97 protein-coding genes and 1 pseudogene (1 of these 98 running past the window's edge) are annotated in these 115,343 nt (G+C 40.4%); 46 read left to right on the top strand and 52 right to left on the bottom strand.

Features of this window, described 5'->3' with window-relative positions:
- From QZ574_RS07810 to QZ574_RS07775, 8 genes are all read left to right on the top strand, one after another.
- Positions 1-156, top strand: partial view of a molybdopterin-dependent oxidoreductase gene (locus tag QZ574_RS07810; RefSeq protein ID WP_297088543.1) — the 3' end only. 2,100 nt of this gene lie to the left of the window's left edge; only the last 156 of its 2,256 coding nucleotides appear in the window; its start codon lies off the left edge, out of view; its stop codon occupies positions 154-156.
- Positions 153-686: a 4Fe-4S dicluster domain-containing protein gene (locus tag QZ574_RS07805; RefSeq protein ID WP_297088541.1), complete on the top strand. Its 534-nt coding sequence runs from the start codon at positions 153-155 to the stop codon at positions 684-686. Before QZ574_RS07810 ends, QZ574_RS07805 begins: the two co-directional genes overlap by 4 nt.
- A 13-nt stretch (positions 687-699) precedes the next feature.
- Positions 700-1,641, top strand: coding sequence for an NrfD/PsrC family molybdoenzyme membrane anchor subunit (gene nrfD / locus QZ574_RS07800; RefSeq protein WP_297088539.1), 942 nt, complete (start codon positions 700-702; stop codon positions 1,639-1,641).
- Positions 1,642-1,662: 21 nt separating this feature from the next.
- The gene (locus tag QZ574_RS07795; protein ID WP_297088537.1) at positions 1,663-2,199 is read left to right on the top strand and encodes a YeeE/YedE thiosulfate transporter family protein; all 537 of its coding nucleotides are present in this window, start codon (positions 1,663-1,665) and stop codon (positions 2,197-2,199) included.
- 25 nt (positions 2,200-2,224) lie between these two features.
- Entirely contained in the window at positions 2,225-2,827 is a 603-nt protein-coding gene (locus QZ574_RS07790) for a YeeE/YedE thiosulfate transporter family protein (RefSeq protein WP_297088534.1), read from the top strand.
- A 64-nt stretch (positions 2,828-2,891) separates the two neighbouring features.
- Positions 2,892-3,503 (top strand): rhodanese-like domain-containing protein, encoded by a 612-nt coding sequence (locus QZ574_RS07785; RefSeq protein ID WP_297088532.1) that lies wholly within the window; start codon positions 2,892-2,894, stop codon positions 3,501-3,503.
- 25 nt (positions 3,504-3,528) lie between these two features.
- The gene (locus QZ574_RS07780; protein WP_297088530.1) at positions 3,529-4,167 is read left to right on the top strand and encodes a rhodanese-like domain-containing protein; all 639 of its coding nucleotides are present in this window, start codon (positions 3,529-3,531) and stop codon (positions 4,165-4,167) included.
- A 139-nt stretch (positions 4,168-4,306) separates the two neighbouring features.
- Positions 4,307-5,470, top strand: a complete 1,164-nt coding sequence (locus QZ574_RS07775) for a sigma-54 dependent transcriptional regulator (protein ID WP_297088528.1) — start codon at positions 4,307-4,309, stop codon at positions 5,468-5,470.
- Positions 5,471-5,673: 203 nt separating this feature from the next.
- On the opposite strand, the gene QZ574_RS07770 is transcribed toward QZ574_RS07775, so the two are convergent.
- From QZ574_RS07770 to rsfS, 6 genes are read right to left on the bottom strand one after another with little or no spacing between them, the layout of a single operon-like run.
- Entirely contained in the window at positions 5,674-6,420 is a 747-nt protein-coding gene (locus QZ574_RS07770) for a CDP-alcohol phosphatidyltransferase family protein (RefSeq protein WP_297088526.1), read from the bottom strand.
- 11 nt (positions 6,421-6,431) lie between these two features.
- A complete protein-coding gene (locus tag QZ574_RS07765) occupies positions 6,432-7,259 on the bottom strand; it encodes a phosphatidate cytidylyltransferase (RefSeq protein ID WP_297088524.1) in 828 nt (275 codons plus the stop codon).
- On the bottom strand, positions 7,252-7,461 hold the full coding sequence (locus tag QZ574_RS07760) for a DUF2007 domain-containing protein (RefSeq protein ID WP_297088522.1): 210 nt from the start codon (positions 7,459-7,461) through the stop codon (positions 7,252-7,254). Before QZ574_RS07760 ends, QZ574_RS07765 begins: the two co-directional genes overlap by 8 nt.
- A gap of 49 nt (positions 7,462-7,510) precedes the next feature.
- Positions 7,511-8,125, bottom strand: coding sequence for a lactate utilization protein (locus QZ574_RS07755; protein ID WP_297088520.1), 615 nt, complete (start codon positions 8,123-8,125; stop codon positions 7,511-7,513).
- On the bottom strand, positions 8,126-10,195 hold the full coding sequence (ftsH, locus tag QZ574_RS07750) for an ATP-dependent zinc metalloprotease FtsH (RefSeq protein WP_297088518.1): 2,070 nt from the start codon (positions 10,193-10,195) through the stop codon (positions 8,126-8,128).
- Between the two features lie 6 nt (positions 10,196-10,201).
- Positions 10,202-10,570 (bottom strand): ribosome silencing factor, encoded by a 369-nt coding sequence (gene rsfS / locus QZ574_RS07745; protein ID WP_297088516.1) that lies wholly within the window; start codon positions 10,568-10,570, stop codon positions 10,202-10,204.
- Between the two features lie 80 nt (positions 10,571-10,650).
- On the opposite strand from rsfS, the gene QZ574_RS07740 reads away from it, so the two are divergent.
- Positions 10,651-11,391 carry a biotin--[acetyl-CoA-carboxylase] ligase gene (locus QZ574_RS07740; RefSeq protein ID WP_297088513.1) on the top strand — a complete coding sequence of 247 codons (741 nt, stop codon included), beginning with the start codon at positions 10,651-10,653 and terminating at the stop codon, positions 11,389-11,391.
- A 22-nt stretch (positions 11,392-11,413) separates the two neighbouring features.
- Here the strand turns inward: QZ574_RS07740 and QZ574_RS07735 are convergent, their stop codons facing one another.
- Together QZ574_RS07735 and pyrE are read right to left on the bottom strand one after the other, a co-directional pair.
- The gene (locus QZ574_RS07735) at positions 11,414-11,863 is read right to left on the bottom strand and encodes a hypothetical protein (RefSeq protein ID WP_297088512.1); all 450 of its coding nucleotides are present in this window, start codon (positions 11,861-11,863) and stop codon (positions 11,414-11,416) included.
- 65 nt (positions 11,864-11,928) lie between these two features.
- Positions 11,929-12,561, bottom strand: coding sequence for an orotate phosphoribosyltransferase (pyrE, locus tag QZ574_RS07730; protein WP_297088510.1), 633 nt, complete (start codon positions 12,559-12,561; stop codon positions 11,929-11,931).
- Positions 12,562-12,649: 88 nt separating this feature from the next.
- On the opposite strand from pyrE, the gene QZ574_RS07725 reads away from it, so the two are divergent.
- Positions 12,650-13,210: an NUDIX domain-containing protein gene (locus tag QZ574_RS07725; protein WP_297088508.1), complete on the top strand. Its 561-nt coding sequence runs from the start codon at positions 12,650-12,652 to the stop codon at positions 13,208-13,210.
- Here QZ574_RS07725 and QZ574_RS07720 read toward each other — a convergent pair.
- Complete coding sequence (locus tag QZ574_RS07720; protein ID WP_297088506.1) at positions 13,198-14,616, bottom strand: redoxin domain-containing protein; 1,419 nt, start codon at positions 14,614-14,616, stop codon at positions 13,198-13,200. The genes QZ574_RS07725 and QZ574_RS07720 overlap by 13 nt on opposite strands.
- Positions 14,617-14,619: 3 nt before the next feature.
- Entirely contained in the window at positions 14,620-15,096 is a 477-nt protein-coding gene (gene coaD, locus QZ574_RS07715; RefSeq protein ID WP_297088503.1) for a pantetheine-phosphate adenylyltransferase, read from the bottom strand.
- 43 nt (positions 15,097-15,139) lie between these two features.
- Between coaD and QZ574_RS19435 the strand changes: the two genes are divergently transcribed.
- On the top strand, positions 15,140-15,250 hold the full coding sequence (locus QZ574_RS19435; protein WP_363313726.1) for a hypothetical protein: 111 nt from the start codon (positions 15,140-15,142) through the stop codon (positions 15,248-15,250).
- 855 nt (positions 15,251-16,105) lie between these two features.
- Here the strand turns inward: QZ574_RS19435 and QZ574_RS19430 are convergent.
- A pseudogene (locus QZ574_RS19430) lies at positions 16,106-17,377 on the bottom strand (amino acid permease); the annotation flags it as partial.
- Between the two features lie 164 nt (positions 17,378-17,541).
- On the opposite strand from QZ574_RS19430, the gene QZ574_RS07705 reads away from it, so the two are divergent.
- Together QZ574_RS07705 and QZ574_RS07700 are read left to right on the top strand one after the other, a co-directional pair.
- Complete coding sequence (locus tag QZ574_RS07705) at positions 17,542-18,264, top strand: glycosyltransferase family 2 protein (protein ID WP_297088499.1); 723 nt, start codon at positions 17,542-17,544, stop codon at positions 18,262-18,264.
- A 10-nt stretch (positions 18,265-18,274) separates the two neighbouring features.
- Positions 18,275-20,143: a hypothetical protein gene (locus QZ574_RS07700; protein WP_297088497.1), complete on the top strand. Its 1,869-nt coding sequence runs from the start codon at positions 18,275-18,277 to the stop codon at positions 20,141-20,143.
- Positions 20,144-20,164: 21 nt separating this feature from the next.
- Here the strand turns inward: QZ574_RS07700 and QZ574_RS07695 are convergent, their stop codons facing one another.
- Complete coding sequence (locus QZ574_RS07695; RefSeq protein ID WP_297088495.1) at positions 20,165-22,054, bottom strand: DUF2079 domain-containing protein; 1,890 nt, start codon at positions 22,052-22,054, stop codon at positions 20,165-20,167.
- Positions 22,055-22,270: 216 nt separating this feature from the next.
- Here QZ574_RS07695 and QZ574_RS07690 point away from each other — a divergent pair, with 216 nt between their 5' ends.
- Positions 22,271-23,149 carry a hypothetical protein gene (locus QZ574_RS07690; protein WP_297088493.1) on the top strand — a complete coding sequence of 293 codons (879 nt, stop codon included), beginning with the start codon at positions 22,271-22,273 and terminating at the stop codon, positions 23,147-23,149.
- Here the strand turns inward: QZ574_RS07690 and QZ574_RS07685 are convergent.
- Complete coding sequence (locus QZ574_RS07685) at positions 23,127-24,596, bottom strand: T9SS type A sorting domain-containing protein (protein WP_297088491.1); 1,470 nt, start codon at positions 24,594-24,596, stop codon at positions 23,127-23,129. The genes QZ574_RS07690 and QZ574_RS07685 overlap by 23 nt on opposite strands.
- Before the next feature lie 73 nt (positions 24,597-24,669).
- Between QZ574_RS07685 and QZ574_RS07680 the strand changes: the two genes are divergently transcribed.
- From QZ574_RS07680 to QZ574_RS07670, 3 genes are read left to right on the top strand one after another with little or no spacing between them, the layout of a single operon-like run.
- Entirely contained in the window at positions 24,670-27,627 is a 2,958-nt protein-coding gene (locus QZ574_RS07680; protein ID WP_297088490.1) for a CotH kinase family protein, read from the top strand.
- Between the two features lie 10 nt (positions 27,628-27,637).
- Entirely contained in the window at positions 27,638-28,318 is a 681-nt protein-coding gene (locus tag QZ574_RS07675; RefSeq protein ID WP_297088487.1) for a DUF4956 domain-containing protein, read from the top strand.
- Between the two features lie 3 nt (positions 28,319-28,321).
- Positions 28,322-29,029, top strand: coding sequence for a VTC domain-containing protein (locus QZ574_RS07670; protein ID WP_297088485.1), 708 nt, complete (start codon positions 28,322-28,324; stop codon positions 29,027-29,029).
- 15 nt (positions 29,030-29,044) lie between these two features.
- Here QZ574_RS07670 and QZ574_RS07665 read toward each other — a convergent pair whose 3' ends face one another.
- The 17 genes from QZ574_RS07665 to QZ574_RS07585 form a co-directional block, all read right to left on the bottom strand.
- On the bottom strand, positions 29,045-30,457 hold the full coding sequence (locus QZ574_RS07665; RefSeq protein ID WP_297088483.1) for a glycosyltransferase family 39 protein: 1,413 nt from the start codon (positions 30,455-30,457) through the stop codon (positions 29,045-29,047).
- Positions 30,458-30,469: 12 nt separating this feature from the next.
- On the bottom strand, positions 30,470-32,524 hold the full coding sequence (locus QZ574_RS07660) for a hypothetical protein (RefSeq protein ID WP_297088481.1): 2,055 nt from the start codon (positions 32,522-32,524) through the stop codon (positions 30,470-30,472).
- A gap of 20 nt (positions 32,525-32,544) precedes the next feature.
- Positions 32,545-33,285, bottom strand: a complete 741-nt coding sequence (locus QZ574_RS07655) for a glycosyltransferase family 2 protein (RefSeq protein WP_297088479.1) — start codon at positions 33,283-33,285, stop codon at positions 32,545-32,547.
- 309 nt (positions 33,286-33,594) lie between these two features.
- Complete coding sequence (gene cydB, locus QZ574_RS07650) at positions 33,595-34,725, bottom strand: cytochrome d ubiquinol oxidase subunit II (protein ID WP_297088477.1); 1,131 nt, start codon at positions 34,723-34,725, stop codon at positions 33,595-33,597.
- Between the two features lie 17 nt (positions 34,726-34,742).
- The gene (locus QZ574_RS07645) at positions 34,743-36,305 is read right to left on the bottom strand and encodes a cytochrome ubiquinol oxidase subunit I (RefSeq protein ID WP_297088476.1); all 1,563 of its coding nucleotides are present in this window, start codon (positions 36,303-36,305) and stop codon (positions 34,743-34,745) included.
- Positions 36,306-36,311: 6 nt separating this feature from the next.
- A complete protein-coding gene (locus tag QZ574_RS07640) occupies positions 36,312-36,536 on the bottom strand; it encodes a DUF4492 domain-containing protein (protein ID WP_297088474.1) in 225 nt (74 codons plus the stop codon).
- Between the two features lie 150 nt (positions 36,537-36,686).
- Positions 36,687-39,077 carry a heavy metal translocating P-type ATPase metal-binding domain-containing protein gene (locus QZ574_RS07635; protein WP_297088472.1) on the bottom strand — a complete coding sequence of 797 codons (2,391 nt, stop codon included), beginning with the start codon at positions 39,075-39,077 and terminating at the stop codon, positions 36,687-36,689.
- A 27-nt stretch (positions 39,078-39,104) separates the two neighbouring features.
- Positions 39,105-39,866 carry a sulfite exporter TauE/SafE family protein gene (locus QZ574_RS07630; RefSeq protein WP_297088470.1) on the bottom strand — a complete coding sequence of 254 codons (762 nt, stop codon included), beginning with the start codon at positions 39,864-39,866 and terminating at the stop codon, positions 39,105-39,107.
- Between the two features lie 34 nt (positions 39,867-39,900).
- On the bottom strand, positions 39,901-40,353 hold the full coding sequence (locus QZ574_RS07625) for a FixH family protein (protein WP_297088468.1): 453 nt from the start codon (positions 40,351-40,353) through the stop codon (positions 39,901-39,903).
- 61 nt (positions 40,354-40,414) lie between these two features.
- Positions 40,415-41,776 (bottom strand): cytochrome c oxidase accessory protein CcoG, encoded by a 1,362-nt coding sequence (ccoG, locus tag QZ574_RS07620; RefSeq protein WP_297088467.1) that lies wholly within the window; start codon positions 41,774-41,776, stop codon positions 40,415-40,417.
- A gap of 68 nt (positions 41,777-41,844) precedes the next feature.
- Positions 41,845-42,417, bottom strand: coding sequence for a cbb3-type cytochrome c oxidase N-terminal domain-containing protein (locus tag QZ574_RS07615; RefSeq protein WP_297088465.1), 573 nt, complete (start codon positions 42,415-42,417; stop codon positions 41,845-41,847).
- Between the two features lie 10 nt (positions 42,418-42,427).
- On the bottom strand, positions 42,428-42,622 hold the full coding sequence (locus QZ574_RS07610; protein ID WP_297088463.1) for a hypothetical protein: 195 nt from the start codon (positions 42,620-42,622) through the stop codon (positions 42,428-42,430).
- A gap of 1 nt (position 42,623) precedes the next feature.
- Complete coding sequence (gene ccoN / locus QZ574_RS07605) at positions 42,624-45,089, bottom strand: cytochrome-c oxidase, cbb3-type subunit I (protein ID WP_297088461.1); 2,466 nt, start codon at positions 45,087-45,089, stop codon at positions 42,624-42,626.
- An 11-nt stretch (positions 45,090-45,100) separates the two neighbouring features.
- Positions 45,101-45,286 (bottom strand): cbb3-type cytochrome oxidase assembly protein CcoS, encoded by a 186-nt coding sequence (gene ccoS / locus QZ574_RS07600; RefSeq protein ID WP_297088459.1) that lies wholly within the window; start codon positions 45,284-45,286, stop codon positions 45,101-45,103.
- A 3-nt stretch (positions 45,287-45,289) separates the two neighbouring features.
- Positions 45,290-46,162, bottom strand: a complete 873-nt coding sequence (locus tag QZ574_RS07595; protein ID WP_297088456.1) for a cytochrome c — start codon at positions 46,160-46,162, stop codon at positions 45,290-45,292.
- Between the two features lie 5 nt (positions 46,163-46,167).
- Positions 46,168-47,526 carry an NrfD/PsrC family molybdoenzyme membrane anchor subunit gene (gene nrfD / locus QZ574_RS07590; protein WP_297088455.1) on the bottom strand — a complete coding sequence of 453 codons (1,359 nt, stop codon included), beginning with the start codon at positions 47,524-47,526 and terminating at the stop codon, positions 46,168-46,170.
- 18 nt (positions 47,527-47,544) lie between these two features.
- Positions 47,545-48,462, bottom strand: coding sequence for a 4Fe-4S dicluster domain-containing protein (locus tag QZ574_RS07585; RefSeq protein WP_297088453.1), 918 nt, complete (start codon positions 48,460-48,462; stop codon positions 47,545-47,547).
- Positions 48,463-49,136: 674 nt separating this feature from the next.
- Between QZ574_RS07585 and QZ574_RS07580 the strand changes: the two genes are divergently transcribed.
- The 13 genes from QZ574_RS07580 (at position 49,137) to nadD (ending at position 69,168) form a co-directional block, all read left to right on the top strand.
- Positions 49,137-49,955 carry an SCO family protein gene (locus QZ574_RS07580; protein ID WP_297088451.1) on the top strand — a complete coding sequence of 273 codons (819 nt, stop codon included), beginning with the start codon at positions 49,137-49,139 and terminating at the stop codon, positions 49,953-49,955.
- A gap of 10 nt (positions 49,956-49,965) precedes the next feature.
- A complete protein-coding gene (locus QZ574_RS07575) occupies positions 49,966-51,579 on the top strand; it encodes a cbb3-type cytochrome c oxidase subunit I (RefSeq protein WP_297088449.1) in 1,614 nt (537 codons plus the stop codon).
- 1 nt (position 51,580) lies between these two features.
- Entirely contained in the window at positions 51,581-52,213 is a 633-nt protein-coding gene (locus QZ574_RS07570) for a cytochrome c oxidase subunit 3 family protein (RefSeq protein WP_297088447.1), read from the top strand.
- Between the two features lie 10 nt (positions 52,214-52,223).
- Complete coding sequence (locus tag QZ574_RS07565; RefSeq protein WP_297088445.1) at positions 52,224-52,514, top strand: cytochrome C oxidase subunit IV family protein; 291 nt, start codon at positions 52,224-52,226, stop codon at positions 52,512-52,514.
- A gap of 2 nt (positions 52,515-52,516) precedes the next feature.
- A complete protein-coding gene (coxB, locus tag QZ574_RS07560; RefSeq protein ID WP_297088443.1) occupies positions 52,517-53,467 on the top strand; it encodes a cytochrome c oxidase subunit II in 951 nt (316 codons plus the stop codon).
- Between the two features lie 96 nt (positions 53,468-53,563).
- Positions 53,564-54,424 (top strand): protoheme IX farnesyltransferase, encoded by an 861-nt coding sequence (locus tag QZ574_RS07555; RefSeq protein ID WP_297088442.1) that lies wholly within the window; start codon positions 53,564-53,566, stop codon positions 54,422-54,424.
- Between the two features lie 63 nt (positions 54,425-54,487).
- Complete coding sequence (locus QZ574_RS07550; protein ID WP_297088440.1) at positions 54,488-55,741, top strand: DEAD/DEAH box helicase; 1,254 nt, start codon at positions 54,488-54,490, stop codon at positions 55,739-55,741.
- A 416-nt stretch (positions 55,742-56,157) separates the two neighbouring features.
- A complete protein-coding gene (locus QZ574_RS07545) occupies positions 56,158-62,379 on the top strand; it encodes a PAS domain S-box protein (protein ID WP_297088438.1) in 6,222 nt (2,073 codons plus the stop codon).
- Between the two features lie 205 nt (positions 62,380-62,584).
- On the top strand, positions 62,585-65,512 hold the full coding sequence (locus QZ574_RS07540) for an ABC transporter substrate binding protein (protein WP_297088435.1): 2,928 nt from the start codon (positions 62,585-62,587) through the stop codon (positions 65,510-65,512).
- Between the two features lie 203 nt (positions 65,513-65,715).
- On the top strand, positions 65,716-66,894 hold the full coding sequence (gene mnmA, locus QZ574_RS07535; protein ID WP_297088433.1) for a tRNA 2-thiouridine(34) synthase MnmA: 1,179 nt from the start codon (positions 65,716-65,718) through the stop codon (positions 66,892-66,894).
- A 117-nt stretch (positions 66,895-67,011) separates the two neighbouring features.
- Positions 67,012-67,887: a YicC/YloC family endoribonuclease gene (locus tag QZ574_RS07530; protein ID WP_297088431.1), complete on the top strand. Its 876-nt coding sequence runs from the start codon at positions 67,012-67,014 to the stop codon at positions 67,885-67,887.
- A 21-nt stretch (positions 67,888-67,908) separates the two neighbouring features.
- Positions 67,909-68,484, top strand: a complete 576-nt coding sequence (gmk, locus tag QZ574_RS07525) for a guanylate kinase (RefSeq protein ID WP_297088429.1) — start codon at positions 67,909-67,911, stop codon at positions 68,482-68,484.
- A 42-nt stretch (positions 68,485-68,526) separates the two neighbouring features.
- Positions 68,527-69,168, top strand: coding sequence for a nicotinate (nicotinamide) nucleotide adenylyltransferase (gene nadD / locus QZ574_RS07520; RefSeq protein ID WP_297088427.1), 642 nt, complete (start codon positions 68,527-68,529; stop codon positions 69,166-69,168).
- A gap of 1 nt (position 69,169) precedes the next feature.
- On the opposite strand, the gene QZ574_RS07515 is transcribed toward nadD, so the two are convergent.
- The 4 genes from QZ574_RS07515 to QZ574_RS07500 all read right to left on the bottom strand — a co-directional run bounded on the left by QZ574_RS07515 (position 69,170) and on the right by QZ574_RS07500 (position 73,082).
- Complete coding sequence (locus tag QZ574_RS07515) at positions 69,170-69,943, bottom strand: LuxR C-terminal-related transcriptional regulator (protein WP_297088425.1); 774 nt, start codon at positions 69,941-69,943, stop codon at positions 69,170-69,172.
- Between the two features lie 188 nt (positions 69,944-70,131).
- On the bottom strand, positions 70,132-70,830 hold the full coding sequence (locus QZ574_RS07510; RefSeq protein ID WP_297088423.1) for a ChaN family lipoprotein: 699 nt from the start codon (positions 70,828-70,830) through the stop codon (positions 70,132-70,134).
- A gap of 164 nt (positions 70,831-70,994) precedes the next feature.
- Positions 70,995-72,158 (bottom strand): ATP-binding protein, encoded by a 1,164-nt coding sequence (locus QZ574_RS07505; RefSeq protein WP_297088421.1) that lies wholly within the window; start codon positions 72,156-72,158, stop codon positions 70,995-70,997.
- 57 nt (positions 72,159-72,215) lie between these two features.
- Positions 72,216-73,082, bottom strand: a complete 867-nt coding sequence (locus tag QZ574_RS07500) for a ChaN family lipoprotein (RefSeq protein WP_297088419.1) — start codon at positions 73,080-73,082, stop codon at positions 72,216-72,218.
- 168 nt (positions 73,083-73,250) lie between these two features.
- On the opposite strand from QZ574_RS07500, the gene QZ574_RS07495 reads away from it, so the two are divergent.
- Positions 73,251-74,177: a prolyl oligopeptidase family serine peptidase gene (locus QZ574_RS07495; protein ID WP_297088417.1), complete on the top strand. Its 927-nt coding sequence runs from the start codon at positions 73,251-73,253 to the stop codon at positions 74,175-74,177.
- A 6-nt stretch (positions 74,178-74,183) separates the two neighbouring features.
- Entirely contained in the window at positions 74,184-74,792 is a 609-nt protein-coding gene (locus QZ574_RS07490) for a class I SAM-dependent methyltransferase (protein ID WP_297088415.1), read from the top strand.
- Between the two features lie 455 nt (positions 74,793-75,247).
- Here the strand turns inward: QZ574_RS07490 and QZ574_RS07485 are convergent, their stop codons facing one another.
- Positions 75,248-76,021: a glycerophosphodiester phosphodiesterase family protein gene (locus QZ574_RS07485; protein WP_297088413.1), complete on the bottom strand. Its 774-nt coding sequence runs from the start codon at positions 76,019-76,021 to the stop codon at positions 75,248-75,250.
- A 113-nt stretch (positions 76,022-76,134) separates the two neighbouring features.
- Here QZ574_RS07485 and QZ574_RS07480 point away from each other — a divergent pair, with 113 nt between their 5' ends.
- From QZ574_RS07480 to QZ574_RS07470, 3 genes are read left to right on the top strand one after another with little or no spacing between them, the layout of a single operon-like run.
- A complete protein-coding gene (locus QZ574_RS07480; protein ID WP_297088411.1) occupies positions 76,135-77,058 on the top strand; it encodes a lysophospholipid acyltransferase family protein in 924 nt (307 codons plus the stop codon).
- Between the two features lie 12 nt (positions 77,059-77,070).
- Entirely contained in the window at positions 77,071-78,015 is a 945-nt protein-coding gene (locus QZ574_RS07475) for a lysophospholipid acyltransferase family protein (RefSeq protein WP_297088409.1), read from the top strand.
- A gap of 30 nt (positions 78,016-78,045) precedes the next feature.
- On the top strand, positions 78,046-78,429 hold the full coding sequence (locus QZ574_RS07470) for a hypothetical protein (protein ID WP_297088407.1): 384 nt from the start codon (positions 78,046-78,048) through the stop codon (positions 78,427-78,429).
- A gap of 290 nt (positions 78,430-78,719) precedes the next feature.
- Here QZ574_RS07470 and QZ574_RS07465 read toward each other — a convergent pair whose 3' ends face one another.
- From QZ574_RS07465 to argH, 3 genes are all read right to left on the bottom strand, one after another.
- The gene (locus tag QZ574_RS07465) at positions 78,720-80,204 is read right to left on the bottom strand and encodes a glutamate synthase subunit beta (protein ID WP_297088405.1); all 1,485 of its coding nucleotides are present in this window, start codon (positions 80,202-80,204) and stop codon (positions 78,720-78,722) included.
- Positions 80,205-80,224: 20 nt separating this feature from the next.
- Positions 80,225-84,817: a glutamate synthase large subunit gene (gene gltB / locus QZ574_RS07460; protein WP_297088403.1), complete on the bottom strand. Its 4,593-nt coding sequence runs from the start codon at positions 84,815-84,817 to the stop codon at positions 80,225-80,227.
- A gap of 264 nt (positions 84,818-85,081) precedes the next feature.
- Complete coding sequence (argH, locus tag QZ574_RS07455; RefSeq protein ID WP_297088401.1) at positions 85,082-86,413, bottom strand: argininosuccinate lyase; 1,332 nt, start codon at positions 86,411-86,413, stop codon at positions 85,082-85,084.
- A gap of 223 nt (positions 86,414-86,636) precedes the next feature.
- Here argH and QZ574_RS07450 point away from each other — a divergent pair, with 223 nt between their 5' ends.
- The 7 genes from QZ574_RS07450 to QZ574_RS07420 all read left to right on the top strand — a co-directional run bounded on the left by QZ574_RS07450 (position 86,637) and on the right by QZ574_RS07420 (position 94,392).
- On the top strand, positions 86,637-88,283 hold the full coding sequence (locus QZ574_RS07450; protein WP_297088399.1) for a phospholipid carrier-dependent glycosyltransferase: 1,647 nt from the start codon (positions 86,637-86,639) through the stop codon (positions 88,281-88,283).
- 93 nt (positions 88,284-88,376) lie between these two features.
- The gene (locus QZ574_RS07445; RefSeq protein ID WP_297088397.1) at positions 88,377-89,045 is read left to right on the top strand and encodes a hypothetical protein; all 669 of its coding nucleotides are present in this window, start codon (positions 88,377-88,379) and stop codon (positions 89,043-89,045) included.
- A gap of 10 nt (positions 89,046-89,055) precedes the next feature.
- The gene (locus tag QZ574_RS07440; RefSeq protein ID WP_297088395.1) at positions 89,056-90,759 is read left to right on the top strand and encodes a glycosyltransferase family 39 protein; all 1,704 of its coding nucleotides are present in this window, start codon (positions 89,056-89,058) and stop codon (positions 90,757-90,759) included.
- Positions 90,760-91,135: 376 nt separating this feature from the next.
- On the top strand, positions 91,136-91,825 hold the full coding sequence (locus QZ574_RS07435) for a hypothetical protein (RefSeq protein ID WP_297088393.1): 690 nt from the start codon (positions 91,136-91,138) through the stop codon (positions 91,823-91,825).
- Between the two features lie 86 nt (positions 91,826-91,911).
- Complete coding sequence (locus tag QZ574_RS07430; protein ID WP_297088391.1) at positions 91,912-92,268, top strand: P-II family nitrogen regulator; 357 nt, start codon at positions 91,912-91,914, stop codon at positions 92,266-92,268.
- 23 nt (positions 92,269-92,291) lie between these two features.
- Positions 92,292-93,506: an ammonium transporter gene (locus tag QZ574_RS07425; protein WP_297088389.1), complete on the top strand. Its 1,215-nt coding sequence runs from the start codon at positions 92,292-92,294 to the stop codon at positions 93,504-93,506.
- 289 nt (positions 93,507-93,795) lie between these two features.
- Positions 93,796-94,392 (top strand): DUF4494 domain-containing protein, encoded by a 597-nt coding sequence (locus QZ574_RS07420; RefSeq protein ID WP_297088387.1) that lies wholly within the window; start codon positions 93,796-93,798, stop codon positions 94,390-94,392.
- 78 nt (positions 94,393-94,470) lie between these two features.
- On the opposite strand, the gene QZ574_RS07415 is transcribed toward QZ574_RS07420, so the two are convergent.
- The 13 genes from QZ574_RS07415 to QZ574_RS07355 form a co-directional block, all read right to left on the bottom strand.
- Positions 94,471-95,151 (bottom strand): hypothetical protein, encoded by a 681-nt coding sequence (locus QZ574_RS07415; RefSeq protein WP_297088385.1) that lies wholly within the window; start codon positions 95,149-95,151, stop codon positions 94,471-94,473.
- 228 nt (positions 95,152-95,379) lie between these two features.
- The gene (hisIE, locus tag QZ574_RS07410) at positions 95,380-95,997 is read right to left on the bottom strand and encodes a bifunctional phosphoribosyl-AMP cyclohydrolase/phosphoribosyl-ATP diphosphatase HisIE (protein ID WP_297088383.1); all 618 of its coding nucleotides are present in this window, start codon (positions 95,995-95,997) and stop codon (positions 95,380-95,382) included.
- Between the two features lie 83 nt (positions 95,998-96,080).
- Positions 96,081-96,836 carry an imidazole glycerol phosphate synthase subunit HisF gene (gene hisF / locus QZ574_RS07405; RefSeq protein WP_297088382.1) on the bottom strand — a complete coding sequence of 252 codons (756 nt, stop codon included), beginning with the start codon at positions 96,834-96,836 and terminating at the stop codon, positions 96,081-96,083.
- Between the two features lie 107 nt (positions 96,837-96,943).
- Positions 96,944-97,675, bottom strand: coding sequence for a 1-(5-phosphoribosyl)-5-[(5-phosphoribosylamino)methylideneamino]imidazole-4-carboxamide isomerase (gene hisA, locus QZ574_RS07400; protein ID WP_297088380.1), 732 nt, complete (start codon positions 97,673-97,675; stop codon positions 96,944-96,946).
- Positions 97,676-97,723: 48 nt separating this feature from the next.
- Positions 97,724-98,671, bottom strand: coding sequence for an N-acetylornithine carbamoyltransferase (locus QZ574_RS07395; RefSeq protein ID WP_297088378.1), 948 nt, complete (start codon positions 98,669-98,671; stop codon positions 97,724-97,726).
- 80 nt (positions 98,672-98,751) lie between these two features.
- Positions 98,752-100,002, bottom strand: a complete 1,251-nt coding sequence (locus QZ574_RS07390) for a glutamate-5-semialdehyde dehydrogenase (protein ID WP_297088376.1) — start codon at positions 100,000-100,002, stop codon at positions 98,752-98,754.
- Between the two features lie 166 nt (positions 100,003-100,168).
- Positions 100,169-101,272: a glutamate 5-kinase gene (gene proB, locus QZ574_RS07385; RefSeq protein ID WP_297088374.1), complete on the bottom strand. Its 1,104-nt coding sequence runs from the start codon at positions 101,270-101,272 to the stop codon at positions 100,169-100,171.
- A gap of 3 nt (positions 101,273-101,275) precedes the next feature.
- A complete protein-coding gene (gene proC / locus QZ574_RS07380; protein ID WP_297088373.1) occupies positions 101,276-102,073 on the bottom strand; it encodes a pyrroline-5-carboxylate reductase in 798 nt (265 codons plus the stop codon).
- 38 nt (positions 102,074-102,111) lie between these two features.
- Positions 102,112-103,248, bottom strand: coding sequence for an aspartate aminotransferase family protein (locus tag QZ574_RS07375; protein WP_297088370.1), 1,137 nt, complete (start codon positions 103,246-103,248; stop codon positions 102,112-102,114).
- Positions 103,249-103,327: 79 nt separating this feature from the next.
- Positions 103,328-104,296 (bottom strand): N-acetyl-gamma-glutamyl-phosphate reductase, encoded by a 969-nt coding sequence (argC, locus tag QZ574_RS07370; protein ID WP_297088367.1) that lies wholly within the window; start codon positions 104,294-104,296, stop codon positions 103,328-103,330.
- A 1-nt stretch (position 104,297) separates the two neighbouring features.
- Positions 104,298-105,491 carry an argininosuccinate synthase domain-containing protein gene (locus QZ574_RS07365; RefSeq protein WP_297088365.1) on the bottom strand — a complete coding sequence of 398 codons (1,194 nt, stop codon included), beginning with the start codon at positions 105,489-105,491 and terminating at the stop codon, positions 104,298-104,300.
- 82 nt (positions 105,492-105,573) lie between these two features.
- A complete protein-coding gene (locus QZ574_RS07360; RefSeq protein ID WP_297088363.1) occupies positions 105,574-106,236 on the bottom strand; it encodes a GNAT family N-acetyltransferase in 663 nt (220 codons plus the stop codon).
- Between the two features lie 8 nt (positions 106,237-106,244).
- Complete coding sequence (locus tag QZ574_RS07355; protein WP_297088361.1) at positions 106,245-106,730, bottom strand: ArgR family transcriptional regulator; 486 nt, start codon at positions 106,728-106,730, stop codon at positions 106,245-106,247.
- A gap of 220 nt (positions 106,731-106,950) precedes the next feature.
- Between QZ574_RS07355 and carA the strand changes: the two genes are divergently transcribed.
- Positions 106,951-108,030 carry a glutamine-hydrolyzing carbamoyl-phosphate synthase small subunit gene (carA, locus tag QZ574_RS07350; RefSeq protein WP_297088359.1) on the top strand — a complete coding sequence of 360 codons (1,080 nt, stop codon included), beginning with the start codon at positions 106,951-106,953 and terminating at the stop codon, positions 108,028-108,030.
- Positions 108,031-108,057: 27 nt separating this feature from the next.
- Positions 108,058-111,291 (top strand): carbamoyl-phosphate synthase (glutamine-hydrolyzing) large subunit, encoded by a 3,234-nt coding sequence (gene carB, locus QZ574_RS07345; RefSeq protein ID WP_297088357.1) that lies wholly within the window; start codon positions 108,058-108,060, stop codon positions 111,289-111,291.
- Between the two features lie 97 nt (positions 111,292-111,388).
- Here carB and QZ574_RS07340 read toward each other — a convergent pair whose 3' ends face one another.
- Positions 111,389-112,246 carry an AraC family transcriptional regulator gene (locus QZ574_RS07340; protein WP_297088356.1) on the bottom strand — a complete coding sequence of 286 codons (858 nt, stop codon included), beginning with the start codon at positions 112,244-112,246 and terminating at the stop codon, positions 111,389-111,391.
- A 160-nt stretch (positions 112,247-112,406) separates the two neighbouring features.
- Between QZ574_RS07340 and QZ574_RS07335 the strand changes: the two genes are divergently transcribed.
- Both QZ574_RS07335 and QZ574_RS07330 read left to right on the top strand, forming a co-directional pair.
- Entirely contained in the window at positions 112,407-113,579 is a 1,173-nt protein-coding gene (locus QZ574_RS07335; protein WP_297088352.1) for a uroporphyrinogen decarboxylase family protein, read from the top strand.
- Positions 113,580-113,642: 63 nt separating this feature from the next.
- Complete coding sequence (locus QZ574_RS07330) at positions 113,643-115,130, top strand: alpha-L-fucosidase (protein ID WP_297088350.1); 1,488 nt, start codon at positions 113,643-113,645, stop codon at positions 115,128-115,130.
- Positions 115,131-115,343: the final 213 nt, after the last annotated feature.

Here is a 115,343-nt window from a genome sequence, read left to right as displayed (position 1 = left end):
AAACTCTCGAGGGCTTTCGGAAAAGGAGCCAGCGATACCGAAATGGTAACCAATGTTTTGGTTGACCCAATTATGGGAGGTACCGGAATGAGAGGAAACTTTATTACATTTTTAAAAGAAAATCCTGAAGTGGAAGGGAAGGAGGTTAAAGCATGAGGTATGCAATGGCAATTGACACCAAAAAGTGTGTTGGATGTGGCGACTGTGTAGTTGCTTGTCAAACTGAAAATAATGTGCCGCACGGTTACTGTCGCGACTGGATTGTTGAACGAGTTGACGGAACTTATCCGAGTTTGAGTCTTGAGTTTCGTTCAGAACGTTGTAATCATTGCGATAATTCTCCTTGTGTAAGGTGTTGCCCAACCGGGGCAAGCCATATTGGGCAAGGCGGAGTTGTATTGGTAAAGCACAACAAATGTATCGGTTGTGGTGCCTGTATTCAATCATGTCCTTACGATGCCCGTTATTCGCATCCCGAGGGCTATGTTGATAAATGTACCTTCTGTTTACACCGGGTTCAAAAAGGACAACTTCCGGCATGTGTTGATGTTTGTCCGACAAAGTGCTTGTATTTTGGAGACCTTGATGATCCGAACAGCGATGTATCACTGGCCATTAAAGATCGAAAATGGAAAGTGCTGGCACCGGAAGCCGGAACAAAACCACAATTATTTTTTCTAACCTAACACTTTTAAGCATATGAAAGAAGAATTATTTGTAAGTGGAAGAAATATACCAAACATTGATCCTTACCTCAATATTTGGCATTGGCAAATTCCTTTGTATTTGTTTTTGGGAGGATTAGCGGCAGGAATATTGTTTTTTGCCGGTTACTACGTAGTACGTGGCAAGGAAAATACAATGGAAGCCACAGTAAAATGGGCACCAATAATTGCTCCTTTGGCATTGGTAATTGGGCTGGGTGCATTGTTTTGGGACTTAAAACACAAGTTGTTTTTTTGGCAGCTGTATACTACCGTTCGACTAGATTCGCCAATGAGCTGGGGCGCCTGGACCCTGATGGCAATAACACCGTTGTCGTTTATTTGGGTAGCCAGCTATATGAAAGAGTTAGTGCCTGGCTGGGATTGGAAGCTGGAGATTGTAAATAAGATGGAAGCCTGGGTAATAAAACAACGCGTGGCTTTTGCCTGGGTAATGATGATTTTATCAATTATTCTGGGAGTGTACACCGGTATACTATTATCGGCTTTTAATGCACGTCCGTTATGGAACACCAGTATCCTTGGGCCTTTGTTCCTGGTTTCTGGTTTTTCAACCGGCTTAGCGGCAATAATCTGGATAAGTAAGGATGAAAAAGAAAGAAGAAAATTAAGTCGTATCGACCTGATCTTAATCATCATCGAAATTTTCCTCATCATCCACCTGTTTATGGGGTTCCTTGCCGGATCAGAAACAGCCATTGAAGCAGCCAATCTTTTTCTTGGCGGACATTTTACGGTAAGTTTCTGGGTATTTGTGGTGGTTATCGGTTTAATTTTTCCGGCACTTTTTGAAACGCTTGAAATATGGGGCTTACACGTACCCAAATGGTTACCACCGGCAATGATCTTGTTTGGCGGATTTATGTTCCGTTTTATAATGGTTGAGGCCGGACAAATAACACGATATCTTTATTGATAAATTTTTTAAACAAAAAGTATGAGTTCAGAAAAAACAACAATACAACAACCCAAATACATTAATCCGTATTTGGGAGGCGTTTTACTCGGATTACTTATTCTTGTAACTGTATTTATTACCGGCCGCGGACTTGGAGCCAGTGGTGCCGTAAAAAGTGCGGTAGTTACAACGGCAAATACTGTTGCTCCAAACGCTACCGAAGCTAATGCCTACATGAAACAATTTGTTAGCGATGATCATTCGCCTATGTACACCTGGCTGGTTTTTGAATCGCTTGGAATTTTATTGGGAGGTATTTTCTCGGGAATTGTTTTTGGTCGTATGAAGAAAATCAGAACCGATCATGGTCCGCGAATTACCAGCCGGAAACGACTTCTTTTAGCAGTAATTGGTGGTGCATTATTTGGTATTGGCAGCCAGTTTGGGCGCGGATGTACCAGCGGTGCAGCACTAAGTGGAAGCGCTACATTTGCCTTAGGTGGCGTAATTGTAATGTTTGCCATTTTTGGCACCGGCTATGCAGTAGCTTATTTCTTCAGAAAACTTTGGATATAATAAACAAACAAAAAATTTAGAAAAAATGGGACCTTTAATTCCTAATGGTATAATTGGCGAAGGCTGGGATTTTGTAATTGCAATTTTACTCGGCATTGCCTTCGGATTTATTCTTGAAGCATCCGGGTTTTCTTCTTCACGTAACCTTGCCGGTGTTTTTTACGGATATAACTTTGTTGTTTTGCGTGTGTTTTTTACCGCCCTTATTGTTGCCATGGTCGGACTTATGTATTTTGACTATGTGGGCTGGCTCGACTTATCGCAAATATTTATACTTCCAACCTATTTAACACCAATGATTGTTGGCGGAGTAATTATGGGCTTTGGTTTTGTTATTGGAGGCTATTGCCCCGGCACCAGTTTTACCGGAATAGCCATTGGTAAACTTGATGCGATATTTTTTACGGTAGGATTGTTCGTGGGAATTTTCCTGTTCTCCTTAACTTACCCGCTTTTTGAGGGTTTCTTTGATAGCGGTTATCTTGGAAATGTTACACTTACCGAGTTAACCGGAATTCCTGCTCCGTGGTTTGCGTTTGCATTTACTTTTGTGGCATTGGCAGCATTTTGGGGAACCATGCTTATTGAAAAGCGTGTTCGGAAAAACATGAAACAATATAAATTCTAAACCTGCAATGCAGTATTCGAATTGAATCTATTCACGCAATTTGAGAATTGATAATTTAAATGACATGAACCGAAATTATATTTTTCTAACCATAGTAATGCTGGTGCTGGCAGCCGGAACCTTATTTTTAACCACCAGCGATGAACCAAAACAGATTGCTCCCGAGGAGCTGTTGCAGGAAATTATTCAACCAAGCCGGTATGTTACTACCGATCAGGTGGCAAAAATGATTATCCAGGGCGACCCCTCGTTATTAATGGTTGATGTAAGGCCGGAGGGAGAATTCGAGGAATACGCATTGCCGGGATCGGTAAATGTTCCGCTCGAAAACCTGCTGGATGAAGAAAACCTGTCGTATTTTGGTGTACCGGGTGTAAAAGTAGTTTTTGTTTCAAACGACGATATTCGTGCCGATCAAACTTGGGTGTTAACCAAACGCCTGGGGTACAAAGGCACCTATGTATTAAAAGGCGGTATCAACTGCTGGATGCAAACGATTATCGATCCCTTACCACCAAATGAAGATGCTCCAAAAAGTGAATTTGAGGCCTACGCTTTCCGCCGTGGTGCTCAAATTTATTTTACCGGTGCCGCAACACTTGCCCCTGATGGCGAAAATGTTCAGGTTCAGGTGCGTCGCAGAGAAAAAACAAATGTGGCAGCCGGAGGTTGCTAATATCTAAATCAGTAAAATTATTACCATGCATATACATGAAATAAACCCGTGGAGAACTTTAATTGCAGTAGCAATATTTGTGGTTATTCTGCTAATTGGTTTTTTAACCATGCCAAAACCATTGTTGAATTACGAAAAGAGCATGAACGAAAGTGTTGATGCCCTGCTGATGTCGGAAGATTATGTTTATCCGTGGGAGCTTGAAGAAATTATTGCTGATAAACCCGATAGTATTGTAATTTTTGATATCCGGGATAACTTCGTTTTCGGACAGGGGCACATTCCCGGTGCCGAGAATTTATCGGCCAACACCTTAACATTTCCCGAGAATATTGAACGGTTAAAGGCTCTTAAAGAGATGGGAACTACCATAATTCTGTACGGCGAAGATGAATTGCAGGCCAATGGCCCATGGTTGTTTTTTCATCAGGTTGGATTCGACAATATGAAACTTTTATTGGGTGGTTATAAGTACTATAACGAACATAAAGATGATTTGTATTCAACGATGGATGACGATGCTTATTATAGCGGCTTTCCAAAGTTTGATTATGCCGACATGGCTGCACCCAAAGAAGGTTCTGAACTTTTTTCTGATTCAGAAAATAAACCGGTAGAGGTGCGACGACGCAAAAAATCGAATATTGCAGCCGGGGGCTGTTAGTAAACCGCTTGTAGTTAAAATACCAATATATTCTATAAAATCCTGAAGTATTTCAACTTCAGGATTTTTTTATTTGGAATCATTTTTGTTAAGCGCTCGGCTATAGTTATTTTTACAACAGAAACAAAAACAAATATACATGTCAAAAATCCTGGTTATAGACGACGAGCGGAGTATCCGTAATACCTTAAAAGATATTCTTGAGTACGAAAAATACGAAGTAGATTTAGCAGAAGACGGCGCGAAAGGAATTGAAAAAATACGATCGGCAGAGTACGACATCGTACTTTGCGACATAAAAATGCCTGGATTAGATGGGATTGAAGTACTGGAGCGCCTTGTAGTTTTAGCGCCCGATACTCCGGTTGTAATGATATCGGGCCACGGAAATATCGATACGGCAGTTGACTCGATAAAAAAGGGGGCTTTCGATTATATCGAAAAGCCGCTTGATTTAAACCGCTTGCTTATAACCATCCGGAATGCCATGGACAAATCAAGCCTGGTAACTGAAACCAAAATTTTAAAGAAAAAAGTAAATAAGAAATTTCAGATTATCGGTGAATCGAAGGCCATAACTGAAATTATTGAGATGGCCGACCGGGTGGCTCCTACCGATGCACGTGTTTTAATTACCGGGGCAAACGGCTCGGGAAAAGAACTGGTTGCCCGACGCATTCACGATCAAAGCAATCGGTCGGCTGGGCCTTTTGTAGAAGTGAATTGTGCTGCCATTCCATCTGAATTGATAGAAAGCGAACTGTTTGGGCACGAAAAAGGTGCCTTTACATCAGCGGTAAAACAACGTAAAGGTAAGTTTGAACAAGCCAACGGAGGAACACTTTTTCTTGATGAAATTGGAGATATGAGCTTGTCGGCGCAAGCTAAAGTATTACGGGCATTGCAAGAAAGTATTATTAGCCGCGTAGGTGGCGATAAGCATATAAAAGTTGACGTGCGGGTGGTGGCAGCAACCAATAAAAAACTGGCGACAGAGATTGCTGAAAATAAATTCAGAGAAGACTTATACCATCGTTTAAGTGTAATTTTAATTCATGTGCCAACGCTCAACGATCGCATTGAAGATATTCCTTTGTTAGCCGGCCATTTTATTCAGCAAATTTGTAACGAGTATGGCATGCAAGAGAAAACAATTACAGCAAAGGCAATAAAAGAGCTCCAAAAAATAAACTGGACAGGTAATATTCGTGAGTTTAGAAATGTTATCGAAAGATTGATTATTCTTTGCGATAAAGAGATTAACGACAGCGATGTGCTCAAATTTGCAGCTCCTTTGAAATAGTTTTATTTCAATTAATTACATACTCCCTCAAACATCTTTCCCTATTTGTTGTTAATTATGTAACTAATGCAGTTTTTAACTGCGTTTTAAGTTATGAATAAAAGATATTAGCCTCTGGTTTCGGAAGTCAATTTGTCATGGCGTATTATTAATCTTTCCCTCGGGAAAATATTTTTCTTCCGTTTTCAGAGGCTTTTCTTTTGTTAAAATTTTACTTTAAACAGGTAGAAGAAAACATTTAAAACGATGTACAGCAGAATAACCAGTGCCAATCCGTACACGTTAAAAGCAAGCAATAAAACCAAGGCCAGCAAAAGAAACAGGTAGCGATACCAGTTCTCTTTAAAACGAAGGTTCTTTACTTTTAACGAAAACATTGGTAAGTTAATAACCATCATTCCTGCCATAAAAACACACAGAATAACCAGGTTTTTGGTGGAATATATAATTTGAAAATATTCGTGGTATTTAGGAAACTCGAGCATTAATCCCAATGATGCCCAAAAAATACCATTCGAGGGGATAGGCAATCCTCTAAAAAAGGGTTCGTTATCGGGCAGTACATTAAACTTTGCCAACCTTAGTGCACCAAATACCGGAATCAGGAAGGCCGAAAACAGGATGAGCCACTCGTACCATTCGCCGCTTATTTCGTGAATTGGCTGATTGGTTTCAAACAATGAAAATTCCAGGAGCGTAAATAAAATGGCACCGGGCGCTATGCCAAACGAAACCAGGTCTGACAGTGAGTCGAGCTGTTTGCCTATTTCCGAATAAGCTTTTAAAGCCCGGGCTGCCAATCCATCGGCAAAATCAAATACTGATGCTGCACAGATAAAAATTCCGGCCCAAATCAGGTGTCCGTCAATAGCAAAAAAAGTGGCTATAATTCCTGAGAGGAGGTTAAGTGTGGTAATAAAATTGGGTATTTGTTTTATCACTGATCTCATGAGTGAGTTGTTTAAACGTTACCGGTAAAAATTAGCCAAATAAAAATGGCTGGAATAACAAACAGCAGGCTGTCGAGGCGGTCTAAAAAACCGCCATGCCCGGGTAGTATTGTTCCGGTGTCTTTCACATTAATTTCGCGTTTTATCTTCGATTCGAATAAATCTCCCAATGTTCCGAATACCACGGTAAGCAGTGCAATAACAATCCAGCTAATCATGCTTACCGCCTGAAACAGTACCGCATTTGTTATGCCCATAATTACGGCAAGCACTGCACCGCCAATCAGGCCTTCCCACGATTTTGCCGGCGAAATATTTTTACACATTTTATGTTTGCCAAATTTTGTGCCTACAAGGTAAGCTCCCGAGTCATTAATCCACAAAATAAAATAAACACCTACCATAATCCACGGATAGAAGGTGTTTTCGCCGTTTACAGTGGTGTGCACAACAAAATTCATTAAACTAAACGGTAATGCAATGTAGGCAAACCCCAAGGTGCTAAATCCTCCGTTCTCAAGCGTGTTTTTATTGCTTCTGAAAATTTCAACAATCAGCAGGATAACCACTATAGGGATGAAGCTAAAGCCAAACTGACGTGGAAGAAAATCGTTCGAAAGGGCAAAACAAACCAGAAAAAAGATGACCCCAAAGATACTTCCAATAATTCGCGATGGATGATGACCGGCTTTCTCTACCAGGGCATAAAATTCGTATTGCGTAAAAAATAACAATGCTGCAAAAACCACTGCAAAAACAATAGGATGCAGTAGTGTTCCACCCAGCATAATAGCAACATAAATAATACCCGTTAAAGCTCGTTTTACAATATTACTCACCTTTTAAATCTTTGATTAGGTTTATGGCTTCGGTTCTGTTTTCTTTTGCAACGTATAATCTAAACTCTCCAAAATTCTGATAGGCTGAATCGTGCTGATTTAGTAAAACTGTTTTTATTCCTGCACTTTCCAGAAGGTCTTTGGCCATCTCGGCTTTGTATTCATGTGCCGTCATGTAAATTTCTTCCCAACCTGGTTCCATGCTGCAAAGTTAACAAAATATGGTTTCGAATAAGTTAAATAAAGTGAAGCTAATACAGAAATACGTGTAACTCGCGGGGGCCGTGTGCTCCCATTACCAGCGTTTTTTCAATATCAGCGGTTCGGCTGGGGCCGGTTACCAGCGTAATTTGCGAGGGAAGCTGATCGATATATTTTTGCTGTATTTTATCGTATGCCGTGCCAAGGTAATCTACGAGTTGTTCTTGTTGGGCAATTACAACATGTTGGGGCGGGTACACCGACATTTGCCGACCTCCTTCCATTGCCGAGCTTACCATTACCGAGCCCGTATGTGCAATCAGAAATTCACACGAAGTAATTCCAACTTCCATAGTTGTAGCTTCTTCACGGTAATTCTGATGTTTAATATTGCTCTGGGTTAAAAGGTTTTGTAGCTTTTTTTCTGCACAGAATATAGCTGAATCAGCGATGTTTTCAAGGTGTGTTCTGAGCTTTTCGGTAAGCTCTTGTTGCGATTTACATATATAAACGCTCCCGTTTACTGCTTCCAGATTTGCTTTAAAGGTGAGATCTAAAGCTTTATCTATAGTGTGGTAAACGGGAGCATCAAAATCAGGCATTTCCGGTTCCGGATGAACAGCATTTTCGAGCCGCTTTAGTATTTCCTCCCGTGCCGATGCCATTTATTCTTTTGTTGATTCCTTTTCTGAATTCTCGTCAGCTTTAGGCTCTTCCTGCGCTTTTTCTTCAGCATCAACAACCTGGTCGCCGTTGCCGTTTTCGGAGATAACATGTTTTTTATCCCAGGGACGCTTGCCAAAAATCTCTTCCAGGTCTTCGCTAAAAATTACCTCGCGCTGAAGCAGCAGGTTGGCCAGTTTTGTATGACCTTCAGTGTGGTCTTTTAAAACCTGTTTGGCCCGTTCGTACTGACTATCGATAAGTATTTTAACTTCTTCGTCAATCAGTTCTGCTGTTTTTTCGCTGTACGGTTTAGTGAAGGAATAATCCGACTGGCCGGTAGAGTCGTAGTAACTCACGTTTCCAACTTTTTCACTCATCCCAAAAATACTTACCATGGCATAGGCCTGTTTGGTAACTTTTTCCAAATCGTTTTGTGCGCCCGAAGAAATTTTACCAAATGTAATTTCTTCTGCCGCACGTCCTCCCAATGCCGATGCCATTTCATCAAGCAATTGTTCTTTGGTGGTTATCGATCTTTCTTCAGGCAGGTACCATGCAGCACCCAGAGCTTTACCTCTCGGTACAATGGTTACTTTTACCAGTGGGTGGGCGTGTTCCAACAGCCAGCTAATGGTAGCGTGTCCGGCCTCGTGGTAGGCAATGGTTTTTTTCTCTTCCTGCGAAATTATTTTGTTTTTCTTTTCCAGTCCGCCAATAATCCGGTCAACGGCATCCAGAAAATCTTGCTTGGTAACAGCATCTTTGTTTTTACGAGCGGCTATCAGCGCAGCTTCGTTACAAACATTGGCAATATCGGCACCCGAGAAACCCGGAGTTTGTTTTGCCAGAAAATCAACTTTAACTTCTTCGCTTAATTTTAGCGGACGCAAGTGTACATTGAATATTTCGCCACGTTCGTTCAGGTCGGGCAATTCCACATGTATTTGACGGTCGAAACGCCCGGCGCGCATTAATGCACGGTCGAGGATATCGGCACGGTTGGTTGCTGCCAGAATTATTACACCACTGTTGGTATCAAAACCATCCATTTCGGTTAACAACTGGTTCAGCGTATTTTCGCGCTCATCGTTCGATCCCATATTCGGGTTCCGTCCACGGGCACGGCCAATGGCATCTATTTCATCAATAAATACAATACACGGTGCTTTTTCTTTGGCTTGTTTAAAGAGGTCGCGTACGCGCGAAGCTCCAACCCCCACAAACATTTCAACAAAATCGGACCCCGACATACTGAAAAATGGCACATTTGCTTCGCCGGCAACAGCTTTGGCCAATAATGTTTTACCAGTTCCCGGAGGGCCAACAAGTAGTGCTCCTTTTGGAATTTTTCCTCCGAGCTTGGTATATTTTGCCGGGCTTTTCAGGAATTCTACAATTTCTTCCACTTCCTGTTTGGCTTCTGCGAGTCCGGCAACATCTTTAAAGTTGGTTGATACGCGCTGGTCTTTATCAAAAACCTTGGCCTGCGATTTACCCACATTAAATATTCCACCGGCACCACCACCAGCACCACCCCGGCTCATTCGGCGGAAAATCCACCACCAAAGCAGAATTATAAGTATAAATGGCCCGATAGACCAAATTATGTCGCGTGCCCAGTTTGTTTCATCTTCGTATACCGGGAAAACCTTGTCGGGCGTGCTTTCTTGCGCAACGGTAAGGTCTTCAGCAAATTTCTCAATTGGCCCGGTGTTTAATTTAAAGTGTGGTCCTAAGTCTGAAGGTTTCGAGAAGTTGCCTTCAAATTGCGATTCGTAATTTTTAACCCGATCCTTTTTTAGGTAAATACGGGCAATTTTTTCGTTAATAACTACAATGCGCTCAACATCTCCGTTTTGGAGCATTTGTTTTACCTGTGGCCACGAGGTATCAACCGGGCCACGGCTGTTGCTGATGTAAAACTGAACAATAAGAAATACTACGGCAATAATTCCATAAATCCAGTAAGCATTAAATTTTGGAGGTTTACCATCGTTTTTCTTGGGATTTAATTTCCCGAACGGGTTGTTCAGATTGTTTTGGTCTTTTTTATTTTTTGTATCTGTCATGGTCTTTTACTGTTCGTCTTCAATTTTTGTAATTTTTGCATCTGCCCAAAGTCCTTCCAGGTTGTAAAACCGGCGTGCTTCTTCCTGAAAAACGTGTAACATCACATCGCCGTAATCCAGCAAAATCCAAATTGCATTTCGGTAGCCGTCGCGATGCCAAACATCTTCGCCAATTATTTCTTTAACTGTTGCTTCTACCGTTTGTGCAATTGAATCAACATGTGTTGAAGAGGTTCCGTGGCAAATTATAAAATGTCCGCATTCGGTATGATCGATGCTTTCCAAATCAACGTGTATAATGTCTTTTCCTTTTATTCGATGTATTCCTTCAAGAATTGCTTCTATTAAAACTTTTGACTGTTCCGTTTTCTTCATATAAAATTATTGTACCTCACAAAGATAATCTTTTTGTCAATTAACCATTTTTTAAGCGAATGGTTTACTTTTGAATTTATATGTTTTTAACTGACAAAAATATTATTGTTTTAAGTGAGCTTGACAGTACCAACAACTATGCCAAGCAACTGCTTGCCCAAAAGGCAACTCAAGGTACTGTCGTTTTGGCACATTATCAGCATAGTGGGCGCGGACAGGTTGGCAATTCGTGGGAAAGCGAAAGGGGTAAAAATTTGCTTTTTAGTTTAATTCTGAAACCTGATTTTTTAATAGCCGCCCAACAGTTTTATATTTCAAAAATTGTTAGTTTGGCTATGGTTAAGGTTCTTAGCCAATATCTTAAAGGGGTAAAAATTAAATGGCCAAACGATATTTATGTTGGAGAGCAAAAAATTGCAGGCATGCTTATCGAAAACTGGGTGAAGGGAAATAACCTGGAATCGTCGGTTGTTGGAGTGGGATTAAATGTTAACCAGGAAAAATTTTTGTCGGATGCTCCCAATCCGGTTTCTCTGAAACAATTGCTGAATGAAGAACAGGATATTACGGCAATTTTGAAGGAGTTTTTATTGCAGATGGATGAGTACCTGCATATTTTAAACCGTGGCTTGTTTGATGAAATTGATGAGGCGTATTGTAAAAATTTATTCAGAAATAGCGGTTGGCACCGTTATAAAAAAGGAGCTACTGAGTTTGAAGCAAAAATTACCGGTATTGGCAGTTTTGGTCAACTTCGGCTCGAAAAGCGCGATGGAACACTTAGCGAATTTATGTTTAAAGAGGTAGAGTTTGTTCTTTAATTTTTTTTTGAACTAGCTAATTTTATCGGTAAGGCAGTTTCGAAAGCGTGTCGGCCAATTGGTTAATGCCTTCTTCGAGTTTACTGCCGGCCATCATTTTAATCATCATACTCATTTCGGCATGCAGTGTCAGGCGCATTTTAGTTTTGTACTCGCTCTCTGGCAACAACTGTATCCAAAAAGTAAAACTCAAAGGTAAGCCTCCCGAACTCTCTACTTTTATGGTTTTAAAAGGTTCGCGGTTTACAATTTTAATTTCGGCAAGACCAAGCCCGGTAATGTTGAATTTACAAGAATCTTTATCCGATTCGAAATCAGTAATTTTAATTTGCGGAACTTTCTCGGTAATCTTTTCAATCAGGCCCGAGTTCAGATACGTCGACAGGTTTTCGAAATTCGACAAATAGTTAAAAACGATCTGTTGGTTATGATCAATAACTTTTACTTCGCTAACGTATTTATTAAGTGCCATATTGCTAATGAAAAAAAATCCCGCGCAAAGGCGGGATCATATTTAGTTGCTAATTCAAAATCGATTTATTTTCCCCAGTTTGCAGGATCTTCACGCCATTCCATTAACGATTCCACCTGGTCTTTTGAGATGTCGCCTTTCTCAAGTGAAAGGTCGATTAAAATCTGGTACCGGCTTAAAGAGGTAAGCTCAATACCTGCTTTTTTGAAATTCTCGTTTGCCAGCGGGAAGTTATAAGTAAAAATAGAAACCATACCAACAACCTCTCCTCCAAAGTTGTTAACGGCTTCGGCAGCTTTAAGGCTGCTAATTCCTGTAGAAACAAGGTCTTCAACTACAACAACTTTTTGAAATGGTTTCAGGTCTCCTTCAATCAGGTTTTCCAAACCATGTCCTTTTGGTTTCGAGCGAACATAAATAAACGGTAGCCCCAGTTTATCGGCAACAAGAGCACCAATAGCAATGGCACCAGTCGCAACACCGGCAATTACTTCTGCTTCGGGGTATTTTGCCTGAATAAGTTTTACAAACGCATCGCGAATGTAGGAGCGTGTATCAGGATATGAAAGTGTTTTCCGGTTGTCGCAATAAATTGGAGATTTCCAGCCAGAAGCCCATGTAAATGGATTATCTGGTTGTATCTTTATGGTGTTTATTTCTAATAATCTTTTAGTTATTTCAATTTGAGTAGATTCCATAATAATGTGCAATTTTAATTCGATGCAAAAGTATAAAGTTTTTTTTAATGAAAAGAGGATAATATTTGTGCCGGGCGCGAATATAACATTGAGTAAACCAAGCAGCAGATTAATTGCAAAATGCCATGAGAACAGCATTTCCGACTGGTTGCAACAGTTTGAAAAAGGGGAGGAGGAAGAAACTGTTGTAGAACATTTAAAAGCACAGGAATTGTTTCAGGATTTCCGGTCGTCGTTTTTACAAATTAATGCAGCCGGTGGTGTAGTGCGGCGGGGAGAGGAGCTGTTATTTATTTTCAGAAACGGCAAATGGGACCTTCCGAAAGGTAAAATTGATAAAGGCGAAAGCTGCGAAACTGCTTCCTTGCGCGAAGTGGAAGAAGAGTGTGGTATTTCAGGGCATTCGATAATAAAACAATTGCCATCAACCTACCACATTTACCAGTCGCCTTATAAAGACACACGGGGGAGGTGGGTTTTTAAAGAAACTTTCTGGTACGAAATGGACTACCGGGGGCAAGATGACGGAATACCGCAATTGGATGAGAACATTACAAAACTGCGCTGGTTTCGGCCTGCACAGCTCGATTTGGTTTTGGAAAATACTTACGAAAACTTAAAAGCTTTAATACGTATTTACCGGGCTTGATTTCGTTGTCGCATAAACAACTCTTTTTGAAGCCACGAGCCAAATTGCTGCTCAAAACCATTTAGCGGAGCTTTCGCATCGTTAAAAACTACCCGATGATTTTCATCGAACAAAAAACATTGAGGGAACGACCGGATTTTATAATCGGCAATTGCTTTTGCGTTGGTGTCAAGTAATTTTTCTCCGGGGATCTCATGGGTGCTAAAAAAACTATCGATGCCCGATTTGGGAGTATTCCGTAGAACAATAAAAATATCGAGATGCCGGCCAAATAGTTCGTTAATCCGGCTTAAGTATTTTAAATGCTCCTGGCAAACTATCGTTTCAGCATCAGCAAAAACAATGTATTTGAATTTTTTGTTGCCGGCATTGGTGCAATGTTTTTCTCCTTGCAAATTAGCTAAACAAATCGCCGGAGCCTCGCTTCCTTTTTCCAGAAAGGTAATTTTGATACTTATGTTTTTTGCTGTTTCCTTTATTTTTGGTGTTTTGTTTTGTGCAAAGTAATTGCTGGTAATCATATTTTTGATGGCTTTCTTCGAGAAATCATTGGAATAAAATCCATCGTGTAATAGTTTTAGTAAAACCAAATCGGCCACTTGTCCGGTAAGCTTATATTTGGTGCTTATAAATTCAATCAGCGCCTTTATGTTTTCAGTTGCCACAGCTTCCGAAATTTTTGTTCCACCAATGGCTTTGGCCGAAAAACTTAGTTGCTCGTCGAAAGTTTTGTTAAACAGGGTGTTAAATGCCTGTTGTTGCCACAGCGCTGGTTCAATATCTTGAAAAACAGAGCTGTACTGTTCGGGGCGCAAACGAAAAATATCTGCCTCAATTAGTTTTAAACGAAGTAACTTGTGCAGCTTAAAACATGCGGGCGTAGTTTCCGGGAAGATAGTATCCAGTTGGGTTGAAAGTGCCGCGAAAGCTGTTTTTGATTGCTGAAAGTACAAGCGCTTAAAATCTTTGTCGGTAAGTTCGTTTAACTTTTGTTCAAACTTGCTTATTTTATCGTTTAGCTGAGCCCCGTCTGTTGAGTAAAACCAAAAAGAGACGGGCGTGAAATAAGGATTCTTTTCGTCGGAGAAGGATTTCTTTTTTAAGGGCGGGAGTTTTAATCCTATTTTTGTTTCGGGTTGCAGCAACAACATGCCCCGGTATATTCCAAACTCGCAGAATGCAAAAACCGGCTGCGATAGTTGAATGTTTACAGATCCATTCCCGTTTTTATCAATTTTCAGGGTAAATAAATTTTGAGTCTCATTCGACACCGGATCAGCATAGGCATAAAACTGGAGTGTTTGGTTGGCATATGCCGGGTTCGAACACCTGATTTCAGCACTTTCTGCAGAATTGAAAAAAGATACAACGAGAAAAAAAACAACAAAAAAACGAATACTGCTCATGGGCTAATCAACTTTAAATTCGCTCATGTCTAATCCTTCGGGTAAAAACATACTTGCATCGCCCCCATGCGAAACAATATCGCGGATGATGGTGGCATTTATTGGAGTATGCTCCGGAAGGGTAAGTAGAAATACCGACTCAATTTCAGGGTGCATTTTTTTGTTTACCTGGGCAATGGCTCGTTCGTATTCAAAATCTGAAGAGGTACGAATACCGCGTAAGATGTATTTGGCACCCACTTCTTTACAAAAATCAACGGTTAGTCCTTCGTGCATTCTAACTTCAACCTTTGCTTCGTTTTTAAACACCTGGTTTATCCATTTCAGCCTTTTCTCAATGGGGAAGAATGATTTCTTATTGGCATTAAAACCAATCATGATATAAATTTTATCGAACATTGAAATGGCACGCCGAACAATTGACTCGTGTCCGATGGTAAAAGGATCAAACGATCCGGGGAATATGGCTATTCTTTCCATGTTGAAGCTTTTTATGTGGTTCAAAATTAGCTAAAAATGCCAGTTGAAGAAACGAAAGCAACAGCTAGTTTATTGCTTTTGCCCGGTTAGAACTCACAAACAGGATGTTGCCCAGGTCGTTGTAGCCTTCGCTAAATTCTTTAATATTTTTTAATGCATCAGTTGTAAAGCCAATTATTGTAAGGTCGGCATCGCCCGAATATTTCATGATTACATTTTTGCGATCGCCGGTATTAAATGGTACCATCGAAATATTAGACGGGCTAATGGGCAGGCGGCCGGCTTTTATCAGTTCCATTAATTGTTTGCGTTTTTCTTCAATAGCCTCTTTGGGGTAAAGTGCAAAAATTTTAATTTTTCCCTTTTTCCATTCCGGATGGCCTAAAATAATGTAACCCAGCAAAATCATCAGGTTGGCATTAACGTAATCTTCGGGGCTAATCCAAATATGAATTTCATTCTTATAACCAAAACTTTTGTACGAGGTATTTAAGATGCAAATATCAAATCCGGCCGATTCAACAATTTCGTAATTGGCTGTAATTTCCTTTAAATTTCCGGGATCGGTTCTCGAGAACTCAAAAAGAATAAGATTGTTGCCTTTGCCAGATATTCCTGAAAGCTGCACTACCTGGGCAATTGCCGAGGTGTACGACGGCGAAATAATTGTGTCGAGGTAAACCCTGTTTTTGCTTCCTGCAGACAACTGAATCAATCGGTCGAGAATTTTTTTTGATTCGCTGGTATTTTTCTCATTCAGTAAGCCTTTTATAAAATGAATGTAGGTGCCAAAACCATATTTGTACGAAATCCAACGCATGATATCAAAAGCTGAGCGCCGCTTAAAAGTGTCGTGCGAAATGCATACACCAAATGGTCGCCAGCCCTTGTCTTTTTCGTTATCGGCCCGTTGAAGCATAATTTGTAATTGCCGGCTTAGCTGGAAAATAACACCCCTGAATAATTTGTTTAGTCCCTGGTTTTCTTCGTTGTTTAACATGATAACGTAGTAAATAATGGCCATAATTACCACCGAAACAGCAGCATAGGTGGCATTCATTTTAAACATTAACCAGAACGATGCCAGTGTGCCCAGCAACGACAAATGCCAGCTGGAACGGAAGGTTGGCCGGTAAGCCGGATCGGCAGCAAAATGTTCAAGAAATGAAATAAGGCAGATGGCACTGTAGGTAACCATAAAAAACATCGAGATTATTTGAGCTACAAAATCAACATCGCCAATAACCACAAAAACAAATGCAATAATGATGGTAATCAGCGACCCGTTAATGGGTTCATTATCTTTTTTTCGGCCTTTGGCAAACCAGCGGTTAAGGCTCCCCTGGGGGAAAATATCGTCGAAGCCTATGGCCTGCAGGGTGCGTGGTGCTACCATTATCGATCCCAGTGCCGAGCTAAGCGATGCAGCTGCAAGGCCAACCGGAATAATGGGACCCCAAATGGCTATTTTGCTCATTATCAGCTGGTCGGAAACCAGGTCCTCGGGCGATGCCGAAATTGTGAATTTATAGGCCACAGCAATGTAAACGAGCATACCCACCACCGTAGCCCACAGGGTGCCGCGAGGAATTGATTTTTTTGGGTCTTTTAAGTCGCCCGAAAGCCCCAGACCGGCAGCCAAACCTGTAAATGCCGGAAAAATTATGGTAAAAACGTAGAAGAATGGCAGATGATTGCTTATGGTTACATGAAAGTCAACTTTGTCGGGTTTAATAGATGATTCGCCCATAAAAAACATGGCTATTGAAGTGAGAAGAATAGCCACCACCACATAAAGGGCTTTCATTCCAACATTTGCCCCTTTTGTTAATATAAGCACCGATAGCAGCACCATGGTAGGTATGGAAATCCAACGACGGTCGGGGATGTAAAAATTGTAACTCTCACCAATCCATCTAATAAGCGGTTCAAAGGCTTCTCCAAAGGCAATTACATAAAAGGCTACACTTATGGCTTGCGAGAGGTAAAGCGCAATACCAATTGCCCCGCCAATATTCAACCCAAACGACCGGCTAATGATGTAATAGGCTCCACCGCCTTGTACCCTTTGGTTGGTAGCAATCTCGGCAACAGCAAAAGCGGTGGGTATGGTAACCACATGTCCTAAAACAATTATACCAATTACACCAATAAAGCCAACCTGCCCTACTGCCCAGCCAAAACGCAAAAATAAAATTGCTCCGAGAATAGTTGATAGCGCCGTTAAAAAGACCGGCAGGGTGCCAAATTTGGCGTTAGTGTTTACCAGCGATTTTGCCATATTAGTTCTGTTTGTAATTTTAAAGGTGAAATATAATTTGGAATTTTCAAATGATTTTCGCGCAAAATTATACTAAGTACTCCTGTGTTCAGTTCATATATTTGTTGAGAGCTAAAGAAGTAAGCGAAGGAAATTAACCTATATTTGAAGGAAATTTTTTAAGAATGAACCAAAATCTACTGTCGGTCATTATTCCGGTTTATAACGAGGAAAAAACGATTCATTTAATTTTGAATAAAATAATTGATGTAAGTCTTAACCATAATTTTGAAAAGGAAATTATTTTAATCAATGACTGTTCAACTGATAACTCATCCGATATAATTGATCAATACATTCAAAAGCATACGGAAGTTGAAATACGTCAACTGCACCAGCCTGAAAACAAAGGCAAAGGCGCTGCTTTGCACCGTGGAATACAAGAGGCAAGAGGCAATTATATTATTATTCAGGACGCTGATTTAGAATACGACCCCAGAGAATACAACCATTTACTTAAGCCAGTTGCCGAAGGTTTTGCCGATGTGGTATACGGCTCGCGTTTTATGGGTGGCAATCCGCACCGCATTTTATTCTTCTGGCACTCCATTGGCAATAAGTTTCTCACTTTTTTGTCGAATATGTTTACCAATCTGAACCTTACCGATATGGAAACTTGCTACAAGCTATTTGATGCACAAATAATAAAATCGCTGGTTTTGAAAGAAAACCGCTTTGGTTTTGAACCCGAAGTAACTGCAAAAGTGGCTCGTGTACCCAATATCCGAATTTACGAGGTAGGTATTTCATATTACGGAAGAACTTATGCCGATGGTAAGAAAATTGGCTGGAGAGATGGCCTGAGAGCGCTGTGGTGTATTTTGAAGTATAATATTTTTTCACGATAATAATGCGACCATGAGAAAGGATCCCGAGAAGCTGGGTTTATATGTGTTTTTCTTTTTATTAGTTGTTTTTCAGCTTGTTCTTATATTTCTCAACGAAAAAACATTTGGAGGAGCAGATAGTATTTCGCATTATCATATTGCAAAATATGCATTTAAGTACCCGCATTTATTTCTTGATTTGTGGGGAAAGCCCGTTTATACAACACTCCTGTCATTTTTTGCACTTGGTGGATTTAAGTTGGCGCAGATTTTTAACCTTATTGTTGCTGTATTTTCTTTGTATGTTGTTTATATAATTGCAAGACAATACTTCCCTAAAAGTGCGTTTAGTATAACAGTACTCGCTGCTTTTGCTCCTATCTATTTTGTACTTACAACTTCATGCCTAACCGAAGTTTTATTTGGTTTAGTGCTGATTATATCCGTTTACCTTTTTTTTGCTAAAAAATATCTTTTCTCAGCTATTGTTTTATCATTTATTCCTTTTGTCCGATCAGAAGGAATTGTATTTCTTCCGGTATTTGCTGCGGCACTTGTTTTGAGTCGAGCCTATCGTTCAGTTTTGTTTTTGCTAACCGGAACTCTTTTTTATTCGCTGGTTGGCTTTTTGGCATTTGGCGATGTTTTGTGGATTATTAACCGTTTTCCTTATCCAACCGGAGAAAGCGTTTATGGTAATGGAAGCCTTTTTCACTTTATTAAAAAAAGCGACACAATTTTTGGTATTCCTATGTTGACGTTAATTTTGATTGGATTAGTAGTGGAGACCACCGATGTGTTAAAAAAGTTTTCACTGACAAGCCCAAAAACAATTCATTATATTCTTGTCGTTGGAAGCTGGCTTACTTATTTTGCAGCGCATAGTTATGTCTGGTGGCAAGGTCGAGGCGGATCGTTGGGATTAATACGTGTTATTGGCGGAGTGCTTCCTTTGGCTGCATTATCGGCGGCAGCTGGACTGGAGTTTATTCTTGATAAAACAAAAGGAAAAAGAGCAATACTGGTAATTGCGGGTTTTGTTATGGCAAGTCAGCTATTGTTGTTTTTATTTAAAAGTGATTTGCCGGTAAAAGCACCGGAAACAGATAAGTTAATAGAAAAAAGTGCCCGGTTCTTGAAAGAAAACCAGCTGAATGGTAAAGTCTATTATTTTAACCCGATGATTGTTTTTCATTTGGATTTGGATCCTTACGATAAAACGAAAAGCAATTGGGGAATAGGTGATAAGTTGAAGCCATCGAATTCGATGGATTATGGAGATATTATTGTTTGGGATGCACATTTTGGCCCCAACGAAGGACGAACAAGCCTTGCTACACTCAAAAACGATGCGTCGCTTCAACTGGTAAAAACCTTGTTGCCGGTACAAAAAATAACCGTATTGGGAGGCCATGATTACGGGGTTTATATTTTCCAAAAGGTTAAAAACAGGGTGGCTTCGGGCAGATCGGAAACAATAGTGAGAGATTTGGGAATTGCAGAATCTGATGCGCCACAGATCTTAAAATATAATGGAGAAAATGCTCTGGAGATGTCTCCCGCAACCGAATATAGTCCGAATATAATTGTGGCTATGAATGAGCTCCCTTCCGGAGAAATTATTGATGTTGAATTGTCGATCGAATTTATGGGCGATGCCGAAATCTTTGAAAAGGAGGTTTTATTAATTATTTCAGTGGAAAATGAAAGGGAGAATTTACGATACGAAAAACGATCGCTGCTATGGGGTAAGGATGATTCTGACTGGAAGAAAGCCACTGTTAACACACGTTTTTCGGCAGATATTCCCCAATCCTCAATTATTAAAATGTATATTTGGAATAAAGATCGAAAAAAACTTTTTGTAAAAAGCTTGAACGCTGAAGTTAAAGCCCATTAGTTTTCCAATGGTTTTATTCACTTAGCGGTTCTTTTTAATTATTTCCAGATCATCGATGTAAACAGAACCACCTCCACTGTTCCATATGTGCATTGAACAATCATTAGATTCTGATTTCTGTGGAATCCAGTAACTCAGTACATATTCTTTCCATCCCAGCGAATCAGTATTATAGCTTTCGCTGCAATGAAAATGATGACTGTCTCCATAATCAGAAACCAGATGTACCTGCTTAACATCATCGCAAAGAGCCCAAAAACTTATTTCCAAATAATCGTTATTATCAACATTCAGATTTATTCTGGAACCATAGCGAGCTTCCGGAGTAAGTCTGATACTGTAGCCAAGCGAGCGGGATTGTTCTTTGGAGTGTAAATCTATTTTTTCAGCTTTTTCTCCGTTCGAAAAAAGAATATTCTTTCCAGATGAGTCTTTAGTTTCGTAATCGCACCATATGGTGTCTTGTACCGACCATATCCCTTTTTCCCAGCTGTTTGACTCATTAACTGACAATTCAGCTTTTTTAAATAGAAAAACAGGGAAACTGCTTCCAACAAGTTTCCAGTTAGTATCGGAAAAATATTTGTTTCGTTCGTTTTCGTTTTGCATGTGCGTTAGTAGGTAATGATTGTCGAATACAGAAAATACAATGTATTCGGCATCCTTAATATTAGGGAAGTAATAAATTGATTTTCGTTGGGCCAAATGAGGAAGAATGTAATTTGAAGCACTTACTCTTGCGTTTGCCGGTATTATCTTTATAAGCTTATTAACCTCTTTGATATGATAAGGAGTTGTGTAAAAAGCTTTGCTATACACCTTTTCTTTCGATGTATTTAAGGTCCAGGGTATCCTGCGGTTCGATGGCTCAAGTTTTACTATGGTCATAAAAAGGGTTCCAACACAAACCATAATAATCACCGTTTTTTGTAACCAGCTTGTTTTAAACGATGCAATGGCTAAAAACACCGACAGCGGCAGCAATGTTACAACTTCAACTGAATAATAGGATGCAATTCCCCAGCGGGTAGGATTGTCGTTTAATACTTTTTGGGCAACAATGGGAATAAACCAGATTAGATACTTTGGCCTGAAAAATAGCACCAATCCTCCAGAAATAAGGTAAACCCAATAAAACTCGGCCTTTACATAATCGTATGTCGGATTATTTTTATGGTTAACAAAGAATAATTTAATGGCATCAATAGGGTGCCGTAGTATGTAGGCAAGTGCTTCGCCCGGAGTTGCTCCCAGTGCCGAATAGTTAAACAAGCTGTAACTTATTCCTTCCGTTTCAACCGAGGGTATAAATACTTTAAACAGAAGAATAAAATAAAGCACAGAAATGACCATGCCTGCCGTTGCAATTAATACTGCTTTTTGGTTTTTTCGCTGATCAATGATTAGGACCGCAAAAATAAAAATAAACCACAACGGAATATTTTCCCGTGAGAAAAGGGATAAGAATAGAATGATAAAGGACAGAAAGTATTTTTTGGTAAAAAAGTAATATAAGAATACTGGAATAAAACAAGACGATATAATTGCCAGGTTAACATCTGCAGAAAATGCGGTGTACCTTCCAAGCAACAGGAAATAAAACAGCATAATACCTGTTCCCAACCATATATTTTCAGACCTTAATTTTACAATTTTGTATGAATACCATACAGCAATAACAATCAGAGCGCATTGAATAATAATTAAAGTATAGGTTTGGGTTAACCAATTTAAAAGCCAGTAAACAGGCACAAAATACATGAGGGTTAATGAAAAGTGGTCTTGCAGGAAATTGCCTCTGAAGGTTGGGATTGTACTTAGTTTGAAATGCGAATAATCCCAAAATGCAAAATTATAATTGCCATAATCATGGGTGGCTGTTCTAAAAAAGTAATGGTTTAGTATCCCCATGGCAAACATAACCAAACCAAAAAAAATCAGTAGCAGACAGGGAATATGTTTTTTTTGGATTTTAGGCTTCCCTGTTCGGTTTTTTGGATTTAAATGAGAATACAAACATAAAAAAGATTTCTGATTATGGTGGGTGTCTGCACTCAATCAGCCCGAAGGAAATTTGTGGTAAGAATAAAAGCTTAACTTTGGGCACGAATTAAGAAAACCAGCGAAATGACCAAAGGCATTTTTATATTTCTGTTTATAATTACTTTTTTTATAAACACCAGTGCTCAAAAAGATACACTTTCTTATCTTTTTATGGGGCATACTTATCAATATCATACACCTGGCGATAAAGTCGATTCCCGAATAGAAAAAATGGATCTTGGAACTTATGATGGTATTTGGCTGGGAGGAGATGTTTGTTCTGAAAGTTTGATGTCGTATTCCACTTTAGCCTATATCGATAGTATTTTCGATTTAAAAAAACAAACAACAATGTGGGCTCTGGGGAACCATGATACCCGAAACGGCAACTGGGTGTGGCTTGAAGAAATTACCGGTAAAAAAACATATTATACAACGCATTACAAAGGCATAACATACATTGTTTTAAATACCAATCTAACACCTTATGATTGCGAACAGCTAAACGATCAATATAAAATAATTGTTGATGTATGTGATAGTATCAAAAACTCTTCACATCTGGTTTTGTTAATGCACCATGGGATTTGGGCCGGGGTGCCAGGACTTCCACCTCCGTCAACTTATGCACAAAGCAATCTGGTTTATTACAATTTTAATTGTTATTCGGAAGGAAGTACCTTTGTAAACGAAATTTATCCGCGCCTTGTTGAGGTAAAAAATAGGGGCATAGAAGTATTGTGCATTCTTGGAGATATGGGCGCTAAAAAGATCGACATTGAATCGGATGACGGTATCCATTTTTTGGGAACGGGATTAAGCCGGAGTTATTATACCGATCCTGAAGAACGAAAAAAAGCAGCGCCTGATTGGGCAATAGTATTTAAGCATGTCCCAACTAACAGTTGGCTCGAATGGGAGTTTGTAGACTTTGATGAATTTACCGGCTATACTTATGAATAACCTGTTTGCCGGTTTGGATAAGTTTCCCTTCTCTTTCTACCCTGTAAATATAGGTTCCGTCCTGAACGTATAGTTGAATTGTGTTTTTAGTATTAGCCTGAATCGGCTTTTCCAGAATTTTTTCCCCTTTTAGAGTAAAAAGCGAAAAAGATAATTCGGTATTGTTCGCGGTGACAGGCTCAACAATAAATTGTTGAAAAGCCGGATTTGGATAAACAATAAGAGAGGTTGCCGAGTCGGTGGGTAAAATGCTGGAAATAAGTTGGGTGTTACCGTCTTTTGAAAGCTTATATAATACGATATCCGTTTTACCCAGTTCGGCAACATTTGTCCATCCTGTAAATACCACTCCTGAATCGGGCGTTGCCACAATTCCTGTAGAATAATCAGATTCATTGGAGCCAAATGTTTTACTCCAGATAAGCTCACCGTTTATGTCGGTTTTTATGATATAATGATCGGGTTTACCATTATTGGAGAAACTTGCACTTGTTGCTGAAATATAGATATTTCCGTCAGTACCAATCACCAGTTTTTCGCCATATTCAAACTCTTGTCCGCCATAAGTTTTAATCCAAACTTGCTCCCCCTCCTCGTTTATTTTCATTAAGAAAACGTCAAAACTGCCCTCTCCGAAACTTTGGGTTGAGCCACAAACCAGGTAGCCTCCATCTGTTGATGTTATAATATCTTTTGCCCAGTCGTGGCCGTTTCCTCCAAAAGTTTTATACCATACTTGTTCTCCGGTTTTGTTTGTTTTAACCAGTAAAATATCAGCGTCATGCGTTAGAAAATCGGTTTGTGTTGGGTTGTAAAAACCATTTTCAGTTCCCGCGAGAATTAATTCTTCGGCCTGATTTTCTATAAGGCTAAAACCATAGTCGACATAGGAAGGGCCAAAGAAATTTTGCCATTCCAGATTTCCTTTATTATCCGTTTTTACAATATACATATCGCCGAAATCGGTTCTGGAGTTTGAAAAACCGATCATTGCAAAGCCACTGTCTTTTGTTCGGATCATATTCATTCCCTGGTCCTGGAACTCGGTTCCGTAGTATTGTTCCCAATCTTTATCTCCGTTGGTTTTCAATTTTACCAGGTGCATATCAACATTAGGAAAGCCATGGTCGTACGCGCTACCCAGAATGTAAAAACCATCATCATCGACAATGATTTGGTTGGCAACATCATGCTTTGGAAAACCATAAACATATTTTTTTTCAACCGAAGCATTCGACCTGATTTTTAATACATAATAATCAAGAGCGCTTTGGGCATCTTTTCGGGTTGTACCAACAATGTAATATGCTCCTTTGTATAGTTTTATCGAATGCCCAAAATCCTGTTGTTCCGATCCAAAAAGTAATGGCTCCTGGCCATAAGCACAGAAGCTGGTTACAGAAAGGAATATACTTAAAATTATTAACGTACTTTTTTCCCAATTCATATGAAATAAATATCAGGCGAAGTTAAAAAGATTATTGTTGAATTGTTAATTTTGCGAATTCTTATTGAGGTCTATGCCATATTTGCAAGTAAATAAAATTATCGTCTTTTTTTTGTTGTTTTTGGGATTCGCGTGTTCCTACGATTCAAAAGAACTTTCTGAACTTAACGAGGTTTATTTATGCAATGCCGAAAGTATGGATGAGTCAAAACACCACTTTCTCGATTCAAAAGGAAGTAAACAGGGCTTTGGTAATATCGACAGGCGCACAAACGAAACAGCACAATCAGGAGAATACAGCATAAAACTTATACCTAAAAGCCCTTATGGTTTTACAACTGATGTAAAAGGGATAGGCCCCGATGAGTACCTTCGGGTAACAGCATGGCGGAAAAATCAGAATAATAGCGGAGTAATTGTTATCGATGGAGGAGATGGTTTTTACAACGCCGGTAAGTTTGTTGTTGAGAAAAAGGCTGATGGTTGGGAAAAAATATTTTTAGAAGTTTTTACCCCTCCCACTTTCACAAAAGGTCAGGTGAAGGTATTTGTATGGAATAATAGCCCTGATTCGGTTTATTTCGACGATCTTCAAATAGAACACAGGAAAACAAAAGATTATCCCGTTTATGAAAAAACTGATGGTTTGCAGTTGTACATCGACGACAACGATTTAAGAAAGTTAAATGACAAACGGTATATTGCTTTCGAAACCGGGGTATTGGTAAATAACGATGAGGATTATTCGAATGTAGTATTGTTTGACGGAAGTGATTTTTTAGATGCAAAGTTTCGTCTGAAAGGTGATTTGGTCGACCATATACGTGGAGATAAGTGGTCGTTTCGATTTAAATTGAAAAAAGGATTTACCTGGAAACATCTCAAGACTTTTTCGGTTCAGAATCCAATAACACGAAATTTTCTGGATGAGTGGCTGGCACATCAGATTTTTGAGAAGGAAGATGTACTTACTACTCGTTATGGTTTTGTTCCCGTAAATATTAATAATCGTTCGCTTGGCATTTATGCCTGGGAAGAACATTTTGAGAAACAACTTGTGGAGAGTAGAAATCGTCGCGAGGGGCCAATTCTGCGCTTTGATGAAACCTTAATGTGGCAGCGAGTACTCGAAACCAACGTTACAGGACGCGAATGGAATATCGATTATTTTGGAGCTGCTCCGGTAATTCCGTTTAAAGTTGGTCAGGTTACCGCAGACTCGCTTATGCTTGAAAAACTTGAGGAGGGTCAGAAACTTTTGTATCAATATAAAAACAGGACAAAGCCCGTTTCACGGATTTTTGATTTAGATAAATTGGCGCAATATTACGCATTGGTAGATATCACCCAATCGTACCATGGTTTTACCTGGCATAATCAGCGTTTTTATTTTAACCCGGTAACTTGTTTGCTTGAGCCAATTGCTTTTGATGGATATATAGAAGGAGGAGTTTATAAACGTTTTGATGAGAAGGTCTCGGGGATGTTTAATCCCGAAAGTATAAGCACTTTAAAAGAAGAAGAGCTGATGCTTATGCAGGTATTTTCAGATAGCTTGTTCAACCTCAATTACCTTCACTATCTTGAAAAATACAGTTCATCTGAATTCATTAAAGACATAATTACCAATTATAAAAACCAGGCTGATTCGTTAAATCAACTTATTCAAAAAGAATTTCCTTATTATCAGTTTAATTTTGAAAGTTTAACAGAACAGGCCAAATGGGTTCGGGAAAATTTAGCAGAAATAAAAGAAAATGTAGAAAAAATCGGGCAGCAAGTAGTAAATGAGAATAGTAATGAAAACACTTCTGACCTGAATAAGAACCTGGTTCCATTGTTGGTTCATGCTTATTACGATCGTGAGAAACAAAGTTTGCAATTGCTGAATTACCACAATGCTGAAATAAAAGTATTGGGCGCATTTATGAAAGACCGTATGCCCGAAAGTTTTGATCCGGCGCCAGTACTTCCTGCCTACAAGGCAGATGGTATGAAAATCCTTTCCGTTCCGCTTGATGAATTGCCAGAAAGAATATTGTTTTCGGTTGGTTCGGTTATGTTGGAAACAGAGGTGTATCCATGGAAATATTCGGAAGGTTTAAGTACCCGGCAAGCACTTGAAGAAACACCACAGCAGTTAACTCTGGTTGATGGAAAAATTATTTTTGACGGGGAGTATGTTTTTTCCAACGATATATTTATCCCAGAAACTGTTGAGGAAGTTCAATTTAATGCAGGTACTCGGATGGATTTTGTTCATGGAGCCGCTTTTATATCTCTAGCACCGGTAAAAATGCTGGGTTCTCAAGAAAAACCGATAAAAATATATTCAAGCGATCATTCGGCGCAAGGATTTAATGTTATTCAGCCAGGTGAAAAATCAAAAATGAACTTTGTTCAATTTAGTGGATTGGGAAGCATGCATAAAGGAGGATGGCAGTCGCCTGCTGCGGTTGCTTTATACGAAGCCGATGTTGAAATGGAAAACTGTATATTTGCGTCCAATTTTAATTGCGATGATGCTCTGAATATCGTGCGTTCTCAATTTCATGTGCAAGATTGCCGGTTTGAAAATACGTTTGCCGATGCTTTTGATTCTGATTTTTGCTCAGGCAAGGTTGTACGATGTACTTTCAATAAGATTGGTAACGATGCCATTGATTTCTCGGGGAGCCATGTAGACATATCGGGGTGCACCATGTATGATATTAGCGATAAAGCAATTTCCGGAGGAGAGCACTCGTTTTTGAATATTACAGAATGTATCATTGATAAAGCCAATATAGGTGTGGCATCAAAAGATATGTCTGAACTGGAGCTAGATAGAATAGAGATGAGCCATATTGTTTATGGATTGGTTGCTTTTGTTAAAAAGCCTGAATACGGTGCGGCACAAATTACAATCAATAATTTGAGAATGAAAAATAATATGATTTTTCACCAGATAGAAGAAGGGTCTGTATTGATCTTGAATGGAGAAAAAATTTACGGAAGAGAAAAAAATATAGCAGAAAAATTATATCAATAAACACTTAATTATGGATAAATGGAACCTGTTTCAGCGGTTTTTAATTACTGAAAATGCACAAATTTCGATATTAGATTTTGTAATAAATTCGGTTATAATACTGGTATTGTCGTTTATTTTGGAATACACCTATTCCAGGTGTGCAAAAAGTTTATCGAGCCGAAAAGCTTTTGGGGCAAATTTCTTTTTGATTGCTTTTACAACTATGCTGATTATTTCGATTGTTAAATCTTCGTTGGCGCTATCTCTTGGTTTGGTAGGGGCACTTTCAATTGTTCGTTTCCGCTCGGCAATAAAAGAGCCTGAAGAATTGGCCTATTTGTTTTTTACCATCGCCATTGGTTTGGGCTTGGGAGCCAGCCAGCAAATAATAACTGTAATTGCAGCTTTTGTCCTGCTGACTATTATTTGGTTGAGGTTCTTGAGCTCATCAAAAACACGGAAACAAAATCTGTATTTAACTATCAGTAGTAATGGAGAAGGAAAGCCTAAGCTGGAAAACATTGATTCGGAGGTAATGGATATTTTTAAATCGTCGAAATTGGTGCGTTACGATGAATCTTCAGATTTAATTGAGGCAGCTTATTGGGTTGAAATAAGTAAGGCCACCGATTTACAGCAGTTTAAAGATAAAGTTCATAGTCTAAATCCAGGAGTTCGGGTTTCTTTTATCGATAATAATTCGTTTTAAAAAATGCAGGGATATACCGAATTAAATACATTTAGGTACGAGCGAAAGTTTGTAACCCATCCGTTAAACCGGTTGGCTACCGAGGCTATAATTAAACAAAACAACGCATTTTTTATTTCTGCATTTTCAAAACGACGAATTAATAACATCTACTTTGATACTCCGGGTTTCGATTGTTATTTTGATAATCTTTTTGGCAATGGTAATCGCTGGAAGGTACGTTTGCGATGGTATGGCGACGAATTTGGGAAGGTAGATTCTCCTATCTTGGAATTTAAAATAAAAAAAGGGCTGGTAGGTACAAAAAAATCATATAGTGTACCTTCATTTTATTTTAATAAAAAAGAATTTCATGCAAGAGCGCTAACAGGTATTTTTGATAACGCGACTTTACCGGCAGACGTAAGGGAAAAGCTTACTGGTTTGCAACCGGTTTTGTTTAATACATATTTAAGAAGTTATTATACAACGCTTAATAAAGTGTTCAGAATAACAGTTGATGACCAAATGGAATATTACAATTTAAGGCCATCGTGGAATCATATGCAACATTCGTTTAAGGAAGACCTGAAAGTGGTTGTTGAACTAAAATATAATAAGGAGCATAACGAAAATGCAGATCAAATCAGTAATCAGTTTCCTTTTCGTTTAGATAAAAATTCAAAATTTGTTTCAGGTTTAAGTCATTTCAGAAGTGAGATAGCTCATTAAATAATATTCTTTGCCTTACGGAAGTTTAGTGTAAATTTTTCCCCAGGCTTGCTCTCTTTCAAACTCTTTCGCTACCCGGCTGAAACTGGCAATAGAATCTATTTGTGTCTCCTCTCCAAATGAGGTACAATCGTTTAAAAATATTTCAGCTTCCTGATATTTTTTCAGGTTCATTACCTGCGAGAAACCTTCGTTAGAAGAAACATAACCAAGATGGGGATTGCGTAAACAAAAGATTAAGTTGAAACTGGCTGAGATAGGTTTGTCCTGCCAATTTTGTTCTTCGCAATATTTTACCATTTCCTTGTGTAATTTTACTACATGAACATAACCAAGGTCGCTGTCACTGTTCGTCTTTTTGGCTAAAGTATAATAGAGTGGTGCTGCTGTTACTAATCCAACTATTATAAGATTTAAGTACCACTGCTTAAATCTAGCCTGGATAAACAGTATTGATGTAATTGTTATAAAAAGAGCCAGAATGCAAAGCATGTAACGCTGCGTATAAAAGTTAAAGGCAGAAAATATTATAAACAACAGGCTTAATAAAAGAAGCAATGCAAGAACGTTTTTGTTCTCCAGTTTTTTCTTTTTTATAAAGATAAATCCCAATGCAACTACTACTGCAAACAGAATAAACTTTCTTCCATAACTGTTGTAAACAATGTTTGTTGCCATTTTTATTTTTCGCAACACTGATGTTAAACTCAACTCAATGTATCCTGTGTGTTCTTGAAAAAAGAATGATCCAAATTCTTTTTTATGCAGAACAAGGAACAGTGCGTATATTAGAATTGGGATGGATATCAGCAGGCTCTCAAGAATGTATTTACGCGATTCTTTGCCTGGTTTCAGGTAAATAAAAAGATGAAAAAGCAGAAACCCTGCAATAAATACAATACTTGTTTCTTTTGTTAATACCATTACTGAAGCTGACAATGCAAAGAGCCAATATTTTTTCGCCAGATAAAAGTGTACAGAAAATAATAATAAAAGCGTGATAAGCATTTCGGGTAAAAGAAATGTTGCCTGGGCCAAAAAGAGCGATTGTACGCTGAATAAAAGAATGGAAATGTTGGCAGCCCAGATACCGGCATGTTTTTTAACTAAAGCAAACAAAGCACCTAAGGTGGTTAGTGAAATAAGAAAGGGTAATATATGCACCCAGAATACTGACGTGCCAACCAGTCGCATCCACGATGATGACAGGAAAAAGAAAAATAAAGGATGCCCTTTGGCTTCCCAGAGTGATAATGCTCCGGGCATTAATCCCGGGCCATTTTCGTACATCTTAAAAACTGCCGGGAAATAAGACCAGGCTTCATCCCAAAAATAGGGCAGGCTCAACCGGGGATAAGTTAATACCACAAAAAAGACCAGAGGAAGCAGAAAAAAGTAATCTTTTATTTTATTAAAAATTTGATTCACCTGAGACAACATTTATAAAACAGACTGGTTTGAAACATATTTGATAATTGAAAGGTCGTCAAAATAGGTTAACTGACCTTTCGGATTCCAAAGATATATTTTTAGTGTGTCATTTTGTAGCTCAGGAGGTACATTTAATTTAACCCGCAGTAGCTCCCATCCCTGCTTGTCGGATAAGATGCCTGTGTGTTGCGATTTATAAAATGATTTATCATTCTTAGCTGATACAACCAATCGCCCACTATTGTTATCTGCTTTTCTCCAGATTGATATCTCGTAAACTTCGTTTACGTTTAAATTTTTCAATTCATAGTAAACCGCATATTCAACACTGCTATCCATTTTTACAGCATATTTTCCTGAACGTGCCTGATCATTTGTTCTGTTGTATGCGTTCCCAAAACTATTTTTATCCGATCCCAGATAAAACTGATTGTCCATACTTAGTTGCTCAGCATCAAAAACAATTTCTTCTGCAATTTGCAAAATCGAATTGGTATTTTTTTGCTGAAATTTAACAGAGTCCAATTCATAAACTCCCTGTACTCTTCCCTGATATATTTTTACAAGAGGAATACCAGATTGAATCATTTTGTTAGCTCCTTCATCATTCCTTGGCCCTCCAACAAATAGAATTTTATTTCCGGTTTGTTGAACTATTTCCTCGAGTGTTAATTCTGAATTCCAGCTTTGAAACATCTCGTGGGCATAGTTGTAAAAAAAGGTATTTGGGTAGATGGCATTTAAATGGGGAAGTAGCCGGTGTTGGGTATGTACATCGCCAAATTTAAGCGCCGAAAATTTGTTTAACGAATATGGGTAGTAATAAACAGGCGTATAATCAGAATACCTTTTATCAATTAATTCCTGCGTTGATTGCAGTTCTTCGTTTGTTAGTCTGTACCCTCGTTCTGCATATTTTATTTTCTTAGGCTGTATGAAAATGAAAAGAATAATCAGGGAACTAACCAATATTGGTAGAACTATTTTATCCGATTTAATAAGAAGTTTAATGTTAAAAAGTAATGAAATACCTGTTAAAAGTATTACCGGAATGAGGTAATGGTTTCCACTGTATTGTTTGGCCACCAGCAATATCCCGAAAATATTTGTAGCAGTTAAGCCCAGCAGGATTTTTGCTTCAATATCTTGTTTGTTCCTTTCCTGGTTATTCTTATTAAAAAAATAGTAATAAATCAGTGTGATGATTGAAATAATAGTTACCACTCCAAAAACAGGATTGTTTTGAATTATTTTAATCAGGTTTGGCAAATAGGTTGAAATATCCAAAAGGCCTTTATCTCCCTGCCCGTATTTACCGGTGTGGCTAAGCATATTTCTAAACCAGAAAAACATTCTTTTATATTCCGGTATTGCAGGAATGGTAAAAAGAATAAAAGAGAATACCAGGCTACCTAAATAGATGATTTTCTTTTTAATTCCCGGGAAAAGAATAAAAGGGAATAGTACAAGTGGCAAAAAAGTGGCTTTAGTTGCCAGGCCTGCTCCTGTTAATGCCGCAAAAGTTAATAAGTATTTTATAGTCAGTCTTTCTTTTGAAGTATAAAAAAAGAGTAGGGTAATAACATAAAGGCAGGTAAGAAAAAACAGGATTGGTTCCGGTGATATTTTTGTCCAGACATGATCGAGTGTGTTTGCACTTAAAAAAGTAGTCGTTTGTAATAGTATTCCAACCCATATAGAGCCTGTTTTTTTTAACGCAACGTAACCCAATAAAAATAAAATTAGTGCATTAAAAACTACAAAAACCAAATGGATGGTATTGACAAAAATAAGAGGTTCTTTTAGTACATGTTGTACAAGTGTTTCGTTATTCGGATTATCGAGCAAGTGCCTAAGCGTTATTGCTATAGCACCAATCTCCATAACGGTAGTTCCGGGATTATCAACATGTCCAACACCCTTGCCGTCGCAAATGGATGCTGCATTCGCTAAATAAATATAATTTGGATCGTTACCATAATTGGCCAACTCAATTGTGCTTCCTGCCCAAAGAAATAAAGCAGGCAGGAGTAGTATAATAAAATAATTAATCCTTTTTGGCAAAATGAGAAACAGTTTATTTGTTAATTAAATATCTTATTCTTCACCAATCCCCATCTGTGTAGCCTGTATTGGCAGGCGGTTTTTAATACTCCAATCGCATAAATGGTACTGTTTTTAATACTAATACTCGACGCATCGTCGAAATATTTGGTTGGGCAGGTAATTTCGGCTATTTCGTAACCGGCAAACCAGATTTGTGCCAGCATTTGGTTATCGAAAACAAAATTATCGGAGTTGGCATTGTAATTTACGGCTTCGAGTACTTCGCGCGAAAAAGCTCTGTATCCGGTGTGGTATTCCGAGAGTTTGGCATTAAGTAATATGTTTTCGATGAAAGTAAGGCCTCGGTTAGCAATGTATTTTATTAGTGGCATTCCTCCTTTTAGCGCTCCCTTTCCCAAAATTCTTGATCCCAAAACAACATGATATAAACCGTTTCCTAGCAAATTGGCCATTGCCGGAATTAACATGGGAGTATACTGGTAGTCGGGGTGGAGCATAATAACTATATCAGCACCAATTTCAAGGGATTTGTTGTAACACGATTTTTGATTTCCTCCGTATCCTTTGTTCTGTTCGTGTACAACAATGTGCTTAATCCCCAGTTTTTTACCAACTTCTACGGTTTCATCGTTGCTCACATCGTCAACCAGAATTGCATCATCAACAATGTTAAAATCAATCTCGTTATATGTAATTTCCAGTGTTTTTGCAGCGTTGTAGGCCGGTAGCACTACAACAACTTTTTTGTTATTGATCATTCGGTTTTCAGTTTTGAGCCGTAAAAATAACAAGAATTCACAGAAATTATTGTTTAGAAGTGATTATATAAATGAATGCCATTTTCAGTATATCCTGAAGAATGGCATTCATTTGTTATTAATGGAAAAACGTACAGTAACCTTATCAAAAGGAAAGTAAAATGACACTATAAACTAATCTTTCTCCTCCAGTTTGCTTTCATACTTTTTTAAAACAATTCTGATTACCTGGTACGAAACAATTATCAGTATCGGCCAGCTGAGCATTTCTATTATTGCATCTGTATACATATTTAAAGCTTTAATTGATTAGTAAACGTGCGATTCGGTTTTCATCTCTTCATCCGAAATCTTCTTCTTATTCATGGCCCGCCAAAAGTAAGTGATGTAAGCCAAAACAAACGGAATAAGCAACGAAACGTATCCCATTGCCACCAGTGTAAATTTACTCGACGATGCATTTTGTATCGTTAGCGAAGACTGCAAATCGAAGTTTGAGGGGTAAAAGGCTGTATTGTTAAAACCCGCAAGCAGAAATAGTGCAAAAACTGTGAGAACAGTTCCTACTCCGGCAAACCAAAATCCTTTGTTACTTTTCATAAAAACCGTTGAAATAATGCCCCATAAAACACCTACCACACCAAGCAAAAGGATGATGGTATTTAATGGCATTTGCAGCACATTGTGCAGGTATTTATAAGGTTCCATAAAAACCTTACCGGTGTCGGGATCTACTGCGTAGCCTTGTTTAAGTAACAGGGCTACCAGAAAGTAAAGAAAAAATAGCAGGAAAACGATACTACAGCGCAGAAGGGTTTTTCGGGCACGATTAACAATAGTTTTGTTATCAATGGTAAAAATGAAATACAGGTTGCCCAGTACGCGCGAAAGGAACAAAACGCTTAGCCCCAATGCCACGTTATGGAAGGTTAAAACTGCTTCCAGCCCGCGGAAAGGTGTTTGCCAGTCGACCTGGTTGAGCTGGTTTAGCGAAAACTCGGCACCGTTAAAGAACGTTCCAACAGCTGTACCCACCAGTAAAGTGCCTAACACTCCGTTTATTACCAAGAATATTTCGAAGGTTTTTTGTCCCAGGAAATTAGCGGGTTTTCGCCGGTATTCGTACGAAACTGCCTGTATAACGAAGGCTATTAAAATAGCCATCCAAACCCAGTAGGCCCCACCAAAACTGGTAGAATAAAAAAGTGGGAAAGAGGCAAAAAAGGCGCCGCCAAAAGTTACCAGGGTGGTAAAAGTAAACTCCCATTTGCGACCAAGTGTATTCAGTAGCATTGTTTTTTCATCTTCGGTTTTTCCTATTTGGAAAATTAAAGTCTGTCCGCCCTGAACAAACATCAAAAAGACAAAAAGCGCGGCAAGAATGGATACCAAAATCCACCAGTATTGTTGTAATGCGACATGCGATAAATTTTCAAACATCTTGTTTCCTCCTTGTTTTAATGATGTGGACCAATTTTAATCTGGCGAATCATAATTTTAATCTCGGCAATCATAAGCACGGTAAAAAGTACGGCAAAAAGCCAGAAGGTAACCTGTACCGACCCGGAGCTGATTCGTGTAACTGCAGCCATTGTGGGCATCATATCCTGCACTACCCAGGGCTGTCGGCCAACTTCGGCTACAATCCAGCCAGCCTGGCTGGCAATGTAAGCCAGCGGAATAGCAATAATCGACAGCCAAAGCAACCATTTCTTTTTGCCGATCGTTCCTTTCAGGGTAAACCAGAATACGAGTATAAAGCCCAAAATAAAAGCAAACCCCAGGCCAACCATTGTGTGAAAACTGTAAAAAGTTAAAGGTACATTCGGAACCATTTCCTGCACATCTTTAAAATAGCCATAGCCAAAATACCTGAAATAATTGTTCTGAAAATCAGCACTGGTTAGTTCTGCCTTCAGCTCTTCTGTTAATCGACTATCGCCATTTTTTTTGGCTGTTTTAAAGGCACCAAGTTTATTAATGGCCACTTTGCCACGTTCTATTTTTTCACTGGCCGACATAATGCCGTATTTCTCATTTCCCCGAACAATATCGTTAACTCCCGGAACAAAAGCATCCCAATCTAAAAAGGCCATGTACGAAAGAATATTCGGGATTTCCAGTTTTATGGTCATATCTTTTAGGTTCTCGTTGCTGGGGTCATTTTCCGATGTTGAGAACATTCCCACTGCAATTAAACCTGCCCCTTCGCTTCCGTTGTACAAACCTTCAAGTGCTGCAAATTTCATGGGTTGGTCGTTGGCAACGGTACGTGCTGAATTGTCGCCTGTCCAAACCACGTAAACCGACGAAAGCAAGCCAAAAATTGCCGCAACCAACATGCTTTTCCGAGCCAAAACCACTTCGCGTTTTTTAAGCAGGTACCATGCCGAAACGCCAATAACAAAAATGGCAGCCAGCACAAAACCCGACGAGGTGGCATGTAACCATTTATCGATGGCCATTGGCGAGAAAAGCACGTCCCAGAAGTTGTTCATTTCGTTGCGCGCCGTTTCGGGGTTAAAAATCATGCCCACCGGTTTCTGCATCCACCCATTGGCAACCAATATCCATAGTGCCGAGAGGTTGGCTCCGATAGCTGTTAGCCAGGTAGCTACCAGGTGCGTTTTTTTTCCAACTTTATTCCACCCAAAAAACATAATGGCAATAAATGTCGATTCTAAAAAGAAGGCCAGTATGCCCTCAATGGCAAGCGGAGCACCAAAAATATCGCCCACAAACCAGGAATAGTTCGACCAGTTGGTGCCAAACTCAAATTCAAGAATAATACCGGTAGCTACACCAATAGCAAAGTTTATCCCAAAAAGTGTCATCCAAAATTTGGTTATGCGCTTCCATTCTTCATTTCCGGTTTTTACGTAAATGGTTTCCATAAAGGCCAGAATAAACGTAATACCCAGTGTTAGCGGAACAAATAACCAGTGGTACATGGCAGTTAAGGCGAATTGCGCCCTCGACCAATTGACTAATGCTTCGCTGGCAATTCCAATTTCATTCATGCGTTTTTATTTTGTATTTGTTAAAACTTCCAGAACATGGTTGCTGCGTTCTTCGTCGCTGCTAAAGTTCGATTTCAGAAAATTGGGGAAGAAAAATACTCGGAGGATTACAAACATGATAAAAAGTTTTACCAGAATTATGATCCAAACCTGTTTACCCCAGTTGCTAAGATTTTTAAAACCACTGATGTAAAAACGGGCAATTTTGGTAAACGTATTTTGTGATGTCATACGGAACTATTTTATACGTTTTGTTCACTGAATGTGATGAATCAAATTTCGCAATAATAAGCATATGTTGAAAATAAAAACCTATTAAAATGATTCTAAATAGTACCTGCCGATGGAATTGAGGGGAGATGGCAAAGAGAAAATTGCAGGTTAAAGTTTTATTTTTCCGGCAAGGCGGGTAACAAAAGTGGCAAAAGCAACAACCGACACCGAGCTTATGGGCATTAAAATTGCAGCTACCACGGGGGATAGATTTCCGGTTAGCGCAAAACCAATGCCTATAATGTTGTAAAAGAATGAAATAGCGAAACTAAGTTTTACAATATTGAGCGAGGTTCGGGTGAAGCGAATAAAATTAGCCAGCCGGTGAAATTTATCTGCTTCAAGCACGGCATCGCTGGCAGGCGAGAAATGATACACTTTATCGGCAATTGTTAAGGCCACATCGCTTTGCATAAGAGCTCCGGCATCGTTAAGTCCGTCGCCGGTCATTAATACGGTATTGCCCTTGTGTTGTTGTGCTTCTATAAAAGCTGCTTTATCTCCCGGCTTTTGGTTAAACAACATGCGTTTCAGATCAAAATAACCGGAAAGATTATGTGCTTCAGCATCGTTATCGCCTGAAATAAGGAACAGATTAAATTTTTCTTTAAGGGTATTCAGCACTCGCCCAAAACCATCGCGGTATTGGTTGCTGATGGTAAAATGGCCTTTTTCATGGTTGTTTATGGCCACGTAAACCATCGACGTTTTATTTCCTCCGGCTACCGAAGAACCGGTGACATATTCTTCAGATCCGAGACGGACATCCATACCATTAACTTTTCCGAAAATGCCACGCCCGGCTACTTCAACAAAATGCTCAGGGGTTGTGTAATTCAGTTTATTAAAAAATTGCGCAAGAGCAGCACTTAACGGGTGGGTAGATTGTTTTGTTAAGGAAAATATAGCTTCTTCCTCGGTGTTGTTAAGTGCTGTCCCCGAATAGCTTACTTTGTTCTGGTTGGGCTGGGTAAGGGTTCCGGTTTTGTCAAAAACAATGGTGTTTATGTGCGAGAGTTTTTCAATAACATCGGTGTTTTTTATATAGAGGCCGTTTTTACCAAAAAGGCGCATCGTATTTCCAAAGGTAAACGGAATGGAAAGTGCCAGGGCACACGGGCAGGCAACAATTAAAACGGCAGTGAAAACAAAAATGGCGGTGTGCGAATCGCCTTTTGCCAGCCAAAAACTAAATCCGCCAAGGGCAATAGCTATAACAATTAGTGTAAAATATTTGCTAACCCTGTCGGACAACGTTTTTAATGTATCGCTTGGTTTTTCGTAAGTTTTATCCTGGTTCCAGAGTTTGGTAAGGTGGCTTTGGTTAACTTCCTTTTTTACCCTGATTTTAATAATTCCGCCCATTTGACGGCCACCGGCATAAATAAAATCGCCTTTCTTTTTTGCAACTGGCGCCGATTCGCCGGTTACAAAGCTGTAGTCAATCTGTCCATCGCCATCAATTAGTTCAGCATCAGCCGGAATAAGTTCTTTGTTACGAATAATCAGTTCGTCGTCCACTTCAATCTTTTCCAGCAGAATACTTTCTTCAATTTGTTTGTTTATTTTGGTTACTGCAATGGGGAAATACGACTTGTAGTTTCGCTCGAACGACAGCGCCTCGTAAGTTTTACTCTGGTACCATTTACCAACAAGCAAGAAAAAAATAAGGCCCGACAAGCTGTCGCTGTAACCCGGACCACCTGTAAAAATTACCTCGTAGCTGGTTACTAAAAAAAGGACAATAATTCCCAGAGCAATGGGTAAATCAATGCTGATATTCTTTTTTAACAGGTTTTTAATGGCCGAAATGTAATAATCGCTGCCACTGTAAAAAGCTACCGGAACCACCAGAATGTAACTTAAAATGCTAAACAGCGATTGTAGTTTTTCGCTCAGTGGCTCGCCATTAAAATAGGCCGGAAGGCTATAGGTCATTACATTTACAAAAACAAATCCGGCAAGGCCTATTTTGTACAAAAGCTTTTTGTACGATTTGTCTTCTTTTTTGTCGGCCAAACTTTGCGAAAGGTCGGGAATGTAATGAATTGAAGCAAGCAACTCTACCAATTGACGGAGCGTAATCTTCGTCTCGTCGAAGGTGATGTCAACCTCTTTTCGGGTGAAATTTACAAAAGAATGCCGAATGCCCTGATGCAGTTTTTGCAGGTGCTCGAGCAGCCAAATGCACGATGCGCAATGGATAACCGGGATATAAAATTTTACTTTCGATATGTTTCCTTCAGTAAATGAAATGAGTTTGGCTTTTACCTCGTCGTTATCAAGAAAAGCGTACTTGTTGCCAAATTCGGTGGTCGCTTCCACTTTTATCCCCGGTGTTTCTTCCAGGTTGTAATAATTGTAAAGTTTGTTCTCGTTCAGCAGCTGATACACAGTTTTACAACCGTTGCAACAAAATTTCAAATCATTCGAAATTACCGGACTATTGCCGCAATCGGCACCGCAGTGCACACAACTATTCTCCTGCTTCTTTCCCATCTTTCTTTTCGGTTGATCTTCTGTTGCCTAATCAGTTTTGCAGCAATCTCCTTTGCTTTCATTGTGCAAATCAGCACTCTCGCTTTCCAGGCTTTTCTCAAACTTCTGTTCTATTTTTTGTTTTGGCGGACTTAGGTAGGGTATACCCAAGCTTAAGCCCCGCAGTACAAAAAGAATACCAACCACAACAACCAGCACCGGAATTAGTTTGTTGATTTTATTACGAACAGCAAGCCCCAGCACGTTCCCGGCCAGCGAAATGGCCAGCAGCATAGGTATGGTTCCCAGTCCGAACAGAATCATGTATAACGATCCTTCGGCAATGCCGCCTGTGCCAATTGCACCGGCAATAGCCATATAAACCAGGCCACAGGGCAACAGGCCGTTTAACATACCTATAAAAAATAAACTTTGAAAAGACCGGATGGAAAACATCTCTCCAATTTTCTTTTTGAGTTTTCCTACAGCCGAAAACCAGCTCTTGTTCATGCTGTACTGGTTTTTAAACAGTTTTGGGAACAGCACAGAAATTATCATGAGGGCGCCCATTACAACCGATACCTTCTGTTGAAAACCAATTAGTTGCAGACCCTGCCCAAGTAGGCCAAATATAGCCCCCATAATGCCGTAAGTTATGGTCCGGCCGATATTGTACAGGGTACCTCCAAAGATTTTTTGTGGAACAGTATTTCCGTGAAGCGGCAGTGCAATGGCGATTGGCCCACACATACCGGCACAGTGAAAACTTCCCATTAATCCTAAAATAAGTGCTGATAGGTAAATAGTCATGGCATATGTTTTATTCTATAAGCAAAAATGGTGATTATTGTACATTAACGGGGCGCTCAATTTCGTATTTCACGCCCCCGGCATACCAGGAAAATTTTAAAATATAACGCCCGCTGATTAATGCTTGTTTGTCAAATTCAAAACGAAGGTTGTCAGTGCTTTCTTTGCCCAGAAATGAAGACTGGATATCTTTGGTGTAATCCGATGGCCGGAACATGTGAATGGTTCCGGAGTCAATTCTACTGATTAAGCTTTCATCAATATCAACAATAAAAAACCGTTCGTTTGATGAGGTTTTTAGTGCGTTGCCATAAGCTTTCGATCGGGAGCGTACCCGCATTTGTTCGGTATAGTCAACGCCCTGCTCGTAGTAATCTTTATGCACCAGGTTAACCTGCTGGCGTACTGCAAAAGTTATAAATACTGCCGATCCTAATAAAAAAAGTAGCAGAAAAAGAAAAATACCCGTCCCCCAATTAAATTTCATTCGTTATTTCTTAGTTGTTATACTGTACTGTTTATTGTAAAAAGTATGAGCCCATTTTATTTTACGGCCCCACAAATGTTGTTTTATAGGTTTCAATTAATTCATTATTGCTGAAAACACCAAATTCAACCTCTGTTTTGTCGCTGGTTACCTCGCTTTTTGGCAGAAAAAGAATAAAGGTCGATTCGTACATATCCTGATCTTTTAAAAGCATGGTGTTTCCGGCCATCTGGATTTTTCCATCATGAGAGGTAACACGCAATTCAAGCGGAAGTTCGTCGTGTGTTTTATTTACAATTTTAATGTTGTACACATTTGATAGTGTTGAATCCTGTTCCTGATAAAGCAGCCCCGGAGTCCGCAATATTGTTGTTTCGAGTACGGGTCTGGAAAAGAGGGTGTAAATAAAAAATGAGAAGATAAGCAGAAGCACTACCGAGTAGGCTCTGTTTCGGGCATTCCAGATGGAGTTTTGCTGCCCTTTAATTTGTGCCTCGGATGCATAACGAATTAAGCCCGGTGCTTTACCTGTTACGTGCATAATTTTGTTACACTGGTCGATACAGGCTGTGCAGTTTATACATTCAAGCTGCGTACCGTTGCGAATATCAATGCCGGTTGGGCATACCGAAATGCACTGTTTACAATCGGTACAGTCGCCACCGCCATGTCCTCCACGGGGTTCGCCGCGGATGTAGTCGTAGGTAACGGCTATAGATTTCGAGTCGAGCAAAACGCCCTGCATGCGGCCATAGGGGCAAACCATGGTGCAAATTTGTTCGCGAAAAAAGGAATACACCCAGTAAAAAAAGGCCGAAACAAGTAACATCACCAGAAAGCCTGAAATGTTTTCGAGAATGGGTTCCTGAACGAGTTGGAGCCAACGGTCGCTGCCAATAAACCACATCAGAAAAACATTGGTCATGGCTAAGGCGATGAGTATAAAAATACTATGCTTCAATGTTTTTTTAACAATCTTTTTTGTCGTCCATGGACTATTATCCAGCTTGTGTCGTTCGCGATAATCGCCTTCAATCAGGTACTCTATTTTGCGGAATACCATTTCAAGAAAAATGGTTTGCGGACAGGTCCATCCGCACCACAGCCGCCCGAAGGTAACAGTAAATAATACTACAAACAGTACAAACGAGAGCATTAGCAAGGCGAGGATAAAGGTATCTTGTGCCCAGAAAATGGCGCCGAAAATGATAAATTTTCTATTGGCAATATCAAGCAGAATAAAAGGATTGCCGTTGATTTTTAAAAATGGGACACCTACCCAAAACAAGAGTAAGAGCCAGGCAACAATGGTACGTCGGTTAAACCATTTCCCCGAGGGCTTTTTGGCATATACCCATTTGCGTCCCCCTCGTTCGTTCATATTTATCGGGTAATCCCTGAAATCGAGTTTTTGTTTTGCCATATGTTCAAATTGGTGCTAAAAAAGTGGGGAATGCTTTTCCCCAATTTTTTCATAAGTAGTATTTAATGTTATTCACATTTTTCGCCCTGTGCTTCTTTTGCATTTGCCGGGTTGGTGCCTTGCATGGTCATTACATAACTGGCTACTTTCTGAATTTTTTCATCGCTAATCTGGCCTTTAAAAGCAGTCATCCCTTTAGCCGGGTTGCCGTTTTTTATGATGTTAAAAACACTTTCAAAATCGCAACCGTTTAATGAGTATTCGTCGCAAAGGTTAGGCCCAATTGCATTTCCTTCGCCATTCATTCCGTGACAGGCCATGCAAGCCATATCGGTATAAATTTGTTTTCCTTCGGCAATTGAAGCTTCGTCGGTAAATGCAGTAAGCTCGTCAGCCGATAAGGATGCAATTTGGTATTTGTCGTCGTGTTTCATTGATTTTTTGGCGTATTCGGCATCCTGGTGGTCACCTTCCTTTAGCCAAAAATAATAGGCACCATACAAAATCGACCAGCCAATGGTAATGTAAAACATCAGCATAATCCAGCGCGGAGGAGGATTATCCAACTCTTTTATCCCATCATAATCGTGGTCCATTAGGTGTTCATCCTGATCGAGTATTTGTTTATTTTTATCTGACATAGCTAAACGTTTAATTTGAATTATTGAAGTCTCCGGGTTCACTGTCGAGTAATATGGAATTTTTGATGTCTTCCATTTCTTTATTCGGAATACGCATGGTTCGAATAAAAATTACTATAAAGAGAACGACAAAAATCAGTAATCCGATGATGTAAAAAATCTGGATTCCTTCAATGCTGGTTAATAAATTACTTACGATCTTCATGTTACTTGTTTTGTAAGGTAATTAAGATGTAACTGGTTAGCTGAGTAATTTGCTTTTCAGAGAACTGTGATTTATATGGAACCATTCCTTTGGCCACATTTCCTTCGGCAATTGATTTGTATACCTCGGCAGGCGAATTCCCGGTAATCCATTCATCGTCAACCAGGCTTGGGAAGGTGGCAATGCCTTTACCGTCGGCACCATGGCACACCACACAGGTTGTTTGAAATATTTTCTGCCCTGCTTGCAGGTCTTCAGCACTTTCCAAAAGTTTAACTTCTTTTTCTTCAGCAGCTTCGCTTACTGCTTCAGTATGCAATTCCACCTGGGCAACCTCCGGCTGTTCCGAAATGTCGCGGCCCAGCTTGTGCATGTAGGCAATCATGGCAACAATTTGTTTTTTGGCATCCGTTTCAATTCCCGATGCTTTAAGGTCAGCAACAATTCCTTCTGCCTGTGTAAGGTAGTCGTCAACTGCTTTTTCATCATAACCTTCTTCGTATGGAACCCCAAGCGTTTGCATCGCCCTTATTTTTTTAGGGGTTAGCGAAAGGTTTACGTTTTTAACGGCCAGCCAGGCATAGTTTGGCATTATTGATTGTTCATTCATTTTTTGCGGATCCATGAAGTGGTTGTAGTGCCAGGCTGCATTTTTATACATTGGCCCGCCAACTACACCGGCACGTGCCAGATCGGGGCCCGTACGTTTCGATCCCCATTGGAATGGATAATCATAAACAAATTCGCCAATTTTCGAGTATTCGCCATAGCGGTCGGTTTCCCAGCGGAAGGGGCGAACCATTTGCGAGTGGCAGACATAGCAGCCTTCTTTTATATACAAATCGCGTCCTTCCAACTCAAGTGGAGTATACGGTTTTACCGACTCGATGGTAGGAACATTGGATTTTATAAATATCATCGGGATAATTTCAACAGCACCACCTATGGCCAGTGCCACAAATACCCAAATTGAAAAACGAACCGCTCTTCTTTCCATCCAACGGTGTATGGTTTCTTTCAATGGGTTGCGCGAGCCGGCAAGAACAAGTGCCGGTGCCTCTGAAGGTTCGTCGTTAACAAAACTTCCGGCTGCCATTGTTTTAGCCAGGTTGTACACCATAATAATAAACCCAACCAAGAACAAAATACCAGCAACAATACGTGCCATATACATTGGTATCAACTGCGTAACTGTTTCCAGGAAATTTGGATACTGAAGGAAACCTTCGTCGGTGTAATTACGCCACATTAACCACTGCGTAACAGCTGCCCAATATAGCGGGATAGCATAAATTAATATGGCAAGAGTTGACAACCAAAAGTGAGTGTTGGCTAATTTCTCGGAGAATAGTTTTGATTTAAACAGTTTTGGAACCAACCAGTAAAGCATACCAAAAACAAGGCCGCCATTCCATCCCATTCCACCAATATGTACGTGTGCAATGGTCCAGTCGGTAAAGTGTGTAATTTGGTTTACTGATTTTAACGACATCATTGGCCCTTCAAATGTAGACATCCCGTAAGCGGTTACAGCTACAACCATAAATTTTAGAGCAGCGCTGTCGCGAACGCGGTCCCAGGCGCCACGTAAGGTTAACAACCCGTTAATCATTCCGCCCCAGCTCGGGGCAATAAGCATTATCGAGAATGTTGTTCCCAACGCTTGTGCCCACTCTGGCAATGCCTGGTATAAAAGATGGTGTGGCCCTGCCCACATGTATAGAAATATAAGCGACCAGAAGTGAATAATTGACAGCTTGTAAGAATAAATTGGCCGGTTGGCGGCTTTTGGCAGGTAGTAGTACATTAAACCTAAAAACGGTGTTGTAAGGAAAAATGCAACGGCATTGTGTCCGTACCACCATTGAACTACGGCATCTTGCGCTCCTGCGTAAATCGAATAGCTTTTAAACAGCGAAACCGGAAGCTCGAAGGAATTTACCACGTGCAACATGGCCACTCCCAAAAAGGTAGCCAGGTACCACCAAATGGCTGCATAAATATGTTGTACTCTCCGAACAATCAGTGTTCCAATCATATTCCATCCGAAAACCACCCAAATTATGGTAATTAGAATATCAATTGGCCATTCAAGCTCGGCGTATTCTTTTGAGGTTGTAATGCCAAGCAAGAGTGTAACAGCTGCCAATACAATGATGGTTTGCCAGCCCCAAAAATGAATTTTACTCAACGTGTCGCTGAACATTCTGGTTTTAAGCAGTTTTTGCATTGAATAATATACTCCTGCAAAAATGGCATTGCCTACAAAAGCAAAAATTATGGCATTGGTATGCAGCGGTCTAACCCTTCCGAAGGTGGTAAATTCGAGTCCGAAGTTGAACACCGGAAAAGCTAACTGTGCCGCAGCAAGAACCCCTACCAGAACGCCAACAACACCCCAAACCAGCGTAGCCAGAATAAAAAGCTTTACTATTTTGTTGTCGTAATTAAATTTTTGATTTTCCATAAGTTGGATAATTATTTTTTGTTATTTTCTTCTTCTTTATCCGATGTTTGCTCTACATCGTCATCGTCAAACAATACCCGCATCGATGGAGTTTCGTTATCATCAAACTGCCCGGATCGTACTGCCCATATAAAGGCGCCTAAAAAAATAAGTGCAGCCAGTAAACTAACTCCTATCAGCAGGTAAAATATATTCATGTTTTATTCTTTCCCGGCGCGTTTAATTTTTAGAATCTGAAAAACGACGTAGGCAATTGCGCCCCAGGCACCGCCAACGGCGGCAAGGTACGATAGCAGTAACCAGGTTTGAACGTTTTCGTTAGTCGACCAAAGCACTTCTTTTTGAATGAGTACCGGTGTTGGTTTTTGTTGTCCTACCTGTGCAGCATCAAGTACTACCTGGTCGGTAATAAAACCTTCGCCCAATTCAACAACAATATTTACCATTCCCTGCTCATCGCCAATTAAGGTCTCTGGGATTTGATATTCAGCGCGGCCTTCTTTATTGGTAAGTACTTCTCCAATAGGCTGTGTGCCGAAAGCTTTTTTTGCTCCGATAGAAATAGGCGTTTCGGCAAGTGCCAGGTATTTTCCATTGGCGTCTTCTACCTCGGCAAAAACCTCCACCTTATTTTCGGTTTCGTTAACCGATGCCAGTATTTTTGCATTTTTGGGAGGAGCTTCTACCAATACAGGTTCATTGGCTGGGTTGTAATTCATAATGTAGTTTACCAGTCGCCAACGATCGTCTTCCGAAATGGTTGTTTCAAATTGTGGCATCCCGCCACGTCCTTTGGTAATTTTATAGTACAATTCGCCCGGGGTATTTGCCTGCATAATATCGCTGGTAACATCAGGCGGCGGTGGCACCAATGGCAATCCGTTGTTTTTGCCGGCATCGCCGTGGCACGATTTACAATTTAGCAAATACAGGTCTTTTCCTTTTTTTACATTTTCAAGGTTATATTCCGAAGGATTTATCAGGTTCTTCTGATCTTCCGGAACCAACCATTCCTGCGCCATTCCGTGCTGCGCCAGAAAAATTAATGCTACAAGTAAATATTTTATTTTCATGTTTTTTAGTTTTTCGGTTCAGCAAGAATTTCTTTTTCAATACCTTTTTCTTCGGCGTACTCCCAAATGGTAATTACCGGAAACATTTTAGCCAATACGGTAATTATTAGCAGTGCAGCCATAAACGAGAATACGGTAATCATAATCTCGATACTTGTTGGCTGATAGTGTTTAAAGTGTTCCGGAACATTCTGTACGGGTAAAAACGGGTGTTCCAGTGTTGGAACTACAATTACATACCTTTTAAACCACGAAGCCACCAAAACAAAAACCGAAATTATGGTTAGTGGTAATGGTTTTCTGAAAAAGCGGCAGACCATTAAAATGATAGGTAGAATAAGGCCAAAAATCTGGGTTAACCAAAACATGGTTGAATAACTACCGGTAAACAGGTTGCGCAGGTGAATGGCCTCGGCAGTTTTCATTTTATAGGCAGGTACCAAAAATTCGTTTACGTTAAAATAAAGGTAAACCAGGCAAACAAAAACCAGTAATTTACCCATATAATCAAATTGTTTTTCGGCAAAATATTCGCTTAACCCGTAGCGTTTGCGGTAGGCATACATTAAAATTACAACGGCAGCCGAACCCGCAACAAAGGCACCGGCAACAAAGTAAGGACCAAAAATGGTAGTGTCCCAGCCCGAACGTAAAGTTGCTGCAAATAACCATGATGTTACGGTGTGAATAGAAAGACCAACCGGAATAATGAGAATCATTAATATACGCATAGCATGCGAAACCAGGCGGTATTGTTCATCGTTACCTTTCCAGCCCAAAGCCAGTATTTTGTAGATGTTCATTTTCCATGTCGGGATGTCTGAACCACCCCGGTCGCGCAATAGCGCAAGATCGGGAATAAGTGGAATATAAAATAATAAAACAGAAATGGTTAGGTAAGTAGTTACCACTGTAACGTCCCAAATGATAGGTGAGGCAAAACGGCCGTGTAAGAATACGTTGAGAAAACGGTCGGGGCGCCCCATGTCCATTACAATAATAATTCCGGCCAATGCTACGGCGGCAATAGCCACCTGCTCGGCTACCCGCGATATCGGTTTTGCCCAATGAATTTTTAGCAAGTGAAGTGCCGAACTGATTAGGAAACCAATTAAACTAACGGCAACAAAAAATACAAAGTTCCCGATGTACATTCCCCACGACACGTAATCGCGCATTCCTGTTACGCCAAGCCCATCGCGGATTTGTATAAACCAACCCCACAGGCCAACTACAGCAAACATGATGAGTAAAAAATACCAGAAATGGGTTAACTCATCGCGTTTTACGATTGAACGGGTGAGGTCGAATGTGATTTTATCCAATAATTTCCGGGATTCTTCCGGCGATTTTGTTTTTTCCATCGTTTAAAATTTAGTTGCTTATGAGTGGTGTTCATCAATTTCGCCCTGAAATGGGAAAGCCCTGTCTTTGGGAGGTAGATAATAAACCCTGGGTTTGGTTCCCAGCTCTTCCATTAAGGTGTATGCTGCATTGTCTTTTATTAATTTGCTAAAACTTGTTGTTTCCTTGGTTGTACCATTGGTAACAGCATCTTCGTTTTGGTCGCCAAACCAATAAACCCCATTCGGGCACGATGAAACACAAGTTGGAAGTTTTCCGTCGCGTAATCGGTCGGCACTAAACAAGCATTTCGAGATTGTACCTTTCTTTTGAGGCACATTTGCTTCAATGTTGTAGGTTACACCTTTGTATTTTTCTGCATCGCGGGGTTCAAACCAGTTAAAAACCCTAGCCGAGTAAGGGCATGCTGCAATACAAAAACGGCAGCCAATACAACGTTCGTTGTCGATAAGCACAATTCCGTCTTCGCGTTTAAACGTAGCATTTACCGGGCACACTTTTGTGCAAGGCGGATTATCGCAATGCTGACAAGGTTTTGGCATGTAATAAGGTGCAGTGTGGTCGGCATCCTGCATTTGCAACACGTTAATATGGTGTTGCTCGGGCCGCAGCTGGTGGTGATTTTGGCAAGCTTTCATACATTCGCGTGCATTTCTACACTTCGATAAATCAATTACCATTACCCACTTACGTCCGGGCAGACCCTCGCGGCCTCTTTTCTGATTTTCAGAAAGATCCGGCATGTCGGCAGGTTTTAGTTGCGATTTATCAACTTCTACCAATTCTCCACTCGAGGTAAGCAGTTTAATCTTATCTCCGGAAACCGTTTCAACCTGGTTGCACGAACTTAAAAAACTTGAACCCCCAACAAGTCCGGCTGCACCAATTGATGCCCCCAGCTTTTTCATGAAGTTTCTACGCGATTTGTTTTCCATAAACAGACTATTTTTTTACCAATCATTCCAAAATGGGATGAAGATATTCAGCTAAATTTAGTTTCTAAACATTACGAATTTAAAAAATAAGCCCGAAGCTGCAAACTTGTCGCGCAAGGATGAAATAAAAGACTAAAAAGACTTTAATAGTTATGACAGAGTTAGTTACGCTGGTTTGTTGCTGCAACTTAATTTTGATTATTTCATAATTTATTGATATATGAATACATAGGGTTTGGTGTAGAAAAACTATTTATTGGAGCAGTGAACAAAACGTAGTAGAGCTTGTTTATAATTGGTTTTTTCCTGGCAAGCGTGCCTTGTCTTTGTGACTAAAGTTACAAAGAAATATGCTGAAAAGCATATTCTAAATAAGCCAAAGCGGTTTTTAAGCAGCTTGCTTCGTCTAATTTTTCAGTTAAAATCGGTATTTTTCGAAAATAATATGCATTAAATATGGGGGTGATTCTTTTGTTCACCAATGGTTTGTTCAAAAAAAAGAAGAAAGTTAAGTTTTACATAAACATTAAGTGTATTTTTTGGTTTAATGAAGGAAGAAGGTAAAAAGGTATTTATTGTTTTTGTTTCATAAGAATTTTTGATAACCAATTAGCAATTAAAACGTACTATTCATTTAAAAACTAAATAAACCTTAACCTATTGGTCATACTTAAATGAAAACAAATTTATTCTATAAGCTCACTCTAATTCTGGGATCTTTTATCTTTCTAACATGTAATGCATGGTCTCAGAGTGTAATAAATCCGGCTGCTGAAGACGAAGATGTGGAGATTGGAGTGGTAGAACATCTCGACGAATATTTGCCCGATAGTATTGCTTTAGTTAATGAAGCGGGCGAACATGTGTGGCTCGCAGACATTATTGATAAGCCGACTATAATTAATTTTGTGTATTACCGCTGTCCCGGAATTTGTAGCCCTTTAATGGAAGCTGTTGCCGGAGTTATGGACAAATCGGAGTTGGTGGTTGGCGAAGACTACCAGGTGTTGACCATTAGTTTTGATCCGCGCGAAACCATTGATCTTGGCATTCGGAAAAAAACAAATTACTTAAACCTGATGAACAACGAGCAAAAGGTGGAAGAAGCAAAAACAGGTTGGCAATTTTTTGTTTCGGATAGCGCAAGTATTATAAAAGCTACCAATGCCACAGGTTTTAAGTATAAAAAAACCGGTAACGATTTTCTGCATGCAGCCTCATTAACCGTAGTTAGCCCCGATGGTAAAATTACCCGGTATTTAAATGGCATGTATTTTTTGCCATTCGAATGGAAGATGGCTATTGTGGAAGCTTCAAAAGGTCAGTCGGGGCCAACATTAAACAAAGTGCTGCGGTTTTGTTACAGTTACGATCCGGTTGGACAAACATACGTATTAAACATTACCAAAGTTAGCGGAACCATAATTATGTTTTTCGCGTTGGTTTTATTGCTCTACCTGGTGGTAAAACCAAAAAGAAAAAAAGTAATTTAAACTAAACTTTATGCATACAACAAATGCTGTTAACGGAGCAAACTACCTCACTTATCAGGGGAAATACAAAGGTTTGCTCGGATGGATTTTTTCTACCGACCATAAACGAATTGGTCTTCTTTATTTGTATTCAATAGCAAGTATGTTTGCCATTGGAGTTTTGTTGGGGCTGGCCATGAAATTTGAGCTGTTGGCACCAGGGAAAACCATTATGGACGCACAAACCTACAATGCTACTTTTACGGTACACGGTGTGATAATGATTTTTATGGTTGTTGTACCGGGGCTGCCGGCTGTTTTTGGCAACTTAATGCTTCCTATAATGATTGGGGCCAAAGATGTTGCTTTTCCAAAACTTAACCTACTGTCGTGGTGGTTGTATATTGCCGGGGTAGTTTTGGTGTTGTCTGCGCTGCTTTTCGGTTCGGGGGCACCCGATACTGGTTGGACCTTTTACGCTCCATATAGTTTTAAAACGGGCACCAACTTATTGCCTGCCATTTTTGGGGCTTTTGTGTTGGGTTTTTCGTCTATATTAACCGGCTTAAACTTTTTGGTAACCATACACCGGCTTCGTTGTCAGGGTATGAACTGGACGAAGTTGCCATTGTTTGTGTGGACCTTGTACGGAACGGCCTGGATTCAGTTACTGGCTACGCCGGTGGTGGGTATCACCCTTGTTTTGGTGGCACTCGAGCGTTTCTTCGGCGTTGGTGTTTTCGATCCGGCACTTGGAGGAGACCCAATATTGTACCAGCACCTGTTTTGGATTTATTCGCACCCCGCCGTTTATATTATGATTCTTCCGGCAATGGGTGCAATTTCAGAGATTATACCAACATTTTCGCAAAAACATATTTTTGGTTACAAAGCAATTATTGCCTCTACCATGGCCATTGCATTTGTGGGTTACCTGGTTTGGGGACACCACATGTATACGGCGGGTATGAGCGGAACTGCACAATACTATTTTTCCCTGCTTACATTTATTGTTGCCATCCCAAGTGCAATAAAGGTTTTTAATTGGATATCAACGATGTATAAAGGATCGATTAATATCCAAACGCCCTTTTACTGGGCTGTATCGTTTATTTTTGTATTTATGGTTGGTGGCTTAAGTGGGTTGGTTCTGGGGGCACTGGCTACCGATATTTATGTGCACGATACTGCCTTTGTTGTAGCCCATTTCCATTACATTGTTTTCGGAGGAACCGGCTTTGCCTTTTTTGCGGCAATGCATTACTGGTTTCCCAAAATTTTTGGAAGAATGTATGATAAAGCCTGGGCCAATATTGGCTGGCTGGTTTTCTTTATCGGTTTTCTTGCCTTGTATTCACCCATGTTCTACCTCGGGATGATGGGGATGCCAAGACGTTATTACGATTACCTGGATGAATTCCATGGAGGAAATATCCTGAGCACTTTTGGCTCGTGGGTATTGGTTACCGGTTTTATCATCATTGTTGTAAACCTGGTTCGGTCGGCTCGCAAAGGCGCACCTGCCGAGGTTAACCCGTGGCACAGTAAAACACTGGAGTGGACAGTTCCATCGCCTCCTCCGGTTTTAAATTTCGACGAAGAACCGGTTTTGGAAGAGAATGACGGACCATATAACTACAAATAATATGAGTGAACATCAACATGCACATCATGTAGAACACCCCGATATGTACGATCCTGAATCGTCGAAAATTGGGATGTGGTTGTTTATTTTTACCGAATTATTACTGTTTGGTGGTTTGTTTATTGTGTATTCGGTATATCGTTATCTTAATCCCGATGCTTTTCATTTGGCAGCTGAGGAACTGAATACATTTATTGGGGCCTTAAATACGGTAATTTTGTTGGTAAGTAGTATGACCATTGCCATGTCGACAACAGCTTTGCAAAAAGGGCATAAAAAAGTAGCCATTGCGCTGGTTAGTGTAACTTTTCTTATCGGACTGGTTTTTTTGGTGAATAAGTATTTTGAATGGGGCGTAAAATTCTCGCACGGAATATGGCCCGGATCAGAGCAAATGCTAAACGAAATGAGTCAGGGCGAAATACTTTTCTTCGGATTGTATTTTGTTATGACCGGATTACATGCACTGCACATTGTTGTGGGGCTTGTTATTATGGTTTTTGCCATAAAAGGAGTCAGCAGCGGAAAAGTAAATGCACAAAGGCCATCCTTGCTCGATAACTGCGGATTATACTGGCACCTGGTCGACCTTATCTGGATATTCCTTTTTCCCTTGTTTTATTTAATCCATTAAACCTGTCATTATGGCTGAAGATAAACATCATCATATTGTTCCCTATCGTTTATATGCAATTATTTTGGTTGCGCTACTGGCGCTAACCTTTGCATCAATCGGTATTACTGAAATTGAATTGGGCAAATTTACGGTGGCCGGAGCCTTGTTGCTGGCTGGTGTAAAATCTGTTTTGGTGCTCATTTATTTTATGCACCTTAAATACGATAAACCATACATAAAAATAATGGTGGCCTTTGTATTTCTAATTTTTGTGGTTGTAATTGTGATAACCTTTTTAGATTACCTCTATAGAGTATAACTATGTATAGCTCAGAAATAACCAAAGCCTCGAATTTTGTGCAGGGAGTTGATACAGCTTTCCTGGTCATCATGGGCATCTCATTTTTGTTCCTTATCGGACTAACCGTAGTTATGCTTGTTTTTATTTACAAGTACAACCGAAAGAGAAACCCGAAAGCTACCCAGATTGAAGGAAGCGTAAAGCTGGAAATTATCTGGACTGTTGTTCCTTTTTTACTCACCATGCTGATGTTTTATTATGGCTGGGCCGGTTGGAAACCCATGCAAAGAGCACCAAAAGATGCCATGGAAATTACGGTTTACGGACGAATGTGGAATTTTAGTTTTGAGTATGAAAATGGCCGCAGAACAGATACCCTGTATTTGCCAAAAGATCAGCCGATAAGACTAAACCTGGTTGCAATGGATGTTTTACACAGCCTTTATATACCGGCATTTCGGGTAAAACAGGATATGGTGCCAGGGAAAAAAGATAACCACATGTGGTTTGAACCACAAAAAATAGGAACCTACGAGTTGTATTGTGCCGAATATTGCGGTTTACAACACTCTTATATGTATTCGTATGTAAAGGTAATGGAGGATTCGGCTTTTCAAACCTGGATTGCCGATACCACTAACGTTTCCGGATCGGTGGCTGAAATTGAGTCGCCAGCGGCAACCGGAAAACGCATTATGCAAAATATTGGTTGCTTTGCCTGTCACTCGTTGGACGGAACAAAACTCGTTGGTCCAAGCTTTAAAGGTATTTGGGGCGCAGAACATACCGTTAAAACCGGGCGCGAAACACGTCAGGTTACAGTTGATGAAGAGTACATCAGAAAATCGATTTACGATCCGAATGCTGATGTGGTGGATGGTTTTAGTAAAGGGCTCATGCTGTCGTACGAAGGGCAGCTATCGGATGACGATATCGGAAATATTATTGAGTATCTGAAAACGGTGAAATAGGCTTGTTCTACTCTTGGGAAAGTAAGGGCTTAAGAATTGAGCGGAAGTACATGACGATAACTAAAACGTGTAGGGAGTAGAATGTGGTTCTAAAAAATGAGACAACAGTTAAAAATAATATATGAACTGGGTAAGGTGCGTATTTCCATACCCATTGCCTTATCGGCTTTAACGGGCTATGTGTTGTTTACAAAAAGTGTTGACACGCAAGCTTGGCTCTTAACAATTGGCGTGTTTTTTATGGCATGTAGTTCAAGTGTTTTAAACCATTGGCAAGAGCGCGATATTGATGCCAAAATGCCACGAACCAAAAACCGCCCGCTACCAACCGGAAAGATTAGCCCGAAAAACGCATTTTTGCTTGCCCTGGCGTTTGCGCTTATCGGAACAGTAATACTGGCGATTAGTAATCCGCCAATGGCCTTGCTTATCAGCTGGTTAACCCTGTTTTTTTATAATGTGGTTTATACGCCGTTAAAAAAAGTATCGGCGTTTGCGGTAATACCCGGTTCAATGGTAGGTGCTTTGCCGCCAATGATTGGCTGGGCCGGAGCCGGAGGAAGTCTGACTTCAGAAGTAATTTTGCTGGTTGCCACTTTCTTTTTTATCGGGCAAATACCGCATTTTTGGCTACTGCTGCTTATGTTTGGCGAGCAATATAAACTGGCCAACATGCCCAGCCTGAACCAACTGTTTACCGACGCCCAAATTAAACGGGTAACCTATACCTGGGTGTTAACTACCCTGGCATCGGCATTTTTGGTTATCTTTTTTGTAATTGGCAATAAGATTATTATGTTTTTTCTTCTTTTCTATATTTTCTATTTACTTTCATCGCTAACCCTGGCGGTATTTGCACAACAGGAATTTAAAGTAAGGCCCTCCTTTTATAAACTGAATTTCCTGTACCTTTTTATGATGATATTTTTAATTGTTGATAGTTTGGTTCGCACATAAAAAACCACAGTAAATTTGTGCGTTTATTTTAACTACATTTGTAGCATTTAATAAAAGAATTTAATGACATTTGAAGAACTTGGTATTCACTACGATTTATTGGATGCCATAGAATACATGGGCTTTAAAGAAGCCACTCCTATTCAGGAACAAGCAATACCGGTAATTCTTGATGGCTACGACCTGATTGCCTGCGCACAAACCGGCACCGGAAAAACAGCAGCTTTTTTATTGCCAATATTGGATTTGATTGCCGATTTACCCGGTGGTGAAACATCAACACTTATAATAGTGCCCACGCGAGAGTTGGCCATGCAAATCGATCAGCAGGTGCAGGGCATAGGTTACACCATGGGGATACATTCCATTGCATTGTATGGTGGCGGCGATGGTGACGAGTGGGGGCAGCAAAAGCTGGCGCTTACCAAAGGGGCCGATATAATTATTGCTACTCCGGGTAAGCTGATTTCGCACCTCAATCTTGGCTATGTAAAATTTGATAAAATTGATTTTCTGATACTGGATGAGGCTGACCGCATGTTGGATATTGGTTTTTACGAAGACATCACAAAGATTATTTCGTACCTGCCTAAAAAGCGGCAAACGCTTATGTTTAGCGCTACTATGGCACCAAAAATACGTAAACTTGCCTCCGAAATATTGCACCAGCCTAAACAGATAAACATTGCCATGTCGAAACCGGCAGAAGGAGTATTGCAAGCCGCTTACCTTACTTACGATAAACAAAAGGGCGACCTGGTTGCGCACCTCATTACAGAAAACCCGGAGTATAGCAGTATTATTATTTTTTGTTCTACCAAACGGGTAACCAACGAGTTGGCACGCAAATTAAAAAAGAAAGGTTTTGATGCTGAAGCAATTTCATCTGATTTAGAGCAGAAAGAACGCGAGAATGTATTAAACGGATTCCGGTCAAGGCGAATACGAATATTGGTGGCTACCGATGTAATGAGCCGTGGTATCGATATAAAAGACATTAACCTGGTTATTAATTACGATGTGCCGGGCGATGCCGAAGATTATGTGCATAGGGTGGGGCGTACAGCTCGTGCCGACTCTACAGGGGTGGCACTTACGCTGGTGAATGAAGATGATATGTACAAATTTCATAGGATTGAAGAACTGATTGAGCGCGAAGTGTTTAAAATACCACTACCCGAACAGTTTGGAGAAGGTCCCGAATGGAAAACACCTACAAAAAAGAAAAAAAACCAACGCGGCAAATTTCATAAATACAAGCGTAACAACAACCAAAGCAAACACCGAAAAAACTACCAGCAGAAAAAGAAAAAATAACAAGTAGAAAGGAACGGTTTTCAACCATGATTCTTTTTTTTATTATTTAAATGTTTGTTTAAACGCCTCTTCAATTGGCTATATTTTAGAACTAATTGTAGCAAATAACACAGCATTAGCATGCTGTTTTGTTTGTGCTAAACAAAATCTTATGTTCATTTAAATTGGTGATTCGAAACTTGGTGTTACCAAAGAATTATCCTCGAATTGAAGATGCACAATCGCGAATACATAAAGCTATTGTTTGGAGGTAGTGATTTATAGTGCAGATTATCTGGTAGTTAAGTGTGCTGTTTCTGAAGGTAGCAGCTAAAATCAGAGGTAAACATGTTATAGGAAATGTATGCCATGAGTTTTGCAAATTCCACAAAGACCATGAGCAATAATTTATTATCTTCAAGCAAATAATTTTTGCTATGGAGCACTATCTAAAAACGGAGCTTTACGAGCTTTTAAAAAAAGACGATACTATTTTTGACTTTATTCAGCAAGGATCGCTCGACGGACTCTGGTATTGGGACCTTGAAAATGCCGAAGATGAATGGATGAGTCCTGGTTTTTGGGAAGTTTTGGGCTACAACCCCAAAGAAATGCCACACAAAGCCAGTGCCTGGCAGGATATTATCAACCCCGATGATTTAAAAGTTGCACTCGATAATTTTCACAAACATGTGGCCAACCCCAATCGCCCTTACGACCAGGAAGTACGCTACACCCATAAAAACGGTTCAATAGTTTGGATACGTTGCCGCGGCCTTGTTATTCGCGATAATGAGAATAAAGCCGTTCGTATGATTGGGACACATCAGGATATTACCCAACTGAAACGTTCGGAACAAGACCTGAAGAAAGAACATGATGAAATCAAGAAAAACGAGGAATTATACCGTTTCTTAACAGAAAATACCGCCGATGTTATTCGGTATCAAACCCCTGAAGGCCGGTTTAGTTACATTTCTCCAAATATTAAAGAACTAAGCGGTTATACTGCCGATGAATATCTGAAATTTGATTCTTTAGAAAATGTTGTCCCGGAAGACCATAATCTGTTAAAACAGGTTGTGGAGAAGTTTAAACAGAATGAAGATAACGTTCGAGTGGAGTATCGCTTATTTCATAAGAATGGAAGTGTAATCTGGGTTGAATCCCGTATAAAAGCGATACGTAATGAAAACGGGGAGGTAATCTCATTACTTTCGAGTACGAACGACATCACACAAAAAAAAGCAACCGAACAAAAACTAAAATTAAGCAACACCCGCTACAAACAGTTGGTAGAAACTGCCGTTGATGCCATTTACCTGATTGACGAACAAGGGATTGTTATTGATACCAACCATCAGGCTACCTTAATGCTGGAAAAAAGTAAGGAGGAAATTATCGGTCAAAATGTTGAAGTTATCGACCCCAACTTCCCGGTTGATGCATTTTTGGCTTTTTGGAATCCTATTCCTTACGATGAAACACGAATTTTTGAGACCACTCATATTGATAAAGCAGGACGGGTTGTCCCCATTGAGATAAGCGGGAAGAAATATAAGCTGGATGGGAAAACTTATTATTATGGCATTGCTCGCGATATTAGCGAACGAAAAATAGCTGAAAACAAAATAAAACAAAGCCAAGCAAAATTTAAATCGTATGTAAACAATGCGCCCGATGGTATTTTTATTGCTAACGAAAAGGGCAAATATCTTGAAGTAAATCCTGCCGCCTGTCGAATTACGGGATACTCAAACGAGGAACTACTCAAGTTAAGTATTCCTGAATTATTGCAAAAGGAAGAGCTGGAAAAAGGAGCCCGGCATTTTAAAGAAGTACAGGAAAAAGGAGTATCCAATGAAGAAATTGGTTTTGTAACCAAAAGCGGAGAAAACAGGTTTTGGCATGTGGCAGCAGTTAAATTGTCAGACACTCGCTTCTTAGGCTTTGTAAAAGACACAACAGAACAAAGACTTGCCAGGCAAAAATTGCAAAACAGCGAAAAAAGACTTAAAGAAGCTCAAAAAATGGCTTCAATGGGTTATTATGAGTACAATATTGAAACCGAGGAACAGTGGTGGTCTGAGGAGCTCTACCATATTCTGGAATTCGATGCCAATAAGCCATCTCCTACCATTGAGGAATTTTCAAAACGTTTGGACCAGGAAGATATTGACAACCTAAACCGCTTGCTGCAGCATGTAATTTCAACAGGCGAGAGCGATTCGCTCATTTATAAAATCCATATGCCTTCATCGGGCAAATACAAATACATAAGCACAAAAGCCGAATTTTATACTGATGAATTCAATACAAAATATGTAAAAGGAACACTCCAGGATGTTACCGAACGTATAAAAGCAGAAGAAGCACTTATTGAAAGCGAAGAGAAATTCAGAAACCTTTACGAGAAATCACCATTTGGCATAGCAATATGCCAAATGATTCGAAATGAGGAGAATGAATTTGTCGACTTTTTACATGTTCAGCTAAATGAGTCTGTAAATGAACAGACTGGATTTGATATAGAACAGCTTGCCGGGAAAAAAGCTTCAGAAATTGTTGATGAGAAAACCTTAAAAGAATTAGTTCGTTTATATGGTGAAGTTATTTCCGATTCGAAAACAATTAACTACGAACAGTATTTTGATGTATATGACCGTACGCTGGGGGTGACAGCTTTTCCGCTTATTAAAGACTATTTTATAATCAATTTTATTAATATTTCTGAACGTAAAGACGCTGAGGAAAAAATCAGGCTCAGAGAATTACATCTTAGTTCTCTTGTGGAAAATCCGGTTGGCTACATCATTTATCGAACCCGTTTTAATCGCGAAACCGGACAAATAGAGGTTGTGCAGGTAAGTCCTTCATGTACCGAAATATTAAGTATATCCGAAGAGGATCGGGAAAATTTTCAACAATGGTTCCAATATGTTCATCCCGAAGACCTACCAAAATTAATGGAAGCAAGTAATGCCGGAATAAACCCTCCTTTTAAATTGAACATAGAAGTACGTTATAATCATCCGGTAGAAGGTTTAAAATGGCTAGAGATACGTGCCAATGGCATTCCTTATGGGGATGATCCCAATATGATTGAATACGCCAATGGTATAATCCTGGATATCACCGAACAGAAACATGCCGAAGAAAAAATAAAAGCCAGCGAAGCCAAATTTCGCGGCGTTTTCGAAGAATCCAATGTGGGTATTGCCTTAGGTTCTGCCAAAGGAACAGTTATAGAAGTTAACGAAGAATACCTTAAAATAACAGGTTATACCCGCGAAGAATTTGTGAACCTGAATTACGCAGAAATTACCCACCCCGACGACCTCGTTAAAGAATTGCCTTTATTTGAACAACTACATAAAGGAGAAATCGACCATTATCGCCTTGAGAAAAGGTTATTGATGAAAAACGGTGAATACCGCTGGTTAGATGCAGCTATATCGTGCCGTAGAAATGCAAAGGGTGAAGTTGACCTTACCATTGCGTTGGTTATTGATATTCATGAAGGCAAACGAGCCAACGAAATTGTTAATACCTTCTTCGACCAGCCCATGAACATGCACCTTATTGGTACAATCCAGGGGGAAATATTAAAGGTTAATAAAGGCTGGGAAGAAACACTGGGCTACACCAAAGAAGAAACCCTTGGTAAAAACATTATGGATTTTATCCATCCCGATGATGCAGAGTCAACTGTTAATGAGTTAAAAGACCTGGAAAGCGGAAAAACAACCTTCTATTTCGAGAACCGTTACAAACACAAAAACGGGAACTATATCAACCTCGCGTGGTCTGCCATATTCAATACCTCTGGAAAACTCTTGCATGGTGTTGCCAAAGATATAACGCAACAAAAAGCTTATCACGAACAATTATTAAAATCAGAAGAAAATTATAAAACGCTGGCAGAAAATGCCAAACATTTAATTATAAGACACCGACCCGATGGGGAAATAACTTACGCCAATAAATTTGCATTTAACTATTTAGGTGTACCTGAAAAAGAACTGATTGGACTGGATATAAAAGAACTGATTGGAGATAGTGCAAAAGCAGAACACAACCAGCAGATAAAAGCATTCCGGGAAAATATGGATACGAACTACCGCCATCATTTTGAACTGGAACTGGAACGTGGTGCTGAAGCCAGTCGCTACCTCGATGTTATGGCAAGTCCTGTTATTTCAGCGAAAAAATTAGATTCGATATTAATTGCCGCGTACGATATTACCGAACGAAAACAAGCAGAGCAAAAAATTCTGGACCAAAACGAAGAATACGAAGCCTTAAACGAAGAATTGCGTCAAACCAACGACGAATTATATAATGCTATAAGCAGGGAAGAAGAAATTAACGATCGCTTTAATAAGGCCATGGAGGCTACTTCCGATGGCCTTTTCGACTGGAATTTAAAAACCAACGAAATTTATTACTCGCCACGCTGGAAAGCCATGTTGGGGTACCAGGACTATGAACTACCCAACGACTTTTCTATTTGGGAAACGCTCACCGACCCCGAAGATGTTAAACGTTCGTGGGAAATGCAGAACGAGCTCATCAATAAAAAACGCGATAAATTTCGTATTGAATTTAAAATGAGGCACAAGAAAGGGCATTGGGTGGAAATCCTTTCGCGTGCCGATGCCTTTTTTGATGAAAACGGGAAAGCCACCAGGATTGTAGGTACACACACCGATATTACCGAGCGAAAAATTGCCGAAAATAAACTTCGCCAAAGCGAAGAAAAACTACGCTTGGCCATTAACAACTCGCCACTCGGAATTTGTTTAAACAGCATGCAGGGCCAATACATTTCGGTTAACAAAGCATACGAAAAAATTGTTGGCTACACCGAAAAAGAATTGCTCGAGATGAGTTTTTTTGACATCACCCATCCTGATTATCTGGAGAATAACCATGAACTGTTTGATACCATGGCCAGCAATAAGGCGCCGGGTTTTGCCATCGACAAAAAGTATATTCGAAAAGACGGAACCGAGGTCGACGTTCGAATTCATGCCGGAACCATCCAGGATTCTGAAGGGGAGCCCCTGTTCGGAATGGCCTTTGTTGAAGATGTAAGTTGGCAAAAGCAAGCCGAAAATAAATTAAAAAATAGTGAAAAACGCTTTAAACAAGCGGAGCAGATTGGTAAAGTGGGGCACTGGGAATATTATGTCGATAACAAGACCTTTTGGGCATCCGATGAAGCCAAACTAATGTATGGCTTTGATTTAGAGCAAGAGTTTGTGTCGTTGGAAGATGCTGAAAAACAAATCCCGGACAGCGCACGTACCAACAAGGCACTGATGGATTTAATAGAAAAAGATATTCCGTACGATATTGATTTTGAAATAATAAACCGGAAAACCGGTGAAAGAATCAGTATACATTCGATAGCGATAGCCGAAAGAAATGCCAATGGAAACCCTGTGAAAGTAAATGGGGTAATCCACAATATTACCGAGCGCCTGCAATTTGAAAACGATTTGCTGCAAGCCAAAGAGCAAGCCGAAGAAAGCAACCGCCTGAAATCGGAATTCCTGCATAACATGAGCCACGAAATCCGGACACCAATGAACGGAATTATGGGATTTGCCAATTTGCTTGAAGAGCCGGAAACATCAGAAGAACAACGCAAATATTACACCTCAATAATACAAAACAGCAGCAATCAGTTGCTACGTATTATCGATGATATTCTCGAAATATCAATACTTGAAACCAAACAACAGCAGTTGGTTAACAAGCGTTTTCTTTTAAACGATTTTGTTATGGAGTTGTTTGCTATTTTCGACCTAAAGGCAAAAGACCGAAAGCTGCCGTTTTACGTTAAAAAAGGACTCGCTGATGAAGAAAGTGCAATAACTTGCGACAAAACCAAATTGAATAAAATTATTAGCAACCTGCTTGAAAATGCCTTTAAATTTACCTCAGAAGGTTTTGTGGAATTGGGCTACTATCCCGAAAAAGAGAGCATTGTACTGTACGTTAAAGATACCGGAACAGGAATATCAAAAGAAAACCGGGAACGGATTTTTAAACGCTTTTCGCAGGAAAACAAAGGCATTGCGCAAAGCCATGGAGGATTGGGGCTTGGCCTGTCAATTGCAAAAGAAAATGCTCAGCTTTTGGGTGGAGAAATAGCGGTGGATTCGGAAAAAGGTAAGGGCTCAACGTTTAAGTTAATATTGCCGTTTAAAACCGAATTAGAAGAGCCGGCAGATTCCAATAAGCAAACAACAGGCAAGAGCCGCACCAAAAAACAACATTGTAAAATATTAGTAGCCGAAGATGAAGAGGTGAATTATTTATACCTGGAAACCATTTTAAAATCGGTGGCGGATATTGGGTGCGAGGTTATACATGCAAAAAATGGGAAAGAGGCAGTTGATGCTTGCGAAAAAGACAGGGATATTGATCTGATCCTCATGGATATAAAAATGCCGGTTATGGATGGTTATGAAGCTACCCAAAAAGTGAAGAAAATTTGCCCCGATGTGCCGGTAATTGCCCAAACGGCCTATTCAACAGAAGCCGATAAAAACCTGACTTTGCAACATGGTTGCGATGGTTTTATATCAAAACCAATTGAAAAGGAAAGCATTTTGGAGTTATTAGTAAAATTCGCGAAATTAAAATAATAAGTAGAAAAAAAGAGTAGGATCATCAGACAATAACCTTATCATGAATTTTGTTGTAAAAAAACCAGTGGTAAATTGCCACTGGTTTTTCACTTGTAAGCCCATGTGTAGTTACATTTAAATACAAAGGCAAAATATAATTTTTGTTGTCCTATTTATCATCCAAAAAAAATATGTGTACATTTAAACTGTGAAATTAGAACCGTTGAATACTCTTCAAAAAATACCATCACAACAAACAACAGCTATGGGCTCAACTCCTTTTCTGAGGAATTTTTTATTGCTGTTATTCTTCTCGCTGTTAATGGCCGTGAGTGCCTTGGCTGGTAGTAAACATGTGCTTTTAATTAGTTCGTACAATTCCGGTTTTCCCACTTTTTTTCAGCAGGTTGAAGGTATTAAATCGGTACTCGACGACAAAAATGTTGTTCTTGATATTGAATGTATGGATAGCAAACGATTTTTTACCGCAGAAAGTAATCGTTTGTTTAAAGAACTGCTGCAATACAAACTTGCCAATACTTTTCCGTATGATGCTATTATAACTACCGACGATAATGCCCTGAATTTTGTTGTAGACAACCAGGATAGTTTATTCGCCGGTATTCCGGTTGTTTTTTGTGGAGTTAACGATATTGCTGTGGCCTTAAATCAAAACAGCAATCCACTTGTTACCGGGGTTGTTGAAGCCGTTTCGTTAAAAGAAACAGTTAAAATAATGGTAAACCTATTTCCGGATACCAAGACCGTTTATGCTATTGTTGATGGCACCAGTAGTGGTCAAGGCGATTTAAAAACTTATTATAAAGTGGCCGAAACAATGCCAAACGTCGAGTTTAAAGAAATAGCACTACATAAAACCACATACAATAGTTATAAACAGCAGCTTCAGGCAATACCTGAGGAAACGCCGGTGCTTTTGCTTTCGGCTTATTTCGACAGTACCGGTCAGGTTGTCGACTTTGGGCAGTGTATGCAACTGCTCAATGAAAACCTGAAAGCCCCCTTGTTTCATTTGTGGGAACACGGTTTAGGCGATGGTGTGTTGGGTGGTAAAATAATTTCGCACCACGAGCAGGGAAAATTCGCAGCAACAATTTTACAAGGTATGTGGCTCGGAGAAAAGATTGAAGAGATAGCTGTTAACAGCACGAGTCCCAATCGTTTAATGTTCGACTACGAGCAACTGGTACGCTTTGGGATAACCGAACGGACACTCCCCAATAAAAGCATTATTATAAATAAACCGGTTAGTTTTATAACAAAATACAAAGCCTTTTTGGGGTGGTTTTTGGCTATTATTGTTGTGCTAACAGCCTTTATCCTCGTTCTTAGTTATAGTTTTTTTAAACAACAGCGTATAAAACGGATTTTGGTGCAGCAAAACAAAGATTTTGAAGCACTTAATAAAAAACATTTGAAACAAAATGAACAGTTGAGTGCTGCCCAAATTCAACTGGAAGAGAATGAAAAACGCTTTTGGCATTTATTCGAAAATAATCCGGTATCGTTGTGGGAGGAAGACTTTACTGAACTTATTAGCTGCGTAAAACAAGTGCCTTGTGCATACGAAGACCTTCCAAAATACTTGGATGATAACCCCGGGTTTGTTCAAAAATGTGCCGAAGCTGTTACCATTACCGAAATAAATAAAGCTACACTAAAACTGTTTGGTGCAAAAAATAAAAACGATCTTAAAAATAACCTGAGTGTTACTTTTAATAAGAAATCCTTGGAAACTTTTAAGAAATTGCTTGTTGCGCTGGCCAATAATAAATTGCGTTTTATTCAGGAAACCGAATATGTGAGTTTGTCAGGCGAACGAATTTTCGCAATTCTTTATGTTTTTACTTTTGAAAAACTATCAAAAAGTATTGTGGCTATTGTTGATACAACCATTATTAAACAAACGCAGGAGGAGCTTTCCAATAAACTTTCCGAGCTTCAACAATCGGAACAGGAACTAAAAAGCATAAACGAGCAATTAGTAGCGGCTAAGGACCAGGCGGAGGAAAGCGATCGACTGAAGTCTGCATTTTTGGCCAATATGAGCCACGAAATTCGAACTCCAATGAATGGGATAATGGGATTTGCCGAATTGTTGTCGGAACCACAACTGGAGACCGAACTACAACAAAGCTACATTTCTATCATCCAGAAAAGTGGCGAGCGTATGCTGGCCACTATAAACGATATTATCGATATTTCGAAAATTCATGCCGGACAGGTAAAGGTTAATTTCGAACAAATTGACATTGTAGAAGAATTACAAACAGTTTACGAGTTCTTTAAACCCGAGGCAACAAGTAAAAATATCGATTTCAGAATGCAACAGCATATACCAGAGGCTTATAAACTGGTTTATACCGATAAAACAAAATTAGACTCGGTATTTAACAACCTGCTAAAAAATGCAATAAAATATACCGACAAGGGCCAAATTAACCTGCAGGCAACTGTAAATAACGAAAACTACACTTTTGTTGTTAAAGATACTGGCATTGGTATACCCGAAAACCGGCTTGAGGCAATTTTCGAGCGCTTTGTACAGGCCGATATTGCCGATGAAAATGCCAAAGAAGGAGCCGGTCTTGGGCTAGCCATAACCCAATCGTATGTTAGTATGCTTGGTGGCAAAATTAAAGTGAAATCAAAGCCTGGGTTTGGCTCGGAGTTTACCGTTGAAATTCCGTTTAAAAGACCCTCGCATAAAAAAGAAAATCCTTTGCCCAAGTCGGCAGAAAATGGACAGCCTATTAAAAATGGAAAATTTAATATTCTGATTGTTGACGACGACGGGGTATCGGTTGAACTGTTAAAGGTAGTGTTAAAACCCTATGCAATTAGAATTATGGTAGGCACCAATGGACCCGAAGCTATTGAAATGGCCAAAAATAATAACGATATCGACCTTATTCTGATGGATATTAAAATGCCGGATATTAATGGTTTTGAAGCCACAAGGCAAATACGGGCTTTTAACAACAGTGTAAAAATTATTGCTCAAACCGCCTTTGCAAGGCCCGAAGACAGTCGGAAAGCATTGGCAGCAGGATGTAATGCTTTTATGGCAAAGCCAATTGTTAAAGAGGAATTGCTGGCACAAATTTCCAAACTATTTTCCCTCTCATAACAATAAGAGCATAAATATGCACCTTAAAAAGCTATCGCAGAAGTAATAAACTGCCGGGCTATTCAAATATGCCTTAAGTTTGCGAGCCTGGCGTTACAGTTCATAAATCTTGAAAAAAAGAGGAAAGCTACTTTTGCCTTTTGCGCTGCTACTTTTGCCTTTACACTTTTTCATTGTATTTTTGCCGCCCTAAAAATGTACAAATGAGCAGGGTAGTCGTAGGTCTTTCCGGAGGAGTTGATTCAAGCGTAGCAGCATGGCTCTTAAAAGAGCAGGGGCACGAGGTTATTGGGTTGTTTATGATTAATTACCGCGAGCGCGAAGGGGTGCTAACCAGTTCGTGTACATGGGAAGAAGATTCGCTGATTGCCAAAATGGTAGCCAAAAAACTCGATATTCCCTTCCATATTGTAGACCTGAGTAAAGACTATAAAAAGCGGGTAATCGATTATATGTTTGCCGAATACCAGGCCGGACGCACTCCTAATCCCGATGTGCTTTGTAACCGCGAGATTAAATTTGATACTTTTATGGAAGAAGCCCTGAAATTTGATGCCGATTTTGTGGCTACAGGGCACTACTGCCGAAAAAGCGAAATAGAGAAAAATGGAAAAACCATTCATCAACTCCTGGCCGGGAAAGACCCAAACAAAGATCAAAGTTATTTCCTGTGTCAGCTTAATCAGCAGCAACTCTCAAAAGCAATGTTCCCGGTTGGCGAATTACTAAAACCCGAAGTACGCGAAATTGCGCGCAGCCAAAACCTGCCAACAGCCGAGCGTAAAGACTCGCAGGGCATTTGCTTTGTGGGTAAAGTGGATTTACCTACCTTTTTACAGCAACAGCTCGAACCCACTGTGGGAAATGTAATCGAGATTCCTGCAAAATTTATGGAGAAGAAAAAACATCTTGAAATTACAGAGGAAAACTATAAAAAACTGTGTTTCCAGTTTCCGTATAAACCCTGGAATGGGAAAGTAATTGGCGAACACCAGGGGGCTCATTTTTATACGGTGGGCCAACGCAAGGGACTAAATATTGGAGGCCGTAAAGAACCTTTATTTGTAATTGGCACCGACGTAAAGCGAAATATTATTTACGTGGGCGAAGGTGCCGAACACCCGGGGCTTTACCGCAAAGGTTTATTTGTTGATAAAGCAGAGATGCACTGGATACGCCCTGACCTGGAAATGGCAATTGGCGAAAAACGTAATTTCGATATTCGTATTCGTTACCGTCAGCCATTGGAAAAAGGAAGCATACACATGAAAGAAGATGGCGCCTGGTTTTTGTTTGAAAAAGAACAGCGGGGAATTACCTCGGGCCAGTTTGCAGCCTGGTACCTCGATGACGAACTGATTGGTTCGGGAGTAATTGCCTAAAGAAAAATATTTTAAGCCACCTGTAAAAAAATATATTGGGTTGGCGGCTGAAACTATCACTTGGGTAAACAGCAGTTTTTACAGACTTTATACTAAATTTGAATAAAAATATTCACTATGATAAAATCAATGACCGGCTTCGGTAAAGCGGAATTCGAGGTAAACAACAAAAAAGTTACCATCGAAATAAAATCACTAAACAGCAAGCAAATCGATATTAATACACGCACGCCGGCACTCTATCGCGAAAAAGACATCATTATACGCAAGGCTATTGCCGAAAAACTGGTACGTGGTAAAGTTGATTTTAATATTTATGTGGAAAACCTGGGAGATGAGACCAATTCAAAAATTAATGAACCCATTTTGAAAGGGTATTTTAAACATCTCGAACAAATAAGTAAAGATTTAAAAGTTGGTGCCGACCATACCACCTTGCATGCCGCCATGCGTTTACCCGATGTGGTTAAAACCGAGTACGAAACACTCGACGAACTGGAGTGGGAGACTATTTATACCAATATTCTGGCTGCACTCGACGATATTAACGATTTCCGCCAAAAAGAAGGCCAGGCGCTTGAAGCCGATATCCTTGGGAATGTGGAAAGCATAAATAAGCTGTTGAAAGACGTTGAACCTTTTGAGAAACAGCGGATAGATGCGCTAAAAGTGCGACTGACCGATAACCTGGAGGCCTTAAAACTAAACGGTAGTGTTGACCAGAACCGTTTTGAACAGGAACTTATCTTTTACCTGGAGAAACTGGATATTAACGAAGAGAAAGTTCGTTTGGCCAACCATTGCGAGTACTTTTTTGAAACCGCAAAACAAGAAGGCGCCTCGGGAAAAAAGCTTGGTTTTATATCGCAGGAAATTGGGCGCGAAATTAATACCATTGGTTCAAAAGCCAACCACAGCGATATTCAGCGAATTGTGGTGCAAATGAAAGACCACCTGGAGCGCGTAAAAGAGCAATTGTTAAACGTGTTGTAGCAAAGGCAAAAGGAAGAAGTAATGAAAGGAAAGCTAGTGATTTTCTCAGCCCCCTCAGGGGCAGGAAAAACAACCATAGTAAAGCATTTATTAAAACAGGGTTTTGATCTGGAATTCTCAATTTCGGCTACCAGCCGCGAACCACGCCATACCGAAACGCATGGTAAAGACTACTACTTTTTATCGGCCGACGAGTTTATAGAAAAAGTAAAAAACGATGAGTTTTTGGAGTGGGAAGAGGTGTACCAGGGAACCAGCTACGGAACTTTAAAAAGTGAAGTGGAACGGATTCGTGAGCAAGGCAAAAATGTAATTTTTGATGTAGATGTTGTTGGGGGACTGAATATTAAAAAATATTACGGAGATGAGGCCTTGGCTGTTTTTGTGCAGCCTCCATCGGTTGAAGAGCTGCGTAAGCGCCTGGTTGGCCGGTCGACTGACAGTGAAGAAAAAATTGCAATGCGGGTTGCCAAAGCCGAACATGAGCTGAGCTTTGCACCGCAGTTTGATGTGGTTATTATTAACGATAAACTGGATGATGCTTATCTTGAGGCAGAAAATGTATTAGCCGACTTTTTGAGTTCAGAATTATCCTGAAATCAATTTGTGAGGAGTAGTTTATAAATCTGAAAATTGATTTTGGAGACCAAGAAATTTATGAATAACCTGGTAACTGACATACTTGCTCCAAAAACCAATCTTAAATTGAAGGTTGGGCTTTATTTCGGAAGTTATAATCCCATTCATATCGGGCATTTGGCCATTGCCAATTACATTGTGGAGTATACCAATATCAATCAGCTTTGGTTTGTGGTTTCGCCGCAAAATCCACACAAGAAAAAGAATAATCTGTTAGCCGACTATCATCGCCTTGAAATGGTACATCGGGCTGTTGATGGCGACGATCGCTTCCGGGCCTCAAACATCGAATTTAGTTTGCCGAAACCCAGCTATACGGTTGACACATTGACTTATCTAAAAGAGAAGCATCCCAATTATCATTTTAAAATATTGATGGGATCTGACAACCTGGAAAACTTTCATAAGTGGAAAAATTTCGAAACGATTGTTGAGGATTATGGAATAATTGTTTATCCCCGCCCAGGTTTTAACCCCGCAAAAGTTAAGGTCAATAAAAATATTACCATTGCTAAAGAGGCTCCTTTAATGGAAATATCCTCTTCATTTATTCGGAGAGCCATAAAAGAGGGGAAAGATATTCGGCATTTTGTTCCCCAAAAAAGTTGGGAATACCTTGAAGAAATGAACTTTTACCGATAAATCAAATTACTCCTTCGCGAACACAACGGGCAATTAGCTCGGTAGTATTGTGGCAGTCGGTTTTCTTTAATATGTTTTTTTTGTGCGTATTAATGGTATGTGGCGAAATGTTTAGAATGGTTGCAATTTCAGCAAAGGTTCTTCCTTTTGCAACATTGGCCAGAATCTCCTTCTCTCGTGCAGTGAATAGTGTATGGTAATCCAGCTTTTCTGGCCTGAATTCATTGTCGGTTGATAAGGAGTAATATGATGGGAGCCCATCGCCAATAAATGAAATTTTGTGGTCAACCGGCATATTTAGGTAGGTAACATCGGTATGTATGCCCAAAACCTGTTGTACTTTTCCATCTTCAGAAAGGGTAAGGGTTTTGGATTGCTGAAGAATAGTTTTGTAGGTTCCGTTGATATGGCGCAGGCGCAATACATAAACCACTTTATACTTTAAAATATCTTGAGTTTTCAGGTGGTTCAGAATAAAATCCACCGCTTTGGCTTCTTTGTTATGCATTTGTTTCAGGTCTTCAGGATGAACCAGTTCAAACATTTTGTCGAGGTTCCAGTCTTTTGGTTTTACACCCAGAACATCCTCAATTCGTGGATCAACATGTTCCATTTGCAGGCTTGCAAAATTCATGATGTAATAGTAGAAACTGCCGGCAGAGAATAAATTAGCCACTTGTTCAATGATGTTCAGGTATAATTCGCTCTTTACAGGGTGCGCAATTTTGTTGGGCTCCCAAGCCTTTTTTATTTTATCAATACTTTGCTCATCCATTCTCAGGTTCTATTCATCTCTTTTGCCATAAAGACTCAAGATACGTAAAAAATACCTAAAATAGGGTATTTAATTTCTTCTCATACTAAAGTATCTTGCGGATGCATTTAAAAAAATGCAAAAACGAGAATTAAGAAGTTCTCCGGTCACACGAAATTTATAAAGCAGGACTCCGGATCCTGCTTTCTTTATCTGGTCCGTGTCATATCTTCATCTACACAAATTGTAAAATCAGCTAAACCTGTGTTTTCTTCTTTCAGTTCCGAAACGTCTTTTTGAAGAGTAGAGTGAATGGTAACAATTTTTAGGTTGGGATTTTCATGTTCCAGGTACCAGTAAATACTTTCAAAATTTTGCGAGTGATAAGCGCCGTGGTAATGCAAAAGCACTTTGCCTGGCTTCCAGTTATGCAGAATAAAATGTGCCATGGTAGCATCTTTTATGGCCTGTGCTTTTGGGAAGTTTTCATTAACATGATCGCCCATTCCCATCATTTCCAACATACTTTTGTAGCAGTTTAGCGTAGAGTCGTAAGCAACTGGTAATGGTGGCAGAAATGTCTTGGCTTCATCCGAAAGTTCTTCTAAACCCTCGAAACCTTGCTTGTTTACTAAAGCGGCGTAACGTCGGGGAACATTCGTGGTTACAAAATATAAACCGCTGTCTTTGGCAAATTCAACCAGGGGTTTATAGTCGGTTTTGTAGTTGGGCCAAAGTCGTGCTTCCGCTTCAAAATTCCGTTGCGAAATCTTTCCCGAGAGGTATTCGTCCATAATTACCTGGTTGTCGCTTTCAAACATTTCTGCACCCAATATCAGGTCTTGCCCATTCTTTTCGTACATATCTTTGGTGAGTTCCAGTTGCCCCTCGCTGGCGCGTATTTGCAATCCGTGCCTTTTAAAGTAATCGGTACCATATTTTCAAAAAAAACATATTTCTCTATTTGAGATACTATTACCTCTAATATTTCTTTGTTTCACCCTATAAATAAAACGGATTGAGTTTTAAGGAACCATTCTTTTAAAAAGAGAACGGTTCCCTGAATCTTAACTTACTCAAATATCCTATTCAAATATTTCCAGCCAACAACTGTTGCAGCAGTTCGTTGCTGAAAATCGCCACCGCCGTAAACCAAAAAATTCTGTGTATTTAATTCAGAAAAAAGTTTATTGAAATAATGGAAGCTTTTAAAAAAGTCAGGAATTATGGTTTTCCCCGATTTAATTTCAATTGTTTTTAATTGCCCTTCCATTTCAATAAGGGCATCTATTTCATTTCCATTTGAATCACGGAAGAAATAGATTTTTCCGTTATTTTTTTGATTGAAGATTGTTTTATGTAACTCGGAGATAATAAACGATTCAAAAAGCCCCCCCCTTAAATAATGAGAAAGTAAATCTTCCTTTTTGTTTATCCCAAGAAGGTTGCAGGCCAGTCCTGTATCATAGAAAAACAAACGTGGCGATTTTATTACTCTTTTATTGAAATTTCGGTAATAAGGTTGTTGTAGAAAAACGATAAAACTGGTTTCTAAAACTGACATCCAGGCTTTAACGGTTTTAACATCAACTCCCAGGTTGTTCGAAAAACTTGAAAAATTAATAATTTGCCCGGTGTGCCCCGCACACAATTGTAAAAATTTGGTAAATAACGATAAATCTTTCACTGCTGTAATTTGCCGGACATCCCTTTCGATATACGTATTTGTATAATCCTGAAGCCAGGTATTTACATCAAGGTTTTCATCGTAAATCCTGGGGAAAAAACTTTTTACCATATAGCTCTCAAATTCTTTTTCTTCAAAATTTGTCCCCTCAAGTTCCGAAAAAGAAAAAGGTAAAAGAGTAAAAAGAGCAACCCTGCCAGCCAGTGTCTGACTTACCGATTGCATTAATAAAATATTTTGGGAGCCGGTAATAATTATCCTGCCATTTAATTTTCTTTCATCCACAAAATACTGAATGGAAGACAGTAATTCAGGAACACGCTGAATTTCATCAATTATTATTCCCTGTTCAATGTTTGCCAAAAAGGCAATTGCATCGGTTTGGGCAAATTGTCGGTGTTCCGGAAATTCAAGATTGTAGTATTTATAATCGGGGAAGAGATATTTTACAAGGGTTGTTTTGCCTGATTGCCTTGGACCGGTAACACAAATTACCGGCATTTTATCTTTGATTTCAAGTATTTTATTTCCAATATCTCGTTGTATCATATTATGCAAATATGGAATTCAATTCCAAAAATGCATAAAAATTGCATAAAAAGCAAATTACCTCGTTCTGGTCATATCTTCATCTACGCAAATCGTAAAATCAGCAAGACCCGTATTTTCTTCTTTTAATTCCGAAACATCTTTCTGCATGGTACTGTGAATAGTAACGATGTTTAAACTCGGGTTTTCATGTTTCAGGTACCAGTAAATACTTTCAAAATTTTGCGAATGATAAGCACCGTGGTAATGCAAAAGTACTTTTCCCGGCTCCCAGTTTTTCAGGATAAAATGTGCCATAGTCGCATCTTTTATGGCTTGCGCTTTTGGGAAATTCGGAGTTACATGGCTGCCCATTCCTTCCATTTTCATCATGCTGGCATAGCATTCCAATGTTGAATCGTAAGCAGGCGGAAGTGGTGGCAAGAATGCTTTTGCTTCGTCAGAAAGCTCTTCCAGCCCTTCAAATCCTTGTTTATTTACCAAGGCTGCATAACGACGCGGAACATTGGTGGCCACAAAATAAAGGCCACTGTCTTTGGCAAACTCTACCAAAGGTTTGTAATCAGTTTTATAATTGGGCCATAAGCGAATTTCAGCCTCAAAATTCCGTTGCGAAATTTTTCCTGTCAGGTATTCATCCATAATTACCTGGTTGTCGCTTTCAAACATTTCAGCACCCAAAACCAGGTTTTTACCATTTTGTTGGTACAGGTCTTTTGTTATCTCCAGCTGCAGCCAGTGCGAAATCGGATTATCATGCAGTTCGCCAAATAAAACAATATCGGCATCCTCCAGCACTTTTAGCATTTTTTCGTATCTCACAGCTTTCCCTTCTTTGTTGTAAAGGTTATAAGCGGGCTTGTCGGATTTAAACGAGGAAAATAAAAGTAGAGCGAGAATACTTAGAATCAGATAGTTTTTCATGCTATTAAAATTATTTGTTCTTAGCTGTATAGTATGGAACTCGCACGTATTTTAATAATCCTCTCGGGTGTAATGTTTTACATGCTCGTTTCATTATGATTATTTTTAGACATAGATAACAACAAAAAAAACTTCATTGAGTTTATGAAGTAAATACTTTCGCCGGGAATGAACAAATTGCTACTTTCAATAACGCTTGTTTTTCTTGCTGAACTCGCTTTGGCACAACGATGGACGGAAACTATGCCGGTGGTTGTTGAAGGACTAAAACGGAACTACGAATTGTTTGTGCCCAAAAATTATTCTGAAGGAAAAGCCCACCCTGTGGTTTTTATTTTGCACGGTGGCGGAGGAAGAGCCAGCCGGATGCCGCGATTTACAAAGTACCGTTTTAACCAGCTGGCCGAACGCGATGGTTTTATTGCTGTTTACCCGAATGGTTATAAAAAGGGATGGAACGATGGCGAGCGCGATACGCTTACGGAAGCACGTAGATTAAAAATTAATGATGTTCGCTATTTTGATGTGGTGATTAACGATCTTAAAAAGCAGCTATCGATTGATGAAGAGCGTATATTTGCCTGTGGTATTTCAAACGGTGGTTTTATGGTGCAGCGTTTGGCCCTTGAACGCCCCCGAATTTTTAAAGCAATTGATGTGGTAGCTGCAAATATGAGTAAAGATCAGCAGGCTATGAGCCTGGAGCAGCCTGTGCCTGTAATTTTTATTTGCGGAACAGCCGACCCCCTGGTTCCGTACAACGGTGGGCCGGTTACCGTTTTTAATCAGCAAAGAGGGGAGGTGCTAAGTGTACACGAAAGCATTCAGTTTTGGAAAGAAGAAAACAGCTGCCTTGTATTGGCAGAAGAAACGGATTATCCCGATTTAAATACGAGTGATGATTGTACAGTTCATAAAACTGTTTGGAAAAACCCCGATAATTCAGCTATTCAGGTGGTAAACATTCGTATTGAAAACGGCGGACACACCTGGCCGGGAACCCGACAGTATCTGCCTAAAAGATTTATTGGTAATGTGAACCAGGATATGAATGGCTGTGACGAAATATGGTCGTTTTTTAAAGCAATAAAGTAGAAATAGATGTTAGAAACAGGTTTTGTATACAGTACAATTATTGATCCGCTGCTGGGTAATTTACGAAAACGCCTGGCGCTTGAAATTGAATATGGCGATACGGTAATTGATATTGCTTGTGGAACCGGGGCACAAGTGTTGGAGCTGTCGGCAAAAGTAAAATGGGTAACCGGTGTTGATCTTTCCGAATCGATGGTGAGTTTTGCGAACAGAAAAGCCGAAAAACAACAGCTAAAAAATGTTTCGTTTGTGGTAGGCGATGCCACCGATTTGAGCTACTTCTACAAGCAACAATTCGATGTAGCCATTTTGTCCATGGCTCTTCACCAGTTCCCTCTCCATCTGCATAAAACCATTCTTGCCGAAATTAAAAAGATTGCCAATAAAATTATTATGCTGGATTATGCTGTGCCCTTACCAAAAAATTATGCGGGTGTGGGAAGTAAAATTGCTGAGTTTATGGCGGGTGCAGAACACAACCGAAACTTTAAAAGCTACACACAAGCTGGAGGTTTGGCAACTATTTTGCCGGAAAATGGATTTACTCTTCAACGATCGAAACATATCGGGAAAGGTGCTTTTCAATTGGTGCGTGCACAAAATCATAAGGCGTAAGTTCATTTTTTCCATAACCAGGAATTAACACTTTTAACATTGATAAATTTTGTTTAACAATAATTTGTCTTTGTTAATCCGTCTTAACAGAGTTATCCTTTATTTTTGAAATGTGCTTAGGAAATGAAAGCTGAATGAGTACAATAAACAGTATTCAGAAAACGTCAGAAACATGGGTTGTCTTTTAGCGGAGGCAGCCCTTTTTTATGCCCGTCTTAACACTTGTTCCACTTTGTTAGTAACGCTTAACAAAATTTGGAGCGGCATTTGCAAAAGTACTGCATCAATCAATAGGCAATATCACCTTTAAGTGATTGAAGATGATTGCCATAGGGGTCTCAGCTGCCGAGGCTCCTTTTTTCATGAAAGTATAACGCGTTAAATCAGTCCCAATTAATAAGGGGATACAAGAAAACGTTGAAATTAGTTGTTGATCTCTGGTAAGCTCGATTGTTTTATTTATCCATTTGCTCTTTTAACCATTTGGGGCGGTTTGTTGTTAGCCCGGTAACTCCAATTGCAGTAAGCCGTTTGGCTTCTTCTGGGTCGTCAACGGTCCAGGTAAGTACCTCCAGGTTTAGTGTTTTGGCATGGGCCATTATTTCTTCATCGATTATTGAATGTTTCAGGTTTACTCCGGAAAGCCCTTCTTCAGCAGCTTGCTCCATTTTTTTCTTTAACCCTGGCTTTAAGGCACTCAGCCAATAGCATTTATTTTGTGGAAATTCTTTATGAGTTTCTAAGATCGTTTTCCAGCTAAAACTGATAAATACAATTTGTCTTTCTTTGCCACTTTTATTAATACAACGTTTTAATGACGGTAGCACCTCTTCATTACATTTTATTTCTATCACCAGTGTTTTGCCTTCCGGAACGGTTTCGATTATTTCGGTGATGAATGGAATTTTTTCTCCTTTAAACTCTTCTCCTTTCCAAACACCTGCATCCAGATCACGTAATAGTATTGATGGATTTTTTTCAATTTCCAGATTTTTCTTACCGTTGCAGGTCCTTTTTGTATCTTTATCGTGTATTACCATAACCCGGTTGTCTTTTGACTGATGCACGTCAACTTCAACGGCATCGGCTCCCAATTCCCAGGCCAGCTTAGCTGCCGCAATCGTGTTTTCCGGTGCCAGGTACGATGCTCCCCGATGTGCGATAAACGTGTTCTGTGCCATGGTATTTATTCCAATAAAAAGAAATAAAAGTGAAATTACTGTTCTCATGTTTCTAGTTTTTCGTCAGTCGAATATAGAAATATTTTTAGCGAATGTAAGCTTAAAAGTGTAGTTTTGAAACTGTTTTTTAAGCTATTTTAACAGGCAATTCAGGTGAATTAATGGGTAAAAACACCAACAAAAAGAGTATTTTCAGTCAGACAGGTAATCAGCTGGTTGTGCTGTTGTTAAAAGCAGCTGCCCGTTTGCCATTTGCCGTGCTTTACGGCATTTCTGATGTGTTATATTTGTTGCTTAAAACCCTGATAAAGTACCGCAGTAAAGTAATTACCGAAAATCTGCGGTTTGCTTTCCCCGAGAAATCAGAGGAAGAAATCCGACGCTTACGAAATTGTTTTTACCGCTACTTTTGCGATGTAACACTCGAGAGTATAAAACTGTACAGCCTTTCAGTAGGCGAACTGGAAAAACGACTGAAATTTTCCGGAGTAGAAGATTTAAATAAACGAGCCATCCAAAATAATGGGGCTATTCTTTTGGCCTTTCATTATGGTAACTGGGAGTGGTCGAGCGCCCTGCAGCTAAAGCTGGATTGCAAACTGTTAATGGTTTATAATAAAATGCGCGATAATCAGTACATGGATGCTTTTTTATTGCAGTCGCGCGAAAAATGTGGAGGTGAAGCGGTGCAAATGGGACGTGCAGCAAAAGTGGCTTTTCGGTATGTTGCTGAAAATATTCCGGTGGTATTGGGTCTGATTGCCGACCAGAGTGCGTTGGAAAGTTCGCAGTACTGGGTAAGGTTTCTTAATCGCGAGGCGTCTTTTTTCTCCGGACCCGTAAAAATTGCGCAAAAAACCAATCACCCCGTATTTTTTCAATATGCAAAACGCTTGGGCAGGGGCAGGTACGAATACTGTTATGAATTGATTGCCGAAGAACCTGCAAAAATCGAATCGGGTGAGATTTTGTTACGCTACATTGAAAAAATGGAAGAAGTAATAAAAAATGAACCGGAGTATTATCTTTGGAGCCACAAAAGATGGAAACACAAACGCCCGGAGGGCACAGCTTTAATACAATAGAACTTGGTTGGCATGGTTGATGAAAGTTTACGAAAAAAAGATAAACGGTATCACGAGGGATTTTTTAAACGCCTGGTGAATGGTCTGTTAGTATTGGTGCTAAAGTTGGTGGCTTTGTTGCCTTTTTGGATAATTTGTGGTATCGCCGATTTTTTTTATGTCATTATAAGATACGTAATTGGTTACCGCAAAAAGGTAATTCTTGATAACCTGCGGCATGCTTTTCCTGAAAAAGGCGAAGTAGAGATTAAACAAATTATGGCTCGTTATTACCGCCATTTTTGCGATTTTTCGTTGGAAACCATAAAGTTACACAGTATCAGTGCGAAAGAAATGGATAAGCGGCTGGTGGTTAAAGGTTTGGAGCCCACCTTGCAATATGCTAAACAGGGCAGAAGCATTATGCTGCTTGGATTTCATTACAATAACTGGGAATGGTGCAGCTCGATTCAACGTAAAGCGGCCCATAAACTACTGATGATTGTAAATCCTATCCGGGGCAATTTCGCCTTTGAAAAGTTTATCGAACATTCGCGCGGACGATGGGGGGGTGAGTCGGTTCCGGTGCATAAATCGGCACGTACGGCCATTCAGTATGTTAAGCGAGGTGAGCCTGCGGTTTTGTGGTTGGCTGCCGATCAAACTCCACCAGCCAATTCGCCGTTCTGGACCATCTTTTTAAACCGGGAAGCGCCATTTTTTACCGGCCCTGAAAAGATTGCCATAAAAACAAACCAGCCCATTTTCTTTTTGCATTTGAAGAAAACAGGACGGGGGCGCTACGAAGCAGAGTTCTCCTTGCTTTTCGACGATCCTTCGAAGGTTGAATCAAAAGATATTTTGCTTACCTACATCCGAAAAATGGAAGAAGTTATACGTGAAACTCCGGAGTTTTACCTTTGGTCGCACCGCCGTTGGAAGCATAAGCGCCCTGAGGATATAGAACTCACCGTGTAACCATTTTTTGTAAGCCAAAAATTCAGGTAAATGAAACTACTAAAATTACTGAGCATTATTGTGTTTGTTTTAGGTCTGGCTTGTAGTACCGATCTGGAAAATTACGAAAAGGGCATGACTGAAAAACCGCCCAGCGAACTGACTTTTGACAAAACCTTATGGCTTGAAAAAAACGGAAAAAAATATCCGTATCGAGATAAAATGCTTAACGATGTGGTTTACAACGATACCATCAGAAGTTTGAAAAAAACCGAAATTATTGATTTGTTGGGGCAACCCGACCGTAGCAATGAAGATTATATTTATTACCTGGTTAAGCAGGAACGATTGTTCTTTTGGCCACTGCATAGCAAGTTTATGGTGGTAAAATTTGAACCCGATTCATCAGTTGAATGGATTCGGATTCATCAATGATAAACTTCTCTTGTACTTATTCTCTTTTGTAGCATTTGGTAGATAACAAAAAGGGCTCCCCGAACGGGAACCCCTTATCTGAATTAAAATTTTGCCAAAAAAAGGAGAACCGACGTTTCACGTTCTGGTCAAGGGAAAGTGATTTTGTTTCGGATAATAATATTTCCTCCTCCCGCCGGAACTCCTGAAAAAACTGCACTATAAAATCACATAGTCAATATAAAAGACTATTGCTAATTTTTACTTTAAACGGTTTGCCGGGTTACGCCTGGCAAATAGTTGTTTGCCAATTAGGGCAAAACGGTATCTCCCATCAGGAAGGTGTCTACTTCGCGGGCAGCGGCTCTTCCTTCGTTTATGGCCCACACCACCAACGATTGTCCGCGCCGTGAGTCGCCGGCAGCAAAAACCTTTTTTATACTGGTTTTAAACTCCCCATAATCCGCTTTGTAGTTCGAACGCGCATCTCGTTCCATATCAAGCTCTTCAGCAATTTTGTCTTCCGGTCCTAAAAATCCCATTGCCAAAAGCACCAGGTCGGTTTTTACGTATCTTTCGGTTCCCGGAATAGCTTGTGGCATTCTACCGCCGTTTTCTGTTTTTACCCACTCAACCTGAACGGTGTGTATGGCTTTTACTTTTCCATTTTCGCCTTCAATTTTAGTGGTCATTACCGAATACTTTCGCGGATCTTTGCCTTTTGAAATCATTGCTTCGTACTGGCCGTAATCAGTTTTTTCGTTACCCGGCCATTCGGGCCATGGGTTTCCATCGTGGTTACGCTCTTTTGGTGGCTGAGGCATAATTTCCAGCTGGGTTACACTTTTGCACCCGTGGCGTAACGATGTGGCTACACAGTCGGTACCAGTATCACCACCTCCAATTACAATTACGTTTTTATCTTTAGCTGAAATATATTTACCATCTTCCAGTTTACTGTCGAGCAAACTTTTGGTGTTGGCTGCCAAAAACTCCATGGCAAAGTGTACTCCTTCCAGTTCCCGGCCTTCCACATTCAGGTCGCGTGGTTTTGTTGCGCCTGTTGTTAACACAACCGCATCAAAATCATCCAGCACTTTCTTTGCCCGAATATCTTTACCAACTTCAGTATTGGTTTTAAATATTATTCCTTCATCAGCCAGAATATCAACACGGCGCTGAACCACTTTTTTATCCAGCTTCATGTTCGGAATACCATACATCAGCAGGCCGCCAATACGGTCGTCGCGTTCAAAAACGGTTACCGTATGCCCGGCTTTGTTAAGCTGAGCGGCACATGCCAGTCCTGCCGGTCCTGAACCTACAACGGCAACGGTTTTTCCGGTGCGGCACTCCGGTGGCTCCGGAACTACCCAACCTTGTTCAAAACCATTGTCGATAATTGTTCTTTCGTTATCGTGAATTGTTACCGCCGGTTCGTTAATTCCTAAAACACAGCCTGCTTCGCAAGGTGCCGGACAAACTCTTCCTGTAAATTCAGGAAAATTGTTGGTGTGATGAAGCCTTTCAAGAGCTTCTTTCCAACGTCCTTTGTAAATCAAATCGTTCCACTCGGGTATCAGGTTATACACCGGGCAACCCGATGCTCCATTATGCAATAGTGCCCCGCGATGGCAGAAAGGAACACCACAATCCATGCAGCGCGCTCCTTGTTTCTCACACGTTTCTTTATTGCGTAGCGTGTATACCTCGTTCCAATCTTTAAGGCGTTCTTCTACCTTGCGAGTAGGATTGGAAACTCTTTTATATTCTAAAAATCCTGTTGGCTTTCCCATGTCTTAACGTCTATAAAAAATTACAAGTTGGCCAGATGCATATCAAATGCAGCATCAATAATATCAGACTCTTTGTCGTATTTACCCGTGTTACGGGCTTCTTCAATGTAGTTCAGCATGCGTTTGTAATCAGTTGGAATTACTTTTACAAATTTGCCTACTGTTTCTTCCCAATCGGCAAGAACATACTCGGCAACAGTTGATCCGGTTTTTTCCAGGTGTTTAGCAACCATTGCTTTTAGTTCTTCCTGTTCTTGTTTATCCGTAACTTTCTCAAGTCCGATCATTCCCATATTGCAAAGGCCAGGGAAAGTTCCATCGATATCAAGTACATATGCAATACCTCCCGACATACCTGCACCAAAGTTGCGACCTGTTTTACCCAGTACAACTGTTGTCCCACCGGTCATGTACTCACAGCCATGGTCGCCAATTCCTTCAACAACCACTTTTGCTCCAGAGTTACGTACACAGAAGCGTTCGCCGGCAACTCCGCGAATGTATGCTTCGCCGCCAGTTGCGCCATAGAAACTTACGTTTCCAACAATAATGTTTTGTTCCGGAATAAACTGCACGTTTTTAGCCGGATAGATTGAAAGGTGTCCGCCTGACAGTCCTTTTCCGAAATAGTCGTTGGCATCGCCTTCTACTTCCAGCTCAATTCCTTTGCAAACAAATGCACCAAACGACTGTCCGGCCGAGCCTTTCAATTTAAAATGAATGGTTCCGTCAGGAAGTCCTTCGCCTTTGTATACTTTAGATACCTCGTGCGACAGCACTGTTCCAACGCTTCGGTTAATGTTTTTAATTTCAAATTCAGCCGCTACTTTCTCCCCATTTTTGATCGCTTTTTCTGCTGTTTCCACAAATTTCCAATCCAGAATTTCTTCCATCTGGTGGTTTTGTGCTTTGCTGCAGTAAAGACCTTCTTCTTCGCCTGCGGTTTCTTTGTATAGAATTGGGCTAAGGTCAAGACCTTTATATTTCCAGTGGTCAATATCTTCTTTAAATTTCAGGCATTGCGATTGTCCAACCATTTCGTTAATGGTACGGAAACCAAGCTCGGCCATAATTTCACGAAGTCCTTCAACAAGGAATTCGAAATAATTTACCACATGGTCCGGATTTCCTTTGAATTTACCGCGTAATCGCTCATTTTGTGTTGCCACACCCACAGGGCAGGTATTACTGTGGCATTTACGCATCATTATACAACCTTCAACCACAAGAGCCATAGTTGCAACACCCCATTCTTCAGCACCCAGCAGGGTAGCTATAGCCAAATCTCGCGAGGTTTTCATTTGTCCGTCGGCCTGCACAACGATACGGTTACGCAAACGGTTACGCACCAGGGTTTGGTGTGTTTCCGATAAGCCCAGCTCCCAAGGTAAACCTGCGTGTTTTATCGAGCTAATAGGAGATGCTCCGGTTCCGCCATCAAATCCCGAAATTAGAACTGCATCGGCTTTGGCTTTACAAACACCGGTGGCAACAGTACCTACACCTGTTTCAGAAACCAGCTTCACATTGATGCGTGCATCACGGTTACTGTTTTTCAGGTCGAAGATCAGCTGTGCCAAATCTTCAATCGAATAAATATCGTGGTGTGGAGGAGGCGAAATAAGGCCTACTCCGGGAGTTGAGTTACGAGTGCGTCCGATCCATCCGTTTACTTTATGTCCCGGAAGGTGACCGCCTTCTCCTGGTTTTGCACCCTGAGCCATTTTAATTTGAAGCTCTTTTGCCATGCTCAGGTAGTAGCTGTTAACGCCGAAACGTCCGGATGCAATTTGTTTGGTTGCAGAACACATGTCGTCGCCATTGGGTAATTTAGTGTAACGCACGGGGTCTTCACCTCCTTCACCCGAGTTCGACTTGGAGCCAATGCGATTCATTGCAATGGCTAATGTTGTATGTGCTTCCCACGAGATAGAACCAAACGACATCGCACCTGTGGCAAAGCGGGTAAGTATACTTTCTGCCGGTTCTACTTCGTCAATCGAAATAGGCTTTCGTTCTGATGTAAAGTCCATCAGTCCGCGCAGGGTAAACGCTGCTTCAGCCTGCTCGTCAACTACGGTGCAATATTTTTTGTATTTCTCGTAATCTTTTTTTCTTGTGGCTTCCTGAATTAGTTGTATTGCCTCAGGACTTAATAAATGGCGTTCGCCATCTTTTCGCCAGTGGTATTCTCCTCCCGGCTCCAGAACTTTGGCTCCGCCCTGGCGCGTTGGGAATCCTTGCCGGTGGCGCATCATTGCCTCTTTTGCGATGTCATCAAGGCTTAAGCCTTCAACACGACTTACTGTTCCGGTAAAGTATTTGTCAATTACTTCCTGCTTTAATCCAACTGCTTCAAAAATTTGTGCGCCCTGGTACGAGGCCAGCGTAGAAATTCCCATTTTAGAGAATACTTTCAGGAGGCCACTACCGATGGCTTTCACATAATTCTGAATCGCTTGTTCTTTCGATAAATCACCAAGTTTTCCATCAGTTGCCATGTGCTTAATGGTGTCGATGGCCATATATGGATTTACTGCAGAGACTCCATAGCCCAGTAATGTGGCAAAATGATGCACTTCGCGAACATCTCCAGCTTCCATAATAATGTCGGCTTTTCCTCGCTTACCCACACGAATTAAGTGGTGGTGAACGGCGGATGCTGCTAGTAATGACGGAATTGGTGCATGGTCGGTGCTAATGGCAAAGTCGGAAAGCAGAATGATTGAATAAGCTTCGTCAATCGCATCTTCAACATACTGGCACAAACGCTCCAGTTTGTTTTCTAAAGTTCCTTCTTTTCCGTTGGCATGGAAAACAATACTGATTTTTTTAGTTTGGAAATGTGTATGATCCACATAAGCCAGTTTTACCAATTGTTCGTTGGTAAGCACAGGCTGAGGAATGGCAATACGTCGGCAATGTTCCGGCGATTCAGTCAAAATATTTTTAAAACCACCCACATAGGTTCTCAGGTCCATCACAATACGCTCCCTGATGGGGTCGATTGGTGGATTGGTAACCTGTGCAAACAACTGCTTAAAGTAGTGAGCTAAATGAATTGGGCGGTCAGAAAGCACGGCCAGGGGATTGTCGGCACCCATTGAGCCCAGGGCTTCGCCACCGTTTGCTGCCATTGGTTTTAAAATTACTTCAAGATCTTCGTGCGTAAAACCAAAGGCTTTCTGGCGTTTAAAAAGTGTTTTTGTATCCGGATCTTTTAGTTCCAAATCAGGAATTGATGGAAGATCATCCAGATAAGTCATATTGTCTTTTACCCATTCGCCGTAGGGTTGGCCTGAACAGATTTCAGCTTTAACTTCTTCGTCCGAAATAATGCGTCCCTGCTCTAAATCGGCAACAAACATTTTTCCGGGTTGCAAACGTCCACGAATAACCACCTGGTCGTGAGGAACATCAATTGCTCCGGTTTCCGATGCCATTATTAGTGTATCATCGTCGGTAAGGCAATAACGCGATGGGCGTAAACCGTTTCGGTCGAGTGTTGCCCCTACTAAAACACCATCAGTAAAACATACGGATGCAGGACCATCCCATGGTTCCATCATGGCCGAATAGAATTCATAAAATTCTTTCTTTTTCGGATCCATATCCGGTGCATTTTGCCAGGCTTCAGGTATTAGCATCATCATTACATGCGGTAACGAGCGTCCGCTTAATACCAACATTTCAATGGCCATGTCAAGGTTGGCACTGTCAGAATCTCTCAGGTCGCAAATTGGGAAAATCATTTCCAGCTCTTCGCGGGTAAATGCCGAGCACTCCAGCAGTACTTCACGCGCCCGCATCCAGTTTATATTTCCCTTGTTGGTATTAATTTCACCGTTGTGTGCGATAAAGCGGAAAGGCTGTGCTAATTTCCACGAAGGGAAAGTGTTGGTTGAAAAGCGCGAGTGAACAAGTGCAATTGCGCTTACTGCCAATGGGTTGGTGAGGTCTTTAAAGTAGAGCGAAACTTGTTCGGTTGTTAACTGACCTTTGTAAATAATGGTTTTATACGAACAAGAAATGATGTTGAGCCCATCGTAACCCAAGCCGCTAACCGACTCGCGAGCAAGGCGTTCGGTGTATTTTCTGAATACAAAAAGCTTGCGGTCAAATTCCTCAAGACTCATTCCATCGGGTTTGCCGATAAAAAGCTGTTGTGCGTACGGCTCGGTTGCCAACGAATCGCGACCAAGGTCTGAGTTGTCAACAGGTACTTTTCGATAACCCAGATATGGAAGGTTAAACTTCTTTAGGTTTCTGGTAATAATGTCTTTACATTCTGAACGTTTTCGATCTTCTTTTGGGAAAAAGATCATCGCCACTCCATATTCGCCAAACTGCGGAAGTTTTATGCCTTCTTTTGGGCATTCTTCCATAAAAAGTTCGTGTGGAATTTGCGATAATATCCCTGCACCGTCGCCACTTTTAATATCAAACCCGGTACCCCCGCGATGTTCCATTCGAGCCAACATTGATAAAGCATCAGATATTACGCTGTGCTTTTTTCGGCCCTTCAGGTTTGCAACAAACCCGATACCACAACTCCCGTGTTCAAATTCGGGGCGGTACAATCCCTTTGCTACAGGTTTTTTTGTCTGCATCATATTTTCCTTTCTCTTTAAAATTCGCACTAAAGCAGCATTGGTGCTGTCGTTACCAACTTGCTGCAAAACTGTAAGCGAAAACCATATTTTACTTACGAAGTGAAATCAAAAATAAACAAACGGGTGTGTATTCGCAATCCTGATATGGGCAAATTGTGTTTAATAACATACAATTAACCTTGAGAAAATGATCGAAAAAGCAGTCTTTAACTGCCTGTGTTTTGAAAAACGTGACATTTGTCACATTTTCAGCAACTTGGCGTTTTAGTTCAGTAAGGAACTTTTGGCTTCATCTATTTTGTTAAATAGAAATTTGTCCATGATTTTTTCTTTCTTTTTCGTAATACTATCCAGACATAAATTCCCGATGCTCCCTTCGTGGCTATGGTTTACGCTCTTTTCCGGCGAAAAGTTGCCGTTTTCAATTTGTTCGCCAATTTGTTTATAGGCTTCACGAAAAGGGATGCCCTGAAGAACAAGCTTGTTCACTTCTTCCACACTAAACAGATAGTCGTATTTATTGTCGTTTAAAATGGTATTGTTGACTTCCATTTTATCGATTGCCAGATTTACAATGTTCAGGCAGTCGTTCATTTCTTTAAAAGAAGGCAGAAAAACCTCTTTTACCATCTGAAGGTCGCGGAAATAGCCACTTGGTAAATTATTAATTATTAAACCAATTTGTGCCGGAACCCCCTGAAGTTTATTGCAGCGTGCGCGTGTTAGTTCAAATACATCGGGATTTTTTTTGTGCGGCATAATGCTCGAGCCTGTAGTAAATGCGGTTGGCAGGCTTACAAAATTAAAGTTCTGGCTCATGAATAAACATACGTCGTAGGCCAGCTTTGAAAGTGTTGCTGCCAGGTTAGCTAAGGCGAATGAAACAATTTTTTCCACCTTGCCTCTTCCCATTTGTGCATACACTACGTTGTAATTCATGTTTTCGAAACCCAGCAGGTGTGTTGTTAGTTGCCTGTTTAGTGGAAATGATGAGCCATAGCCGGCTGCTGAGCCCAATGGATTCTGGTTGGTGATTTTGTATGCAGACTGCAAAATCTCCAGGTCGTCGGATAAGCTTTCGGCGTAGGCGCTAAACCAGAGACCGAACGACGATGGCATGGCTACCTGAAGGTGGGTATAGCCCGGCATTAAAATATCTTTAGTTTCGGCTGCACGCGCTAATAAAACGTCGATAAGCAAGGCTGTTGTTTCTGCAATTTCGCGAATCGCGTCGCGGGTAAAAAGCTTGAGGTCGAGCAAAACCTGGTCGTTGCGCGAGCGCCCGCTATGTATTTTTTTGCCCAGATCACCCAGTTTTTCCGTAAGTAAAAATTCGACCTGCGAGTGCACATCTTCCACTCCTTCGTCGATGCTGAAATCTCCGTCTTCGGCTATTTTGTATAGGTTTTTAAGTTCTGCCAGTAATGCGGGTAGTTCATCTTTTTCAATAAGGCCAACCGATTCGAGCATGGTAACATGTGCCATCGATCCTAAAATATCGTGCGTTGCCAGGTATAAATCCAGCTCGCGGTCTTTGCCAACAGTAAATTCTTCGATTGCCTTGTTTACAGGTGTTCCTTTATCCCAGAGTTTCATTTTTTATGAGTTGGAAGACGGAAACGATACCTTGAAGCACAATTCCCGACATCGTTTGCTTGTTTCGTCTGTTTTAAAAAGGCAAAGATATGATTTCAATTGAAATGAGAGCCGGGCTTTGTTGATCGGAGCTTTCGTGTTATTAAAAAAATAACGATTTTTGCACAGCGTTTTTCAATACAATAGTAAGTAACCAGTTTTTAGGTCTTATACAATAGATAAAATGAACAGTTCGAAACTTCAGAAATATATATTGATTCTTATCCCGGTTTTATTTTTGTTTTATTCGGCACCAAGTGCTTTGGACTATCTTTTTTTTCATGCAGACGAAAAAAGATATACCGATGCCGTTGTTTTTATGATGGAAAAAGGGGATTGTTTTACGCCCTATCAAGCGGATGGAGAAACGCCACGTTTTAAAAAGCCAATTATAACCTACTGGGTTTTAATGAGTGGTTTCAGACTTTTTGGAATTTCACCATTTGGAGCTCGTTTGTTTTTCTGGCTAACAGGTGCGCTGTTAGTGCTTATTAGCTATTTTATGGCTTATTCGTTGTTTAAAAATCGAAAAACGGCAGTGCTTACTGCCTTTATTGTAGCATCGAATCCTTTGGTTTTGATGAGCGCCAGCAGAACAATTCCGGATATATTGCTTGTCACCTTTTTAACGGTAAGTGCCTGGGGTTTCATTGAAATAATGGTAAGCGACAAGCCTGCCCGGCGTTTTTATTGGATGGCATATTTGGGGGCAGCATTGGCTTTTGAAACCAAAGGAATTCCGGCGGCAGCATTTGCCGGATTAAGTATGTTGTTTTTGGCTGTTAATCCGTGGCGGCGTGTTGGGCCTGGTAAATTGTTAAAGCCGCTGCCAATTGTTGTTTCGCTTGTGGTAGCTTTGAGTTGGTTTATTATCATGTACGTGCTACATGGCTCTGCTTATCTTGATGTCTTTTTTGCCGATCAGGTTGGGGAACGGGTGTCGTCAAAATTTGCACAGGTATTCGGGAATGGCATGCTTGGGATTGTAAACCTGGTGCTGTTTTTTGTTCCCTGGGTGTTGATGGTGGTTTTAAAGCCCAAAAAAGTGCGGGCAGTTGTTGCTGCATCAGGTAGGCAGGATAAAGCAATTCTTGGATTTATATTAGGCTGGATATTGTTAATTGTTGTGATGGCCGCCTCGGTTTTTAAATTTTACGACAGGTATATTTTGCCGGGTATTCCTTTAATTGCAATGGCACTTGCTTATTTAATTGACAACAGTGTTGTTCGGGCAAGAAAGGCAGTGTTAGCGGTTTTTGGCGGTATAAATTTAGTGGCATTGCTGCTGGCTTTAGGTTATCAGGTTTTTATTTCCTTTAATATATTATGGTTTGTTTTATTGCTTGTAATTGCGCTTGTGAATCTTTGTTATTTTCTGGGCCTAATAAAAAATATTCGAGCCGAAGTAATAATAGCCAACCTGATTATGATGATTTATTTTAGTGGTCATGTATTGCTAAGCAGTGTGCTAATGCCTGTGCCCGCCAAACAGTTAGTTGTTTCAATCTCAAATTTACTTGAAGAAAAAAATGATCCGGTTTATGTTTACGGTCATATTGGAATTCCGGCTAATGTTAGGGTGCAGAGCGGAGGGGCGCTCAATATTGTTAGCATGGATTCGGTTTATATCATGCCTGCAAATCCAAACCACCTGATCGCTTTTAAGGAAAATGAAAGGCATCTACTCGATTTAAGTGGGTATGATATTTATCCCGGCTCTGAAACACTTGCAGCAGTTCCTGTAAATAAATTTCCGGGTAAATTGGTGAAACTTATTACTGATGCGAAAAAGAATGGAAAGAAGTACTTGATTGGCAAACCTCGTAAATAGTTATCTTTTATTATTTTTGTGCGTTGTTTCTGTAGCTTTTGTAGTTGCAGCTAGTTTCTTTAATTGAATAAATATTCACTAAACAATAGGATTATGATGAGTAAACTGTTAAGAGGAGTGTCATACATTATAATAATGTCGGTTTTAATAGCTGCTTCTACCTTTTATTATGCCGAAGAGCTCTATCATAAATTTGTTGCAGAAGACGGCATTTTTGAAAATGTTACAGCCCTTGTGCTGCTGGGAATTTCAGTGTTGTTTTTAGTACGTTTTCTAAAAACCTGGCGCACACGAAATAAATACTGGATTCTTTTAAATCTCCTGATAATTATTGGTGCTTTTTTTGGTTTCGGTGAAGAGATATCGTGGGGGCAACGCATTTTTTCAATCGAATCAGGTGAATTTTTTACGCAGAATAATTTACAAAACGAAACAAATTTGCACAACCTTGAAATAAATGGAGTAAAAATTAACAAGTTGATTTTTTCGCAAGGCATGGTGCTTGTTTTTGGCTCTTATTTCGTACTGTCGCTGCTCTTGTATCGAAATTGGAATTTCTTCAGAAATTTAATTGATTTATTTGGTGTTCAAATCCCCAAATTTAAACATAGCGTTATAATGCTGGTATGCACAGGTGTTGTTTTGATAATTCCCGACCTTCGAATCTGGGAGTTGTGGGAGACCCTGTTTGTTGTGATGCTTATGTTGGTTTTTGTGGAGCCCGATAATGAAAAAGAAAGTGTACTATTAACCAAAGTATAAATGGTAACGGTTGACAACTGTTGTATTTTGGATTAAGGGTAGTGGCCGTTTGAAAAGCTGTGTAAGCGATATGATTAACAACGGAAAGATTAATTGGGAAAAGATAACATCGCTGGTAATTGGTGTTTTTTTGATGCTAACCTACATTTTGGGACTTTTTGTGCCGGTAACAAGCGATGCCGGTAAGTATGCTGCAATCAGCCGCATTATCTATGAAACGGGGGACTGGATTAATCTCACCATTCATTTTGAGCCTTATCTTCAAAAACCTCCGTTGCTTTTTTGGATTACTGCACCGTTTTATTTCTTGTTCGGGCCATCGGAAGTTGCTTTTAAATTGCCGGTGCTCTTGTACTCGGTGCTTGCCATTTATTCTACCTATCGTTTTGCACGATTATTTTACAGCAGGCAAACAGCACGGCTGGCTGCAATTATGCTGGCTACTTCCGAATTTTATTTTCTTTTTCACAACGATATTCATACCGATGTGTTACTAACGGCCAACGTAATTTTTGCCATGTGGCAGTTGGCGGCTTATTTTAAACAAAAAAGGTTGATTAATATGCTGTTGGCGGGGTTAGGTATTGGCCTTGCCCTTATTTCAAAAGGACCAATTGGCGTTTTTGTTCCGGTTACTGCAGTGTTTGCACATCTTATTTATACCCGCCGCCTAAAAGATGTGTTTAACTTAAAAATAGTTGCAGGTGTCCTGCTTTGTTTACTGATACTCGCCCTTGGTTTAACCGGATTGTATAATCAGTTTGGCTGGGAAGGACTCCGGTTTTTCTTTTGGGAGAATAATGCGGGCCGTATTTCAGGAAGAATTAAAGGAAGTAGTGTGGATTATTTCTTTTATTTCCATACGGCCTTGTACATTTTTCTGCCCTGGGGAATTTTATTTTTTCTATCGTGGTTTTTCGAAATTAAGTCGCTGCTGAAAAAGAAGAGTATAGAGTTATATAGTTTAGGTGCTATTGTGCCTTACTGGATTGTTATTTCGGTTGCACAGGCTCAGTCGCCTCATTATTTTATGGTGTTGTCGCCTTTTATGGCCGTTTTATCAGCCAAGTGGCTTGTGTTCTTTTTACAATCAGAGCGTCATAGGGGTATGAAAAAGGCTCTTAGTGTTATACAGTATATAACTATTGTATTTATGTGGGTGTTGATATTAGGCCTTTGCCTGTATGCTTTTCCGTCGAAAAGTTTTTTGTTTTGGGGAGGCTTGATTGTTTTGATGGTGCCCATGCTTTTGCCCTTGCCACAAACCCAAATAAATAGAATAATGCTCAGGTCGGTAATTGCAATAGTTGCATTAAGTTTTTCAATTAATGCGCATTTATTTCCGGCTGTATTTAAATACCAATCGGTTATACCTGCATGCAATACATTTAATAATAGGGCAAAAGAAGGAGAAATGTTGAACTCCTATCTTTCGCAGCACCGCGAATTGTTTTTTTATGCAAAAACGCCCGGATACTTTCTCTATGATTCAGCAGATTTGAAAAAGTGCCTGACCAGGCAAAAAAGTACTTGGATTTATACTAACGATGAAGGATTGCAGCAAATTGCTGAAAGCGGAGCAGGTTTTGAGTTGGTTGAGTCGTTTAAACATCGTAGCCTTTCAGGATTCACCCCGGGATTTATAAATCCTGCAACACGCCATAGTCGTTTAAAAAATATGCACTTGGTTCATATTTTCCCTGCTTTCAACTAATTCAGGGAAGTATTTCTCATTTCTTATCGTTTTTACCCCTTTTTTATTCAGTTCGCGTTTTATGTGGATGTTGAATGAATTTGATATTTATGATTGTTTATTTTGTATTTAAGTGTAAAATCGGCAGTAAAAACGATAAAAACATATCAAAAAGGTATGATATTGCATCGGATATTAATAATTTGTTAAGTGAATTGTGTTTAAAATAAAAAATAGGGGTGTGAATGAAAAAAAGTGCATTAATTTGAATCGAAAACAAAAAATAATGGGGTCAATATAAAATAAAAGCATAAAAAATTTTTTAGACACCATTTAAAATAGGGATACGACAGAAGAAGATAAAATAATAGCAGTTTAACTTTTAAAATTTACAATTATGAAAAAGACACTACTGATTTTTGCAAGCATGTTACTTTTAGTGGCCGTTACGGCACCAACAGTAAAAGCACAAGAGGTAGATGCAGGTTTAGACATTTACAGCAGTTATGTATGGCGTGGTATTAAATTTGGTGAAGGTGCAGCCTTCCAGCCATGGGTTGAATTTAGTGCCGGTGGTTTTGCCATTGGAGCATGGGGGTCGTACTGTGTTTCGGATAATGAAGCAGCAGAAGCTGACTTGTATGCAAGTTATGGTTTTGACTTAGGCGAAAATGCATCCTTAAGCTTTACCTTAACCGATTACTATTTCCCCGGAACTACAGCTGATCCAGTATCGTGGACAGATGGTGACAATCACTTTTTTGAGCCAATGGTAGGACTTGGTGTAGGTGCATTCTCATTCTCAGCAGCATATATGTTTTATGATGGTGCCGGAAAAGACGGTGATGCTTCAGGCGACTTGTATGTTGAAGCCGCAGTAACAGCCGGTCCGGTTGATATTACCTTAGGTGGTGGTAACGGAGCATATTCTATGAAAGATGATGCCGGATTTGATATCTGTAATATTGGAATTTCTACTTCAAAAGAGATCAAACTTTCGGAGTCGTTTTCTCTTCCTTTGTCAGGAGCAGTTATCCTGAATCCATCTTATGAGTCATTCCATGTTGTAGTTGGTATTTCACTATAATCCGGAATATTATAAAAAATGAAACGAGTTCGCTAATTCCGAACTCGTTACATCTTATCCTTTAAAAACAAACAATATTAAATAAGATGAAAAAAGTTGAAGCAGTAATTCGCAAAACAAAATTTGAAGAGGTAAAAGATGCTCTTTATGAAGCAGGCATTGAATTCTTCTCTTTCTGGGATGTTAGAGGAGTTGGCCAGGCTCGCCAGGGTAGAGTATACCGTGGAGTTGTATACGACACCAGTACTATTGAAAGGATAAAATTATCCATTATTGTTCGTGATAAGAATGTTGACAAAACTGTTCAGGCCATTTTAGGATCTGCACGCACAGGAGAAATTGGTGACGGAAAAGTATTTATCCTGCCAATTGAAGAATCATTCCGTATCCGCACGGGCGAAGCAGGAGATGAATCGCTTTACATAAAAGGAAAAGAAGAATAATAACGAGAAAAAATTGAATTATCATGGAAGAACTTTCGATGTCGATTAACAATATATGGGTTTTGGTTGCCACCTTTTTGGTGATGTTTATGCAGCCAGGATTTGCAATGGTGGAAGCCGGTTTTACCAGACAAAAGAATGCGGCTAACATTTTAACGAAAAACCTGGTAGACTTTTCGGTTGGTGCCATTTTGTTCTGGGTAATTGGTTATACTTTAATGTATGGCGAATCAATTGGCGGATTTATCGGAATGCCAAGTTTGTTTATTAACGATAACGGTATTGGCGACTATGCCAACAAAACCGATTTAATGTTCCAGACTGTGTTTGCTGCTACTGCCGCAACAATTGTATCAGGAGCAGTTGCTGAGCGTACAAAATTTAGCGCGTATATTATTTTTACAATCGTAATTACCGTATTTATCTATCCAATTTCTGGTCACTGGAAATGGGGTGGCGGTTGGCTTGATCAACTTGGATTCCTTGATTTTGCAGGATCTACAATTGTTCACTCTGTTGGTGCATGGGTTGGTTTAGCTGGTGCTATCGTTCTCGGACCTCGTATGGGTAAATATGTTAATGGTAAAGCAAAAGCGATACCGGGTCACAACCTTGTATTAGGTGCCTTAGGTGTATTTATCCTTTGGTTCGGATGGTTCGGTTTTAACCCAGGATCTCAGTTGGGAGCTGCCGGTAACGACAATGCTGTTGCAATTGCACACATTGCTCTAACAACCAACCTGGCTGCTGCCGGTGGTGCAATGGCTGCCCTGTTTACTTCATGGATGAAATATAAGCGTCCTTCATTATCGTTGGCATTAAACGGTGCATTGGCCGGGTTGGTAGGTATTACTGCCGGTTGTGACATTGTTAGCCCTGGCGGCGCTTTAATTATTGGTATTATTGCCGGTATTATACTTGTTTTCAGTGTTGAATTTATCGACCAGAAATTAAAAGTAGACGACCCTGTTGGTGCAATCTCAGTACACGGTGTAAACGGTGCATGGGGAACATTGGCAGTAGGTTTATTTGCTACCGATGGTGGTTTATTCTACGGCGGTGGAGCAAGCTTATTAGGTGTTCAGGCAATTGGCGTTGGTGCTGTATTTGTATGGGCATTCGGATTAGGATTAATTCTCTTTAAGGTTATAAAAGCAACCATAGGATTGCGCGTCTCTAAGCGCATTGAAGAAGAAGGACTCGATGTTTACGAACATGGTGAGAGTGCCTATAACTAATCTTCTTCAGCTTTTAAGTCTGTAGCTGTCTGTTTGTGGCCCCGTCGCTGGGCGGGGCCTTTTTTCAACTACACGACTTCTGGCAAAAAGAGAACAAAGATATTAACTATACAATTATTTCGTTTTACGTTTAATTAAGGTCAAGGGAGTTTATAGTTAGTTTAGTTAGATTAAAAGAATCGGTAACCGGCTGCAATTTGTAGCCGGTTTTTTTGTTGAAAAAAATTACAGCTTTGCAGGAAAAGTATAAAAGGCTTGTTTATTTTTGCTGCCCTAAAAATTAGTTGTTATGATGCAGACCTGGTTTGAAAGTAAAGTAAAATATATGAAGGTTTCTGAAAGTGGAGCCGAAAACATGGTAACCGAAAACTTTTTATTGGATGCCGTGTCGTACACCGATGCTGAAACAAGAATTATTCGCCAAATGCAGCAGATGGTTCGCGGTGGCGAGTTTCAGATTGTTGACATAAAAAAGTCGCGTATTGCCGAAGTTTTTCCTTTTGAAAATGGCGAGTGGTGGTTTAAAGCAGCCATCAATCTGGTTACAATTGACGAGGATGCCGGCAAAGAGAAAAAGATAAAAACTAATTATCTGATAATGGCCGATGATATAAAAGAAGCATTGGCCCGCCTGGATGAAAGTCTGGAATACCTGGTTATTCCATACGTTGTTACTTCGTTGGCTGTTAGCCCAATTGTAGATGTTTTTCCGTATAATCCTGAGGAAGCTCAAATTCCTGAAGGTTATGTGCCGGTAGAAAATAGCGAAGAGGAACAGAAGAATCCGATATTTACTGATGGTGTAAATCCGTTTGAGGAAGAACCTGAGACTGAGTCGGGTGCTGATGAAACTGATACTGACGATAGCGAGAAAGCAGTAGAATAATATAAAAACGAAAAGCCTGCCGAATAATACCGACAGGCTTTTTCTTAAGTAAATTATTAAGTAGTTGACAAAAAATCCTTACAGGTTTACCATCACTTTGTAATAGTTGAATTTGCATCTCATTTTCGGATCAAACTGATAATAAGCAATAGCAATACGGCAAATATCCTGAATGGTTTCATAAATCTCAGCAACTTCTTTTTTCCCGTAATTATCAAGTTCAGTTTCCCCTTCCAATGCCACAAAACAATCTTCAAATTGACTTACACGGTTGGCGCACATTAGTATCTTATCAAATAAAACATCAGGCGTTCCATGTTCAACCACTTTCTGTCTTGTACTTTCTGTTAGGTTGGCAGCAAAGGTTTTAAGAAACTTGAAAAGACTTAAGTGGTCGCCGTTTTTAGCATCGCTGAAGTAGTCGGTATAGCCGGTATTTTGAAAAAACTCTTTAAGAAAACCTTTGTCTTTTTTGAAATCGACTTTAATTGAAGCCCTAAGTACTTTCAGGTGTTGAAGCCCTTCAACCATTATTTGATGCCATTCGCGGTAGTGTTCGTCTTTTAGAACTTCCAGACTGTCGATATAGTGCTTGTCTATCGTATCCTCAATCCATACACTTAGCGAGGTGGCAAATTCCGGATCCCAGTCTTTGCGCAGAATGGACAGTTCGTAAATGTTTTCTTTAAAGGTTTTCGCGATTTCCTGGCACGCTAAAATAGTTGCCGTACTGGTAGGACAAATGGTTAATGTTTCCATAAATGCGGTATTTTGTAGTTAGAAGATATAACAAAGCTACGGACTACTAATTAAAAATACCAAATTGTAAAGTGGTTATTTACAATGTTTTATAATTATGTTATGGAACTATGTTTCATAAGCATGTTATAGAATATAAAAAGCAGGCATTCACCTAAGTGAAAGCAGCGTGAAGCGTAAAACTTTTTTACTAGGTGGTTTTTGGTTTGGAAGTACTGAAAATGGGAATTACTTGTGCCTTTTCTTAAGCTCGCGTACTACATCTTCAATCCGGTAACCTTTGTGTGTTAGCAAAACTATAAGGTGGTACAACAGGTCGCCGGCCTCGTACATAAAGTTTTCATCGTCGTTGGCCATGGCTCCAATAATGGTTTCAACGGCTTCTTCGCCAACCTTCTGTGTAATTTTTCGTGTACCTTTTGTAAAAAGCGAAGTGGTGTATGAGCCTTCAGGCATTTCAGCTTTACGTTTGTCGATAAAATCCTGGAGGTAGCTCAGAAACTGGATGTCGTTTGCGGTGTTGCTTTCTTCAAAACAAGTATCGTCGCCTTTGTGGCAAACAGGGCCAACCGGATTTACTTTTATCAGCAGCGTGTCGTTATCGCAATCAATGGCTGTTGAAACAAGGTTCAGAAAATTTCCCGATTCTTCGCCTTTGGTCCACAAACGGTTTTTGGTGCGGCTAAAAAAGGTCACTTTTCCGGTTTCCTGTGTTTTCGAAAAAGCTTCATCGTTCATGTAACCAAGCATTAAAACATTTTGTGTTTCGGCATCCTGAATGATAGCAGGAATAAGGCCATTGGTTTTTTCGAAATCGATTTGCGAAATATCTGTAAGCTGTCTCATATCTGTTGAATGAATTCCGGAGCCTTTGGTCCGGCGTAATTTTTAATTCTGCTTTAGCGCTGCGAATTTACTATTTTGATTGACTAACGAACAACAATGCCCTGTTCTTTTAAGTATTTCTTAAGAACCGGGATCGGGATTTCGTTGTAATGAAAAATACTGGCCGCCAGCCCGGCATCGGCTTTACCTTTGGTAAAAACATCTACAAAATGGTCTTTAGCGCCTGCTCCTCCCGATGCGATAATTGGTATTTTTAGCATATCGGCCATTTTCGCCAGCTCTTTGTTGGCAAAACCATTCTTGGTGCCGTCGTGGTTCATTGATGTAAAAAGTATTTCGCCGGCACCACGGTCTTCGGCTTCTTTTGCCCACGAAAACAGTTCTTTGTCGGTTGGAATGCGACCACCATTAACGGTTACCGTCCAGTGTTGGTTTTCGTCGCCGCGTGCATCAATGGCCACTACCACAAACTGGCTTCCGAAGTTCAGGGCCAGCTCGTCTATTAACTTTGGGTTTCGAACTGCCGACGAGTTTATGGATATTTTGTCAGCTCCGGCAGCCAGCAGCTTTTCTGCGTCACCAATTTCGCTAATGCCACCTCCAACGGTAAACGGAATGTTAATGTGTGCTGCAATACGTTTTACCAGTTCTACAAAAGTTTTCCGACCTTCGTGTGTGGCAGTAATATCCAAAAAGCAAAGTTCGTCGGCACCTTCGGCTGCATATTTTGCTCCCAGTTCAACCGGGTCGCCTACTTCTTTGATGTCAACAAAGTTGATTCCCTTAACGGTTTGTCCGTTGCGGATATCGAGGCATGGTATAATTCGTTTTGCAAGCATATTTTATTTTGTTTTATCATTTCGACGAGTATGCGAGGAGAAACCTGTTGTTAATGCCACAGTTTTCTCAGCTTCGTTCCTCAGGTTTCGAATTGACAGCGTAGCTGTTACGCAATAAACTTTTCAATTTCCTTCAAAGTTATGCGATTTTCATAAATGGCTTTTCCGGTAATAACGCCCGGCACTCCCATTTCATCTAATTTTAATATGTCGCTCATGGTAGCAATTCCACCGCTGGCAATAATTTCCACTGTTGGCAGTGTGTTCATAATGTCGGCATACAATTCAAACGACGGGCCGCTAAGCATGCCGTCGCGGCTAATATCGGTCGAAATTACTTTGCTGATGCCGTTTTTCTGAAAACTTGAAATAAAATCGATTACTTCTAATTCTGTAGTTTCCAACCAGCCACTAACTGCCACTTTGCCGTCTTTGGCATCGGCGCCCAGAATTATTTTATCGCAGCCAAATTTCTCCAGCCAGCTCAGAAAAGTATCCTTTTCTTTTACAGCAATACTTCCGCCGGTAACCATGGCAGCTCCCGAGCTGAAAGCTATTTCAAGGTCTTTGTCTGATTTTAAACCGCCCCCGAAATCAATTACCAGGTTGGTTTTTGTGGCGATGGTTTCCAGCACTTTGTAGTTTACAATGTGTTTGGCTTTGGCACCATCTAAATCAACCAGGTGCAAACGTGTAATTCCGGCTTCTTCAAACATTTTTGCTACTTCCAGCGGGTTTTCGTTGTACACCGTTTTCTGGTTGTAATCGCCTTGCGAAAGCCGCACGCATTTGGCGTCAATCAGGTCGATGGCAGGTATTATTTCTATTTTTTTGGTCATATTTCTTTTTATTGCTTGCAATAATGCGAGGGCGCAAAGGTAAAAGAATTAGGCATTTTCAAGAATCATTTTCAATACTGCCTGTGCCGTAACCTCGCGGTTGTATGCTTGTTCTACCACAATTGAATTCGGGCTGTCGATAACTGCATCGCTTACTACCATGTTTCTTCGTACCGGCAGACAGTGCATAAATCTGGCATCATTTGTCAGTGCCATTTTTGCTTCATCAACGGTCCAGCTCATGTCTTTCGAAAGAATCTGCCCGTAATCGGAATATGAGGCCCAGTTTTTTGCGTAAATAAAATCGGCTCCTTCAAATGCTTTTTGCTGGTCGTATTCTACTTTTACATCGCCCATAAATTCGGGTGCCAGTTCGTATCCTTTTGGGTGAGTAACTACCAGTTCATAATCTGTTTCGCGCATCCACTCAACAAACGAGTTGGCCACTGCCTGAGGCAATGCACGAGGGTGAGGAGCCCAGGTTAACACCACTTTTGGTTTTTCCACTTTTTTGTATTCTTCAATGGTAAGCAGATCGGCAAAACTTTGCAGCGGATGGCGGGTAGCTCCTTCCATACTTACTACCGGAACACCTGCAAACTCTACAAACTGGCTCAGTATTTTCTCTGAATAGTCGTCTTCGCGTTTTTCAAATTTGGCAAAAGCACGTACGCCAATAACGTCGCAATATTTTCCAATTACCGGGATGGCTTCACGCAGGTGTTCGGCATTTTTCCCATCCATAATCACGCCCATTTCCGACTCAAGCTGCCAGCTGTCTTCGTTTACATTCATCACCATGGTATTCATGCCCATATTCATGGCTGCTTTTTGAGTGCTTAAACGGGTGCGCAAGCTTGAGTTAAAAAATACCAGTACCATGGTTTTGTTTTTGCCAAGGTGCTGAAATCCAAATTTGTTCTTTTTTACTTCAAAAGCGGTTGCAAGGGCTTTTTCAATGCCCGGAATATCTTTTACGGATGTGAAATTTTTCATTGTTATAAGTTTGAAGATGGAAGTGCTACGATAGATGTTTTAGCTTCCATTGTTTATATTTTGCCTGTTTTTTACTCCTTTTATCTTGGACGGGTTTGGCCGTCGCCTTCAATAATCCATTTATAGCTGGTAAGCTCTTCTAAGGCCATTGGCCCGCGTGCATGCAGTTTTTGGGTGCTGATGCCAATTTCGGCACCAAGGCCAAATTGAGCACCATCGGTGTAGGCTGTTGACGTGTTGGAATATACTGATGAGGCATCTACCATTTTGCGGAACATATCAATGCGTTGCTGATTTTCGGAAATAATAGCTTCGCTGTGCTTTGAAGTGTATTTATTGATGTGCGCTAAAGCTTCTTCAAAAGTATCAACGGTTTTTACCGACATTTTCATGGATAAAAACTCGGTGCCAAACGATTCTTCTGTTGCTTTAAAAAGCAAATCAGTTGGATAACTTGCTCTTATTTGTTCGTAGGCTGGTTCGTCGGCATAAATTACCACGTATTCTTCCGACAGTTTTTGGGCAAAGCTGCTTAAGTCAGTCAGTCTGTTTTTATGAATTACCAAACAATCCAGCGCATTACAAACCGAAACACGTCGGGTTTTTGCGTTAAAAATTATCTCGCAACCTTTGGTGGCATCGCCAAATTCATCAAAATAAGTATGGCAAATTCCTGCTCCTGTTTCAATTACCGGGATCGTGGCATTTTCGCGTACAAAATTTATAAGTCCCTGGCTGCCACGTGGAATAATTAAATCGATGTAACCATGCGCACGTAACATTTCGTTGGTTTCTTCGCGACCGGCCGGAAGCAGTGTAACCGTATTTTCATCAAGTTTAAATTGTTTTAAAACCTTACGAATAATGGAAACAATGGCCTGGTTGGAATAAATGGCGTCGCTGCCACCTTTTAGCACACAGGCATTTCCCGATTTCAGGCACAAGGCAAACACGTCGAACGTAACATTGGGGCGTGCTTCGTAAATAATACCAATTACGCCGAAAGGAACCGATACTTTCTTTATTCTTAATCCATTGTCCCGTAATGTTTCCTTGAGTGTTCGGCCAACAGGGCTTTCCAGTCTTGCCACATTCTCCATATCGGATGCAATGCCCTCAATTCGCTCTTCGGTAAGTTTTAATCGGTCGAATTTAGGATCTTCAGGATCCATTCTTTCCAGATCTTTTTGGTTTTCGGTTAGAATAAATGCTGAATTTTCACGAGCCTGTTTGGCCAGTTCGAGCAGCAAGTTGCTAACGGTTGATTCTTCAACCAGATTTAACTTTCGCGAAGCTTCAAGTGTTTTTTGCAGTTGTTCCTTTATTTTCATTTTTAACGTTTTTTAAAAAAAGAAAAAACCCTCTCCCGGGGGAGGGAGAGGGAGCTCAGAATAAGTTTAAATTAAGGCATCAAAAAAAAGGGGAGTAAGGGTGTTTGCCGGAGCCGACAAACGCTAGTTACGAGTTACTCTGAGCTGTTTTTGTTTCTATATATATTTATGTACTGTTTGTTCTGTTTTCCAGGTACAAATAATCGTAATGTATTACTGGTTTTTGTTTCTCTGTTTGTTTTTCTTTATCAATTTTGTCCGATCCGTACGAAGCTTTTCCCATTCCAACAAGAAGCCCATTTGTATCGGTTATTTTTATCAGATCACCTTTTTTAAATTCACCTTCAATCTTTTCAATTCCTACGGGTAACAGACTAACCGCTTTGTCGGAAATCAGCGCTTTTGCAGCGCCTTCGTTTATTACAATTTGTCCTTTTGTAAAACCATCGGAATAGCCAATCCATTTTTTTACACCGCTTGATGGTTTTTTATTAGGTACGAAGAAGGTGTGTTTTAGGTTTTTTGATTTATCGAGTAAGTCAATGAGCACATCGGGGCGGGTGCCGTTGGCCACATGCACGCCAATTCCATCGCCGGCAACTTTTTTGGCAATTCGGAACTTGGTTAGCATTCCGCCACGCCCAAAGTTTGAGCGCTGCGATGAGATGGCATTTTTGGGCCCTTTTTCTGTTATTTCTATGCGTTCAATCAACTCTGCACCTTCACTTTCGGGATGTGCGTTGTAAACGCCATCAATGTTGCTAAGAATAATCAGGGCCTCCGAGTCAACCATCGAGGCGATTAAGCCTGAAAGTTCGTCGTTGTCGGTAAACATCAGTTCGGTTACCGAAATGGTGTCGTTCTCGTTTACAATCGGAATGACTTTATTTTCCAACAGCGTGGTAATGCAGTTTTTCATGTTCAGGTAATGACCGCGGCTCGAGAAATTTTCTTTTGTAGTTAGCACCTGCGCACAGGTTAAACCATCCTCTTGAAAGAAATCGGAGTAACGCGAAATTAATTTTACCTGCCCTAGTGCAGCCCAGAGCTGGCGCTGCGAAACGGCGTCCGATTTTTTTGTTTCGCTCATTACGGCTCTGCCGGCAGCTACAGCCCCCGATGATACCAAAACCACCTCAACTCCATTTTTATGCAGAAGCGCAATTTGGTCGACAAGATGGGCTATGCGCGAAACGTTTAGTGTTCCATCGGCTTTGGCCAGCACATTGCTTCCAACTTTAACAGTTATTTTTTTGTATCGGCACTGCACGTTTTAGTTGTCTTTTATCTTTTTGTATGAAGCCAGTACTCCCTGGATTAGTGAAGAACTGAAGCCTTTGTGTTCCATTTCGTTTAAGCCGGTAATAGTAACGCCCATAGGTGTTGTTACTTTATCGATTTCGCGTTCCGGATGATGTCCTGATTGCAACAATAACTCAGTGGCACCTTTAACCGTTTGCGCCGTAATTAGTTGTGCCATTTCGGCGCTAAAGCCAATTTCAATGCCACCTTGCATGGCTGCCCGGATGTAACGCAGGGCGTAGGCAATTCCGCACGATGAAAGTACGGTGGCAGCAGCCATTAATTCTTCCGGAATTTCAATTGTTTTTCCCAGTTTATCAAATAACTCCACTACATATTCGCGATGTGCGGCGGTGTTTCCGTTGGCAGAAATACAAGTCAGCGATTCTTGCAAGGCAATAGCAGTATTGGGCATTACCCTAAAAATAGGAATGTCGTTTCCAGCCATTGCTCCTAAATCGTCGATACCTACACCTGCAACAATTGAGATGAATATTTTATTGGGTGCTAAAACGGGTTTTAGTTCATTTATCACCCCTTCAATATGGTAAGGTTTTACAGCAACAATAATTACGTCGGCATTTTTAGCCGCCTCAATGTTGTTTTGATAAGTGGCAATTCCCAAATCGCTCATTTTTCTGAGCGTGGTTTCTTTTCTGTCGGAAACGGCGATATTGGCCGCATCAATCGAACCCGATTTTAGCAGTCCGATTGCTATGGCTCCTCCCATGTTTCCTACGCCTATAATTGCTATTTTTTTATTTTCCATTTGGTCTAATTTAGAAAAAGTGTGGTTCTGATTTTTATTTATTCAACAACGGTATCAAGTACTTCTGCAAACGCCGTTAAAAATACGTCGGCCTGTGTTTTTGTAAGACTTAACGGAGGCAGCAACCGTATGATATTTTGTCCTGAAACACCGGTGAAAATTCCGTAATCGAACAACAGTTTCCGGCGAATATCAGCAATTGGTTGTTTAAATTCCAGACCGATCATTAATCCTTCTCCTCTGATCTCAAACTCTGCATCTATCTCCGCCAGTTTATCCATCAGGTAATTTCCTACTGACTCTGCATTCTCCACCAGCTTTTCGTCTTTCATTACGTCCAGAACTGCAATGGCAGCAGCACAGGCCAGGTGATTTCCGCCAAAAGTGGTTCCCAGCATGCCAAACCACGGCTCAATTTCCGGCTGAATCAGCACGCCTCCAATAGGAAATCCGTTACCCATTCCTTTTGCCATTGTTACAATGTCGGGTTTAATATCGGTATGCTGGTAAGCGAAGAACTTGCCACTTCGTCCGTAGCCCGATTGTATTTCGTCGAGAATAAGAACTGCTACATATTTTTCTGTCAGTTGTTTTAGCTTGGTAAGGAACTCGGTGTCGGGTACGTAAATTCCTCCAATTCCCTGAATTCCCTCAACAATTACTGCTGCAACATCACCTTGTTTCAAAACATCTTCGGTAGCCTTTATGTCGTTAAACGGAAGAATTACAGCATTATCTGTTTCGTTAACAGGAGCAATAATTTTCGGATTATCGGTAATGGCAACGGCTGCCGATGTACGACCGTGAAAGCCTTTTTTATAACTGATTATTTTCTTTTTACCAGTAATAAAAGATGCAAGTTTCAGTGCATTTTCGTTGGCTTCGGCTCCCGAGTTGCACAAGAAAAGCTGGTAGTCTTCACATCCTGAAATTTTGCCTAGTTTATCAGCTAATTCAGTCTGTAGCGGATTTTGTACTGAGTTAGAGTAAAAGCCAATTTGCTGAAGCTGCTGAGTAATTTTTTTTACATAGCAGGGGTGACTGTGTCCGATTGAGATTACTGCATGCCCGCCATAAAGGTCAAGATATTTCTTTCCGTCGGCATCCCAAACGTAACATCCCTCGGCTTTTACCGGGGTAATGTCGAAAAGTGGATATACGTTAAATAGTTCCATATTCAATTCTTTCTCGCAGATTACGCTGACAAACGCTGATTTTGTCTGTGTTAATCTGCGCTATCTTTGTGCAATTGTTTTAAAAAGCTACCGGTTTTAAGTTGAGTCCGGCTTTTTCGTCTAACCCAAACATCAGGTTCATGTTTTGAACTGCCTGTCCGGATGCACCTTTTATTAAATTGTCGGTTAAACTGATTATAACCAGTTTGGTGCCGTGTTTTTCCAGGTAAAGTACGCCCTTGTTGGTGTTTACCACTTGTTTTACTCCCGGGTTTTTATCGCTTATAAAAACAAAGGGGTGGCCGGCGTAATACTCTTTATAAATTTCGTTGGCTTCTTCAAGCGAGCCTTCAAATTTTGTATAACAAGCCACAAAAATACCTCTTGTGTGGTTTCCACGAATGGGCACAAAGTTGAAGTCTTTTTCAAAACCAGCTTGCAATTGTGTAAGGCTTTGGATGATTTCGCCCTCGTGCTGGTGCTCGAAAATTTTGTAAGCCGAAACATTGCTGCTACGCCAGCTAAAATGCGATGTTGCGGTTGGTTTTTGTCCGGCACCGGTTGAGCCTGTTATTGCTTGTACATGAATTTCGTCCTGCAATAAGTTGTTGGCAGCCAATGGCAACAGTGCCAGCTGAATTCCGGTGGCAAAACAGCCCGGGTTGGCAATGCGTTCTGACGATTCAATTTCTTCGCGGTTTAGTTCGGGCAAGCCATACACAAAGTCGTTACCGGCTCTTTTTAGCCTGAAGTCGTGGCTTAAATCTATAATTTTTAAATATTTAGGAAAATTGTGTTTTTCCACAAATTCTATCGATTTGCCATGTCCCATACAAAGGAAAATAACATCAACCTCATCAAAAGGCATCTGATCGGTGAACGTGATTTCCGTTTCGCCCAACAAATCAATGTGCACATCCGAAATCAGGTTGCCGGCATTGCTCGTGCTTTGTATAAAGCCAATTTCAACCTGCGGATGATTCAGTAAAATTCTCAACAGCTCTCCGGCAGTGTATCCGGCTCCTCCTATAATTCCAACTTTAATCATCCTATAATTTGTTATTTACCTTGTTGTAGATTTTTAAGGAGTTCGATAAGATTTTGGTAAACCCTTTAACGTCGTCGGCTGTCCATGCTTCAACGGTTTCGCCGTACTCTCCAAATCCCGAGTTCATCAGGTCGTGTTCCGATTCAATACCAACCAGTTCAAAGTGGTAAGGTTTAAGTTTTACGATTACTTTTCCGGTAACATTTTCCTGGGTCGATTCCAGAAAATCTTCGATGTTTCGCATAACCGGTTCCTGGTACATGGCTTCGTGTAAAAACATGCCGTACCAGTTACTCAGTTGTTCTTTCCAGTAGGCCTGCCACTTGGTTAAGGTATGTTTTTCCAGTAGGTGATGTGCTTTAATGGTAATCAGCGGGGCGGCAGCTTCAAAACCAACACGGCCTTTAATACCAATAATGGTATCTCCAACGTGGGTGTCGCGCCCAATGGCGTATTTTGATGCTACAGTCTCCAGCGCACGAATTACTTCGGGACCGTTTTCGTAAAATTCTCCGTCGAGCGATACCAGTTCTCCTTTTTCAAAACCCAATTCGATGGTTTGTTCGCCTGTGGCTTTCAGCTGGCTTGGATAAGCTTCTTCGGGCAGATTTTTGTTGGTGGTTAGCGTTTCTTTTCCGCCAACGCTGGTGCCCCAAAGCCCCTGGTTAATGGAGTATTCCATTTTGGTAAAATCGGCCTCAAAACCATATTTTTTTAGGTAGTCGATTTCGTACTGGCGGGTTAAAAGCATATCGCGGGTAGGCGTTATTATTTCAATCTCAGGTGCCAAAACCTGGAAAGTAAGGTCGAAGCGAATCTGGTCGTTTCCGGCGCCTGTGCTGCCGTGTGCAATATATTTTGCATCAATTTCTTTGGCGTACTCAATAATGGCAATGGCCTGAAATGCGCGTTCTGAACTTACCGAAATGGGGTAGGTGTTATTTCGCAATACATTTCCGTAAACCATGTAGCGAATGCATTTTTCATAGTATTCGTTGGTAACATCAAGTGTAATGTGTTCAACGGCTCCAAGTGCCAGTGCCCGTTTTTCAATCTCTATTAGTTCCTCGTCAGAGAAACCTCCTGTGTTGGCAATTGCTGTGTAAACATCATATCCTTTTTCTTCCTTTAAGTATTTTACACAAAACGAGGTATCTAAACCACCGCTAAATGCCAGTACCAATTTTTTACTCATGTCTAAATATCTTTAAAAGAGTGACGGCCTTATACTATTCAAGTTAAGTCTGTAGCTGTCCGTTGAATAATTTACCGTCACTCTACTTGTTTTTCTTTAATAGTTTGTTTTTCTTTTTTGCTACCCCCGGCTTTCGCTTCGGTATCAAATCAAGTAAACTTCTTTTTCTAATGCCATTACCATTCGTATAAGTTGGTTTTTCCCACGCCGGGTCGTATAACATTCCGGTGCAAAGGCATTTTGTTCTGCCGGTTCGTTCCAGAATGTCGTGGTTTATACAGCCGGTGCATCCTTTCCAAAAATGATCATCCAGGGTTAACTCCGAGAAGGTAACAGGACGATAACCCAACTCGTGATTGATTTTCATTACGGCCAGTCCGGTGGTCAAGCCAAAAATTTTGGAGTTGGGGTATTTCTTACGCGAAAGCTCAAAGGCTTTCTTTTTAATGGCTTTTGCCAGTCCTATTCCGCGGTAATCTTCGGCAACAATAAGCCCCGAGTTGGCCACGAAGCCTTTTTCCTGCCAGGTTTCTATGTAGCAAAAACCTGCGAACACTTCACCTTCTTCCAGCGCAATTATTGCTTTCCCCTGCTTCATTTTATCAGCAAGGTATTCAAAGGTTCGGCGTGCAATACCCGTACCTCTTTGTTTCGATGCACTATCGATGGCATCGTTTATATCGTCGATGAATTTCAGGTGATTTTCGTCGGCAATTAATACTTTGATGTTATTTAAGCTCTTCATCCTTCGATCTACAATTTGTCTTTTAGCTTTGGCATAATTTTAAATAATGCCTCGGTCAAATCATTTTTCGATATTCCTTCCCTTTGAATAATTAAAATCGTGTCGTCTCCGGCAACTGTTCCCAAAATCTCCCAGGGGCTGGCGGTGTCTATCACCGCAGCAATGCTGCTGGCATATCCGGGTACCGTTTTTAATACGGCCAGATTGCCCGAAAACTGTAAATCCTGAAATCCGTCGGCCAGGTAATTAATGCGGTTAATGTGTTCTGCACTATGCTTTTCTGTTAGTCCGTTTTCGGGTATGGTATAAACATAGCCTTTAACCGGATGTGGTACTTTTGCAACCTGTAGCACTTTTAAATCGCGCGACAGGGTGGCCTGCGTTAAGTCGAAGCCCCGGCGCTTTAATTCAACCAATAATTCATCCTGGCTGTGTACATTGCCTTTTTGAATTATTTTTCGGATTTCAAGTTGTCGTTGTATTTTATTCTTCATTGAATAAATATTCATTTATGATGCAAAAATATGCATTTTTTAAGAAAAGCAGGTATGAAATTCAGAATATTTTCTATTTTTGTGACGGAAATGATATTTAATTCATGTTCTTAACATTTATGATTGCGAGAGTGTATTTGAAAATAAGTATAAAGAATAACTGAAATGCGTTTGAACTATTTTAGGGCAAGCGCATTTTTTTTAATTATTAAATCGGAAAATGTATAAAGTAAAACAGGCAAAATTAACTCTTGAAGACGGTACCGTTTTTATAGGGAAATCGTTTGGAAGCGAGAAAGCGGTAGCCGGAGAGGTAGTTTTTTATACCGCAATGACTGGGTACCCGGAAAGTTTGACTGATCCATCTTACACCGGCCAGATCCTGGTGTCGACTTACCCAATGATTGGGAATTATGGTGTTCCTTTTAATCAAAAAGAAAATGGGATACATAAGTTTTATGAATCGCATAAGTTGCATATTTCCGGATTAATAATTTCTGATTATTCGTTTGAATTCAGTCACTGGAATGCTGAAAAAAGTTTGAGCGACTGGTTAAAAGAATATGATGTTCCGGGTATTTTTGATATTGACACGCGAGCCTTAACAAAAACTTTACGTGAGAAAGGCTCGATGTTGGGCAAAATTGAATTTGAGGAGGAAATAGACTTTTACGACCCGAATAAAGAAAACCTTGTGGCAGTGGCAAGCTGCAAAGAGCGTGAGGTTTATGGCAATGGCGAACACAAAGTAGTGTTAATCGACTGTGGAGTAAAAAACAACATTATGCGTTGCCTGATTGACAGGGGAGCTACCGTAATTCGTGTGCCATGGGATTATGATTTTTCAAACGAAGAATTTGATGGACTCTTTATATCAAATGGTCCGGGAGACCCGGCGATGTGCGATGTTACTGTTAGCTACATAAAAAAGGTAATTGGCGATAAGAAGCCGATAATGGGGATTTGTTTGGGGAACCAGTTGCTGGCACGTGCTGCCGGAGCCGACACCTTCAAATTGAAGTACGGACACCGTAGCCATAATCAGCCGGTATTGCTGCAAGGCACCAACAAGTGTTACATTACCTCGCAAAACCATGGTTATGCGGTGGCAACTGAAACACTGCCAGCCGACTGGGAGCCATTGTTTACCAATGTTAACGATGAAACAAACGAAGGAATAAGGCATAAAACCCTTCCGTTTTTCTCTACGCAATTTCACCCTGAAGCAGCAAGTGGGCCGGTAGATACCGAATTTTTGTTTGATGAGTTTATCAAAAATATTGAAGCTTCTAAAAAATAATCATTCACCGAAATTTTTAAAAATATCATGATAGATACACACATTAAAAAAGCTATTGTTCTTGGTTCGGGAGCACTAAAAATTGGCGAGGCCGGTGAGTTTGATTATTCCGGGTCTCAGGCCCTGAAAGCCCTGAAGGAAGAAGGAGTTGAAACGGTTCTTATTAATCCGAATATTGCAACCATTCAGACTTCAGAAGATATTGCAGACAAAATTTACTTTTTGCCTGTTACGCCTCATTTTGTTGAAGAGGTGATTAAAAAAGAAAAACCACAGGGTATTTTGCTGGCATTTGGTGGACAAACTGCATTAAACTGCGGGGTTGCACTATACGAATCGGGAGTACTTGAAAAATACAATGTTGAAGTGGTGGGTACACCTGTTCAATCCATTATTGATACCGAAGACCGCGACATTTTTGCCAAAATGCTCGACGAAATTGATGTGAAAACCTGTAAAAGTATAGCCGCATCAAACATGGCAGAGGCAAAAGCAGCTGCTAAAGAGGTTGGTTTTCCTATTATTATTCGAGCAGCTTATACGCTTGGTGGCCTGGGCTCTGGTTTTTGCGAAAACGAGGAAGAACTGGAAAAACTGGCCGGAAGTGCATTTTCTTATTCGCCACAAATTTTAATTGAAGAATCAATTAAAGGATGGAAAGAAGTGGAATACGAGGTGGTTCGAGATAAACACGACAATTGTATTACCGTGTGTAACATGGAAAACTTCGATCCGCTGGGAATTCACACGGGTGAAAGTATTGTTGTAGCGCCCTCGCAAACCTTATCAAATTCGGAGTACCACAAGCTTCGTGCTATTTCAATAAAAATTATCCGCCGTGTTGGTGTAATTGGCGAATGTAACGTACAATTTGCACTCGATCCGCATTCGGAAGATTATCGGGTAATTGAGGTAAATGCCCGTTTGTCACGTTCGTCGGCACTGGCATCGAAAGCTACCGGTTATCCGCTTGCTTTTGTGGCAGCCAAACTTGGTTTGGGTTATGGTTTACACGAACTGAAAAACTCGGTAACCAAGGTAACCACCGCTTGTTTTGAGCCTGCACTCGACTATTGTGTGGTTAAAATACCACGTTGGGATTTGAGCAAATTTGTTGGCGTTTCAAAAAACATCGGAAGCTCTATGAAATCGGTGGGCGAGATTATGGCCATCGGACGAACATTTGAAGAGGCCATTCAAAAAGGTATTCGAATGGTTGGACTTGGAATGCACGGTTTTGTTGCCAATAAAGAAGAAATTACCATTGAGGGTATTGAAGAGGAGCTGACAAATCCTACCGACAGACGAATTTTTGCCATTGCCGAAGCATTCAATAAAGAGTACTCTATTGATGCGATTCATGAAAAAACAAAAATCGACAAATGGTTTTTGCAGAAACTAGGCAATATTCATAAAATAAAGCTGGAGTTGCAGGAGATAAACGAGTTGGAAAAATTACCAATTCCTTTATTAAAAGCATCAAAACAAGCCGGTTTTTCCGATTTTCAGATTGCACGCCTGGTTCTAAACAGTAAGGGGACAAGCATTAACGAAGACTTGTTAAAAGTTAGGGCTTACCGAAAAGCTAACGGCATTGTTCCGGTGGTAAAACAAATTGATACCCTGGCCGGAGAATACCCCGCACAAACCAATTACCTGTACCTAACACATAACGGTACCGAAAACGATGTTACTTATTTAGGCGATCATAAATCGGTAATGGTACTTGGTTCGGGTGCATACCGGATTGGAAGCTCGGTAGAGTTCGACTGGTGTAGTGTAAATACCATAAACACCATTAAAGAGCAGGGTTATCGTTCGGTAATGATTAACTACAACCCTGAAACGGTAAGTACTGATTATGATACCTGCGACAGACTTTATTTTGACGAGTTGACTTTTGAGCGTGTAATGGATGTTTACGACCTTGAAAACCCGCATGGTGTGGTTGTTTCAATGGGTGGTCAGATTCCGAATAACCTGGCAATGAAATTAGACGGGCAAAATGTTCCGATTCTTGGAACATCGGCCAAAAAGATTGATAATGCAGAGGACCGTGAGAAATTCTCTTCATTGCTTGATGATTTGGGAGTAGACCAGCCACGCTGGGCACGTCTGTCAACCATCGACGAGATTCACAAGTTTGTTGATGAAGTAGGGTATCCGGTGTTGATTCGTCCTTCGTACGTACTTTCTGGTGCTGCAATGAATGTGGTTTCCAATCCCGATCAGTTGGAACATTTCCTTGAAATGGCTGCCAACGTATCGAAAGAGCACCCGGTGGTTGTAACCGAATTTATTGAGCAAGCCAAAGAAATTGAAATTGATGCAGTGGCCAATAAAGGAGAAATGGTGGCTTATGCCATTTCGGAGCACGTAGAGTTTGCCGGTGTGCACTCGGGCGATGCAACCATTGTTTTTCCACCGCAAAAACTGTATGTTGAGACCATTCGCAGGGTGAAAAAAATTGCCCGACAAATTGCCAAAGGCCTTGAAATTACCGGGCCATTTAATATGCAGTTTCTGGCAAAGGATAACGATATTAAAGTTATTGAGTGCAACCTGCGTGCATCGCGAAGCTTCCCGTTTGTATCGAAGGTTATGAAGCTTAACCTGATTGAAATTGCCACCAAGGTGATGCTGGGAATTGATGTGCCGAAGCCGGATAAATCGCTTTTTGAATTGGATTATGTGGGGGTGAAAGCACCGCAGTTTTCGTTTGCACGTTTACTGAAAGCTGATCCTGTTTTAGGAGTTGATATGTCGTCGACCGGAGAAGTTGGCTGTATTGGCGAGACATATTATGAAGCCATGCTGAAAGCCATGTTATCGGTAGGTTACAATTTCCCGAAAAAGAATATTCTTATTTCTTCGGGGCCATCTCGTGGTAAACTGGAGTTGCTAAACAGTGCAAGAATGTTGGTTGAAAAAGGATACAACATTTTTGCCACTGAGGGAACACACAAATTCTTCCGCGAAAATGGCATTGAGAACACCCTGATATACTGGCCTGATGAAGAAGATCAGTCGCCAAATACCATTGAAATGATCAAGGAAAAGAAAATTGATTTGGTAATTAATATTCCGAAAAACCATACCAAGCGAGAGCTGAAAAATGGTTACCAAATCAGACGAAGCTCCATTGATTATAACATTCCGCTTATAACCAATGCCCGTGTGGCAAGTGCTTTCCTTTACGGAATTTGCAGGTACAACCTGGATGATGTTCAGGTAAAAAGCTGGGATGAATATAAAGCATAAAATTGCAGTTTTAACGATAGAAAAGCTCCGGCCATTGGTTGGAGCTTTTTTTTATTGCACAGCAGGGGCAGTAAGTTTTGTACGCTAAAAGAAAAGTCTAAACCTGGTTGTTTCGATACTCGCGCGGCGATTGACCAATGTATTTTTTAAAAATTTTGCAGAAATAGGCATTGCTTTTATAGCCGCACAATTCGGCAATTTCAATGCACGATTGCGATGTGGTATTTAAAAGCAACTGTGCTTTTTCAATACGTTGGGTATTAATGTAATCGCGAGGTGTCAAATGCGTTAGCTGCTTAAATTTTCGGGTAAAATGTGCAGGTGATAAATGAACCATATTTGCCAGTTCTTCAATCGCAAGGTTTTCGTTTAAATGACGGTGAATGAATGTAACTGCAGATAAAATATTGCCTGAATCGCTGGTCCCGAAATCTATTTTTGCGGCACCAATAAATTTTGATAGCAAGAGGTAAAGTAAGCCCGATGATGCCAAACTGCGCTGAACATCTTTTAGGCCATGGTTCCAACACCTGCTGTTTAGGCGTTGGTAAATGTTTGGGTCTTTGGCAGGCAGTTCCATATTCGGATTTGCCTTCCACAGTTGCTTAAAATAGGCATAGTGCTCATCGGTAGCTTCAATTTCAAAACTAAAGTTAAACAGCTGGTAAATGCTTAGGTGATTAGGAAGCTGTATGGTGAATGTGGCATAAAAGTGTGTCATTTCATCTTTGCAGGTGTAGCTGCACGGGGTGAAGCTGGGCACCAGGTACAGGTGGCCTTTTTTCAAATGGATTTTTTTATCTGCTGTAAAAATGTGCGCTTCTCCGGCGGTAACTAAATATAACCGGCTAAACGAACTGATGATGTTTTTATAATTCCATTCGGCGCCAACCTTACAGTAGGCAACTGACGAGAGGTTAAAAGTTATGCTCTTTAAAAGTTCTGAGCTATCCATGCCTGTGTTTTAAAATAACAAAGTAAAAATAGTATAAAACCCGGCAAATAATTGACTTAAAAATTAACAATGATTGAAAAGTGCAACTATATATTTGTTTTGTGAAACAATAATGTGGCTTCCGGTAGTAATTTTGGTTTTGAATTAGAACCAAAAACCAATGTTTAATTATACCGGAAAATCAACTTCGCTTGACCGAAGCGAAAATGCACAAAAAAAAGTGAAGCGCCTGCAGATGGCAGCAGGTCACCAGGAACCCGACCGTATTCCCATCGGTGAGTTTTTCTGGAACAGTTTTATCAATCGCTGGAGAATCGAACTGGGCTTGCCAAAAGATGCCAATCCGTATTATCATTACGATTTGGATTGGATTGTTGTTAATCCGAATATGGATCCGCACATAAAGAACTTTAAAGTGTTGTTTAACAACGAAGAGGAAGTGCAAGTGGAAACGGGCTACGAAGTGGAAATGCGAAAACGCCACGATTTTCCGATGCCTGAAATGATAAAATGGAAGGTGGACACCATTGAAAAATTACTTGACTTTACGTTTGATAACCCCTATGATAAACGCAGGTATTTTGCGGCGGGCGACGACCATATTAATGGAGTTGGCGACACTTTCGAGCAAAATATACCGGCTTGGATTGACCGCGTAAAATCGTTTTATCCCGATTTTGCTGTTTTTGGAGGTGTTGGCGAAATTAACGAGTGTCTTACCCGATTAATAGGGCAGGAAAATGCCATGCTGTGGTCGATGATGCACTACGACAGTTTTCCGAATGCCATTGCTAAAATCGGGCAGTTTTATTTTGACATTTGCAAGGCGCAGGTTGAAGCAGCAGACGGCCTGCTCGATGGTATGGTAATTTGGGGAGATGTGGCTTATAAAAACGGCCTGTTTTTCGACCCCGAATACTGGCGTGAACATTTTAAACCCTGGGTGAAAAAGATGGTAGACTATTGCCACGAAAAAGGCCTGATGGTGATTTACCACGGTTGTGGAAACGTAAATGCAATTTTTGGGGATTACATTGAGCTGGGGGTAGATTTTTATAACCCCCTTGAAGCAAAAGCGAATATGGATGTAAATTGCCTGCGCGAAAAATATGGTCATGCAATTGGTTTTTGTGGCAACAACAACGTTATGGATTGGGAAACTGGTGATAAAAACCAGATTAAAGCCGATGTGCTTAAAAAACTGCAGGCTGCCAGAGGAGGTAGTTTTATTTTTCAGTCCGACCATTCGGTAACGAGCCAGGTTTCAGGCTCAACATACGATTTTATAATAAAACTGGTAAGAGAGCACGGTAACTATCCCTTAAAATTGTAGCGCTTCCGGTTTTGTTTTACTGCGAAAATTCAAATCAATAAATTAAAACTTAAAAAGCTTGCAATGAAAAAACTGACAGCAGCAATTACGATGGCAATTATTTGCTTCAATTTTTATTTTGCCCGGGCGCAAAAAACATACGAACCTACATGGGAGTCGTTAAAACAATACGAATGCCCCGAATGGTTCCAGGATGCCAAATTCGGGATTTATGCACATTGGGGGGTGTATTCCACAGCCAAATGCCCGGGTACTCCCGATTGGTACGGCCACAATATGTACGTTGAGGGGCATCCCAATAATACTTTTCATGTTGCAACTTATGGGGCTGTGGATGAGTTTGGCTATAAAGACCTTGTGCCGCTTTTTACTGCACCAGAGTTTAACGCCGACGAGTGGGCCGATTTATTTGTAGAGGCAGGGGCTCGTTTTGCAGGCCCGGTGGGCGAACATGCCGATGGCTTTGCCATGTGGGATTCGGATGTAAATCCGTGGAATGCAGTAGACAAAGGACCAAGACGCGATATTGTGGCTGAGATGGAAAAGGCCATTCGAAAACGTGGTCTGAAATACGTGGTAAGCTTGCATCATTCGTGGTTGTGGGGCTGGTTTCCGGTTTGGGACTCCAACACCGATTGTGCCGACCCAGCCAATGCCTCGTTTTATGGCGAAAAAGTGCCTGAAACGGCCTGGCAAACAAAAGATTCGAAAAATTATTACCAGGTAAGTCCGATGCCAGGTGCTGATTTTGAGCGCGTTTGGCTTGAAAAAGTGAAAGAAGTGGTTGATGGTTATTCGCCCGACTTGCTCTGGTTTGATAACCGCATACAGATTCTTTCGGAGGAAGTGCGCCGCCAGATGATGGCTTATGCCTACAATCATGCCGAGAAAAAGCAGCAGGAATTTGTATTGACTTTTAAACGTCCTGATTTTCCGTTGGGCACCGGTACAGTTGACCTGGAGCGTGCGCGTATGCCTGAAATTTACCCGGAGCCCTGGTTAACCGACAATTCGGTATCGAACACTTCGTGGACCTGGTCAACCGACTTGGAATGTTATACAACCAACCGCTTAATAGACGACCTTGTTGATATTGTAAGTAAAAATGGCTGCCTCTTGTTAAATGTTGCACCGCATCCCGATGGTTATATTCCTGAAACGCAAAAACAACGCCTGCGTGAAATGGGAAAATGGTTGAAACTAAATGGTGAGGCAATATACGAAAGTCGCCCCTGGTTAATTTATGGCGAAGGCCCGACAGAAACCCTAAAAGGACACCTGGCCGACATGAAATTTAAGGGTTTTGGCGATGAGGATATCCGCTTTACCACACGCAAAGGGCAGTTGTATGCCATAGCCATGGGATGGCCCGAATCGGGAGTTTTGGCAATAAAATCATTGGGGGCAAGCTTTTATAACGGAAAAATTGAAGGAGTAGAGTTGATAGGTTCAGCTGCTGATTTAAAATGGAAACAGAATAAAAATGCCCTGGAGATTGAATTACCCGAAACAAAGCCTTGTGAGCATGCTTTTGTATTTCGAATTAAATAGTGGATCAGTTAGAATTTCAGGTGGAGCAACTCATTTAATTAGCTTGCTATAATATGAAAGCCGAATCAATTAATAAGCTTAAACCCTCGCCGGGCAGGCCTTCATTTAGCTAAGGCTGATTTCCGCTGCGCTCCAATTCTCCTTAGATGAGAAACGAAGCAAAGAATCAAGTCAAAAATAACCTTTGTGTTTTTTCAAAGTTACCAAATAGCA

Origin of the sequence: uncultured Draconibacterium sp. (genome assembly GCF_913063105.1) — a bacterium.
In the GTDB taxonomy this organism is placed as follows: domain Bacteria; phylum Bacteroidota; class Bacteroidia; order Bacteroidales; family Prolixibacteraceae; genus Draconibacterium.
This window is presented reverse-complemented; position numbering and strand designations above follow the sequence as displayed.

Excerpts from the sequence above, each read along its gene's own strand:
- QZ574_RS07375 (WP_297088370.1), bottom strand. The coding sequence starts at position 103,248 with ATGGAACTATTTAACGTATATCCACTTTTCGACATTACCCCGGTAAAA.
- hisIE (WP_297088383.1), bottom strand. The coding sequence starts at position 95,997 with ATGAGACAGCTTACAGATATTTCGCAAATCGATTTCGAAAAAACCAAT.
- QZ574_RS07790 (WP_297088534.1), top strand. The coding sequence starts at position 2,225 with ATGGGACCTTTAATTCCTAATGGTATAATTGGCGAAGGCTGGGATTTT.
- QZ574_RS07640 (WP_297088474.1), bottom strand. The coding sequence starts at position 36,536 with ATGACATCACAAAATACGTTTACCAAAATTGCCCGTTTTTACATCAGT.
- QZ574_RS07500 (WP_297088419.1), bottom strand. The coding sequence starts at position 73,082 with ATGAAAAACTATCTGATTCTAAGTATTCTCGCTCTACTTTTATTTTCC.
- QZ574_RS07770 (WP_297088526.1), bottom strand. The coding sequence starts at position 6,420 with ATGAGATCAGTGATAAAACAAATACCCAATTTTATTACCACACTTAAC.
- QZ574_RS07515 (WP_297088425.1), bottom strand. The coding sequence starts at position 69,943 with ATGGATGAGCAAAGTATTGATAAAATAAAAAAGGCTTGGGAGCCCAAC.
- QZ574_RS07495 (WP_297088417.1), top strand. The coding sequence starts at position 73,251 with ATGAACAAATTGCTACTTTCAATAACGCTTGTTTTTCTTGCTGAACTC.
- QZ574_RS07705 (WP_297088499.1), top strand. The coding sequence starts at position 17,542 with ATGAACCAAAATCTACTGTCGGTCATTATTCCGGTTTATAACGAGGAA.
- QZ574_RS07700 (WP_297088497.1), top strand. The coding sequence starts at position 18,275 with ATGAGAAAGGATCCCGAGAAGCTGGGTTTATATGTGTTTTTCTTTTTA.
- QZ574_RS07450 (WP_297088399.1), top strand. The coding sequence starts at position 86,637 with ATGAACAGTTCGAAACTTCAGAAATATATATTGATTCTTATCCCGGTT.
- QZ574_RS07675 (WP_297088487.1), top strand. The coding sequence starts at position 27,638 with ATGGATAAATGGAACCTGTTTCAGCGGTTTTTAATTACTGAAAATGCA.
- QZ574_RS07435 (WP_297088393.1), top strand. The coding sequence starts at position 91,136 with ATGAAAAAGACACTACTGATTTTTGCAAGCATGTTACTTTTAGTGGCC.
- QZ574_RS07635 (WP_297088472.1), bottom strand. The coding sequence starts at position 39,077 with ATGGGAAAGAAGCAGGAGAATAGTTGTGTGCACTGCGGTGCCGATTGC.
- QZ574_RS07470 (WP_297088407.1), top strand. The coding sequence starts at position 78,046 with ATGAAACTACTAAAATTACTGAGCATTATTGTGTTTGTTTTAGGTCTG.
- QZ574_RS07655 (WP_297088479.1), bottom strand. The coding sequence starts at position 33,285 with ATGATCAATAACAAAAAAGTTGTTGTAGTGCTACCGGCCTACAACGCT.
- ccoG (WP_297088467.1), bottom strand. The coding sequence starts at position 41,776 with ATGGCAAAACAAAAACTCGATTTCAGGGATTACCCGATAAATATGAAC.
- QZ574_RS07530 (WP_297088431.1), top strand. The coding sequence starts at position 67,012 with ATGATAAAATCAATGACCGGCTTCGGTAAAGCGGAATTCGAGGTAAAC.
- QZ574_RS07805 (WP_297088541.1), top strand. The coding sequence starts at position 153 with ATGAGGTATGCAATGGCAATTGACACCAAAAAGTGTGTTGGATGTGGC.
- ccoS (WP_297088459.1), bottom strand. The coding sequence starts at position 45,286 with ATGAATATATTTTACCTGCTGATAGGAGTTAGTTTACTGGCTGCACTT.
- mnmA (WP_297088433.1), top strand. The coding sequence starts at position 65,716 with ATGAGCAGGGTAGTCGTAGGTCTTTCCGGAGGAGTTGATTCAAGCGTA.
- QZ574_RS07340 (WP_297088356.1), bottom strand. The coding sequence starts at position 112,246 with ATGGATAGCTCAGAACTTTTAAAGAGCATAACTTTTAACCTCTCGTCA.
- QZ574_RS07505 (WP_297088421.1), bottom strand. The coding sequence starts at position 72,158 with ATGATACAACGAGATATTGGAAATAAAATACTTGAAATCAAAGATAAA.
- QZ574_RS07465 (WP_297088405.1), bottom strand. The coding sequence starts at position 80,204 with ATGGGAAAGCCAACAGGATTTTTAGAATATAAAAGAGTTTCCAATCCT.
- QZ574_RS07475 (WP_297088409.1), top strand. The coding sequence starts at position 77,071 with ATGGTTGATGAAAGTTTACGAAAAAAAGATAAACGGTATCACGAGGGA.
- QZ574_RS07490 (WP_297088415.1), top strand. The coding sequence starts at position 74,184 with ATGTTAGAAACAGGTTTTGTATACAGTACAATTATTGATCCGCTGCTG.
- QZ574_RS07670 (WP_297088485.1), top strand. The coding sequence starts at position 28,322 with ATGCAGGGATATACCGAATTAAATACATTTAGGTACGAGCGAAAGTTT.
- QZ574_RS07550 (WP_297088440.1), top strand. The coding sequence starts at position 54,488 with ATGACATTTGAAGAACTTGGTATTCACTACGATTTATTGGATGCCATA.
- coaD (WP_297088503.1), bottom strand. The coding sequence starts at position 15,096 with ATGGAAAGAATAGCCATATTCCCCGGATCGTTTGATCCTTTTACCATC.
- QZ574_RS07740 (WP_297088513.1), top strand. The coding sequence starts at position 10,651 with ATGTTTTTAACTGACAAAAATATTATTGTTTTAAGTGAGCTTGACAGT.
- QZ574_RS07415 (WP_297088385.1), bottom strand. The coding sequence starts at position 95,151 with ATGGAAACATTAACCATTTGTCCTACCAGTACGGCAACTATTTTAGCG.
- QZ574_RS07395 (WP_297088378.1), bottom strand. The coding sequence starts at position 98,671 with ATGAAAAATTTCACATCCGTAAAAGATATTCCGGGCATTGAAAAAGCC.
- QZ574_RS07780 (WP_297088530.1), top strand. The coding sequence starts at position 3,529 with ATGCATATACATGAAATAAACCCGTGGAGAACTTTAATTGCAGTAGCA.
- QZ574_RS07630 (WP_297088470.1), bottom strand. The coding sequence starts at position 39,866 with ATGACTATTTACCTATCAGCACTTATTTTAGGATTAATGGGAAGTTTT.
- QZ574_RS07785 (WP_297088532.1), top strand. The coding sequence starts at position 2,892 with ATGAACCGAAATTATATTTTTCTAACCATAGTAATGCTGGTGCTGGCA.
- QZ574_RS07775 (WP_297088528.1), top strand. The coding sequence starts at position 4,307 with ATGTCAAAAATCCTGGTTATAGACGACGAGCGGAGTATCCGTAATACC.
- carB (WP_297088357.1), top strand. The coding sequence starts at position 108,058 with ATGATAGATACACACATTAAAAAAGCTATTGTTCTTGGTTCGGGAGCA.
- QZ574_RS07795 (WP_297088537.1), top strand. The coding sequence starts at position 1,663 with ATGAGTTCAGAAAAAACAACAATACAACAACCCAAATACATTAATCCG.
- QZ574_RS07645 (WP_297088476.1), bottom strand. The coding sequence starts at position 36,305 with ATGAATGAAATTGGAATTGCCAGCGAAGCATTAGTCAATTGGTCGAGG.
- QZ574_RS07695 (WP_297088495.1), bottom strand. The coding sequence starts at position 22,054 with ATGGGGATACTAAACCATTACTTTTTTAGAACAGCCACCCATGATTAT.
- rsfS (WP_297088516.1), bottom strand. The coding sequence starts at position 10,570 with ATGAAGAAAACGGAACAGTCAAAAGTTTTAATAGAAGCAATTCTTGAA.
- ftsH (WP_297088518.1), bottom strand. The coding sequence starts at position 10,195 with ATGACAGATACAAAAAATAAAAAAGACCAAAACAATCTGAACAACCCG.
- carA (WP_297088359.1), top strand. The coding sequence starts at position 106,951 with ATGTATAAAGTAAAACAGGCAAAATTAACTCTTGAAGACGGTACCGTT.
- QZ574_RS07625 (WP_297088468.1), bottom strand. The coding sequence starts at position 40,353 with ATGAAATTTAATTGGGGGACGGGTATTTTTCTTTTTCTGCTACTTTTT.
- hisF (WP_297088382.1), bottom strand. The coding sequence starts at position 96,836 with ATGCTTGCAAAACGAATTATACCATGCCTCGATATCCGCAACGGACAA.
- QZ574_RS07545 (WP_297088438.1), top strand. The coding sequence starts at position 56,158 with ATGGAGCACTATCTAAAAACGGAGCTTTACGAGCTTTTAAAAAAAGAC.
- QZ574_RS07720 (WP_297088506.1), bottom strand. The coding sequence starts at position 14,616 with ATGAGCAGTATTCGTTTTTTTGTTGTTTTTTTTCTCGTTGTATCTTTT.
- QZ574_RS07580 (WP_297088451.1), top strand. The coding sequence starts at position 49,137 with ATGAAAACAAATTTATTCTATAAGCTCACTCTAATTCTGGGATCTTTT.
- hisA (WP_297088380.1), bottom strand. The coding sequence starts at position 97,675 with ATGACCAAAAAAATAGAAATAATACCTGCCATCGACCTGATTGACGCC.
- QZ574_RS07425 (WP_297088389.1), top strand. The coding sequence starts at position 92,292 with ATGGAAGAACTTTCGATGTCGATTAACAATATATGGGTTTTGGTTGCC.
- gltB (WP_297088403.1), bottom strand. The coding sequence starts at position 84,817 with ATGATGCAGACAAAAAAACCTGTAGCAAAGGGATTGTACCGCCCCGAA.
- proC (WP_297088373.1), bottom strand. The coding sequence starts at position 102,073 with ATGGAAAATAAAAAAATAGCAATTATAGGCGTAGGAAACATGGGAGGA.
- QZ574_RS07615 (WP_297088465.1), bottom strand. The coding sequence starts at position 42,417 with ATGTCAGATAAAAATAAACAAATACTCGATCAGGATGAACACCTAATG.
- cydB (WP_297088477.1), bottom strand. The coding sequence starts at position 34,725 with ATGTTTGAAAATTTATCGCATGTCGCATTACAACAATACTGGTGGATT.
- QZ574_RS07330 (WP_297088350.1), top strand. The coding sequence starts at position 113,643 with ATGAAAAAACTGACAGCAGCAATTACGATGGCAATTATTTGCTTCAAT.
- ccoN (WP_297088461.1), bottom strand. The coding sequence starts at position 45,089 with ATGGAAAATCAAAAATTTAATTACGACAACAAAATAGTAAAGCTTTTT.
- QZ574_RS07555 (WP_297088442.1), top strand. The coding sequence starts at position 53,564 with ATGAGACAACAGTTAAAAATAATATATGAACTGGGTAAGGTGCGTATT.
- QZ574_RS07420 (WP_297088387.1), top strand. The coding sequence starts at position 93,796 with ATGATGCAGACCTGGTTTGAAAGTAAAGTAAAATATATGAAGGTTTCT.
- nrfD (WP_297088455.1), bottom strand. The coding sequence starts at position 47,526 with ATGGAAAAAACAAAATCGCCGGAAGAATCCCGGAAATTATTGGATAAA.
- QZ574_RS07575 (WP_297088449.1), top strand. The coding sequence starts at position 49,966 with ATGCATACAACAAATGCTGTTAACGGAGCAAACTACCTCACTTATCAG.
- QZ574_RS07585 (WP_297088453.1), bottom strand. The coding sequence starts at position 48,462 with ATGGAAAACAAATCGCGTAGAAACTTCATGAAAAAGCTGGGGGCATCA.
- QZ574_RS07760 (WP_297088522.1), bottom strand. The coding sequence starts at position 7,461 with ATGGAACCAGGTTGGGAAGAAATTTACATGACGGCACATGAATACAAA.
- QZ574_RS07335 (WP_297088352.1), top strand. The coding sequence starts at position 112,407 with ATGTTTAATTATACCGGAAAATCAACTTCGCTTGACCGAAGCGAAAAT.
- QZ574_RS07680 (WP_297088490.1), top strand. The coding sequence starts at position 24,670 with ATGCCATATTTGCAAGTAAATAAAATTATCGTCTTTTTTTTGTTGTTT.
- QZ574_RS07485 (WP_297088413.1), bottom strand. The coding sequence starts at position 76,021 with ATGAGAACAGTAATTTCACTTTTATTTCTTTTTATTGGAATAAATACC.
- QZ574_RS07390 (WP_297088376.1), bottom strand. The coding sequence starts at position 100,002 with ATGAAAATAAAGGAACAACTGCAAAAAACACTTGAAGCTTCGCGAAAG.
- QZ574_RS07365 (WP_297088365.1), bottom strand. The coding sequence starts at position 105,491 with ATGAGTAAAAAATTGGTACTGGCATTTAGCGGTGGTTTAGATACCTCG.
- QZ574_RS07610 (WP_297088463.1), bottom strand. The coding sequence starts at position 42,622 with ATGAAGATCGTAAGTAATTTATTAACCAGCATTGAAGGAATCCAGATT.
- QZ574_RS07430 (WP_297088391.1), top strand. The coding sequence starts at position 91,912 with ATGAAAAAAGTTGAAGCAGTAATTCGCAAAACAAAATTTGAAGAGGTA.
- argH (WP_297088401.1), bottom strand. The coding sequence starts at position 86,413 with ATGAAACTCTGGGATAAAGGAACACCTGTAAACAAGGCAATCGAAGAA.
- QZ574_RS07595 (WP_297088456.1), bottom strand. The coding sequence starts at position 46,162 with ATGAAAATAAAATATTTACTTGTAGCATTAATTTTTCTGGCGCAGCAC.
- QZ574_RS07355 (WP_297088361.1), bottom strand. The coding sequence starts at position 106,730 with ATGAAGAATAAAATACAACGACAACTTGAAATCCGAAAAATAATTCAA.
- QZ574_RS07735 (WP_297088512.1), bottom strand. The coding sequence starts at position 11,863 with ATGGCACTTAATAAATACGTTAGCGAAGTAAAAGTTATTGATCATAAC.
- QZ574_RS07755 (WP_297088520.1), bottom strand. The coding sequence starts at position 8,125 with ATGGCATCGGCACGGGAGGAAATACTAAAGCGGCTCGAAAATGCTGTT.
- QZ574_RS07570 (WP_297088447.1), top strand. The coding sequence starts at position 51,581 with ATGAGTGAACATCAACATGCACATCATGTAGAACACCCCGATATGTAC.
- QZ574_RS07445 (WP_297088397.1), top strand. The coding sequence starts at position 88,377 with ATGATGAGTAAACTGTTAAGAGGAGTGTCATACATTATAATAATGTCG.
- pyrE (WP_297088510.1), bottom strand. The coding sequence starts at position 12,561 with ATGGAATCTACTCAAATTGAAATAACTAAAAGATTATTAGAAATAAAC.
- QZ574_RS07565 (WP_297088445.1), top strand. The coding sequence starts at position 52,224 with ATGGCTGAAGATAAACATCATCATATTGTTCCCTATCGTTTATATGCA.
- QZ574_RS07360 (WP_297088363.1), bottom strand. The coding sequence starts at position 106,236 with ATGAAGAGCTTAAATAACATCAAAGTATTAATTGCCGACGAAAATCAC.
- QZ574_RS07480 (WP_297088411.1), top strand. The coding sequence starts at position 76,135 with ATGGGTAAAAACACCAACAAAAAGAGTATTTTCAGTCAGACAGGTAAT.
- QZ574_RS07690 (WP_297088493.1), top strand. The coding sequence starts at position 22,271 with ATGACCAAAGGCATTTTTATATTTCTGTTTATAATTACTTTTTTTATA.
- argC (WP_297088367.1), bottom strand. The coding sequence starts at position 104,296 with ATGATTAAAGTTGGAATTATAGGAGGAGCCGGATACACTGCCGGAGAG.
- gmk (WP_297088429.1), top strand. The coding sequence starts at position 67,909 with ATGAAAGGAAAGCTAGTGATTTTCTCAGCCCCCTCAGGGGCAGGAAAA.
- QZ574_RS07685 (WP_297088491.1), bottom strand. The coding sequence starts at position 24,596 with ATGAATTGGGAAAAAAGTACGTTAATAATTTTAAGTATATTCCTTTCT.
- coxB (WP_297088443.1), top strand. The coding sequence starts at position 52,517 with ATGTATAGCTCAGAAATAACCAAAGCCTCGAATTTTGTGCAGGGAGTT.
- nrfD (WP_297088539.1), top strand. The coding sequence starts at position 700 with ATGAAAGAAGAATTATTTGTAAGTGGAAGAAATATACCAAACATTGAT.